General features: G+C 62.4%; 104 protein-coding genes and 3 tRNA genes (1 of these 107 running past the window's edge). 30 read left to right on the top strand and 77 right to left on the bottom strand.

Translation table 11 applies throughout. The annotated features are described in order from the left end of the window. Positions 1-2,228, bottom strand: the 5' portion of a protein-coding gene (locus F2P47_RS13080) for a sensor histidine kinase NtrY-like (protein ID WP_185681103.1). Its footprint begins 76 nt before the window's first position; the window shows 2,228 of its 2,304 coding nt (coding positions 1-2,228); it begins with the start codon at positions 2,226-2,228; its stop codon lies off the left edge, out of view. Positions 2,229-2,624: 396 nt separating this feature from the next. Here F2P47_RS13080 and F2P47_RS13075 point away from each other — a divergent pair, with 396 nt between their 5' ends. Together F2P47_RS13075 and F2P47_RS13070 are read left to right on the top strand one after the other, a co-directional pair. Further along, positions 2,625-3,047, top strand: a complete 423-nt coding sequence (locus F2P47_RS13075) for a YeeE/YedE family protein (RefSeq protein ID WP_152216813.1) — start codon at positions 2,625-2,627, stop codon at positions 3,045-3,047. Position 3,048: 1 nt separating this feature from the next. After that, positions 3,049-3,537 carry a DUF6691 family protein gene (locus F2P47_RS13070; protein ID WP_204886687.1) on the top strand — a complete coding sequence of 163 codons (489 nt, stop codon included), beginning with the start codon at positions 3,049-3,051 and terminating at the stop codon, positions 3,535-3,537. Position 3,538: 1 nt separating this feature from the next. Here the strand turns inward: F2P47_RS13070 and ntrC are convergent, their stop codons facing one another. Genes ntrC through dusB form a run of 3 tightly spaced genes read right to left on the bottom strand, consistent with a single transcriptional unit; the run spans position 3,539 to position 7,128 of the window. Next, a complete protein-coding gene (ntrC, locus tag F2P47_RS13065; RefSeq protein WP_152216812.1) occupies positions 3,539-4,981 on the bottom strand; it encodes a nitrogen regulation protein NR(I) in 1,443 nt (480 codons plus the stop codon). Positions 4,982-4,993: 12 nt separating this feature from the next. Further along, on the bottom strand, positions 4,994-6,118 hold the full coding sequence (locus tag F2P47_RS13060) for a two-component system sensor histidine kinase NtrB (RefSeq protein WP_152216811.1): 1,125 nt from the start codon (positions 6,116-6,118) through the stop codon (positions 4,994-4,996). Further along, a complete protein-coding gene (gene dusB / locus F2P47_RS13055) occupies positions 6,118-7,128 on the bottom strand; it encodes a tRNA dihydrouridine synthase DusB (RefSeq protein WP_422561294.1) in 1,011 nt (336 codons plus the stop codon). The genes F2P47_RS13060 and dusB overlap by 1 nt, the downstream gene beginning before the upstream one ends. Before the next feature lie 126 nt (positions 7,129-7,254). Here dusB and F2P47_RS13050 point away from each other — a divergent pair, with 126 nt between their 5' ends. From F2P47_RS13050 to F2P47_RS13040, 3 genes are read left to right on the top strand one after another with little or no spacing between them, the layout of a single operon-like run. After that, on the top strand, positions 7,255-8,406 hold the full coding sequence (locus F2P47_RS13050; RefSeq protein ID WP_152216809.1) for a bifunctional 2-C-methyl-D-erythritol 4-phosphate cytidylyltransferase/2-C-methyl-D-erythritol 2,4-cyclodiphosphate synthase: 1,152 nt from the start codon (positions 7,255-7,257) through the stop codon (positions 8,404-8,406). Continuing rightward, complete coding sequence (locus F2P47_RS13045) at positions 8,403-8,900, top strand: phosphatidylglycerophosphatase A family protein (RefSeq protein WP_152216808.1); 498 nt, start codon at positions 8,403-8,405, stop codon at positions 8,898-8,900. Before F2P47_RS13050 ends, F2P47_RS13045 begins: the two co-directional genes overlap by 4 nt. Then, on the top strand, positions 8,900-9,394 hold the full coding sequence (locus F2P47_RS13040; protein WP_152216807.1) for a CinA family protein: 495 nt from the start codon (positions 8,900-8,902) through the stop codon (positions 9,392-9,394). The genes F2P47_RS13045 and F2P47_RS13040 overlap by 1 nt, the downstream gene beginning before the upstream one ends. Here the strand turns inward: F2P47_RS13040 and F2P47_RS13035 are convergent, their stop codons facing one another. From F2P47_RS13035 to F2P47_RS12985, 11 genes are all read right to left on the bottom strand, one after another. Continuing rightward, positions 9,395-9,871 carry a type II toxin-antitoxin system RatA family toxin gene (locus F2P47_RS13035; protein WP_152216806.1) on the bottom strand — a complete coding sequence of 159 codons (477 nt, stop codon included), beginning with the start codon at positions 9,869-9,871 and terminating at the stop codon, positions 9,395-9,397. It lies immediately after the preceding gene. Between the two features lie 8 nt (positions 9,872-9,879). Then, positions 9,880-10,863, bottom strand: a complete 984-nt coding sequence (gene lipA, locus F2P47_RS13030) for a lipoyl synthase (protein ID WP_152216805.1) — start codon at positions 10,861-10,863, stop codon at positions 9,880-9,882. A gap of 111 nt (positions 10,864-10,974) precedes the next feature. Beyond that, entirely contained in the window at positions 10,975-11,463 is a 489-nt protein-coding gene (locus F2P47_RS13025) for a PAS domain-containing protein (protein ID WP_152216804.1), read from the bottom strand. Positions 11,464-11,525: 62 nt separating this feature from the next. Further along, positions 11,526-13,055 (bottom strand): sulfatase, encoded by a 1,530-nt coding sequence (locus F2P47_RS13020; protein ID WP_152216803.1) that lies wholly within the window; start codon positions 13,053-13,055, stop codon positions 11,526-11,528. A gap of 1 nt (position 13,056) precedes the next feature. Next, positions 13,057-13,806: a TerC family protein gene (locus F2P47_RS13015; RefSeq protein WP_152216802.1), complete on the bottom strand. Its 750-nt coding sequence runs from the start codon at positions 13,804-13,806 to the stop codon at positions 13,057-13,059. A gap of 8 nt (positions 13,807-13,814) precedes the next feature. Continuing rightward, the gene (gene lpdA / locus F2P47_RS13010) at positions 13,815-15,215 is read right to left on the bottom strand and encodes a dihydrolipoyl dehydrogenase (RefSeq protein ID WP_152216801.1); all 1,401 of its coding nucleotides are present in this window, start codon (positions 15,213-15,215) and stop codon (positions 13,815-13,817) included. Positions 15,216-15,227: 12 nt separating this feature from the next. Further along, positions 15,228-16,523: a pyruvate dehydrogenase complex dihydrolipoamide acetyltransferase gene (locus tag F2P47_RS13005; protein WP_152216800.1), complete on the bottom strand. Its 1,296-nt coding sequence runs from the start codon at positions 16,521-16,523 to the stop codon at positions 15,228-15,230. A gap of 13 nt (positions 16,524-16,536) precedes the next feature. After that, positions 16,537-17,910, bottom strand: coding sequence for a pyruvate dehydrogenase complex E1 component subunit beta (locus F2P47_RS13000; RefSeq protein WP_152216799.1), 1,374 nt, complete (start codon positions 17,908-17,910; stop codon positions 16,537-16,539). Positions 17,911-17,912: 2 nt separating this feature from the next. Then, positions 17,913-18,995 (bottom strand): pyruvate dehydrogenase (acetyl-transferring) E1 component subunit alpha, encoded by a 1,083-nt coding sequence (gene pdhA / locus F2P47_RS12995; RefSeq protein ID WP_152216798.1) that lies wholly within the window; start codon positions 18,993-18,995, stop codon positions 17,913-17,915. 170 nt (positions 18,996-19,165) lie between these two features. Continuing rightward, on the bottom strand, positions 19,166-19,507 hold the full coding sequence (locus F2P47_RS12990; RefSeq protein WP_185681102.1) for an FtsB family cell division protein: 342 nt from the start codon (positions 19,505-19,507) through the stop codon (positions 19,166-19,168). Between the two features lie 156 nt (positions 19,508-19,663). Beyond that, positions 19,664-21,016: a DUF1329 domain-containing protein gene (locus tag F2P47_RS12985; RefSeq protein ID WP_152216796.1), complete on the bottom strand. Its 1,353-nt coding sequence runs from the start codon at positions 21,014-21,016 to the stop codon at positions 19,664-19,666. Between the two features lie 208 nt (positions 21,017-21,224). Here F2P47_RS12985 and F2P47_RS12980 point away from each other — a divergent pair, with 208 nt between their 5' ends. Further along, a complete protein-coding gene (locus F2P47_RS12980) occupies positions 21,225-21,809 on the top strand; it encodes a TetR/AcrR family transcriptional regulator (RefSeq protein ID WP_152216795.1) in 585 nt (194 codons plus the stop codon). A 34-nt stretch (positions 21,810-21,843) separates the two neighbouring features. Here the strand turns inward: F2P47_RS12980 and eno are convergent, their stop codons facing one another. After that, positions 21,844-23,118 (bottom strand): phosphopyruvate hydratase, encoded by a 1,275-nt coding sequence (gene eno, locus F2P47_RS12975; protein ID WP_152216794.1) that lies wholly within the window; start codon positions 23,116-23,118, stop codon positions 21,844-21,846. 329 nt (positions 23,119-23,447) lie between these two features. Beyond that, positions 23,448-24,017 carry a PadR family transcriptional regulator gene (locus tag F2P47_RS12970; RefSeq protein WP_152216793.1) on the bottom strand — a complete coding sequence of 190 codons (570 nt, stop codon included), beginning with the start codon at positions 24,015-24,017 and terminating at the stop codon, positions 23,448-23,450. Positions 24,018-24,304: 287 nt separating this feature from the next. Between F2P47_RS12970 and F2P47_RS12965 the strand changes: the two genes are divergently transcribed. The 6 genes from F2P47_RS12965 to F2P47_RS12940 all read left to right on the top strand — a co-directional run bounded on the left by F2P47_RS12965 (position 24,305) and on the right by F2P47_RS12940 (position 29,417). Continuing rightward, positions 24,305-26,143, top strand: coding sequence for a DUF1302 domain-containing protein (locus F2P47_RS12965; RefSeq protein WP_185681101.1), 1,839 nt, complete (start codon positions 24,305-24,307; stop codon positions 26,141-26,143). A 135-nt stretch (positions 26,144-26,278) separates the two neighbouring features. Next, positions 26,279-26,989 carry a 7-cyano-7-deazaguanine synthase QueC gene (gene queC / locus F2P47_RS12960; protein WP_152216791.1) on the top strand — a complete coding sequence of 237 codons (711 nt, stop codon included), beginning with the start codon at positions 26,279-26,281 and terminating at the stop codon, positions 26,987-26,989. A gap of 4 nt (positions 26,990-26,993) precedes the next feature. Continuing rightward, positions 26,994-27,626 carry a 7-carboxy-7-deazaguanine synthase gene (gene queE, locus F2P47_RS12955; protein WP_152216790.1) on the top strand — a complete coding sequence of 211 codons (633 nt, stop codon included), beginning with the start codon at positions 26,994-26,996 and terminating at the stop codon, positions 27,624-27,626. After that, the gene (locus tag F2P47_RS12950; protein ID WP_152216789.1) at positions 27,626-27,994 is read left to right on the top strand and encodes a 6-pyruvoyl trahydropterin synthase family protein; all 369 of its coding nucleotides are present in this window, start codon (positions 27,626-27,628) and stop codon (positions 27,992-27,994) included. Before queE ends, F2P47_RS12950 begins: the two co-directional genes overlap by 1 nt. Continuing rightward, a complete protein-coding gene (gene queF / locus F2P47_RS12945) occupies positions 27,994-28,461 on the top strand; it encodes a preQ(1) synthase (protein ID WP_152216788.1) in 468 nt (155 codons plus the stop codon). Before F2P47_RS12950 ends, queF begins: the two co-directional genes overlap by 1 nt. 56 nt (positions 28,462-28,517) lie before the next feature. Further along, positions 28,518-29,417 carry a phytanoyl-CoA dioxygenase family protein gene (locus F2P47_RS12940; protein ID WP_152216787.1) on the top strand — a complete coding sequence of 300 codons (900 nt, stop codon included), beginning with the start codon at positions 28,518-28,520 and terminating at the stop codon, positions 29,415-29,417. Between the two features lie 24 nt (positions 29,418-29,441). Here the strand turns inward: F2P47_RS12940 and pyrG are convergent, their stop codons facing one another. From pyrG to tpiA, 3 genes are all read right to left on the bottom strand, one after another. Beyond that, positions 29,442-31,070: a CTP synthase gene (gene pyrG, locus F2P47_RS12935; RefSeq protein ID WP_152216786.1), complete on the bottom strand. Its 1,629-nt coding sequence runs from the start codon at positions 31,068-31,070 to the stop codon at positions 29,442-29,444. Positions 31,071-31,184: 114 nt separating this feature from the next. Then, positions 31,185-31,574: a preprotein translocase subunit SecG gene (gene secG / locus F2P47_RS12930; protein WP_152216785.1), complete on the bottom strand. Its 390-nt coding sequence runs from the start codon at positions 31,572-31,574 to the stop codon at positions 31,185-31,187. 108 nt (positions 31,575-31,682) lie between these two features. Then, positions 31,683-32,456 (bottom strand): triose-phosphate isomerase, encoded by a 774-nt coding sequence (gene tpiA / locus F2P47_RS12925; protein ID WP_152216784.1) that lies wholly within the window; start codon positions 32,454-32,456, stop codon positions 31,683-31,685. Positions 32,457-32,672: 216 nt separating this feature from the next. On the opposite strand from tpiA, the gene F2P47_RS12920 reads away from it, so the two are divergent. From F2P47_RS12920 to murI, 3 genes are read left to right on the top strand one after another with little or no spacing between them, the layout of a single operon-like run. After that, positions 32,673-34,571 carry a peptidylprolyl isomerase gene (locus F2P47_RS12920; RefSeq protein ID WP_152216783.1) on the top strand — a complete coding sequence of 633 codons (1,899 nt, stop codon included), beginning with the start codon at positions 32,673-32,675 and terminating at the stop codon, positions 34,569-34,571. Positions 34,572-34,604: 33 nt separating this feature from the next. Continuing rightward, positions 34,605-36,116, top strand: a complete 1,512-nt coding sequence (trpE, locus tag F2P47_RS12915; RefSeq protein ID WP_152216782.1) for an anthranilate synthase component I — start codon at positions 34,605-34,607, stop codon at positions 36,114-36,116. Continuing rightward, positions 36,113-36,910 (top strand): glutamate racemase, encoded by a 798-nt coding sequence (gene murI, locus F2P47_RS12910; RefSeq protein WP_246176880.1) that lies wholly within the window; start codon positions 36,113-36,115, stop codon positions 36,908-36,910. Before trpE ends, murI begins: the two co-directional genes overlap by 4 nt. 9 nt (positions 36,911-36,919) lie before the next feature. Here murI and F2P47_RS12905 read toward each other — a convergent pair whose 3' ends face one another. Next, complete coding sequence (locus F2P47_RS12905; protein WP_185681100.1) at positions 36,920-37,585, bottom strand: divergent polysaccharide deacetylase family protein; 666 nt, start codon at positions 37,583-37,585, stop codon at positions 36,920-36,922. Between the two features lie 495 nt (positions 37,586-38,080). Here F2P47_RS12905 and F2P47_RS12900 point away from each other — a divergent pair, with 495 nt between their 5' ends. From F2P47_RS12900 to lexA, 10 genes are all read left to right on the top strand, one after another. Then, a complete protein-coding gene (locus tag F2P47_RS12900; RefSeq protein ID WP_152216779.1) occupies positions 38,081-38,674 on the top strand; it encodes an anthranilate synthase component II in 594 nt (197 codons plus the stop codon). A 10-nt stretch (positions 38,675-38,684) separates the two neighbouring features. Continuing rightward, the gene (gene trpD, locus F2P47_RS12895) at positions 38,685-39,713 is read left to right on the top strand and encodes an anthranilate phosphoribosyltransferase (protein WP_152216778.1); all 1,029 of its coding nucleotides are present in this window, start codon (positions 38,685-38,687) and stop codon (positions 39,711-39,713) included. Continuing rightward, the gene (gene trpC / locus F2P47_RS12890; RefSeq protein WP_152216777.1) at positions 39,706-40,497 is read left to right on the top strand and encodes an indole-3-glycerol phosphate synthase TrpC; all 792 of its coding nucleotides are present in this window, start codon (positions 39,706-39,708) and stop codon (positions 40,495-40,497) included. Before trpD ends, trpC begins: the two co-directional genes overlap by 8 nt. 67 nt (positions 40,498-40,564) lie before the next feature. Then, positions 40,565-41,416: a 3-deoxy-8-phosphooctulonate synthase gene (gene kdsA, locus F2P47_RS12885; protein WP_152216776.1), complete on the top strand. Its 852-nt coding sequence runs from the start codon at positions 40,565-40,567 to the stop codon at positions 41,414-41,416. 40 nt (positions 41,417-41,456) lie between these two features. Continuing rightward, positions 41,457-41,939 carry a cyclic pyranopterin monophosphate synthase MoaC gene (gene moaC / locus F2P47_RS12880; RefSeq protein WP_152216775.1) on the top strand — a complete coding sequence of 161 codons (483 nt, stop codon included), beginning with the start codon at positions 41,457-41,459 and terminating at the stop codon, positions 41,937-41,939. Further along, complete coding sequence (locus F2P47_RS12875) at positions 41,940-43,148, top strand: molybdopterin molybdotransferase MoeA (RefSeq protein ID WP_152216774.1); 1,209 nt, start codon at positions 41,940-41,942, stop codon at positions 43,146-43,148. It begins immediately after the preceding gene. A 75-nt stretch (positions 43,149-43,223) separates the two neighbouring features. Next, positions 43,224-43,892, top strand: coding sequence for a TetR/AcrR family transcriptional regulator (locus tag F2P47_RS12870; RefSeq protein ID WP_246176879.1), 669 nt, complete (start codon positions 43,224-43,226; stop codon positions 43,890-43,892). Beyond that, a complete protein-coding gene (locus F2P47_RS12865; RefSeq protein WP_204886685.1) occupies positions 43,889-44,086 on the top strand; it encodes a hypothetical protein in 198 nt (65 codons plus the stop codon). The genes F2P47_RS12870 and F2P47_RS12865 overlap by 4 nt, the downstream gene beginning before the upstream one ends. Further along, complete coding sequence (locus tag F2P47_RS12860) at positions 44,083-44,973, top strand: fatty acid desaturase (RefSeq protein WP_152216772.1); 891 nt, start codon at positions 44,083-44,085, stop codon at positions 44,971-44,973. The genes F2P47_RS12865 and F2P47_RS12860 overlap by 4 nt, the downstream gene beginning before the upstream one ends. 124 nt (positions 44,974-45,097) lie before the next feature. Continuing rightward, a complete protein-coding gene (gene lexA, locus F2P47_RS12855) occupies positions 45,098-45,808 on the top strand; it encodes a transcriptional repressor LexA (protein ID WP_152216771.1) in 711 nt (236 codons plus the stop codon). Here the strand turns inward: lexA and F2P47_RS12850 are convergent. Next, on the bottom strand, positions 45,802-48,000 hold the full coding sequence (locus tag F2P47_RS12850; RefSeq protein ID WP_152216770.1) for a ComEC/Rec2 family competence protein: 2,199 nt from the start codon (positions 47,998-48,000) through the stop codon (positions 45,802-45,804). The two genes, lexA and F2P47_RS12850, sit on opposite strands and share 7 nt — an antisense overlap. Positions 48,001-48,247: 247 nt before the next feature. Here F2P47_RS12850 and gltX point away from each other — a divergent pair, with 247 nt between their 5' ends. Then, positions 48,248-49,672 carry a glutamate--tRNA ligase gene (gene gltX, locus F2P47_RS12845; protein WP_152216769.1) on the top strand — a complete coding sequence of 475 codons (1,425 nt, stop codon included), beginning with the start codon at positions 48,248-48,250 and terminating at the stop codon, positions 49,670-49,672. 100 nt (positions 49,673-49,772) lie between these two features. Further along, on the top strand, positions 49,773-51,089 hold the full coding sequence (gene gltA, locus F2P47_RS12840) for a citrate synthase (RefSeq protein ID WP_152216825.1): 1,317 nt from the start codon (positions 49,773-49,775) through the stop codon (positions 51,087-51,089). Positions 51,090-51,189: 100 nt separating this feature from the next. Here gltA and lpxB read toward each other — a convergent pair whose 3' ends face one another. The 44 genes from lpxB to F2P47_RS12625 all read right to left on the bottom strand — a co-directional run bounded on the left by lpxB (position 51,190) and on the right by F2P47_RS12625 (position 99,129). Then, entirely contained in the window at positions 51,190-52,371 is a 1,182-nt protein-coding gene (lpxB, locus tag F2P47_RS12835; protein WP_152216768.1) for a lipid-A-disaccharide synthase, read from the bottom strand. Beyond that, positions 52,368-53,243: an LpxI family protein gene (locus tag F2P47_RS12830; RefSeq protein ID WP_152216767.1), complete on the bottom strand. Its 876-nt coding sequence runs from the start codon at positions 53,241-53,243 to the stop codon at positions 52,368-52,370. Before F2P47_RS12830 ends, lpxB begins: the two co-directional genes overlap by 4 nt. Before the next feature lie 24 nt (positions 53,244-53,267). Then, positions 53,268-54,056, bottom strand: coding sequence for an acyl-ACP--UDP-N-acetylglucosamine O-acyltransferase (lpxA, locus tag F2P47_RS12825; RefSeq protein WP_152216766.1), 789 nt, complete (start codon positions 54,054-54,056; stop codon positions 53,268-53,270). Continuing rightward, on the bottom strand, positions 54,053-54,535 hold the full coding sequence (gene fabZ / locus F2P47_RS12820; RefSeq protein ID WP_152216765.1) for a 3-hydroxyacyl-ACP dehydratase FabZ: 483 nt from the start codon (positions 54,533-54,535) through the stop codon (positions 54,053-54,055). Before fabZ ends, lpxA begins: the two co-directional genes overlap by 4 nt. A gap of 45 nt (positions 54,536-54,580) precedes the next feature. Beyond that, positions 54,581-55,648, bottom strand: coding sequence for a UDP-3-O-(3-hydroxymyristoyl)glucosamine N-acyltransferase (lpxD, locus tag F2P47_RS12815; protein WP_152216764.1), 1,068 nt, complete (start codon positions 55,646-55,648; stop codon positions 54,581-54,583). A 48-nt stretch (positions 55,649-55,696) separates the two neighbouring features. Then, on the bottom strand, positions 55,697-56,287 hold the full coding sequence (locus tag F2P47_RS12810) for an OmpH/Skp family outer membrane protein (RefSeq protein ID WP_152216763.1): 591 nt from the start codon (positions 56,285-56,287) through the stop codon (positions 55,697-55,699). 119 nt (positions 56,288-56,406) lie between these two features. Continuing rightward, positions 56,407-58,749, bottom strand: a complete 2,343-nt coding sequence (gene bamA, locus F2P47_RS12805) for an outer membrane protein assembly factor BamA (protein WP_152216824.1) — start codon at positions 58,747-58,749, stop codon at positions 56,407-56,409. A 104-nt stretch (positions 58,750-58,853) separates the two neighbouring features. Further along, positions 58,854-59,999, bottom strand: a complete 1,146-nt coding sequence (gene rseP / locus F2P47_RS12800; protein ID WP_422561441.1) for an RIP metalloprotease RseP — start codon at positions 59,997-59,999, stop codon at positions 58,854-58,856. 123 nt (positions 60,000-60,122) lie between these two features. Beyond that, entirely contained in the window at positions 60,123-61,352 is a 1,230-nt protein-coding gene (locus tag F2P47_RS12795; protein ID WP_152216762.1) for a 1-deoxy-D-xylulose-5-phosphate reductoisomerase, read from the bottom strand. Next, positions 61,343-62,185 carry a phosphatidate cytidylyltransferase gene (locus F2P47_RS12790; protein WP_152216761.1) on the bottom strand — a complete coding sequence of 281 codons (843 nt, stop codon included), beginning with the start codon at positions 62,183-62,185 and terminating at the stop codon, positions 61,343-61,345. Before F2P47_RS12790 ends, F2P47_RS12795 begins: the two co-directional genes overlap by 10 nt. 1 nt (position 62,186) lies before the next feature. Further along, positions 62,187-62,939, bottom strand: a complete 753-nt coding sequence (locus F2P47_RS12785; protein WP_152216760.1) for an isoprenyl transferase — start codon at positions 62,937-62,939, stop codon at positions 62,187-62,189. 67 nt (positions 62,940-63,006) lie between these two features. Next, a complete protein-coding gene (gene frr, locus F2P47_RS12780; RefSeq protein WP_152216759.1) occupies positions 63,007-63,573 on the bottom strand; it encodes a ribosome recycling factor in 567 nt (188 codons plus the stop codon). A 127-nt stretch (positions 63,574-63,700) separates the two neighbouring features. Beyond that, positions 63,701-64,426, bottom strand: coding sequence for a UMP kinase (gene pyrH / locus F2P47_RS12775; RefSeq protein WP_152216758.1), 726 nt, complete (start codon positions 64,424-64,426; stop codon positions 63,701-63,703). Positions 64,427-64,575: 149 nt separating this feature from the next. After that, on the bottom strand, positions 64,576-65,502 hold the full coding sequence (gene tsf / locus F2P47_RS12770) for a translation elongation factor Ts (protein ID WP_152216757.1): 927 nt from the start codon (positions 65,500-65,502) through the stop codon (positions 64,576-64,578). A gap of 89 nt (positions 65,503-65,591) precedes the next feature. Beyond that, positions 65,592-66,359 carry a 30S ribosomal protein S2 gene (gene rpsB, locus F2P47_RS12765; RefSeq protein WP_152216756.1) on the bottom strand — a complete coding sequence of 256 codons (768 nt, stop codon included), beginning with the start codon at positions 66,357-66,359 and terminating at the stop codon, positions 65,592-65,594. A 238-nt stretch (positions 66,360-66,597) separates the two neighbouring features. Then, a complete protein-coding gene (dnaE, locus tag F2P47_RS12760) occupies positions 66,598-70,014 on the bottom strand; it encodes a DNA polymerase III subunit alpha (protein WP_152216822.1) in 3,417 nt (1,138 codons plus the stop codon). Positions 70,015-70,090: 76 nt separating this feature from the next. After that, complete coding sequence (locus F2P47_RS17715) at positions 70,091-70,231, bottom strand: hypothetical protein (protein ID WP_185681097.1); 141 nt, start codon at positions 70,229-70,231, stop codon at positions 70,091-70,093. Positions 70,232-70,302: 71 nt separating this feature from the next. Beyond that, a complete protein-coding gene (locus F2P47_RS12755) occupies positions 70,303-72,591 on the bottom strand; it encodes a M20/M25/M40 family metallo-hydrolase (protein ID WP_152216755.1) in 2,289 nt (762 codons plus the stop codon). A 59-nt stretch (positions 72,592-72,650) separates the two neighbouring features. After that, positions 72,651-73,547: a LysR family transcriptional regulator gene (locus F2P47_RS12750; RefSeq protein WP_152216754.1), complete on the bottom strand. Its 897-nt coding sequence runs from the start codon at positions 73,545-73,547 to the stop codon at positions 72,651-72,653. Between the two features lie 46 nt (positions 73,548-73,593). After that, positions 73,594-74,637 carry a YeiH family protein gene (locus tag F2P47_RS12745; protein WP_152216753.1) on the bottom strand — a complete coding sequence of 348 codons (1,044 nt, stop codon included), beginning with the start codon at positions 74,635-74,637 and terminating at the stop codon, positions 73,594-73,596. A gap of 108 nt (positions 74,638-74,745) precedes the next feature. Further along, on the bottom strand, positions 74,746-75,459 hold the full coding sequence (locus tag F2P47_RS12740) for an ABC transporter ATP-binding protein (RefSeq protein ID WP_204886683.1): 714 nt from the start codon (positions 75,457-75,459) through the stop codon (positions 74,746-74,748). Next, on the bottom strand, positions 75,456-76,757 hold the full coding sequence (locus tag F2P47_RS12735) for a lipoprotein-releasing ABC transporter permease subunit (protein WP_152216752.1): 1,302 nt from the start codon (positions 76,755-76,757) through the stop codon (positions 75,456-75,458). The genes F2P47_RS12740 and F2P47_RS12735 overlap by 4 nt, the downstream gene beginning before the upstream one ends. A 31-nt stretch (positions 76,758-76,788) precedes the next feature. Further along, a complete protein-coding gene (proS, locus tag F2P47_RS12730) occupies positions 76,789-78,108 on the bottom strand; it encodes a proline--tRNA ligase (RefSeq protein WP_152216751.1) in 1,320 nt (439 codons plus the stop codon). A gap of 121 nt (positions 78,109-78,229) precedes the next feature. Beyond that, positions 78,230-79,897, bottom strand: coding sequence for a hypothetical protein (locus tag F2P47_RS12725; protein ID WP_152216750.1), 1,668 nt, complete (start codon positions 79,895-79,897; stop codon positions 78,230-78,232). Positions 79,898-79,985: 88 nt separating this feature from the next. Next, positions 79,986-80,417 carry a hypothetical protein gene (locus F2P47_RS12720; protein WP_152216749.1) on the bottom strand — a complete coding sequence of 144 codons (432 nt, stop codon included), beginning with the start codon at positions 80,415-80,417 and terminating at the stop codon, positions 79,986-79,988. A gap of 889 nt (positions 80,418-81,306) precedes the next feature. Beyond that, positions 81,307-81,612: a DUF1467 family protein gene (locus tag F2P47_RS12715; protein WP_152216748.1), complete on the bottom strand. Its 306-nt coding sequence runs from the start codon at positions 81,610-81,612 to the stop codon at positions 81,307-81,309. A 25-nt stretch (positions 81,613-81,637) separates the two neighbouring features. Next, positions 81,638-82,042 carry a methylmalonyl-CoA epimerase gene (gene mce / locus F2P47_RS12710; protein ID WP_152216747.1) on the bottom strand — a complete coding sequence of 135 codons (405 nt, stop codon included), beginning with the start codon at positions 82,040-82,042 and terminating at the stop codon, positions 81,638-81,640. A gap of 69 nt (positions 82,043-82,111) precedes the next feature. Beyond that, entirely contained in the window at positions 82,112-83,722 is a 1,611-nt protein-coding gene (locus tag F2P47_RS12705; protein WP_425500039.1) for a ribonuclease J, read from the bottom strand. A gap of 84 nt (positions 83,723-83,806) precedes the next feature. Continuing rightward, positions 83,807-84,577 carry a biotin--[acetyl-CoA-carboxylase] ligase gene (locus F2P47_RS12700; RefSeq protein ID WP_152216745.1) on the bottom strand — a complete coding sequence of 257 codons (771 nt, stop codon included), beginning with the start codon at positions 84,575-84,577 and terminating at the stop codon, positions 83,807-83,809. A 3-nt stretch (positions 84,578-84,580) separates the two neighbouring features. Beyond that, entirely contained in the window at positions 84,581-86,032 is a 1,452-nt protein-coding gene (gene nuoN / locus F2P47_RS12695; protein ID WP_152216744.1) for an NADH-quinone oxidoreductase subunit NuoN, read from the bottom strand. Between the two features lie 15 nt (positions 86,033-86,047). Further along, positions 86,048-87,592 carry an NADH-quinone oxidoreductase subunit M gene (locus tag F2P47_RS12690; RefSeq protein ID WP_152216820.1) on the bottom strand — a complete coding sequence of 515 codons (1,545 nt, stop codon included), beginning with the start codon at positions 87,590-87,592 and terminating at the stop codon, positions 86,048-86,050. Between the two features lie 8 nt (positions 87,593-87,600). Further along, positions 87,601-89,532 carry an NADH-quinone oxidoreductase subunit L gene (gene nuoL, locus F2P47_RS12685; RefSeq protein ID WP_152216743.1) on the bottom strand — a complete coding sequence of 644 codons (1,932 nt, stop codon included), beginning with the start codon at positions 89,530-89,532 and terminating at the stop codon, positions 87,601-87,603. A 5-nt stretch (positions 89,533-89,537) separates the two neighbouring features. After that, complete coding sequence (nuoK, locus tag F2P47_RS12680) at positions 89,538-89,846, bottom strand: NADH-quinone oxidoreductase subunit NuoK (RefSeq protein WP_152216742.1); 309 nt, start codon at positions 89,844-89,846, stop codon at positions 89,538-89,540. 18 nt (positions 89,847-89,864) lie between these two features. Next, positions 89,865-90,479: an NADH-quinone oxidoreductase subunit J gene (locus tag F2P47_RS12675; RefSeq protein ID WP_152216741.1), complete on the bottom strand. Its 615-nt coding sequence runs from the start codon at positions 90,477-90,479 to the stop codon at positions 89,865-89,867. Positions 90,480-90,542: 63 nt separating this feature from the next. Beyond that, complete coding sequence (gene nuoI, locus F2P47_RS12670; RefSeq protein ID WP_152216740.1) at positions 90,543-91,034, bottom strand: NADH-quinone oxidoreductase subunit NuoI; 492 nt, start codon at positions 91,032-91,034, stop codon at positions 90,543-90,545. Between the two features lie 17 nt (positions 91,035-91,051). Beyond that, positions 91,052-92,083, bottom strand: coding sequence for an NADH-quinone oxidoreductase subunit NuoH (nuoH, locus tag F2P47_RS12665; protein WP_152216739.1), 1,032 nt, complete (start codon positions 92,081-92,083; stop codon positions 91,052-91,054). Between the two features lie 6 nt (positions 92,084-92,089). Further along, the gene (nuoG, locus tag F2P47_RS12660) at positions 92,090-94,123 is read right to left on the bottom strand and encodes an NADH-quinone oxidoreductase subunit NuoG (RefSeq protein WP_152216738.1); all 2,034 of its coding nucleotides are present in this window, start codon (positions 94,121-94,123) and stop codon (positions 92,090-92,092) included. A 4-nt stretch (positions 94,124-94,127) separates the two neighbouring features. After that, entirely contained in the window at positions 94,128-95,420 is a 1,293-nt protein-coding gene (gene nuoF / locus F2P47_RS12655) for an NADH-quinone oxidoreductase subunit NuoF (protein WP_152216737.1), read from the bottom strand. Further along, positions 95,420-96,028 carry an NADH-quinone oxidoreductase subunit NuoE gene (nuoE, locus tag F2P47_RS12650; RefSeq protein ID WP_152216736.1) on the bottom strand — a complete coding sequence of 203 codons (609 nt, stop codon included), beginning with the start codon at positions 96,026-96,028 and terminating at the stop codon, positions 95,420-95,422. Before nuoE ends, nuoF begins: the two co-directional genes overlap by 1 nt. Then, positions 96,025-97,203, bottom strand: a complete 1,179-nt coding sequence (locus F2P47_RS12645) for an NADH-quinone oxidoreductase subunit D (RefSeq protein ID WP_152216735.1) — start codon at positions 97,201-97,203, stop codon at positions 96,025-96,027. The genes nuoE and F2P47_RS12645 overlap by 4 nt, the downstream gene beginning before the upstream one ends. After that, complete coding sequence (locus F2P47_RS12640; RefSeq protein WP_152216734.1) at positions 97,200-97,808, bottom strand: NADH-quinone oxidoreductase subunit C; 609 nt, start codon at positions 97,806-97,808, stop codon at positions 97,200-97,202. The genes F2P47_RS12645 and F2P47_RS12640 overlap by 4 nt, the downstream gene beginning before the upstream one ends. 73 nt (positions 97,809-97,881) lie before the next feature. Continuing rightward, complete coding sequence (locus F2P47_RS12635; RefSeq protein ID WP_152216733.1) at positions 97,882-98,436, bottom strand: NuoB/complex I 20 kDa subunit family protein; 555 nt, start codon at positions 98,434-98,436, stop codon at positions 97,882-97,884. Beyond that, positions 98,427-98,792 (bottom strand): NADH-quinone oxidoreductase subunit A, encoded by a 366-nt coding sequence (locus F2P47_RS12630; RefSeq protein ID WP_152216732.1) that lies wholly within the window; start codon positions 98,790-98,792, stop codon positions 98,427-98,429. Before F2P47_RS12630 ends, F2P47_RS12635 begins: the two co-directional genes overlap by 10 nt. Before the next feature lie 260 nt (positions 98,793-99,052). Beyond that, positions 99,053-99,129: transfer RNA gene (locus tag F2P47_RS12625), tRNA-Asp, on the bottom strand. A gap of 353 nt (positions 99,130-99,482) precedes the next feature. Between F2P47_RS12625 and F2P47_RS12620 the strand changes: the two genes are divergently transcribed. Next, positions 99,483-100,406, top strand: a complete 924-nt coding sequence (locus F2P47_RS12620; RefSeq protein WP_152216731.1) for a hypothetical protein — start codon at positions 99,483-99,485, stop codon at positions 100,404-100,406. Positions 100,407-100,461: 55 nt separating this feature from the next. On the opposite strand, the gene F2P47_RS12615 is transcribed toward F2P47_RS12620, so the two are convergent. Beyond that, positions 100,462-101,295 (bottom strand): glycosyltransferase family 2 protein, encoded by an 834-nt coding sequence (locus tag F2P47_RS12615; RefSeq protein WP_152216730.1) that lies wholly within the window; start codon positions 101,293-101,295, stop codon positions 100,462-100,464. Between the two features lie 379 nt (positions 101,296-101,674). Further along, positions 101,675-101,747 (bottom strand) — tRNA-Val (locus tag F2P47_RS12610). A 159-nt stretch (positions 101,748-101,906) separates the two neighbouring features. On the opposite strand from F2P47_RS12610, the gene F2P47_RS12605 reads away from it, so the two are divergent. Then, entirely contained in the window at positions 101,907-103,139 is a 1,233-nt protein-coding gene (locus tag F2P47_RS12605) for an MFS transporter (protein ID WP_152216729.1), read from the top strand. An 84-nt stretch (positions 103,140-103,223) separates the two neighbouring features. Here F2P47_RS12605 and F2P47_RS12600 read toward each other — a convergent pair whose 3' ends face one another. The 9 genes from F2P47_RS12600 to F2P47_RS12560 all read right to left on the bottom strand — a co-directional run bounded on the left by F2P47_RS12600 (position 103,224) and on the right by F2P47_RS12560 (position 114,478). Further along, positions 103,224-103,625 (bottom strand): HU family DNA-binding protein, encoded by a 402-nt coding sequence (locus tag F2P47_RS12600; RefSeq protein WP_422561872.1) that lies wholly within the window; start codon positions 103,623-103,625, stop codon positions 103,224-103,226. Between the two features lie 58 nt (positions 103,626-103,683). Continuing rightward, positions 103,684-106,122 carry an endopeptidase La gene (gene lon / locus F2P47_RS12595; protein WP_152216727.1) on the bottom strand — a complete coding sequence of 813 codons (2,439 nt, stop codon included), beginning with the start codon at positions 106,120-106,122 and terminating at the stop codon, positions 103,684-103,686. 310 nt (positions 106,123-106,432) lie between these two features. Beyond that, on the bottom strand, positions 106,433-107,698 hold the full coding sequence (gene clpX, locus F2P47_RS12590; protein ID WP_152216726.1) for an ATP-dependent Clp protease ATP-binding subunit ClpX: 1,266 nt from the start codon (positions 107,696-107,698) through the stop codon (positions 106,433-106,435). 330 nt (positions 107,699-108,028) lie between these two features. Next, on the bottom strand, positions 108,029-108,652 hold the full coding sequence (locus F2P47_RS12585) for an ATP-dependent Clp protease proteolytic subunit (protein ID WP_152216725.1): 624 nt from the start codon (positions 108,650-108,652) through the stop codon (positions 108,029-108,031). Between the two features lie 282 nt (positions 108,653-108,934). Beyond that, positions 108,935-109,450 carry a GNAT family N-acetyltransferase gene (locus F2P47_RS12580; protein ID WP_246176878.1) on the bottom strand — a complete coding sequence of 172 codons (516 nt, stop codon included), beginning with the start codon at positions 109,448-109,450 and terminating at the stop codon, positions 108,935-108,937. Between the two features lie 81 nt (positions 109,451-109,531). Next, a complete protein-coding gene (locus F2P47_RS12575) occupies positions 109,532-110,662 on the bottom strand; it encodes a type III PLP-dependent enzyme (protein ID WP_152216819.1) in 1,131 nt (376 codons plus the stop codon). Between the two features lie 506 nt (positions 110,663-111,168). After that, positions 111,169-112,704, bottom strand: a complete 1,536-nt coding sequence (gene tig, locus F2P47_RS12570; protein ID WP_152216723.1) for a trigger factor — start codon at positions 112,702-112,704, stop codon at positions 111,169-111,171. 68 nt (positions 112,705-112,772) lie between these two features. Beyond that, positions 112,773-112,855: transfer RNA gene (locus F2P47_RS12565), tRNA-Leu, on the bottom strand. A 129-nt stretch (positions 112,856-112,984) separates the two neighbouring features. Next, a complete protein-coding gene (locus F2P47_RS12560) occupies positions 112,985-114,478 on the bottom strand; it encodes an NAD(P)H-hydrate dehydratase (RefSeq protein WP_204886681.1) in 1,494 nt (497 codons plus the stop codon). A gap of 264 nt (positions 114,479-114,742) precedes the next feature. Between F2P47_RS12560 and F2P47_RS12555 the strand changes: the two genes are divergently transcribed. Beyond that, complete coding sequence (locus tag F2P47_RS12555; RefSeq protein WP_152216722.1) at positions 114,743-115,291, top strand: retron St85 family effector protein; 549 nt, start codon at positions 114,743-114,745, stop codon at positions 115,289-115,291. Positions 115,292-115,343: the final 52 nt, after the last annotated feature.

Below are 115,343 nucleotides of genomic sequence, written 5' to 3'. Positions count from 1 at the left end.
GGGAAGACGAGCGTCACGCGCGCTCCGCTCTCCCAGCCCTCCGCCGCCGGCGCGTCACTGAGCAGCAACGAACCACCATGGTCTTCCATCACCTTGTTCACGATCGCGAGGCCAAGGCCGGTGCCTTTTGCGCGCGTGGTCATATAGGGCTCGGTAAGGCGCGCCCGGTCGGTCTGCGGCAGCCCGCAGCCCGAATCCGTCACCACGATCGACACCGTCTCCAGCGCCGGCACCAGCGCGACGTGAATGCGACCGAGATGGCCCTCCCGATGCGCGGCGCCTTCCTCCTCCGCCTCAGGCTCCTGTCCCCTGATCGCCTCGGCGGCATTCTTCAGGATGTTGGTCAACGCCTGGCTGACGAGGCGCCCATCGCAATCGAGCACCACCGGATCCGACGACATGTCGAGTTGGTAGTCGATATCCGGCTGTGCCACGCGCTGAAGGAATACCGCCTGCCGCACGATCTCGTTGATCTCGATCGGCTTGATATGCGCAGTCGGCATCCGCGCGAAGGAGGAGAACTCATCCACCATACGCCCGATATCCGTCACCTGCCGAATGATCGTGTCGGTGCATTGCTGGAAGACTTCCGGGTCGGTATGGATCTCCTTCGTGTATTTGCGGCGAAGCCGTTCCGCCGAGAGCTGGATCGGCGTCAGTGGATTCTTGATCTCATGCGCGATGCGCCGTGCCACGTCCGCCCAGGCGGAGGTGCGCTGCGCGCGTACCAGCTCTGTGATGTCGTCGAAGGTGAGCACAAAACCGCCCAGCGCCGATTCCGTCAACTCGCTGGTCACGCGGATATTGAGTGTCCGCTCCAGCCCTTCACGCATGAGCACGACCTGGGCTTGCGCGCGCCGATCCGGATGAGCTTGTGCCTCGCGCACCACCGCGGCCATTTCGGGGATTGCAGCTGCAATGTCGCGGCCGACCAACGCGTCGGCAACCTTGCCGAAGAAGCGCAGCGCGGCCCTGTTTGCGTGGTTGATATGACCTTCGTAATCGAGGCCGAAGACGCCGGCGCTGACGCCGGAAAGCACCGCTTCCGTGAACTGGCGCCGCTGATCGAGCTCATGGTTCGCGTCCACCAGTTCCTTGCGCTGGTTTTCGAGCTGGCTCGTCATGCGGTTGAAGGCGTTGGAGAGCACGTCGAGTTCGTCGCCCGTTTCGCCGGGCTCCACCCGAGCGCCCCAATCGCCGGCACTCACACGCTCCGACGCCTGCACCAGCTTGCCGATCGGATCGATGATGCGGTTCGAGGCCCAGAGGCCGAGCCAGATGGCGGCCAGCAGCGTCACCAGCGCCATCGCCACATAGATCAACGCGAATGTGACCTGAAAGGTGATACGACGCTTCTCGAGGCTTTGATACTCGTCCACCGCCTCGCGGGTCTGCGCCAGATGTTCGAGTACACGGGCGTCGACGAAGCGTCCGACATAGAGATAGGTGTCCTCCAGCGAACTCAGCTTCACCAGCGCCCGGATCTGGTTATGCTGCTGCACCGTCCAGAGCACGGCCTCGCCCTTATCCGCCTTCTCGAACTGCTCGGGCAGCGGCAGCCCCATGTCTGGCGCGACGCTCGCCGTCACCTTGGCGAGCAGCCGGCCCTTGGAATTGATGACGTAGGCCGCAGGCAGCGAGCGAAGTGCGGCTTGCGTCGCAACGAGCTGCTGAAAGCGTTCGGGGTTTGAGGCCAGATAAGGCGCGGCGCGGTCAAGGTCGGTCACCATCGCCAGCGCGTCGCCGCGCAGCACATGGTGATGCTCATCCAGATAGGCTTCGGCAACCGTCTGGGCGTTCGAAATGATGGTCTGCGTACGCTCGCTGAACCAGGCGTCGAGACCCCGGTTGAGGGTCACCGCCGCGAAGACCGCGACGATGATCGCAGGCATGATCGCCACCACGGCGAACATGGCCACCAGCCGCGCATGGAGCTTCGCACCTGCTGCCCCGCTGACCCGCGCGATGATGAGCCGGACCACCCGCCAGCAGATCAGCGCGAAGAGGATCAGAACGATGCTCATGTTGCTGAGAAGCAGCACGATGACCAGCACCCGACCCGGGCGAAGCGGTGTCAGGCCGGTGAGCGTCAGATAGGTGAAGGAGCCGAGAACGAGCGCCGCCACGACGAGGCCGACCGCGAGCGCGCCCGAAAAGCCGCGCCGGGACATAAGGCCCCAGAGCCGGCTGTCCCAGCTTCTCCTGGTCGATTGATCCGTTGCCGTCATGCCCGGTGGGGTCCTCGCCCGCGGCACTGACCGAGCCTTCCGCCGTCCGGCGAAATGCGGCGCCATGCGTCGCCTGTGCCCAATCTGCCACGAAAAATCGGTTCAGACGGCATTCTGGCCTGCGAATCGCGGCCCAGCAACCACAATGTGGCGTGTTTACAACTATTCGCACAAAGGCGCCCGACCGCCAGATTCAGGGCCAACGGCTCAGTCAGCGGGGTAACCTTGACCTGCGTGCGCACAGATCGGCGGCGGTGTATGTTTGCATGGTCAACGTCACCCGCAACTGCGGGCGCTCCCGCAAGCTTTGGCGGTGGCAAGTAAAAATCCATCCCAGCGAAGTCTCGGCCGGCACAGCGTCGGGCTTGAAGCTCGGAAAGCAGGACGCGTTCTCTTATGGAAATCTTCGCAACGGCTGCCGCCGGCGGCGCACTCATCGGACTGGCTGCCGCCGGGATGCTGCTGGTCAACGGCTCCATCGCAGGTATCAGCGGAATATTCGGCAATGCCCTGGCCGGCCAGCCCGGACTCTGGCGTTGGACATTCCTTGCCGGTCTGATCGCCGCGCCTCTGGTCGCGCCGCTCGCCAAGATCGAGGTACCGGCGCCACATCATCAGGCAGGCCTCGTCACACTCGCCATCGCAGGCCTTCTGGTCGGTATCGGCACCCGCCTTTCGGGCGGCTGCACGAGCGGCCATGGCGTTTGTGGACTCTCAAACCTCTCGCGGCGATCGCTCGTCGCGACGGGAACCTTCATGCTTGTTGCCGCGCTGACTGTCTATGCAGTCCGCCATCTCCACCTGCCGGTGGGGTTCTGACATGAGCGTTTCAAGCTTTGGCCGCTCGCTGGCTGTTATGGTCACCTCCGCCTTGTTCGGCCTCATCTTCGGGCTCGGCCTTATTGTGTCACATATGGTCGACCCGCAGCGCGTGACGGATTTTCTCGATATCGCAGGAACGTGGAATCCGGCCCTCGCCTTCGTCATGGGAGGCGCCATCCTCGTCGCGGCACCCGCCTTTGCCTATGCGAGGCGCCATCGCAGCTCTGCCCTGAGCGGCGCGATCGACCTTCCTGATCGCTTCCGCATCAACTCCCGGCTCGTTATCGGCGCGGCCTTGTTTGGCATCGGCTGGGGCCTCAGCGGCATCTGCCCCGGCCCCGGCCTCACGCTACTGACGAGTTTCGAACCGCGAGCGCTCGTCTTCATCGCCGCGCTGGCCGCGGGAATCCGCTTCACCGACATGGCGACGGCGGCAAAGCCCGCAGCTCAGGAAGATATGGCGACCGCCCCGCGCCCGGCGGACTGAATTACTTCAGTCCCCGGATCACCTGCACGTCGAGGTCCTTCAGCTTCTTGCGCAGCGTGTTGCGGTTGATGCCAAGAAGATGCGCGGCCTTGATCTGGTTGCCGCGCGTCGCTGCCAGCGTCATGCCGAAGAGCGGCTTCTCGACCTCACGCAGGATGCGATCATAAAGGCCGGGAGGCGGCAGCGCGTCGCCATGCTGGGCGAAGAGCCTGTTGAGCGCGCGCTCCACCGAAGCGGAAAGCGGCTCGTCGCTCGGCGCCTGCTCGGTCGGGCGGCTGAAATCTGGCTCCGCGAGTTCCGTTTCCAGAACCGAGGCGCCGATCATCTCCTCCGTGTAAAGCGCGGCGAGGCGTCGGACGAGATTTTCAAGCTCACGCACATTGCCGGGCCAGCGATAACGCTTGAGCAGTTCCATGCCCTCGCTGTCGATGGTCTTGGGCGGAAGCCCTTCGGCCTCGCCCTGATCGAGAAAATGGCGGACGAGATCCGGGATATCCTCCGCGCGTTCGCGCAATGGAGGCAGGCGGATCGGCACGACGTTCAGACGAAAGAACAGATCCTCGCGGAAAAGGCCAAGATTGATGAGCTGCCTGAGATCACGGTTTGTCGCCGCGACGATGCGCACATCGGTCTTGATCGGCGTGCGCCCGCCGACGGTCGTATACTCCCCCTGCTGAAGCACGCGCAGAAGGCGCGTTTGCGCCTCCATCGGCATGTCGCCAATTTCATCGAGAAACAGCGTGCCGCCTTCGGCCTGCTCAAAACGGCCCGTGGCCCTCTGGCTCGCGCCAGTGAAAGCGCCCTTCTCATGGCCGAAGAGTTCGCTTTCGATCAACTCGCGGGGAATGGCGGCCATGTTGATCGCGACGAAAGGCCCGTTGCGGCGCTTGCCATATTCATGCAACGCGCGGGCGACGAGCTCCTTGCCGGTGCCGCTCTCGCCCGAGATCATGACGGTGAGGTCCGTCTGCATCAGGCGCGCCAGTACGCGGTAGATGTCCTGCATCGCCGGCGAGCGGCCGATGAGTGGCATCTTTTCCTCGTCCTGCACGGAATGGCGAGGTACGGCGCTTTCACGTGGCGCGGTCATGGCGCGGTCGACGACGCGGATCAGCTCATTGAGGTCGAAGGGCTTGGGCAGATATTCATAGGCGCCGCGCTCCGCCGCCGTGATCGCGGTCTTGAGCGTGTTCTGCGCGCTCATCACGATGATCGGAATTTCCGGCCGCGCGCGCTTGATGCGCGGAATGAGGTCGAAGGCATTTTCGTCGGGCATCACCACGTCGGTGATGATGAGGTCGCCATCGCCCTGCGCCACCCAGCGCCACAGCGTCGCCGCGTTGCTCGTCGCCCGCACATCATAGCCCACACGTCCCAAGGCCTGGTTGAGCACGGTGCGGATCGCCGCATCGTCGTCCGCGAGAAGAATTGTGCCGCTCGGCATGGAAGGCTACTCCTACTTCGAATTGGCGGGCGTCAGGGCCTCGCCAGTGTGCATTGGCAAAAGAACGCGGAAGACGGTGCGGCGCGGCTGGCTCTCGCATTCCACGATGCCGCCATGATCGCCGATAATCTTCGCGACAAGTGCGAGACCGAGGCCCGTTCCCGATGATTTGGTAGTGACGAATGGGTCGAAGAGATGCGGCATCAAATCCTCCGGCACGCCGGGGCCGTCATCGATGACGCAGATCTCAAGCGGCAGGCTCACACGGTCGCGCCGGCCCGGCATGGAGAGGCGCACGCCCGGCCTGTAGGCCGTCGTCAGCACGATCTCGCCATCCGGCTTGCCGATCGCTTCGGCCGCATTCTTCACTAGGTTGAGAAAGACCTGGATCAATTGATCCTTGTCGCCCAGCACTGGCGGCAGCGAGGGGTCGTATTCCTCGGCGATCTTGATGCCCTTGGCAAAGCCCGTCTGGGCGAGCTGCTTCACATGGCCGAGCACGACATGGATGTTGACCGGCTCGCGCGGCACGGGCCGCTCGTCGGAAAAGACTTCCATTCGATCGACAAGCTTGCAGATGCGATCCGTCTCGTCGCAGATGAGCCGCGTCAGCGTCCGGTCTTCCGGCGGCGCGTTGAGTTCGAGAAGCTGCGCCGCACCGCGAATACCCGACAGCGGGTTCTTGATCTCATGCGCAAGGATCGCCGCCATGCCGGTGACGGAACGCGCAGCGCCGCGATGCGTGAGCTGCCGGTCCATCTTGTGTGCCATGGTGCGCACCTGAAGAATCAGCAAAACATGGCCGGGATATTCGCCGACCGGCGTTACCTGAATATCGACGGCGCGATCCCCCGCCCGCGGCGTTCCAATCTCGACGCCATATTCGTTGACCGAAACGCCGTGCTCATGCACCTGTTGGATCAGCGCAAGCACGGGGCTGCCGAAGGCCACGAAATCGTTCAGCGAGTGGCGCATCAACACCGAGGCGCTGGCTGCAAAGAATTGCTCCGCGCTGTCGTTGACATATTCGATGCGCATATCCCGATCGACCATCAGCACCGGATGCGGCATGGCATTGAGGATCGCTGCCGAGTCGGGCTTCAGGCCCGTCGCCGTCTGTATCGCGCTCTGCGCCATTATGCGGCCTCTCTTTCACTGTCGAATTGATCTGCGGCGCGCGCGTAGAACTCGGCCACGCGGGCAAGCACTGCTTGCGTGTCATGAAGGCGCACGACGTCTTTCTTCGTCGTCATAGCCTCTTCGGGAAATATCCGCGACGCTTCCTCGAGGTACCAGACGAGGTGCTTGCGGGCGACGCGCAGACCCAGCCCCTCGCCGTAATGCGCAAGCATGTCGCGGTAATGCGCGTCCACGATACGGCCCTGTTCGGCCCATGAGGGCGCGGGAAGCTTTTCGCCGGTCTTGAGATAATGCGCGACCTGCGCGAGAAACCAGGGCCTCCCCTGCGCTCCACGGCCGATCATCACTCCATCCGCGCACGAAGCATCGAGAATGGCTCGTGCATCCTCCACGCTCGTCACGTCGCCATTTGCGATGAGCGGAATGGAGATTGCCTCCCGAACCCGGGCGATGAAGCCCCAGTCGGCGCGGCCCTTGTAGAACTGGCAGCGCGTCCGTCCGTGAACCGTAATCATCTTCACGCCTGCCGCCTCGGCCCGCTTCGCGAGTTCTGGTGCATTGCGGGTCTCGTCGTCCCAGCCCGTCCGCATCTTGAGCGTCACCGGAACCGAGACCGCGCCTACCGTGGCTTCGATCAGCGTCAGCGCATGGTCGAGGTCGCGCATCAGCGCTGAGCCCGAAAGCCCGTTGGTGACCGCCTTGGCCGGGCAACCCATGTTGATGTCGATGATGTCGGCGCCCGCCTCCTCGGCGATGGCCGCGCCCTTGCCCATCCAATGCGCCTCGCGGCCTGCCAGCTGGATCGCCAGCGGTTCCACTTCACCCGCCCCCGCCGCCCTGCGCACCACATCGGGCCGCGCCCGGACCAGTTCGTCGCTTGCCACCATTTCAGACACGACAAGGCCGGCGCCAAGCCGATGCGCGACCCGCCTGAAGGGCAGATCCGTCACACCAGCCATGGGTGCTAGCAGAACAGGAGTGCGGAGATAATGAGAACCGACCGCGATGGACAAAATTTAGGCACCAAATAGACTTGCACAAACTTTAGTCAGATTAACTCCGGTTTTTGTGCGCTGCAAGAGGATTTCATTTCGATCTTGCACGTGGTGCCGCCGCCCGCGTAAACGAGCCATATGACTGTTGCCGCGCTCATCGTGGCGGCGGGCCGGGGAACGCGCGCCGGCCCCGGCGCGCCCAAGCAATACCGCCTTTTGGCGGGCGAACCGGTGCTTCGCCGGACGCTCGGCGCCTTCGCCCGGCATCCCGGCATAGACGTGGTTCTGGCGGTCATACACCCCGACGACCGGGACGCTTACGACAAGGCAGCGGCGGGCCTACCGAAGCTTCTGGAGCCCTGTTCGGGTGGCTCCACGCGGCAGGCTTCCGTCCTGCTCGGGCTCGAGGCTCTGGCCGCTTTGAGCCCCGCCCGCGTCCTCATCCATGATGGCGCGAGGCCTCTCGTGAGCCCAGCCATCATCTCCCGCAGCATCGAGGCGTTGGATGCCCATGCAGGCGCGTTGGTGGCCCTTCCCGTCACCGATACGATCAGGCGGACAATTGCGGACCTTGCAGGCGAAACGGTCCCGCGCGACGGTCTCTGGCGGGCACAGACGCCACAGGCTTTCCGCTACCCGGCCATCCTCGTCGCACACAGGCAAGCGGCAGGCGGCGAGATGACGGATGATGTCGCGGTGGCCGCCGCCGCAGGCATCGAGGTCGTGATGATCGAGGGGGACGAAACCAACATGAAGATCACCAGCGCCGACGATCTCTCCCGCGCCGAGCGCCTGCTCGAAGCCACGGCGGAATACCGCACCGGCACCGGCTATGACGTGCACCGCTTCGGCGAGGGTGACCATGTGATGCTCTGCGGCGTTCGCGTTCCGCATACTCATGGGCTGGTCGGCCATTCCGACGCCGATGCCGGGCTCCATGCGCTCACCGACGCGATCCTCGGCGCGATCGGAGAGGGCGATATCGGCCAGCACTTCCCGCCGAGCGATCCGCAATGGAAGGACGCATCGTCGGACCGCTTCCTCGCGCATGCCGCCGAACTCGCAGCCCGCGCAGGTGCGCGCATCGTCAACATCGACGTGACCTTCATCTGCGAGCGCCCGAAAATCGGGCCGTGGCGCAACGCGATGCGCGAGCGGCTTGCCCACATCCTTCACATCGACGTCTCGCGCATCAGCGTCAAGGCGACGACAACGGAAGGATTGGGCTTCACAGGCCGCAGCGAGGGCCTTGCCGCGCAGGCGCTCGCCAATCTACGTTTCGGCGCATGATGAAGCTTACGCCGCTTCCCGCCGGCCTCCGCTTCGCCGATCCGGTGGCGCTCATCGCGACATGGTTCGGGTCAGGTCTCATGCCCAAGGCGCCGGGCACCTGGGGCTCGCTCGCAGCACTCCCGCCCGCTTTGTTTCTCGCGTGGCTCGGCGGGCCTCTGGCACTCATCATTGGCGCCGCGCTCGCCTTCGTCATCGGCATTCCCGCGGCCTCGCGCTATGCGGCCGCGAAGGGCACGGAAGATCCTTCGGAAGTCGTGATCGACGAGGTTGCCGCGCAATGGCTGGTGTTGGCGGCTCTCCCGCTGGCACCCGTCGCGTGGGGTGCGGGTTTCCTGCTCTTCCGCTTCTTCGATGTCGTGAAGCCCTGGCCCGTCAGCCTTGCCGACGCCCGGCTCAAAGGCGGACCCGGCATTATGCTTGATGATATCGTGGCCGCTGTCTATGCGATCCTCGCCATCCTCCTCATTCGTTATTTCACCGGGGCGCTCTGATGTCGATATTTCCACGTCCACTCGTTCAGCGTGCGGAACTTCTGCTTGGTGACTGCCGTGAGGCAAAGCTCAAGATCGTGACGGCCGAGTCCTGCACAGGCGGGCTCATCGCCGCACTGCTGACGGAAATTCCGGGCTCGTCGGATGTTGTGGAGCGCGGCTTCGTGGTCTACTCAAATGAGGCGAAACGCGATGCGCTCGGTGTACCCGGCGATCTCATTTCCGATTTCGGCGCGGTGAGCGAACCCGTCGCCCGAGCGATGGCCGAAGGCGCGCTGAACAATTCGCGCGCCCATATATCGGTATCGGTCACAGGCGTCGCAGGGCCCGGCGGCGGCACGGCGCTGAAACCTGTCGGCCTCGTCCATTTCGGTGCGGCACGGCGCGGGCGCAGCATCATCCATGAAGTTCAGCGCTTCGGCGATATCGGCCGCGAGGAAATTCGCCTCAAGAGCGTCGAGATCGCGCTCGAACTTCTCCAGCGGATGATCTGATCAGTCGGATGCCTGCTGCGGCAGCGCGGGCTTCCCGTGCAGCACGTCCGCCCGGTCGATGAAGGCCTGCATCATGCGCGTGAAGGCCTTGGTGAAAAAGCCGCTGATCAGCGCTTGCAGCGTCGCGCTGCGGAACTCGAAGTCGATGAAGAAGTGAATGCACGAGCCGCCGTCGGGAAGCGGCTCAAATTCCCACTTGTTCACCAGATTCTTGAACGGCCCCTGCACATATTCCACATCGACCTTCCGCGCCTTGGGATCGAGCGTCACGCGGCTTGTGAACTGCTCGCGGAAAACCTTGTAGGCGACGATGAGATCGGCGGTGACGATTTCCTTGTCGCCCGCTCGCTCGCGCTTGCGAATGCGCGCGCCCGCGCACCAGGGCAGGAATTCGGGATAGCGTTCGATCTCCGCGACAAGCGCGAACATCTCATCCGCCCCATAGGGCACATCCTGCGTCTGATTTGTCGTCGGCATCGGAACCCTTAAGCCCGCGCGAGCTGCGCGTTGCGAGCCTCGCGCAGCCGCGCAAAATCCGAATCCGCATGATAGGACGAGCGCGTCAGCGGGCTGGCGGACACAAGCAGGAAGCCCTTCGTCCGCGCAATCGTCTCATAGGATTTGAACTCTTCCGGCGTGACGAAACGATCGACCGCCGCATGCTTGCGCGTCGGCTGAAGATACTGGCCGATGGTGAGAAAGTCGATATTGGCAGAGCGCATGTCGTCCATGACCTGCTGCACTTCCTCGCGCGCTTCGCCAAGCCCCACCATGATGCCGGACTTGGTGAAAATCGAGGGATCGATTTCCTTCACGCGCTGAAGGAGACGCAGGGAATGGAAATAGCGCGCACCCGGACGAATGGTCGGGTAGAGGCGCGGCACGGTTTCGAGATTGTGGTTGAAGACATCGGGCCGCGCCGCGGCGACCTTTTCGAGCGCGCCTTCCTTGCGCAGGAAATCCGGCGTCAGAATTTCAATCGTCGTCGCGGGCGAGCGGCGGCGGATTGCCTGGATCACTTCAACGAAATGCTGCGCGCCGCCATCGGCGAGATCGTCGCGATCGACCGATGTAATGACGACATGCAGAAGACCGAGCTTCTCGACGGCATTGGCCACATGCTCCGGCTCATCCGCATCGAGCGCGCCCGGCAAGCCGGTCTTCACATTGCAAAAGGAACAGGCGCGCGTGCATGTGTCGCCCATGATCATCATGGTCGCGTGCTTTTTCGACCAGCACTCACCGATATTGGGGCAGCCCGCTTCCTCGCAGACGGTGACGAGGCTGTTATCGCGGACGATGCGCTTCGTCTCCGTATAGACGGGCGAACCCGGCGCCTTGACCCTGATCCATTCGGGCTTCCGCAACATTGGCGTATCGGGCCTGTTGGCCTTTTCCGGATGGCGTGGGCGCGGCTTCCCGCTGGAGCCGGAACCCTCTTCCTTGAGCGTATCGATGATGATGGCCATGCTGCCGAAATCCTGTCGCGGGGCCTGCCCCGCATTTCGTCTTCAACATGGATAGACAGGAAAGCCGATTCAAGCAAATCCGGCATGAATCCGGATTCAGATCATGCCGCCCTATTCAGCCATGTCGAACAGGCCGCCCATGATCTGGTTCCGTCCGTCATCCGTCTTCATCGGAAGGTAGCACGCCTCGAAATCGGCATGCTCGACATCGAGACCCATCAGCCGCCCGCGCAGAAAGGCCGGCTTGCCCGCAGCAAAGACCCGATTATGGAAGACAATCTGGTCGGCAGCCATGCGGGTGCCATAGCACTCGGTAAAGCGGCGTCCAGTGCATTTGAGACCAAGCCGAAGCTCATTCGCGCTACCGACCAGGCGGTAGAGAAGATCGCGGCCCTCATCTACCGGCTCGACGATGAAGATGCCGCCTAGCGTCTGCCTGACGTCGAAGGGATCTATGGCGCCGCGGCGCACGATACCGTCCGGGCTCATCTTCGATTGCCAATATGCGAGCAGCACCCGGTTCATCGGATGCACCGGCGCATCGACTTCGACAACGTCGTAGTCAACGGCCTTCGCCTTTTGTGCCGATTCCCTGAGCATGTCGCCCCCTTTGCCAGCAATTGTGAAAGGGGAGAGTTAATCAATTCCTAGCGCGCGGCCACTCAAGTGAGACCAAGTCTCAAAAATTGACTATCCGGGACCTCAAGCTCCTCCAAAATGGCACGAAGCCGCTCGGCCATGTCGCGCTCTGCGGCAGCGCCCGCGAGGTTGCGCTCCTCGCCCGGATCTTCATCGAGATCGTAGAGGTGATTTCCGGTGAATTTTGCCGCCGCCCAGAAGGGAAGCATGTCGCCCTGCTGCCAGTCCTGCCGGATGACTGGCACCTGACTGCCGGGCATCTTCGCAAGGAATGCCCGATCGTCCGGTAACGGAAGTTCCTGCTCGCGGTTCAGAAAATGCGTCGGCATTGTCGACCAGCGGTTAGACAGCATGGTGAGCGGCGCATTGGCCTCCCTGGGCGCGCGCGCATATTTGTAGCGCTTGTCTACGAGATGCACTTCGCGGCCCCAGACGCCGGTAAGCAGCCAGTCACGGATTTCCGCTGTCTCTCCGCGCAGCAGAGGCAACAGCGACTGTCCATGCGTCTTCTGCCGCACTTTGACGCCGAAGAGATCGGCCAGCGTGGCGAACAGATCGACGCTCGTGGTCAGCGCATCGCAAGTGCCGGGCGCGACACCGGGATGCGCGATAAGCAGCGGAATATGACCAAGCGGGTTGTAGACCGGTACTCCGGGCTTTCCCCATATGTCCTTCTCGCCGAGATAGTGGCCGTGATCGGTGCAAAGAATGAACACCGTGTCGTCCCATAGCCCGTGGCGATCCATGGTGTCGAGTATCTTCCCGAACCAGTGGTCGATCATGGTGAGCTTGCCGCCATAGGACGCGCGAAGCTGGCGCGCCTGCGCTTCGCTCAACACGCCCTTGGCAATCGCGCCCTGCATGTAAGGCGGCCAGATGATGTTCGGTCCGTCCCAATCAGCGTCGTACATCGAGGCATAGGGCTCTGGCGTATCGAATGGCTCGTGCGGATCGAACTCGTCGACAAAGAGCATGAAGCGCTTGTGACAACCCGCATTCTCATCGAGCCAACGGGCCGCCGCCGCCATGGTGCGCGGGCCCGGAAAATCGGCCTCGCCGCGGAAATAGCCACGCGAATTGTCATAGGGCATGGGCGGCCGGAAAAGGCTCGGCGCGCCCGTCCAGCTCGGGTCGGGCCGCGTCTTCCAGGGATCGCCTTCATGGCCGCGCTGATAGTCCCAGGCAGTGAAATCGACATGGAAATTCTCGCCGCCCGTCTCGAAGAGATGGGGGTGATCGGAAATGAGCTGTGTGACGACGCCCGCCTTGCGAAGCTCATAGGTGATCGCATCTTCCCAAAGCTCGATGGAGCCCCAGGGCTTCCAGAGGAAATCGAGCGCGCCGCAGAGAATGTCATGCCGCGCGGGCATGCAGGGTAGCGAGCCAGTATAGTGCTTCGTGAAGCGCGTCGCGCGAGCAGCGAAGCGATCGACGTTCGGCGTGGCGAACTCCGTTCCACCATAGGCGCCGAGCATGTGCCGGTTGAGGCTATCGAGCAGAATGACGATAGCGTTCTTTGGACCGCCGCTCGCCATGCCTGCTGCAAGGCTCATTCTATTCCACCGTTCGCTTCGCTGCCGCCCGCTTCGCATTGAGCCGCTTGGTTGCCCAGAGGTTGAGCGACTCGACGCCGATGGAGAAGGCAACCGCGAAGTAGAGATAGGCCTTCGGGATGTGGAAGTGCAGCGCATCCGCGATCAGCGAAACGCCGATCAGGATAAGGAAGCTCAGGGCCAGCATCTTGACGGTCGGATGTGCATCGACGAACCGGCTCAGCGGTTCGGCGGCAAACAACATGACGCAAACAGCCGCGATAACCGCGAAAGCCATGATCGGGAAATGATCGGACATGCCGACCGCCGTCATCACGGTGTCCAGCGAGAAGATGATGTCGATGACGGCGATCTGGGCGACGACCGACCAGAGGCCGGGAACCTTGGCGCTTTCCTTCGGGCCGAACTCATCTCCCCCTTCGACCGAGTGATGCACCTCGAGCGTCGACTTGGCGATCAGGAACAAGCCACCGACCCCCAGGATGATGTCGCGCCATGAGATCGCCAGATCGAGCACGGTGAAGACCGGCTGGCTCAGCGTGACGATCCAGGCGACCGAGGCAAGCAGTCCAAGGCGGGTAATGAGTGCGGCGCCCAAGCCAAGACGGCGTCCAACCCGCCGCTTCTCAATCGGGAGACGGGAGGCAAGAATCGAAAGAAAAATGAGATTGTCGACGCCGAGCACGATCTCGAGAACCGTCAGCGTCAGCAGACTCGCCCAGTTTTCCGGGCTTGAAAAAATTTCCCACATAATGGCGGCTAGATGTGCAGCGCGCGACCGAAAGCGTCAAGCACAGACTCATGCATCGTCTCACTGAGGGTGGGATGCGGGAAAATCGTCTGCATGAGTTCAGCTTCGGTTGCTTCCAGGGTTTTCGCAACCGTATAGCCCTGAATGAGTTCTGTCACCTCCGCGCCGATCATATGGGCGCCCAGAAGCTCCCCGGTCTTCGCATCGAAGATCGTCTTGACGAGCCCATCCGGCTCGCCGAGTGCGATGGCCTTGCCATTGCCGCGGAAGGGAAAGCGCCCAACCCTGATTTCGCGCCCGCCTTCGCCCGCCTTGGCCTCTGTCAGGCCGACGCTGGCGATCTGCGGATATGAATAGGTGCAACCCGGCACTTTGGTGACATCAAGCGGGTGAAGCTCCTTGAGCCCCGCCAGCCGCTCCACCGCCATCACGCCCTCATGCATCGCCTTGTGCGCGAGCCAGGGTGCGCCGACCAGATCGCCAATGGCGTAGATGCCCTTTACGCCCGTCTCCAGCCATTCATTGACCACGACATGGCCGCGCTCGACCTTCACGCCTGCCGCTTCCAGCCCCAGATTCTCGACATTGCCGGTAATGCCGACCGCAGAAATCACCCGCTCGGCCGTTATCTGTTGCGACTTCCCGTCCTTTGTCACAATCGTCGCGGTAACGCTGCCCGCGCCCTTGTCGAGCTTTTCGACCTTGGCGGAGGTCAGGATCGTCATGCCCGATTTCTTGAAAGCCTTAGCGGCCAGCTCGGAGATTTCAGCGTCCTCGACCGGCAGGATGCGGTCCATCACCTCAACCACCGTCACCTCGGCACCGAATGCGCGGTAGAAGCTGGCGAACTCTATGCCGATGGCGCCGGAGCCAATGACCAGAAGCGACTTAGGCATGGCAGGCGGCACCATCGCCTCGCGATAGGTCCAGACAAGCTTGCCGTCGGGCTCCAGTCCCGGAAGCGTGCGTGCCCGGGCACCGGTTGCAAGAATGATGTTCTTTGCCGTGAGTTCGCTCTTGCCAGCCTTGCCCTCGACGGCAACCTTGCCCGCGCCGGCCAGCCTGCCTACGCCCTCGATCACATCGACCTTGTTCTTCTTCATCAGGAATTTGACGCCGTTGGACAGCGTCTCAGCCACCTTGCGGCTACGCTTCACCACGGCTGCGGCATCGAACGAGATATTGTCGGCTTTGATGCCGAACTCCTCGAGCCGGTGCAGCATGTGATAGATCTCCGCCGAGCGCAGCAGCGCCTTGGTCGGAATGCAGCCCCAGTTGAGGCATATGCCGCCAAGCGCGTCGCGTTCGACGATTGCCGTCTTGAGTCCAAGCTGGCCGGCGCGCACCGCAGCGACATAGCCGCCGGGGCCGGAGCCGATGATGACGAGATCGTAATTGGTATCGGCCATCGCTCGGATTCCTTAAAGCAACATGGAGGGCGGATATTCGACGAAAGCCTTGAAGGCTTCGAGGAACTGCGCGCCGAGCGCGCCGTCGATGGCGCGGTGATCGCAGGACATGGTCACCGTCATCACTGTTGCCGCCTCGATCTTGCCATTGCGCACCACGGCACGCTCCTCTCCCTTGCCGACAGCAAGGATCGCTGCCTGCGGAGGATTGATGACCGCCGTGAAGTTCTTGATGCCGAACATGCCGAGATTGGAAATCGAGAAGCTGCCGCCTTCGAATTCCTGCGGCTTCAGCTTCTTCGTCCGCGCCCGTTCTGCAAGCTCCTTCGCCTCCGCCGCGATTTCGGCCAGACCCTTTGTCTCCGCATGGCGGATGATCGGCGTGATGAGGCCGCCGTCGAGCGCGACGGCAATTCCGATATCGGCATGCTTGTGCTTCAGGAGCGCCGTGCCTGCAAAGCTCACATTGGCATTGGGCACCTTCATCAAGGCGAGCGCCGAGGCCCGGATCAGGAAGTCGTTGACCGAGAGCTTGACGCCGCCGGTCTCGTTCAGATGCTTGCGGACACGCAGCAATTCGTCGAGCTCGCAGTCGATGGTCAGGTAGAAATGCGGGATCTCCTGCATCGCCTGCGTCAGACGGCGCGCGATCGTGCGGCGCATGCTATCGAGCGGAACTTCTTCATAGGAGCCCGCCTCGTAAAAGGCGCGTGGGTCGATTGCTGGACCGGCCACTGCCGGTGCCGCCCCCTGCACCGCCGCACGCGGAGCGGCCGCACCGGGCTTGGCGCCTTCGACGTCGGCCTTCACGATGCGCCCGCGCGGGCCGGTGCCCGTCAAAACGGCGAGATCGACGCCCTTCTCCTTCGCGATCCGCTTTGCGAGCGGCGAGGCAAAGATACGCGCACCGGCTTCGTGCGGTGCAGGCGCCTTTGCCGCCGGAGCGGCGGGCTGGGGCACGACGGGCTGTGGCGCGACTGGAGCCGCGTCCTGCTTCGGCGCCTCGACCTTTGAATGCGGCGCGGTGGGCGCGGCGGGCGCATCTTTCAAAGCGGATACATCCTCACCCTCGCCAAGCAGAATGGCGATGGGCTTGTTCACCGGCACATTCTCCGTACCCTCCGCCACCAGCAATTTGCCGATGCGGCCTTCGTCCACCGCCTCGACCTCCATGGTCGCCTTGTCGGTCTCGATCTCCGCAATGACATCGCCGGAGGAGACCTTGTCACCCTCCTTCACATGCCACTTGGCGAGCTTACCCTCTTCCATCGTCGGAGACAGCGCGGGCATCAGAATGGGTATCGGCATATTCGCGCTCCCTTTAGCGGTAGCAGACGGCTTTCACCGCCTCTACCACCTCATCCGCGCTCGGCAGCGCAAGCTTTTCGAGATTGGCCGCATAGGGCATCGGCACATCCTTCTGCGTCACGCGCAGGATCGGAGCATCGAGCCAATCGAAGGCTTTGGCCTGCACCTGCGCGGCAATCTCCGCACCAATGCCGCAGACGGGCCAGGTCTCTTCGACGGTCACCAGACGGTTCGTCTTTTTCACCGAAGCGACGACCGTGTCGATGTCGAGAGGCCGGATCGTGCGCAGATCGACGATCTCGGCATTGATGCCTTGCGCCGCGAGCTTTTCCGCCGCCTCGATGCAATAAACGAGACCGTGGCTATGCGAAACGATGGTGACGTCCGTGCCTTCCTTCAGCACGCGCGCCTTGCCGATGGGCAGCACATAATCGTCGAGCTTCGGCACCTCGAAGCTCTTGCCGTAGAGAATTTCATTCTCGAGGAAAATCACCGGATTTGGATCGCGGATCGCTGCCTTGAGAAGTCCCTTGGCGTCCGCCGCCGAGTAAGGCGCGATGACGATGAGTCCGGGAATATGAGCATACCAGGACGTATAATCCTGGCTGTGCTGTGCGGCGACGCGAGCCGCCGGGCCATTGGGCCCGCGGAACACAATGGGCGCGCCCATCTGGCCACCCGACATGTAGCGCGTCTTGGCGGCGGAGTTGATGATCTGGTCCATCGCCTGCATGGCGAAATTGAAGGTCATGAATTCGACGATGGGACGAAGCCCCGCGAAGGACGCGCCGACACCGAGACCCGTAAAGCCATGCTCCGTAATCGGAGTATCGAACACGCGAACCGGTCCGAACTCTTCGAGCAGCCCCTGTGTCACCTTGTAAGCGCCATGATACTGCGCCACTTCCTCGCCCATGACGAAGACGCCCGGATCGCGGCGCATCTCCTCGGCCATGGCGTCGCGCAACGCCTCGCGCACCGTCATGGTCGTGAATTCGGTGCCTGCCGGGATTTCGGGATCGGCCTTTACATCAAACACAACTTTCGGCGCAGCCGACTCGGCCATAGCAGCAGCCGCAACCGGCTTCGGCGCCTCGTCCGCAGCGGCGGGCGCTTGCAGCGCTGGCGTCGCGGCAAGGCTCTCGCCTTCTTCCGCCAGCACAGCGATGACGCTGTTCACCTTCACGTTCTCGGTGCCAGCGGGAACGACGAGCTTCGCGATGCGGCCTTCATCGACCGCCTCGACCTCCATAGTCGCCTTGTCGGTTTCGATCTCGGCAATGACGTCGCCGGAGCGAACCTCGTCACCCTCCTTCACAAGCCATTTTGCCAGCGTGCCCTCTTCCATCGTCGGGGAGAGGGCGGGCATCAGAATATTCGTCGCCATGGTCAGGCCCTCACCGCCGTATGATCCTTGTCGGCCAACACATCCGTCCAGAGTTCCGACGGATCGGGTTCCGGGCTCGACTGCGCGAACTCGGCCGCTTCGTTGACGGTCGCCCTGATGTCCTTGTCGATCTCCTTCAGATCATCCTCTGTCATACCGCCCTCAAGCAGCCGGTGCCGGACCTGCTCGATCGGGTCATGCTCCTGCCGCATCTTGTTCACTTCTTCCTTGGCGCGATATTTCGCCGGATCGGACATCGAGTGGCCGCGATAGCGATAGGTCATCATCTCAAGAATGTAGGGCCCGTTGCCCGCCCGGCACCATTCCGCTGCTTTGATGGCGGCGGCGCGCACCGCGCGCACATCCATGCCGTCCACCTGCTCGCCGGGAATGTTGAAGCTGACGCCACGCTTGGAAAGATTGGTCTGCGCAGAGGCGCGCGCGATGGAAGTGCCCATCGCATATTGATTGTTCTCGATCACATAGATGACTGGCAGCCGCCAGAGCTCTGCCATGTTGAAGCTCTCATAGACCTGCCCCTGGTTCGCCGCGCCGTCGCCGAAGAAGGTCAGACTTACATGATCGTTGCCGCGATATTTGTTGGCAAAGGCAAGGCCAGTCCCAATCGGCACCTGCGCGCCGACGATGCCGTGGCCGCCATAGAAGCGCTTCTCGACGCTGAACATGTGCATCGAGCCGCCCTTGCCGTGCGAATAGCCGCCGGAGCGCCCCGTCAGCTCCGCCATGACGCCTTTGGCATCCATGCCACAGGCGAGCATGTGGCCGTGGTCGCGATAGCCGGTGACGATCTGGTCCCCTTCCTTCGCGGCGCCGAGAATGCCGACAACAACAGCTTCCTGGCCGATATAGAGATGGCAGAAGCCACCGATCAGCCCCATGCCGTACATCTGCCCCGCCTTCTCCTCGAAGCGACGGATCAGCAGCATCTCGCGATAGGCCTTGAGATCCTCCTCGCGCGAAAGCGGTGGCGGACCTTCGGTCTTCGCGGACTTCTTGCTTGCTGCTGGTCGGACGGCTGGTTTGGCGCTCGCCTGCTTCGCAGGTCGTTTCGGTTTGGTGGCCATCTTGTCTTCCGCTTCAGGTTCAGGAGAGGCAACCCGCGAGCGGAGAAATGGATCCGCGCTCGAGCTCACCGCCGAAGCAGAATACTAGACTCGCAACGTAAATGTTTGATTTCAAACCAGAAAACGAAGATTAACCTAGTTTCGGTTAATCGACCTTTGGCGCCAATGGGTTAGCGCTTCTGCTGCGCGGTGCCGGTGGCGGAACGATCGCGGAAAATCACGATGTCGTTCGGATTGGCAAAGCCGAGGGTCGCCCGGGCGCGTTCATCGAGAAGGTCGGGATCGAGGCTGCCGGTCCTCAGAAGCGCCACCTGCCGGTCAAGCTGCTCGCGGGCGCTGCGCACCTCGGCAAGCTGCTGATCGAGCGTGTCGACATGATTTTGAAGGCTCAGCCAGGCGATGAAGCCGTGGCGCCCATAAACCGCGTGGTAGGCGAAATAGCTAATGACGATGGCGCAGACGAGCGGCACCAGCGCATGGCGCAGGCGGAGCGGTTCTCTCGTTCGAATCAAGCCCATTTCCTTCATGAACAACAAGGAATCACAGAGGGATTCCCCTCGTCAATAGCGCTCGCGAGAGCACCCCAACGCCGTGATAGCAACGCATAAAAAAGGACTGCGTCGCCTCGGCGACGCAGTCCAGTTTAACGGCAAGATCGTGGAGGGAACTTACCGTACGCCCAACTGCCGGATGGCGTTCGGCGTATAGCGGCTCGCATCGAGCTCGTCGGCGAAGTAGTTCACCGCCGGCTCTTCGTTCTGCATGGCCAGCGCGAGATAGCGGCCCGCCTGCAGATCGTAGACGATCTCGGCACCCGTGCCGCAGAGCGGAACTTCGTAGTGCGGGATCTGCTGGACTTCCTGGACGCGCCAGAGCTGACCGCGACCGTCATAGAGCTCGGCGGCCGAGACCTGCCACGAGTCTTCGTCGTTGTGATAAACGCGACGGGCATAGACGTGGCGCGTGTTGGGGCGCAGCTTCGCTTCGAAGTTCCACGTGCGGTGGACTTCGTACCGGACCGCGTCCTGGTTGACGTGGCCGGGCTTCAGGAAGTCCTTGTACTTGATCGCATCGGTCTTGAAGGAGTTCGCCGCAACCAGCATCGGCTTCTTGTCGATGACCGACCAGTCGTAACGATCGAGCGCGCCGTTGTAGCCGTCGAAGGCATCAGAGGTCGACAGACCGTCCGAGTTCGTGCCGGGATTGTCGTAGGCGATGTTCGGAGCGCGCCGAACGCGGCGCGTGCCGGGGCTGTACTGCCAGGCCTGACGGCCGCCATTGAGCGTCGCGTTGAGGGCATCGTACACGAGGATGACGTTGCCAGCTTCACGTGCCGGAGCGATCGTGTTCGACAGGTAGTAGAGCGAAATGTTGTTGAGCTCTTCAGCCTTCGTCTTCGTCGGGTCGGACCAGGGGAAGAGTGCTTCGTCCTGAACGATCGTCAGCGTGTAGTCGCCGCCGCGCGTCACTGCCGCCGCCGCAAACTGCCGCGTCAGCTTGAACGAGCGATAACGCAGCGTGTGGTTCCACATGATTTCGAACGCATTGTTCGGAACCGGGAACGGGAAGCCCATGATCGCGCCGCCAACGCCCGAACCGCCGCCGATGAGTTCACCGACCTTGGCGTTGTTCTTCGTGGCCGCGTAGACCTTTTCCGGATAGGCGCAGCTGCGACGCGTCTCATAGACGTTCAGCTTGTAGTCCGGATAGGTCTTCAGCAGGGCCTTCTGACCATCGGTGAGGATGGCGGAATACTTGTCCGCATTGGCCGGCGTGACCGTGTATTTGATCGGGTCGCTGGCGAAGGGATCGGCAACATGCTGACCCGGCTTGTAGCTCACATTGCTCGGAACCGAGGACAACCCGCCCGTCCAGGCCGGGATATCGCCTTCGCCGGCCTTTTCTGCGCCGATGGGCGTCAGATCATTACCAAGACGATTCGCCTGCCCCTCGGGCACAGCGGCATTCGCTACCACCGGCGCGCAAACTGCGAGCGCGATGGCGAGTTTCGACACCTTCATCGAATGAAACCTCCCTCTGATACTCTACACTGAAATGTGTGTTCTAATTTTCTACGGCTATTGACTGATAATATTCGTTTTTTGTCAATACTCAACGTGACGCCTCAGGCGGTCACAATGGAACACAAAAGCTCCTTAAGCCCTTGCCTTTGTGGCGTTATGGCGTTCTGATCGATTTTATCAGCCGTTACTGGGGAGGAATGGCTCAATGAGTGTCATGGAGGACACGCGGGATCGCATCGTCGCCTCGGCGTCGGCGCAGATTCAGCGTCACGGCCATATCAAGACGACGGTGGCCGACGTAGCCAAGCATTGCCGCATGTCGCCCGCGAATATCTATCGGTTCTTTCCGACAAAGGCCGCCTTGATTGAGGCTGTGTCGGAAATCTGGCTCGCGCTTGCCGAAGACAATGCCCGTGCCATTGCCCGCCAGCCATCCTGTGCGTCAGCCCGGGTGCGGGAATTCATCGTCGGGGTGCATGAGTTCAATCGCGATCGATACACGCGAAACGGCGAGGTCCACGAAACGGTCGTCGCTGCCACTACCGAGCGCTGGCCCATCGTGGCCCGCCACGAGAAGGTGCTCATCAGCATTTTCGCCTCGATCCTTGAAGATGGCGTGAGGAAAGGCGAATTCGAGATCGACGATATCGAAGGGACGGCCGCGGTGATGATCGCGGCCATGGTCAAGTTTCACAACCCGATCATGGTCGCGCAATATCACGGCGAAAGCCTGATTGAGCAGGCAAACGCCCTCGCCGATTTCATGCTGAAGGCAATCAAAAAGCGTTGAGCGCCTTTGGCGCTCAACGCTCAACAGCGGTCGCTTAGCGCTTCAGGATGCTGCGGCCCGCATATTCGGCTGTCTCACCCAGCAGTTCCTCGATGCGGAGAAGCTGGTTGTACTTGGCCAACCGGTCCGAACGCGCCAGCGAGCCGGTCTTGATCTGGCCGCAGTTAGTCGCGACGGCAAGGTCGGCGATGGTCGAATCTTCCGTCTCGCCGGAACGATGCGACATGACGGCGGTATAGCTCGCCTTGTGTGCGAGTTCGACCGATTCAAGCGTCTCGCTGAGCGAACCGATCTGATTGACCTTCACCAGAATCGAATTCGCGACGCCCTTCGAAATGCCGTCGGCCAGGCGCGTCTTGTTGGTCACGAAGACGTCGTCGCCGACGAGCTGCACCTTGCCGCCCAACGCGTCGGTCAGCATCTTCCAGCCGTCCCAATCGTCTTCGGCCATGCCGTCCTCGATTGAGATGATGGGGTAGCGGTTCACGAGATTGGCCCAGTATTGCACCATCGCGCCTGCGTCGAGCTTCTTGCCCTCGCCTTCGAGGTCGTAGACGCCGCCCTTGTAAAATTCCGTCGAGGCCGCATCAAGCGCGAGATAGATGTCCTCGCCGGGGCGATAGCCCGCCTTCTCGATTGCCTTCATGACGAAGCCGATCGCATCCTCGGTCGAGGCGAGGTTCGGCGCGAAACCGCCTTCATCGCCGACATTGGTGTTGTGGCCAGCCGCCTTCAACTCGCTCTTCAGCGTGTGGAAGACCTCGGCCCCCATGCGCAGACCGTCGGAGAAGCTATCCGCCGCCACCGGCATGATCATGAATTCCTGGATGTCGATCGGATTGTCCGCGTGCTGCCCGCCATTGACGATATTCATCATCGGCACGGGCAGGATGTGCGCCGAGGGGCCGCCGACATAGCGGAAAAGCGGCTGTCCCTGCGAAATCGCCTGCGCCTTCGCGACGGCGAGCGAAACGCCGAGGATGGCGTTGGCGCCGAGGCGCGACTTGTTCGGCGTACCGTCGAGCGCGATCATCGCCCGGTCGATGGCGATCTGCTCGGCCGCATCCATGCCGCCGACGGCGTCGAAGATCTCGCCGTTGACCGCCGCAACCGCGTTGCGAACGCCCTTGCCGTTGTAGCGCCCGCCGCCATCGCGGAGCTCCACCGCCTCATGGGCGCCCGTAGAGGCGCCGGAGGGAACCGCGGCGCGGCCCAGCGCGCCGTCCTCGAGAAGCACGTCGACTTCGACAGTCGGGTTGCCGCGGCTGTCCAGAATTTCACGGCCGATGATGTCGATGATGGCTGCCATGGCGTCTCAAGCTCCACTCGGGTTTTGCAAGGGTCCCCTCGGCGGCCGATCCAGCCCCCGAGGCACGGCGTTTCTAACGGAGCGAAGTGCTTAACGGAAGAGGCTCCTTGCCCCGTCTCCTCGCAAATCTGCGCCAGATCCGGCGCGGGCGCTCGTCCGGGCGGCGTCAAACCGCCGCGGGCGGCGCAAAGGCTCACACGGCAAGCCCGCCGGCTCGGCGGTCCCCGGGTGGCAAACGCCGCGCCCCCATCCCGATAGCTCAATGCCAACAAGCCCCATGCAGACGACAAATCATCTGCATGGGGATCGTTATGCCTGCGCGGCTGCAATCAGTGCGCCGCAAGCTCCATAACCGGTTCGACATCCCGGTCCGGCGCAAGCAACCAATGGCTGTTCTCGCGGATATAGCTTCGCTCTGCTTCGAGCAGAGCGCGGCCGAGCCCAACGCAGAACTTTTGCCCAGGCAGCAAAGCTCCCTTGGCCAACGGCCCTTCGCCTTTACCCAGCGTCCGCAGCGTTTCTTCTGTTTCGTCTATCTCCGCCAGCCGCTGCTCAAGCAGCTCCGCGGCCCGCGATTTCGGCAGATAGGGCGCAAAGCTCAGGATGAACATAAACTCCGACCGCAGCCTGTGGCGCGCTGGCGACGTCATCAGCGCATGCAGGCAGACCTCCCGGCCCGCATCCGTGATCGCGTAAACCTTCTTGTTCGGGCGATTTTCCTGCTCCACCCGCTCGCAACTCACCAGCCCCTCCGCGGCCAGCTCGTTCAACGCCGGATAGATATTGCTGATCGTCACGTCGACGACCTCGGAAACCTCGTTTTCGAGGACTTTCTTGATGTCGTACCCGGTTGCCGGCCCCGACATGAGGACACTGAGCAACAGTTCCTTTGTATTCAACCCGCTTCCCTCCCCGTCAGCAGATCAGGCCCTTGCGGAACCTTAAGTGAATTATTTATAAGCGTTTCACCGTTAGGTTTTTTGCACCTAATTAAGAATCACAACGACTGACGCACACACCTCCTCGTGAACGCGTCGGCACCCTAACCAGAGTAGCCGGTTCTTCCGGCTACCAGTCTTTCGGGCCCACGGGGGGCCCCGAATCCGAGTAAGCGGGAGAAACCATTACAATGAGAGTATCGGCGGGAACGTCGCCTGTCACGAATGAACAGGCACAAGGGCTTAAGTTGAAATCAACATTTTTTGCGGCCATCGCGAGCACGCTTCTATTCGCAGGCGCAGCACATGCCGAATCCTACAAGTTCGGCGACATCGATCTTTCGATCGACACCACGGTGTCGCTCGGCGCGACGATGCGCACCAGCAACCGAAGCTGTGAACACGTTTCGAAGGAAAACGGGGGTTGCCCCGGCAGCGACGGCCGCGTGACGGGCGTCAATTCCGACAATGGCGATCTCAATTTCAACCGTTGGGATCTTACGGACGCCATCGGCCGCGTAACGGCCGACGTTGAGATGAAGTGGGAGAACTACGGCGTCTTCGTTCGTCCGACGGCCTACTACAATGGCGTCTACGCCAAGAACGACCTTCGCTTCCGCGATCTGTCGCATGACGGCAAGGGCCAGCTCGATTACAACGTGAACGTCCTCGACGCGTTCGTTTACGGCAAATGGGACATTGATGGCCACGCGGCGACGCTCCGCGTCGGCAAGCAGGCTTTGAACTGGGGCGAAAGCCTCTTCATCACCGGCGGCATCAACAACTTTCAGGCTTTCGACGTGACGGCGCTTCGTACGCCCGGCGCCGAATTGAAAGACGCAATGACTCCGATGCCGATGGTCTACGGCTCGTTCTCGATGACGGATAACCTGACGGTTGAAGCGTTCTGGCAGTTCTCCTACAAGCGCACGGAACTCGATCCTGCGGGCTCCTTCTTCTCGACCGACGACATCGTAGGCAAGGGATCGTTCCCCGCCTATTCCGGCGTCGTGGACGACAGCCTCGGCCTTGCGGGCATCCACATCCCGAGATCTGAAGACCGTGGCTGGAGCAACGCCGATCAGTTTGGCGTCGCAGCTCACTACTACGCTGAAGACGTAGGAACGGGCACAGACTTCGGCCTCTACTACACCCACTATTCGAGCCGCCTGCCCTATCTGGGCTTCCAGAATGGCGGCGTTGATACAACGACTGCCTGCTCAATCGTTTCGGGTTTGGGTTACGATTGCGCGGATGCGGACGGGGCGTTGGCCGCTTTTGCATATGGTGCGAACCAAGGTTCGTATTTCCATGATTTCCCGCAGATACAGATGATTGGCGCCAGTTTCTCGACAACCATTGAAGGCACCGCAGTGTCAGGCGAAGCGACCTTTTCGCCGAAAATGCCGTTCGGCATCTCCGATTACGAACTCAACGCCTCCCAAATCGACGGCCTTGGCGCCTCCTCGGTACTCTCCAGCGCACTCACAGGCCATACGGTAGATAGCTTCAGCTCTCTGCCATACCTGCCTGGCGTGAACCAGTCGACGCTCACTCATATCGACCTTGATGCGTGGCAGGGACAGATCGGCACGATCACGTCTTTTTCCGCTTCAGATTTCATTCCCCGCAATCTTGGCGCCGACAGCGGCATCTTCGTGTTCAATGCCGGCTTCGTCTATGTTCCGGATGCCAGCCACTACCCGCTCAATCAGGCAGGTCGCGAAGGTGGTATCAGGAACTACTTTGCGGCATTGATCCTCGCGAACGGTGCAACCCATCCGCAATATGCCACGGACTTCTCGTCGGGTTATCGCGCGATTCTTTCAGTAGACTATCCAAACGCCTTTGGAACTTCCGTCACTCTGACTCCCAACGTCGCTTGGCGTCATGATGTGGTCGGCTATTCGCCCGGCCCGAATACCGCCAACTATCTCAGCGGCCTCAAGGAAGTGTCGCTCGGCGTGGACGGCACCTACCAGAGCTACAAGGCGAGCCTGAGCTGGACCTCTACCTTCGGTGGCGGCTGGTACAACGACTTCACGGATCGTGATTTCGCGACGCTGAGTCTCTCCTACGCCTTCTAAGCGAAACACCGCGCCCTTCGGGGTGCGGATGAGAAAACCAGCCCCGGGAAGTCCGCTTCCCGGGGCTTCTTTTTGTCTCGCTTGACGCGGACGCCCCGCTCCTGTTCAACACCCCCGAACGGAGCGATTTCTCACATGACCACAACAAAAAGCGGCAAGGCGCTGGTGCTTTTCTCTGGCGGGCAGGACTCGACTGTCTGTCTCGCCTGGGCGCTCGACCGCTTCGAGAACGTGGAAACCGTTGGATTCGATTATGGACAGACACATGTAATCGAACTCGAATGCCGCGCGAAACTGCGCGAGGAGCTGGCGCGCTTTCCCGGCTGGGGCGCTTCGCTCGGCCCCGATCACACGATCTCATTGCCCGAACTCGGCCGCATCAGCGAAACGGCGCTTACCCGCGACGTCGAAATCGAAATGATGGAAAACGGCCTGCCGAGCACATTCGTTCCGGGCCGCAACCTTCTCTTCCTCACCTATGCCGCTGCGCTTGGCTACAGGCGCGGTGCAACCCACATCGTCGGCGGCATGTGCGAGACCGATTATTCCGGCTACCCCGACTGTCGCAATGACACGCTGCAGACACTTGGGCGCGCCATCAGCCTCGGCATGGACCGTGAATTCACCATCGAGACGCCCTTGATGTGGATCGACAAGGCCGCCACATGGACGCTTGCCGAACAGCTTGGCGGCAAGGCGCTGGTCGAGCTCGTCCTCGAACACACGCATAGCTGCTATCGCGGCGACCGCACGCATCGCCACGACTGGGGCTATGGTTGCGGCAAATGTCCGGCTTGCGGGCTTCGCGCCAAAGGCTACGCGGCCTGGGCCGCGGGCAAGGCCTGATCCCATGTATGCGGTGAAGGAAGTTTTCTACACGTTGCAGGGCGAAGGCGCGAACGCCGGACGGCCCGCCGTGTTCTGCCGCTTTGCGGGCTGCAACCTCTGGTCGGGCCGCGAGCAGGATCGTGAGCAGGCCGTCTGCACCTTCTGCGACACTGATTTTGTCGGCACAAATGGCGAAAGCGGCGGCAAGTTCGCTACCGCCGAGGCGCTGGCCGATGCGGTGGAGCGCACATGGAAGGCAGCTACGCGCGAGAACCGCTTCGTCGTCTGCACCGGCGGCGAGCCCTTGCTGCAACTCGATGCCGCCCTCATCGGCGCGCTTCACGCGCGCGGCTTCGAGATCGCCGTCGAAACCAACGGCACCATCGCGGCGCCTGAGGGCATCGACTGGATATGTGTCAGCCCCAAGGCCGACGCCGAACTGAAACAGCTTGTCGGAGACGAGTTGAAACTCGTCTACCCTCAAGAAAAGGCGAATCCCGAACGCTTCGAAAACCTCGCCTTCCGCCACTTCCTGCTTCAGCCCATGGACGGGCCCGACGCTGCGAAGAACACTGAAACCGCGACAGCCTATTGCTTGACGCATCCCAAATGGCGCCTGTCGCTTCAAACACACAAGATGATCGGTATTCCCTGATGCGTATCTATAAAGAGTTCTTTTTCGACGCGGCGCATTTCCTTCCGTATGCAGAGGATGGGCACCCGAACCGCCGCATGCACGGACATTCCTTCCGCGTCGTCGTCTGGCTGGAAGGCAAGCCTGCGCCTGAAACCGGCCTGCTGCGGCATTTCGAGGATGTAGAGCGCGAACTTCTGCGGGTGCGCGAAAAGCTCGACCATCGCTTGCTGAACGAGATCGAAGGACTCGAACAGCCGACGCTTGAACGCATCGCCGCCTGGATCTGGCGCGACCTCGAACCGGCGTTGCCCGAAATCGCCTGCGTTGAAATTCACCGCGCCTCCTGCCGCGAAGGCTGCGTTTACGACGGACCGGAGAAAGTCTGATGGCCAAAGCTCCCAAGACTGCCACGCTCTCGCAACTCGGACAGCAGGTCGCAACACCTGTCTCGCCGGAAGAGGCCGTGCTTGAGCGCGTCCCCAACCCACAGGCCGATACGAATTATGTCGCCCGCTTCACCGTGCCCGAATTCACCTCGCTCTGCCCGGTCACAGGCCAGCCGGATTTTGCGCATCTCGTCATCGACTATGTGCCGGGCAAATGGCTCGTCGAGTCGAAGTCGCTGAAGCTCTATATGCAGTCCTTCCGCAATCACGGCGCCTTCCATGAGGATTGCACCGTCGCCATCGGCAAGCGGCTGGCGAAGCTTCTCGCGCCCCGCTGGCTCCGCATCGGCGGATACTGGTATCCGCGCGGCGGCATCCCCATCGATGTCTTCTGGCAGACGGGCAAGCTCCCCACCGGCGTCTGGGTACCGGATCAGGGCGTCGCCCCCTATCGCGGACGCGGCTGAGCGTCGTAATCTCCTACCCAGAAAGCCAAAAGCATCAGGTTTCTGGGGAGGAAACAATGCCGAAACTTGAGACACTGCCCGCCAACAGTTCGACCGAAGATATACTCACTGTGCTGAGGCGCGACGGCGCGCTCATCCTGAAGGACGCGCTGACACCCGCCGAAGTCGCGCAGGTGATGAACGAAATCAAACCCTATGTCGAAGCGACGGAATATGGGCGCGACGACTTTACCGGCAAGAAGACGACACGCACGGGCGCCCTCGTCGCCCGCTCGCCCGCCTGCCGCAATCTCATCATGAACAAGACGGTGGTGGCCGCCGCCGAAACATTCCTGAAGCCCTTTTGCGAGCGCATTCAGCTTCACCTCACACAGCTCATCCGCATTCGTCCCGGACAACCGAAGCAGCCGATTCACCGCGACCGCTGGGCCTGGGGTACCTATCTCAAAGACGTGGAGCCGCAGTTCAACACGATCTGGGCGATCACGGATTTCACGAAGGAAAACGGCGCGACGCAGGTCTGCCCCGGAAGCCTCGGCTGGCCGGACAATTATCAGCCCAAGGATGAAGAGATCGGCTATGCCGAAATGTCCGCAGGCTCTGTCCTGATCTACACGGGTGGCGTCTTTCACGGCGGCGGCGAGAACGTCTCGAACGGCGACCGCTACGGGCTCAACATCACCTATACGCTCGGCTGGCTGCGGCAGGAGGAAAACCAGTATCTCTCCTGCCCACCCGAGATCGCGCGCGCACTGCCCGAAGACCTGCAGGCCATGATCGGCTATTCGATGGGAAGCTACGCACTCGGCTATTACACGCCGCCGCTCCCCGCGGGCGAAGGCCCGGAAGTCGTGCCGCCGGAATATGCGCTCGGGCGCATGCAAGCCGATGGCAGTCAGTTCGGCTCGGCGGAATTGCTGGAAGAAGTCCGCGCCGCCGTGCAGAGCAGCAACTGAGGATGTTGCGGGAGCCGGCTCTTGTTAAACGAGCCGGCTCTGTGCGACCGCCGCCTCGATGAAAGAGCGGAACAGCGGATGCGGAGCGAAGGGTTTCGACTTCAGCTCGGGGTGATACTGGACGCCGATAAACCAGGGGTGGGTAGGAATCTCGACCGTTTCCGGCAATAACCCGTCCGGCGACATGCCCGAAATGATCATGCCCGTCGCTTCGATCTGCTGGCGATAAGCGGTGTTCACCTCATAGCGATGACGATGGCGCTCGCTGATCCGCGTCGAACCGTAGATATCGGCGATGCGGCTGCCTTCCTTCAAGGTGGCGTCATAGGCGCCGAGGCGCATGGTGCCGCCGAGGTCACCATTGGCGGCCCGCGTCACCAGCTCGTTCTGCTGCATCCACTCGGTCATGATGCCTACAACCGGCTCGTTGGTCGGACCGAACTCGGTCGAGCTCGCGCCAGCGAGCCCGCCGACATTGCGCAGCGACTCGATGACCGCCATCTGCATGCCGAAGCAGATGCCGAAATAGGGCACGGCGCGCGTACGCGCGAACTCGGCCGCCGCAATCTTGCCTTCGCTGCCGCGCTCGCCGAAGCCGCCCGGCACCAGAATGCCGTTCACGTCTTCAAGGTAATAGGCCGTGTCCTCGGTCTCGAAGATCTCGGACTCGAGCCACTTGATATTGACCCGCACCTTGTTGGCGATGCCGCCATGAACAAGCGACTCGTTCAGCGACTTATAGGCATCCTTGAGACCGGTATACTTGCCGACAATGGCGATGGTCACGTCGCCTTCGGGCTCGCGAATATTGTGGGTGATCGTGTTCCACTTCGCGAGGTTCGGCTCGACCGAGCCCTTGATGCCGAAGACGGAAAGCACTTCGCGGTCGAGGCCTTCGGTATGATAGGCATGCGGCACGTCATAGATCGTGTCGACGTCCATCGCCTGAATGACGGCGCTTTCGCGCACGTTGCAGAACAACGCGATCTTGCGGCGCTCGTCCTTTGGAATCGGGCGATCGGCGCGGCACATCAGAATGTCCGGCTGAATGCCGATGGAGCGCAGCTCCTTCACCGAATGCTGCGTCGGCTTGGTCTTCATCTCGCCGGCGCTCGGGATATAGGGAAGCAGCGTCAGATGGATGAAGCAGGTCTGGCCGCGTTCCAACTCGTTGCCGAGCTGGCGGATCGCCTCGAAGAATGGAAGTCCCTCGATGTCGCCGACCGTGCCGCCGATCTCGCAAAGAACGAAGTCGACGCCATCATTGCCGGAGAGGACGAAATCCTTGATCGCGTCGGTGACGTGCGGAATGACCTGCACAGTGCCGCCAAGATAATCGCCGCGCCGCTCGCGCGCGATGATGTCCTGATAGATCCGGCCTGTGGTGATGTTGTCGCCGCGCGTCGCGGGCACGCCCGTGAAACGCTCGTAGTGACCGAGGTCGAGGTCAGTCTCCGCCCCGTCATCCGTCACATAGACCTCACCATGCTGGTAAGGCGACATCGTGCCGGGATCGACGTTGAGGTAAGGATCGAGCTTGCGAAGCCGCACGGAAAAACCACGCGCCTGAAGAAGCGCGCCGAGAGCTGCGGATGCGAGACCCTTGCCAAGAGAGGAGACCACGCCGCCGGTGATGAATATATACCGCGTCATGGGCCCTAAACGTACACCAACAAAAAACGATTCGGATCGCCAAACGTCAACCGCAAGGCCTGTCTGGCGAAAATAACTGTGGGTCGATGTCCGGCGAGGTTCCGGACGGTTCTCTTACTGTGCGCGAGGAACGCTCGGCTGAGCGGGTGCCGCCGGAACTGTCCCGGTTTGGGCCGGTTTCGCGGCCTTGTCGACGTCAGACCCCAGCGGGGCCGGAACGATCGGTCCCTGATTGGTCACCGGCACGCCCGAAATCTTGTCGAGAACAGCATTGCCCGAGCCGCCACGCGAGGCGAGGACCACCAGGGACAAGCTCGTCGCGAAGAACACGGCCGCCGCGATCCCGGTCGCCCGGGTGAGCACATTGCCGGCGCCACGGCCCGTCATCAGGCCGCCGCCACCGCCACCAATGCCCAGCGCTCCGCCTTCCGAGCGCTGAAGCAGCACAAGGGCGACGAGCGCCACCGCAACCATCAGATGGATAATGAGGAGCACGGTGGTCATGGCGGGTCGGAATCCAATCTGTTCATAACGTGCCGGACCCTGAGAGGCCGGCCGACGGGGCGGTTTGTAGCGCATGCGGGCCCGGGTTTCCAGTCCCGTGGCGCCGGATCAGATATACGCCGAAATAATGCCGAAAAAGTCCTCGGCCTTGAGGCTCGCGCCTCCCACGAGGGCGCCATTGACGTTTTCGACGCCCATCAGCTCCACCGCGTTGGAGGGCTTCACCGAGCCGCCATAAAGGATTCGCATGGCCGCGCCCTCGTCGCCGAAGCGCTTGACCAGGGCCCCGCGGATGGCCGCATGAACCTTGGCCACGTCCTGCGCCGTGGGCGTCCGGCCCGTGCCGATGGCCCAGACGGGCTCATAGGCCACAATCGTGGTTTTCGCTGTCGCATCGGCCGGGAGCGAGCCCTTGAGCTGGCCGCGAATGACCTTCAAGGTCTCTCTGGCATCACGCTGGGCTTCCGTTTCGCCAACACAGACAATGGCGACGAGGCCCGCCCGGTGCGCGGCTTCGGCCTTGGCCCGGACCACGGCATCGGTCTCGCCATGATCGGCGCGGCGCTCGGAATGCCCCACGATGACATATGAGGCGCCCGCGTCCTTGAGCATCTCGGCGCTGATGTCGCCCGTATGGGCGCCGGAGACCTTGGCATGGCAATCCTGCGCGCCGACGGCAACCTTCGAGCCCCTGGCTTCTTCTTTCAGCAACGGAATCAATGTCGCCGGCGGGCAGACGAGGACGTCGCAGCGCACGCGCTTCGACTTGGCGAGCAATCGCGCAAGGCCCGAAACCTCTTTCTTCGAGGCTTTCAGGCCGTTCATCTTCCAGTTGCCCGCGACCAGCGCCTTGACGCGCGGTGCTTTCTTCGTTGCCGCCATGACTTAATCCCCGCCTTTGGGTGCCCGGTTAATCCCGCAAATGGGCCGCCCGCGGATTTAGCAGAGTGGCGGGGCGCCGCCAACGCGTTTTCGCAAGGAAAATCAAACGGAAAGCCGCCCCTGCCCGCTTGCGGGATAAAGGACCCGCACCTATCATGCCGCGCTTCCAGGCAAGGCCCAACCCGGCCCATCCTTCAAAAAACGGAAAAACGACCAATGCTTGATACCCTGAGGAGAGGCGCCAGCGGCTGGGTCGCAAAGCTATTGATGGGCCTGCTGGTCTTCAGCTTCGGCATCTGGGGCATCGCGGACATTTTCCGCGGCTATTCGTCGGATGTGGTCGCACAGGTCGGCAGCACCGATATCAATCTCAAGCAGTTTGAACGCGAATTCGAGAACCAGACCAAGGCCATGTCGCAGCGAGCCGGCCAGCCGCTGACGCGCGAACAGGCGCGGGCCTATGGCGTGCCGCAGGCTTCGCTGACGCGCCTCATCGCGCTCGCGGCGCTGGACAGCGGAGCCAAGAATCTGGGCCTCGCCGCTAGCGACGAAACGGTAGCCAAGGACATCGCCGCCGATCCGAATCTGCAGGGCAGCTTCGGCAAGTTCGACCGCGCCGCCTTTGAGATGGCCCTGCAGCGTGTCGGCCTGACCGAAAAGGCATTCATCGCCGACCGCCGCGCCTATATCGAGCGCGCCCAGCTCAGCGACGTGCTGATGAATGGCGTCGATGCGCCTTCGACCCTTCTCGATGCGATTTCCACCTTCCAGCAGGAAACGCGCGTCGTCTCCTACATCATCCTGCCGCCAAGCACCGTGGGCGACATCAAGGATCCGGACGAGAAGACGCTGGAGGCCTATCACAAGAAGGCCGCGATCCATTTCACGCAGCCCGAGACGCGCGACTTCACGATCATGACGCTGGAACCTTCCGACCTGGCGCCTTCGATCACGATCAGCGACGAAGACCTCGCCAAGGCCTATGAGCAGCGCCGCAGCGAATTCGACATTCCCGAGAAGCGCACCATCGACCAGATTCCCTTCGCGACGAAGGAAGCAGCTACCGCTGCCGATGCGCGCCTCAGAAAGGGCGAAACGCTCGACAAGATCGTCTCCGAAATCGGTCTGACGCCGGCCGACGTGGCATTGGGCATCGTCACCCGCGACCAGATGGTTTCGCCCGCCGTGGCCGACGCTGCTTTTGCCCTCAAGGTCGGCGAGTACAGCGAGCCCGTTCAGGGGCCGCTCGGCACCGTCATTCTGCATGTGACCGCCATCGAGCCCGGCAAGGCGAGCAAGTTTGACGAAGTGAAGGACAAGCTTCGCAAGGAAATCGCCAACGAAAAGGCGAGCAGCCAGGTCTATGACGTCCAGAACGGCATCGAGGATGCGCGCGCCGGCGGCGCGAGCTTCGAGGACATCGCCGCGAAGAACGGCCTCAAGACCGTCAAATTCACCGGTGTGACCGAAAGGGGCCTGACGGCGGACGGCGCGAAGGTCGCCGGCCTGCCCGAGTTCAAGGACCTGCTCACCACCGTCTTCAAGAGCGAGCAAGGCGATCAGGTTCCGCCCGGAGACACCGGCAATGGCGGCTATTACTGGGTGCGCGTCGACGGCGTGAAAGCGTCGGAAGTGAAGCCGCTCGACAAGGTGCGCGCCGACGTCATCAAGCTCTGGAAGACCGAAAAGCGCAAAGCCGATCTCGACGTGCTGGCGCAGACACTGGTCGAGCGCGGCAACAAGGGCGAGAGCTTCGACAAGCTCGCCGCCACAGTCGGCCGCACGCCCCTCAACTCGCCCGACATCAAGCGCTTCTCGGAGAGCGATACCTTCTCCCGCATCGCTGTGACGCGCATTTTCGCCGCACCGCAGGGTGGTTTCGCCTATGGCCCTGTCGGCCTTGGCGACAGCCTTATCGTCATGCAGGTGAAGTCGATCAGCGATCCGAAGCCGGACCGTCAGTCGGCGGATTACAAGAAACTCCACGACGACGTTCGCGACGCCCTCCAGACCGATATGATCACGACCTATGTAGCGGCCCTGGAGAAGGATCTTGGCGTCGAAGTCAACTCAAAGCTCCTGGAACGAACTCTCGCGTCGGACAGCGCACAATAACGCGCGTCTTTTACTGAACCTGCCGGTGTCGTCATGATTCTACCTGCCTTCGCGGACTTCGAGCGCATCTACAATTCCGGCGCGGCGCAGGTCGTCTGGACGCGGCTCGTCGCCGATCTCGAAACGCCGGTCTCCGCGATGCTGAAGATCGCGGACAGCCGTCCGAACAGCTTCCTGCTCGAATCCGTCGAGGGCGGCGACACGCGCGGCCGCTATTCGATCATCGGATTGAAGCCCGATGTGATCTGGCGGACGCAGGGCGACAAGCCTGAGATCAACCGTCGCGCCTTGGTGGACACGCAGAGCTTCGAGCCCTGCGGCACGGGTGCGCTCGCCTCGCTGCGTGCGCTGATCGCGGAATCGCGCATCGAGCTTCCGGAAGATCTGCCTCCGATGGCGGCGGGCGTCTTCGGCTATATGGGCTACGACACGATCCGCCTGATCGAAAACCTGCCCAACCAGCGGCCCGACCGGCTCGGCCTGCCCGACGGCCTTTTCCTGCGTCCGACGATCATCGCCGTCTTCGACTCCGTGAAGGACGAAGTGACCATCGTAACGCCGGTCCGCCCAGAGCCAGGCGTCAGTGCGCGCGCCGCCTATGCCCGCGCTGGCGAACGGCTCACCGATGTCGTCGCCGACTTCGACCGGTCCCTGCCGCATGTCGATCAGGTCGATAGCGTCGGCGAGGTGCCCGAGCCGAAATCGAACACGCCGCAAGAGACCTATTTCGAGATGGTACGGAAGGCGAAGGAATATATCGCCGCGGGTGACATATTCCAGGTCGTGCTCTCGCAGCGCTTCGAAGCGCCCTTCACCCTGCCCGCCTTCTCGCTCTACCGGGCGCTCCGGCGCATCAATCCGTCGCCCTATCTCTATTTCCTCAATTTCGAGAACTTTTCGATCGTCGGTTCGAGCCCTGAAATTCTGGTGCGTGTGCGCGACAACAAGGTCACGATCCGTCCGATCGCCGGAACGCGCCATCGCGGCAAGAGCGCCAGCGAAGATGCGGCCATCGGCGAGGAATTGCTGGCCGATCCCAAGGAACGCGCCGAGCATCTGATGCTTCTCGATCTCGGTCGCAACGATGCGGGCCGCGTCTCCAAGATCGGCACGGTGCAGGCGACCGAACAGTTCGCGCTGCAATATACCTCGCACCTCATCCACATCGTCTCCAATGTCGAAGGCGAACTCGACCCGCATTACGACGCCATCGAGGCGCTGATCGCGGGCTTCCCGGCGGGCACCGTTTCCGGTGCGCCCAAGGTTCGCGCGATGGAAATCATCGACGAGCTCGAACTGGACAAGCGCGGCGCCTATGCCGGTTGCGTCGGCTATTTCTCGGCCGCGGGCGAGATGGACACCTGCATCGTGCTGCGCACCGCCATCGTCAAGGACGGCAAGATGTACGTTCAGGCGGGCGGCGGTGTGGTCGCGGATTCGACGCCCGAAGGCGAGTGTCAGGAGAGCGTCAACAAGGCCAAGGCGCTTTTCCGCGCGGCTGAAGAAGCGGTGCGATACGCCTCGAGAGGCGGGAGACGCCAGTGAGCGGCGGTGGCGAGGGCAAGCCCGTCCTCGTTTTTGATTCCGGTATTGGCGGGCTTTCGGTGCTCAGTGCCATCCGAAAGCTCATGCCGACGCAGCGCCTCGTCTATGTCGCCGACGACGCCGCCTTCCCCTATGGCAACTGGAAGGAAGACGAACTCAGTGCGCATATCGTGCGCCTGATGGGCGAACTGATCGCGGCGCATGATCCAGCCGCCGTCGTCATTGCCTGCAACACCGCTTCGACGCTGGTCCTGCCGCCACTTCGCGCGAAGTTCAGCATTCCCTTCGTCGGCACGGTACCCGCCGTGAAGCCCGCCGCAGAACAGACTAAAACAGGCGTCATCGCCGTTCTCGCAACGTCGGCCACCATCGCCCGCGACTATACGCGCAAGCTCATCGAGAGCTTTGCACAGTCGGCAAAGGTGCAGCTCGTCGCCGCGCCGCGGCTTGCCACCGTTGCAGAAGACCTGCTGCGTGGGCAGCCGATCGACCGGGAAGTTATCCGCGATGAAATCGCGCCCTGTTTTGTCGAAATCGACGGCAAGCGCACGGATATCGTTGTGCTTGGCTGCACACATTACCCGTTCCTTATCGACGAGATGAATATTGTCGCGCCCTGGCCCGTGATATGGCTCGACCCGGCACCCGCTATCGCGCGGCGTCTCGTCTCCGTGCTCGACGGAAAGATTCCCGGCCCCGACGGCAAGAGCGTCGCGCTCTTCACCAGCGGCAGGCCCGTACCACCGCGGCTCCAAGCGCTGCTCAAGAACGACGGGCTCAACGCAGCCCCCTGAGCCTCGACCTCAACTCGCTTCGCGATGTTTGAGCGCCGCCGTGAGCGGCACCAGCGTAAAGCCACGTGCCCGCGCGTCCGGTATCCATTTCTCCAGCATGTCGAGCGTCACCGGATGCGGATGACCGATGGCGATAGCAACGCCATGTTTCAGCGCGATCTGTTCGAGGCGGCCAAGCTCCGCCTTCACCTCGCCGCCCTCCTCGTCATTGTCGAGGAATACGTCGCGCGACAGCGTCGGCAGGCCGGCGGCACGCGCCGCATTGGCGGCCTGCGTCTGGGCAGAGGTGCGCGAGTCGAGGAACAAGAGGCCGCGATCCTTCAACGTCGCCATGACGAGCGCCATGCCCTTCGCATCGGCGGTGAAGCGGCTGCCCATATGGTTGTTGATGCCGACATAGCCGCCGAACTGATCGAGGCACCATGCGAGATCGGTCCTGAGCTGCTCGTCGGTCTCGCCCACGCGTAGCGCATGCGGCCCCGGGTCGTCCTTGCCCACCGGCTCCATCGGCACATGAACGAGGATTTCATGGCCCCGCTCCCGGGCGAGTTTCACCGAGGAGGTCACATTCCGCGTGTAAGGCAGGAAGGCGAAGGTGATCGGCGCAGGCAGGCTCATCGCGCGCTCCGTGCCGTTTCGGTTCGCGCCCATATCGTCGATCACGATGGCGATCATGGGCGCTTCCGGCGTTGCGGCGGGCACAACCGCATTGCGCTTCCAGGCTGGAGGCTCGGTGACGACATGCTTCGGCGGCGCAGGCTGGGAAATCGGAGGTTGGGAAATCGGGACCCGCGGCGCAAGTGCGGCTCGAGGCGGAGCCACCACCGATCGTGGGGGCAGAGCCTCGTGCTGCACCACAGGAACCTTCGGACCGGGTGGCGAAGGAGCAATCCTCTCACCTGAACGCCAATGAATGGCGAGAGCTATCGCCAGAACGAGGGAAAACGCCCCCACAGCCGCATCACGCCGGATTTCAGCATCCGCCCATAGCTTCTTGATACGCTTGAAAACTTTCCGGTATGGCATGCAACCCTGCGACTCAGACCCTATATATGTGGGATACGAGCATGGCTCGGCGCGGGCCGTAAAGCGGCATGCCTTGCCCGGCTCCGCTCCCACGGCCTATAAGATGTCCAAAGCGCGGTATTCTTGCCGCTCAGTGGGTTAATCATGCTGCTCCTCATCGATAACTACGACAGCTTCACCTACAACCTCGTGCAGTTCCTCGGCGACCTCGGCGCCGAGACCGAGGTTCACCGCAACGACAAGCTGTCGGTTGAACAGGCCGTCTCCATGCGGCCGGAAGCCATCGTCATCTCGCCGGGCCCTTGCGACCCGGACCGGGCCGGCATCTGCCTCGATCTCATCAAGGCGGCGGCGGACGAGCGCATTCCCCTTTTTGGCGTCTGCCTCGGTCATCAGGCAATCGGCCAGGCCTTCGGCGGCAGGATCATTCGCGCGCCCAAGCTCATGCACGGCAAGGTCGACGCGATCTCGCATACAGGCAAGGGCGTCTTCCGCAACCTGCCGAGCCCGCTGCAGGCGACGCGCTATCACTCGCTGACCATCGACCCGACGACTTTCCCATCGGTGCTCGAAGTGACGGCCACGTCCTCCGACGACGTCATCATGGGGCTTCGCCACAAGGAGCTGCCCATCCACGGCGTGCAGTTCCACCCGGAAAGCATCGCCACCGAGCATGGCCACGACATTCTGCGCAACTTCCTCGAGATCACGGGCGTGAAAACGCGCGCGCTCGCCTGAGGGGACGCGCATGAGCGATTTCAAGGCACTCATAGGCAAGGTCGCCGGCGGATTGGCGCTCGCCCCCGATGAAGCGGAAGAGGCCTTCTCGATCATCATGTCGGGCGAAGCGACGCCGGCCCAGATGGCAGGCTTCCTGATGGCGCTGCGCGTGCGCGGCGAAACGGTGGACGAGCTGACCGCTGGCGCCCGCGTCATGCGTCAACGGGCGCTTGCCGTCAAAGCCCCCGCCGACGCCATCGATATTGTCGGCACGGGCGGCGACGGCGCGCAGACTTACAATATTTCCACAGCCACCTCTCTCGTCGTCGCCGCAGTGGGCGTGCCGGTGGCAAAGCATGGCAACCGCGCCGCCTCATCGAAGTCCGGCACGGCTGATGCTCTGACCGCCCTCGGCGTCAATCTCGACATCGAACCGGACGCCATCGCCCGTTGCATCTCGGAAGCGGGCATCGGCTTCATGTTCGCGCCGGTGCATCATTCCGCCATGCGGCATGTCGCGCCCGTGCGCGCGGAACTTGGCACGCGCACGATCTTCAACCTGCTCGGGCCGCTCGCCAATCCGGCAAGCGTGACCCATCACAGCATCGGCGTCTTCGCGCAACGCTGGGTGGTGCCCTTCGCCGAGACGCTTCGCAACCTCGGCTCGACGCGCGCCTGGGTCGTCCATGGCGCGGATGGTCTCGACGAATTGTCGACGACCGGCGTGTCCTACGTCGCCGAACTCAACGACGGCAAGATCCGCACATTCGAAGTAACGCCGGAGGAAGCGGGCCTTCCCCGCGCGACGCTCGAAGACTTGCGCGGTGGCGACCCGGCCTATAACGCGGCGGCCATCGTCGCACTGCTCGACGGCGCACCCGGCGCCTATCGCGACATCGTGCTGCTCAACGCCGCCGCCGCTCTCATTGTAGCTGACAAGGCGGCAACGCTTGCCGAAGGAGTGAAGCTCGCCGCCGGTGCCATTGACAGCGGCGCGGCAAAGAAAGTGTTGGCGCGTCTCGTCGCCGTCTCCAATGGGAAGCCGGCGAATGTCTGACATCCTCGCAAAGATCGGCGCCTACAAGCTCGAAGAGATCGCAGCAGCGAAAAAAGTGCGCCCGCTCACCGATGTCGAAGCCGCCGCACATGCGGCGAGCCCCGTGCGCGGCTTCGCGGCGGCGCTGACCCGCAAGGTTGCGGCCAGAGAATATGCGCTGATCGCCGAGATCAAGAAGGCAAGCCCCTCCAAGGGCCTCATCCGTGCGCATTTCGATCCGCCGTCGCTCGCCCGTGCCTACGAGCGCGGCGGCGCGACCTGCCTTTCCGTACTGACGGACGGCCCTTCCTTTCAGGGAAGCCCCGAATTTCTGACTGCCGCCCGCGCCGCCGTATCCCTGCCGGTCATCCGCAAGGACTTCCTCTACGACACCTATCAGGTGGCGGAAGCCCGCGCGATGAGTGCCGACTGCATTCTCATCATCATGGCGTCAGTCTCCGACGCGCAGGCGCGCGACCTCGAAGATGCTGCCTTCGCCTGGGGCATGGACGCGATCGTCGAAGTGCATGACGAAGCGGAGCTGGATCGGGCGCTCATGCTGAAGAGTCCGCTCATCGGCATCAACAACCGCAATCTCCGCACCTTCGAAGTCACGCTCGCCACGACCGAAAAGCTCGCGCCCCGCGTCCCGAATGATCGCCTCGTCATCGGCGAAAGCGGCATCTTCACACCTGACGATCTCGTCCGCCTCGCCCGGTCGGACGTCTTTGCCTATCTCGTCGGCGAGAGCCTGATGCGGCAGGCAGATGTCGAAGCCGCGACGCGCGCCTTGCTGCAGAAATAATGTTCGCCCGGTAGCGTTCGCATTACGCCCTCTCTCTTCGCTGCAACGGCCCCAAAAGGTATCCGCCATGACCGTTCTCAAGCTCAACAAATGGAATATCGCGATTGGCGACGGACAGCCGCTGGTCGTCATCGCCGGACTGAACGTGCTTGAGGATCAGAAGCTCGCATTCGACGTGGCACGGCATCTGAAAGCAGTGACCTCCGAACTCGGCCTGCCCTACATATTCAAGGCAAGCTTCGACAAGGCGAACCGCTCCTCGATCAAGAGCTATCGTGGGCCCGGCCTCGAAAAGGGCCTCGAAATGCTCGCTGCTGTGAAGGCCGAGTTCAACGTGCCGATCGCAACCGATCTTCATGAAGTCTATCAGGCCGAACCCGTCGCCGCCGTGGCGGACATCGTGCAGATCCCGGCGTTCCTCTGCCGTCAGACGGACCTCGTCGTCGCGGCGGCCCGCGCGACGCATAAGGCAGGTGGCCTTCTCCATGTGAAGAAGGCGCAGTTCCTTGCCCCCTGGGACTGCAAGAACATCGTCTCCAAAATCAAGGAGGCGACGGACGGCGCGGACTTCACCATTCTTTGCGAGCGCGGCTCGTCGTTCGGCTACAACAATCTCATCGTCGACATGCTGGCCCTGGGCGAAATGAAGAAACTCGGCGTTCCGGTCACCATCGACGCGACACATGCCGTGCAGCTTCCGGGAGCCGATCCGCGCACGGGCGGCGCCTCGACGGGCGGCCGTCGCGACGGCGTTTCAGTCATCGCGAAGGCCGCAGTGGCCGCCGGCGCCGACGGTGTCTTCCTCGAATTCCATCCCGATCCCGACAAAGCACTCTGCGACCCGCTGAGCTGCCTGCCGCTCGACGGCGCGGCGAAACTTCTCGCGACACTCAAGGCAATCAAGGCAGCAGCAGCCTGATAGCTGGACGCGCAAACTGGCGCAAAGACCGGAGCTTGGAATGACGGGCAAAAAACTCACCCATCTCGACGCCAAGGGCCGCGCTAGCATGGTCGACGTGTCGGCCAAGAAGGTGACGGCGCGCACAGCGACAGCCCGAGGCCGCATCGTGATGGAGCCGGAGACGCTGGCCCTCATCACGGGCGGCGGCCTCGCCAAGGGCAATGCGCTCGAAGTCGCGCGGCTCGCCGGCATCATGGCGGCGAAGAAGACATCGGACCTCATTCCACTCTGCCATCCGCTCGCGATCTCGAAAGTCTCGGTCGACTTCAAACCCGATGCGAAGAAGAACTGCATCGAAGTCGAGGCGACGGTGAAACTTTCCGGCCAGACAGGCGTCGAAATGGAAGCGCTGACGGCGGTGAGCGTTGCCTGCCTCACGATCTACGACATGGCGAAGGCCGTGGATCGCTCGATGCAGATCGACAATATCCGCCTCACGCATAAGGCAGGCGGCAAGTCCGGCACCTATAAGGCGAAGTAAATGGCGCAAGCCCTCATCCCCGTCGCGGAAGCCCGCGCGCGCATTCTATCCATGCTGACGCCGACGGAGCAGGAACCCGTTCTGCTTGCGAATGCGGTCGGGCGCATACTGGCCGAAGATGTCGTCGCGCGGCGCACGCAGCCGCCTTCCGATCTTTCCGCCATGGACGGCTATGCGGTCCGCGCCGCCGATGTGTCGAGCGTGCCTGCCCGGCTCCGCGTCGTCGGCGAGTCCCCAGCAGGCGGCGCCTATGACGGCATCCTCGGCGAAGGCGAAGCGGTGCGCATCTTCACTGGCGCGCCCGTGCCGCATGGCGCCGACGCCATCGTCATACAGGAAGATACCGAGCGCTATGGCGACATCGTCATCGCGCGGGAAAAAACCGTACACGGACGGAATATCCGCCCCGCCGGGCTCGACTTCACGAAGGGCACGACCGGCCTTGCCGCCGGACGGAAACTCTCCGCGGCTGATATCGCCTTCGCCGCCGCGATGAACGTCTCCTCTCTTTCTCTTCACCGCCGCCCGCGCATCGCTTTTTTCTCGACGGGCGACGAGCTGGTGCGGCCCGGCGCCCCCCTCGGCCCGAACCAGATTGTTTCATCCAACAATGACGGCCTCGCCGCGCTCATCGCGGAGGCAGGTGGTGTGCCCCTCGATCTCGGCATCGCACCCGACCGGCGCGAAGCGATCCGCGCCACCGCCCGCAAGGCCATCGGCGCAGACATGCTGGTGACGCTCGGCGGTGCATCGGTTGGCGATCATGACCTTGTGCAGGCGGCACTCGCCGAAGATGGCCTCGACATAGACTTCTGGCGCATCGCCATGCGCCCGGGAAAGCCGCTGATGTTCGGCCGTTACCGCGATATTCCGATGCTGGGCCTGCCGGGCAATCCCGTCTCCGCGCAGGTTTGCGCCCTGCTCTTTCTCGTCCCTGCGCTGACGAAGCTTGCAGGCGGCGAGGCGAACGCGCCCCGAACGGTCCCGGCCCGCCTCGGTACGCCGCTCGCGGAGAACGACCAGCGAGAGGACTATCTCCGGGCCGGTATCGACCATGTGCCGGGCGAACTGCCCGTCGCGACGCCCTTCCCAAAGCAGGACAGCTCCATGCTCTCGCTGCTCTCGGCGGCCGACTGCCTGATCGTGCGTCCGCCCCACGCGCCAGCTGCCGAAGCTGGCGAGATGGTGAGCGTTATTCCGCTCCGCTAGACCTTAAGTTGTCATTGACAACATTGGGGTCAAAAAATAGCCTGCATGTTGTCAATGACAACATATGGCCCCAGCTTGACCTATCACCATGGAAACCTGCGCAAGGCGCTGCTTGATCGCGCCGCCGCGGTGATCGCCGAGCAAGGCATCGAATGCCTGAGCCTGCGTGCCCTGGCCCGTGATCTTGGCGTCTCCCACGCCGCGCCGTCACGCCATTTCACCGACAAGGCAGATCTGCTGCGGGCGCTCGCCACCGAGGGCAGCGACAAGTTCATCGCTTATGTCTTCGCTGCGGCGGAGGCAGCGGGCGACAATCCGCTGGAACGCTATGCGGCCATGGGCAAGGCCTATATCCGCTTCAGCCTGGAATACCCCGCCTATTATCGGACGATCGCCCATCCCGAAGTCGTTGCGCATGCAGACGACGAACTCAAGGCCAGCGAGAAGCGCCGTTCCCTCATAATCAACGATGCAGCGCGTGCAGCGCAGGCCGCCGGCTGGCTTCCAGACGAATCTATCGACGACATTGTGATGTTCAGCATCGCCACCGTGCGAGGTGTATCCGCCATGCTGGGCGATCCCCTCCACTCGCGACAATCGGAAATCCGCGATTATGAGGCACTGATCGACCGCATGGTGCGCCTCATCATAGATCCGGCAGCTCCGCAGAAGAGCCTGAACCCCGCCACCCGCAACGACGAGAAGCAACCCGGGGGAAAAAACAACGAGGGAGACCGCATGTGATCCGGCACATACTTCAAGCACTGGGGCCATGGGGACCCGTGCTCTTCGGTTTCGGCTTTCTCGCGCCGCTGATTGCGACTCTGCTAAAGGATGGTGGCATCACGCCACCGCTCGGTCTCACGCCCATTCAGTTCGGCCTCATCCTTGGCCCGGCCCTTGGCCTTTCCGCCAAACTGCGGGGGCGTTGGATATGAGCATCGCAGAAGCAACCACCGCTCCCTATTCGGAGATGAGCGACCGCGAGCTGGCTCGCGCGGAACTCACCATCGCGCGGAAATATATCGGCCGCTTCTCCTGGTTCATGGCCGTCTGGGGCCTTGGCAACCTCGTCTGCTGGCTCGCGCTTTGGCCGCTGACGCTGAGTGGCATCCTTCCACTCTGGATGGCCTTTCCGATCGCCACCATCAATGTGATCCTCTGCTACCTGCCTTCACACGAAGCTCAGCATACGAACTTTTCTACGGGCGGCCCCGCTCTTCGCTGGTTCAACGAATTCATCGGCTATGTGTCGACCATTCCGATGGTGCTCCCGTTCAAGATCGCGCGCCTCACGCATATGGAACACCACAGCCACACGAACGATCCGGAGCTTGATCCCGACTATGGCGTGAAGGCGGATAGCTGGCAGCAGGCCCTCCTGACGGCCTACAAGCGCCGTCAGCCGGGTCAGCCCAACGCCTATGGCGAAACGCTGAATCGTCTTGGCGACGGTCCTGTGGTCAAGCGCGCCGGTCTCGAAGGCGCGGTGCAGGTACTCACCTTCTGGGCCATTATCAGCGCGCTCGCGTGGAGCGGCCATGCGCTGGAGGCCGCAGCCATCTGGTGGCTGCCGCGCTATATCGGCACCTTCTACATTTCGCTCTATCTGAGCTGGGCGCCACATTTTCCGGCACCGGAGCAGGGCCGCTATCGCAACACGCGCCACTTCACACACCCGCTCGGCAACATCCTCGCGCTGGGCATGGAGGATCACATCATTCATCACCTCCACCCCGCCATTCCTCTCGACCTGAACGCGGCGGCCTATCGGGAAATGAAGCCCATTCTCGATGCCCGGGGCTGCCGGGACGAGAGGTTCTGAAAATGGAAGGCTCCTCCGCCGGGAGGGGCCTTTTATTTATCCACAGACTCTTGACGCCAGATAAGAACCAAACTAGAACGTGTAGAAAGGTTTATGGTTTGTTCCATATTTGGGGCCCGAAAGAATGCTCACACGCAAACAGCACGAACTCCTGATGTTCATTCATGAGCGCATCAAGGAGGGGGGCGTGTCTCCGAGCTTCGATGAGATGAAGGACGCGCTCGACCTGCGCTCCAAGTCAGGCATTCACCGCCTCATCACGGCGCTTGAGGAACGAGGCTTCATCCGCCGCCTCGCCCATCGCGCCCGCGCGCTGGAGATCGTGAAGCTTCCCGAATCCGCCTCGCCGAGCCTTTCCGTTTCTCGCAACAAGGGCTTCTCGCCGAGCGTCATCGAGGGCAGCCGCGGCAAGCCGCTCAGCCGCGATCTGCAGCCCGCGCAGCAATCCGAAAATACCATTACACTTTCCGTCATGGGCCGCATCGCCGCTGGTACGCCCATCGAAGCGCTGCAGGAAGAGAGCCATCAGGTCGCTGTACCTCTGACGCTGCTTGGCTCCGGCGAACATTATGCGCTCGAGGTCAAGGGCGACTCCATGATCGATGCCGGCATTCTCGATGGCGACACGGTGCTCATTCAGCGCTGTGACACGGCCAATAGCGGCGATATCGTCGTGGCGCTTGTCGACGGGCTGGAGGCGACGCTGAAGCGCCTGCGCCGCAAGGGCGATTCCATCGCGCTTGAGGCGGCAAACCCTGCCTATGAGACGCGCATTTTCGGGCCGGATCGCGTGAAGGTTCAGGGCAAGCTCGTCGGGCTGCTGCGCCGCTATTGATCGGCGGAGCTTTCGCGCCGTGACTTTGCGGTGAGCTGGCGCTGCACCCAGGGACGACGGCCGCGCGCCTCGCGCGAGGTCTCCATTCTCACCTTTCCATCTGAACTGTAATAGATCGCTATCGCGCCGCTCCGCCAAAGATCGAAGCGATCGACGACAAGTCGCGCATGACAAGTCGCGCGCATCTGCCGCAGCACGGGCACCTTCGCGATCACGATGTCCGCCTTGGCGCAATCGTCGGCGAGCGCCTCTGGTCCTTCCGGAAAGGCGACCAGCGGACGCCCCGGTTCGCGCCAGACGCATCCCGCTGAATCGCAGCCGAGAAAAGGCGATCCCACCACATCGTTTGACGATCGCACATCGCCGTCATGCCGCAACCATTGCGATGCCGCATAGGATGAACGTTTCGCCGTCAGGTGTAGAACGCCATCTCCACCGCGCACAGCCGCAAGCCCTCCATCGGGAGCGACCAGCAGATCGGGACGCGCGGGCGAGCCCCACAGGGCTATGGCAAGCGCCATCGGCGCGATGCCGGCAAAACGCCAGCCGCCGCGCCAGAGCGACAACCACAATCCACCCAGAGTGAGTAACGCCAGCGAGGCCATCGGCGCGGATGCGACGAGCCGATCGGCGCCCTGCCAGCCGGCCACCTCATGCGCGACCCAGAGCATGCCGTCAACGCCCTTACCCATGACCCAAAGCGCTGGCGCTTCTGCGCCGAACGGCATCAGAACCATCGTCGCCAGCGCAGCAGGCATGACCAGAACGCTGACAATCGGTAACGCACCGAGATTTCCCGCCATGCCGTAAAGCGCGACACGATCGAAATGAAACGCGGCATAGGCGCCCGTCGCGAAACCCGCAATTGTCGTCGTAAGCAAAACACCCGCGACATAATTGAAGGCAAAGCGCAGGCTTCCGAAGATTGGCCCGTCGGTTCCTCCATTCATCGCAGCCGTGAAGCGCTGCGCCAGCGGACTTTCATAACAGGCGATAAGCCCAACGACCGCTGCAAACGACATCTGAAAACTGGCGCCAAGAAGACTCTCCGGCTGCCAGACAAGAACGAGCAGGGCCGCCAGTGCTACATTCCGCATACTGAGCGCTGGCCGATCGAAGATGATCGCGACAAACATCAGCGCAATCATGATCCATGAGCGCTGCGTGGCAACCTCCGCCCCCGAGATGAGAAGGTAGCCCGTGGAGCCGACCAGCGCCGCGGCGGCCCCCCATTTCTTGATCGGATAACGAAGCGCGATGGCAGGTACGAGGGCCAGACCTGCGCGCAAAAGCCAGAACAGAGAACCGCCGAAAAGCACCATGTGGAGGCCTGAGATCGACAGCACGTGAGCAAGGCCGGCCTTGCGCAAATCCTCCGCCGCCCATTCCGGGATGGCGCGCTGCTCGCCGGTGATGAGCGCCGCCGCGATCGCGCCCGAAGCGCCGCCAATGCCATTTTGCACGCGAGCCGTGATGGAGTGCCGAAGCCGGGCGAGCGCTGTCGTCCAATCCTCCGGCGGTGGCGCGACGCGCTCCGGCGCGGCGAATGCGAAGCCGACGCCACCCAGGCCCTCGAACCAGACCTGCCGCGCATAGTCGAACCCGCCGGGTTCTACGGGTTCCGGCGGCGGCATGAGCCGTCCTCGCACCCGGATCGTCTCGCCCGGCTCAATCACCGCCTCGGGAAATCGGACCTGCAACCGCACCCGCGCCGGCAGATCCATTGTCGCGACGCGGTCCATCGAAAGCGGCTCAAGTGTCACGGCCAGAGCACCCCTTTCTGTCCGCTCGACCTCAACGACGCGCCCCTCTATCTCGCCATTCCACGGTTTCTGGATGACAGGCGCGGCAACGGCCGCAGTGCGGATGCAGGCCAATGCGAAGCCGAGCACCATGCAGAAAAGCGCCGCCGCGAAAACCCTGGCCGCCCCTCGCCTCAGCGCGAAGACAAGCCCGCCACCCGATACCGAAAGCGCTACCAATGCCACCCAGAGCGGCGGCTCGAAGGAAAGGCTGAAATAGAACGCAATTCCGAGGCCGAGCAACACCGGGGACCACAGGAACCAGCGATCCGTCTCACCGAAAAAGGACGTGGCGGCATAGCTGGCCAGCTGCCGGAGGCGCGAAAAAGCCGCGCCTTCTTCTCCGCCATTCACGGCCTCGTCCGATTCCACATCCGTCGCGGCCGTCACTCCAGCCCCCTACTCGAAAAACGCCGCGAACAGCCCGTGAACAAAACCCAAAAACCCTCGGGCCAACGGCCCCGCCGGGCTTACGCTGCGTCGCCGCAATGTGCTAGAAAACCCCTGCCCCGCAGCAGATCCGCCAGCCCGAAATTCGCGCTTCCGGATCGCAGCATGCCAACAATAAATCGCCTTGCCTACCTGCCTGGGTTCACCCCTCACGGGTGCGGCCCAAACGGTGGGACTACGGGAAACCATGACGGACAAGAAGCAGGTCGTAACGCGCTTTGCCCCTTCGCCGACCGGCTATCTGCATATCGGCGGCGGGCGTACGGCTCTTTTCAGTTGGCTCTATGCGCGCCGGAACAATGGCAAGTTCCTTCTGCGTATCGAAGACACGGACCGCGAGCGCTCGACCGATGCCGCGATCGAGGCAATCTTCGAGGGCCTGCGCTGGCTCGGCCTCGAATGGGATGGGGAAGTCACCTATCAGTTCGCGCGTCAGGCCCGGCACCGCGAGGTCGCCGAGGAACTGCTCCGTCAGGGCAAGGCCTATTACTGTTATACGAGCCCGCAGGAGCTCGAAGAGATGCGGGAGAAGGCGAAGGCCGAAGGCCGCCCCATCCGCTATGACGGCCGCTGGCGCGATCGCGATCCCTCCGAAGCGCCCGAGGGCGTGAAGCCCGTCATCCGCTTCAAGTCGCCGAACGAAGGCGAGACGATCGTGCGCGACCACGTCATGGGCGATGTGCGCTTCGCGAATGAGCAGCTCGACGACCTCATCATCGTCCGCAGCGACGGCACGCCGACCTACAATCTTTCGGTGGTCGTCGACGACCACGACATGGGCGTCACCCACATCATCCGTGGCGACGACCACCTGACCAATGCCGGTCGCCAGAGCCAGATCTACGCCGCCATGGGCTGGGACGTTCCCGAATTCGCCCATGTGCCGCTGATCCACGGCCCTGATGGCGCGAAGCTCTCCAAGCGCCATGGCGCGCTCGGCGTCGACGCCTATCGCGACATGGGCTATCTGCCCGAAGCGATGCGGAACTATCTCGCCCGCCTCGGCTGGAGCCATGGCGACGACGAGATTTTCTCGACCGAGCAGGCCATCGGGTGGTTCGACCTCGATCACATCGGCCGCTCGCCCTCGCGCTTCGACTTCGCCAAGCTCGAGAACCTGAACGGCCACTATATCCGCGAAAAGGACGACACAGCTTTAGCCGACGAGACGATCGAGCTGATGCAACGTCTCGGCCACTGGGCCGACGGTGGCAATTTCGGCACCGAGTTCCGTGCCAAGCTCATCGCCGCCATGTCCGGCATCAAGGAGCGCGCGAAAACGCTTCTCGACATCGGCAAGGGTGCCGAGTTCCTGCGCGCCAAGCGTCCGCTGGCGCTGGACGCCAATGCGGCAAAGCTTCTCGATGCCGATGCGCGCGCGCTGCTCGCGCGGCTCACGCCAACGCTCGAAGCCGTCGCGGGCTGGGCTGCCGGCGACATAGAGGCGGCGGTGAGAAACTTCGCGGAAGCTGAAAACCTCAAGCTCGGCAAGGTCGCGCAACCGCTTCGCGCGGCCGCGACCGGCAGCTCGGTTTCACCGCCCATTTTCGATGTATTGGCCACACTCGGCCGCGAGGAATCGCTCGGAAGGATCAGGGATCAGGCTGCCTGACGCTCGCGCAAGCGCAGGCTGCCGACTAGAATGTTCAACAATGGCTGCATCGTGGCTCTTCGCCCGGTTCGGCAAACCAGCAAAGGACAGGCAGGACAGCATGACGAAAAACGGAAAAGAAGGTGGCGCGAAGCAGATCGCGACTCTCGCCGTCGACAACAAAAATTACGAATATCCTGTCGTCCCGGGTTCGATCGGACCGAGCGTCATCGATATCTCGAAGCTCTACGGTCAGACCGGCCACTTCACCTACGACCCCGGCTTCACCTCCACGGCGAGCTGCGAGTCCAAGATCACCTATATCGACGGTGAAGAAGGCGTTTTGCTCTATCGCGGCTATCCGATCGAGCAGCTGGCAGAGAAGGGCAACTTCCTCGAGAGCTGCTACCTGCTGCTGAACGGCGAACTGCCGACCGCGGCTGAATTCAAGGAATTCGACAAGGCGATCACGAACCACACCATGGTTCATGAGCAGATGCAGTTTTTCCTGCGCGGCTTCCGCCGTGACGCCCATCCGATGGCGATCATGTGCGGCATGGTCGGTGCGCTCTCGGCCTTCTACCACGACTCCACGGACATCAACGATCCGGTCCAGCGCATGATCGCAAGCCGCCGCCTGATCGCGAAGATCCCGACGCTCGCCGCCATGGCCTACAAGTATTCGGTCGGCCAGCCGGTCGTCTATCCGAAGAACAGCCTCGGCTACGCCGAGAACTTCCTGCACATGTGCTTCTCGGTGCCGGCGGAGGAATACAAGGTCGATCCGATCCTCGCCCGCGCGATGGATCGCATCTTCATCCTCCACGCCGACCATGAGCAGAATGCCTCAACCTCGACCGTGCGCCTCGCCGGTTCGTCGGGCGCCAATCCCTTCGCCTGCATCGCGGCAGGCATCGCCTGCCTCTGGGGCCCGGCGCATGGCGGCGCGAACGAGGCCGCGCTCGAAATGCTGCGCGAGATCGGCACCGTTGACCGCATCCCGGAATACATCGCCAAGGCGAAGGACAAGAACGATCCGTTCCGCCTGATGGGCTTCGGGCACCGCGTCTACAAGAACTACGACCCGCGCGCCCGCGTGATGCAGAAGACCTGCCACGAAGTGCTGCAGGTCCTGGGCATCAAGGACGACCCGCTGCTCGACGTTGCCATCGAACTCGAGAGGATTGCGCTCAGCGACAGCTACTTCATCGAGAAGAAGCTCTATCCGAATATCGATTTCTATTCGGGCATCACGCTGAAGGCGATGGGCTTCCCGACCACCATGTTCACCGTGCTCTTCGCGCTCGCCCGCACCGTCGGCTGGGTCGCGCAGTGGAACGAGATGATCGAGGATCCGGACCAGCGCATCGGCCGCCCGCGCCAGCTCTACACGGGCGCCCCGCGCCGCGATTACGTGTCGTTCGACAAGCGCAAGTAAGCGATCGAACCGATCGACAAAAGAAAGAGGCGCCCCAAGGGGCGCCTCTTTTTGATTCCGCTGCGCCCCGCATCTGAAAAGGATAAGGGCTCGAACGTCTCTAGCGTAACCTCGATGGCAGCATCTCCAGTACCGCCCGCGCGGCGCGAAGGCTTGGGCGGTCGCCACCAACACCCATGATCTCGCGAAGTTCGTCGAGATCGGTTAGCGCACGTTTGCGATCGGGCGTATCGCGCAGCAGCGGTTTCAGCGCCTCGGCAAGTGCCGCCGGCTTTGCCGCATATTGCAGGAACTCGCGCACCGAAGGCCGGTCGAGAATGAGATTGACGACGACAACAGACGGCACCTTGAGCAGGCCGGAGACCACCCAGGCGGCGACCGGATCGATCTTGTAGGCGATCACCATCGGCACACGCGCAAGACCAAGCTCAAGGGAGACGGTTCCGGAGGCCGCGAGCGCCGCCGTCGCCGCATCGAACGCCGCGCGCTTCTCGTCCTCGCCCTCGATCAGCTCGACGGGAACGCTCCAGCTCTTCACGCCCTCTTCGACCAGATGGCGGACATGCGGCACGGTCGGCAACACGAATTTGATGCCCGGAATATCCCGCGCCAGCAACGCCGCCGTCGCGCCAAAGTCGCCAATGAGGCGCTTCACTTCATTGGTGCGGCTACCGGGAAGGACGAGCAGAATCGGCTGGTCCGACGCTATTCCGCGCGCCTTGCGGAACGCCTCGCCGCTGCCCGAGGCGGGAAGACGTTCGATGGCTGGATGACCGACATAGACGCAATCGAGATTGGCTTCAGCGCGGAAGAAGTCCGGTTCGAATGGAAGCAGCGCCAGCACGCGCTTCACATATTTGGCCATGGCCCGCGCGCGGCCACGCCGCCAGGCCCAGACGCTCGGCGAGACATAATTCGCAATCGGAATATCCGGCGCGCGCTTGGCGACACGCTTCGCCACCATATGTGTGAAGTCCGGACTGTCGATGATAACAAGCACATCGGGCCGCTCGCGCACGGCGAAATCCGCAGTCTCTCGCATGCGCCGCAGGATCAGCGGCAGACGCGGAATGACCTCGCGCGGGCCCATGACGGAAGTATCCGACATGGGAAAGATCGACGTCAGGCCTTGCGCAATCATCTTTGGGCCACCTGCGCCGGTGATCCTCACCGCGCCATGCGTCAGTTCCTTCAACGCTTCCATCAATTCGCCGCCAAGCGCATCGCCGGAAGGCTCGCCGGCGACGAGCATGATGTGGGGAATGCTGACGTCGTCCTTCATGGCCTTTGGCCCGGAGTGCGGGCGTGCGGAAAGCACAGCACGAAGAGGCCGAGTTCATCAGCCTTGCGCGCCACCCCCTCCGCATCGGCGACGATCGCCCCGCCCGCTTCGACTGCAATGCCAGCAAGGCCCGCGGCGGCGGCCCGCTCTACCGTCCGCACACCAATTGTCGGCAGATCGACGCGGCGCTCCTGCGCCGGCTTCGGCAGCTTTACCAGCACGCCGTCGCGCGCGGTCTCCGAGCCCCGGCCTTCCGGTGGCATGGCGGCAACCCGGCCTAGCATCGCATCCGTTCCTTTTATGTCTTCAAGCGCGAGCACCGCACCACGGCAGACCACAGCGCCCTGCCCGATATCCAGCGCACCGATTTCGCGGGCGGCGGCAATGGCAATGTCAATATCCGCCTCTTGTGCCTCCGTGGGCGCAGCCTTGCTCAACAGGCCCTCCGAGGCAAGCAGGCTCGGCAAAATGGTTTCCGCGCCGACCACGCGGATACCGCTTTCTTCCAGATATTCCACAACGCCACGCAAAAGTGCGTCATCGCCCGTCTTCATGCGCCTGATGAAGCGCGGCAGCAGCATAAGCCCGCGAAAATCCGGCACGATGTCGCGAAGTGCTGGCCGCGTCATCGGGCCAATAATGACGACATCCTTGCAGCCATTCCGCTTGAAGAGCTTGAGGAAGCGCCCCATTGCGCCGACGCGCACCCAACCATGCGGATAGCGCTCGATGTCGGGGCCCGCCGCGCCTTTGACGCCAATGATGAAGACTTCGCGTCCGGCCGCGCGCGCCGCATCGGCGACCGCAAGCGGCAATGGCCCGCCGCCAGCGGCGATGCCGAGTTTGCGCGGTCTGTTGGCGGACGAGTTCATGCCGCTTGCCTCAGCGAAGCCTCGTTAATGGCGCGGCAGGCAGAGCGGACGATCTGCATCGGCCTGGATGAAGTTGACGATCTCCATCACTTCCGCGTTTTCGGCAAATCGCTCTGCAACGGCCGCGACCCTATCGCGCAGCGCGCCCTCCTGGCCGAAAATCTGGCCGAAGGCATCGCGCATTCCATTGATCTGCTCGCGCGAAAATCCGCGGCGCTTGAGACCAACGAGATTGAGCCCCATGAGGTGAGCCCGATTGCCGACCACCAGACCGAAGGGAATGATGTCGCTCTCGACCGCGCTCGCACCGCCGATAAAGGCATGCTTGCCGATACGGACAAACTGATGCACGGCGGAACCACCGCCGAAGATCACGTAATCCGCGACGCGGCAATGGCCCGCGAGCAGCGTCGTGTTCGACAGGATGACGTGATCGCCGATGATGCAGTCATGGCCGACATGTGCGCTCGCGAGGAACGTGTTGTGGCTACCGACGCGCGTGACCATGCCGCCACCTTCTGTACCGGTATTCATCGTCACATATTCGCGGATGAGATTGTCCGTACCCACATCAAGCGTGCTCGGCTCGCCGCGATATTTGAGATCCTGCGGCGGCTGGCCGATCGACGCGAAGGGGAATATCTGCGTCCGCGCACCGATGCTCGTGCGCCCGGCGATGACAACATGCGAATGCAGTACGACGTCCGCGCCGAGTTTCACATCCGGCCCGATGATGCTGTAGGGCCCGACCTTCACGCTCGGGTCGAGTTCCGCCTTGGGATCGACGATGGCAGTCGGATGAATATTCGTCATACGTTCGACGCCTGATCGACGATCATGGCGCTGTAGTCGGCTTCCGCGACGAGCACGCCGTCCACCTTCGCTTCGCCGCTGAACTTCCAGACGGGACCGCGGCTGTGAATCTTGGTGACGTGAATCTTCAGCACATCGCCCGGCTGTACAGGCTTGCGGAAGCGGGCGCGTTCAATCGTCATGAAATAGACGATCTTGCCTTCGGCATCGGCGCCAAGCCCGCTCAGCACCAGCGCGCCCGCCGTCTGCGCCATGGCCTCAACGATCAGAACACCGGGCATCACCGGATGGCCGGGAAAGTGCCCCTGAAAGAAAGGCTCATTGGCCGAAACGTTTTTGATCCCGGTCGCAGACTCGCTGCCCTTCATCTCGACGATCTTGTCGATCATCAGCATGGGGTAGCGGTGAGGAAGAAGCTCCATCACCCGCTTTATATCCGCGCTGCCGAGAACTTCCGTTACCGTTTCCGCATCGCTCATTATCTCATTCCCTCTCGCACGGCAGACGCCGCTTATCCTTCGCCACTAACTTGCGTCGTCGGCCGGTTCATCCGGCTTTCGGCGCTTGCTGAGATTCTTGATGGCCACCAGCTCGCGCTGCCACTCGCGAATAGGCCTTGCCGGTACGCCGCCATATTTCTGGCCCGCGGGCACATCGTGAATGACCGCGCTGCGCGCTGCCACCTGCACGCCCGAATTGATCGTCAGATGGCCGGTCACGCCGACTTGCGCCGCGAGCACCACGAAATCGCCGAGCTTTGCGCTGCCCGACACACCCGTCTGCGAAACAATCACGCAGCCGCGCCCTGTCTGAACGTTGTGTCCGATCTGCACGAGATTATCAATCTTGGTGCCCTCGCCGATCACCGTGTCCGGACCAGCGCCGCGGTCCACTGTAGTATTGGCACCGATCTCGACATCATCCTGGATGATGACACGGCCAAGCTGCGGCACCTTTTCGTGGCGCGGGAAACCCATCGCAAAGCCGAAACCGTCCTGCCCGATGGCGACACCTGGATGCAGCATCACGCGGTCACCGATATGGGCATGGCTGATCGTGACGTTAGGGCCGACGAAGCAATTGCGCCCGATGGTGCAGCCCTTCGATACGACGGCGTTGGCGCCGACGACCGTACCGCTGCCGATTTCGACACCTGCGCCGATCACCGCCCCTGGCTCGATCGTCGCACCTGCGCCAATGCTTGCGCTTGGATGAACGACGGCGCGTGGATGAACAATGGTGGGCTCACCATAAGTATCTGCACCATGTGCCTCTTCGGGGTAGAAGAGCTGGCACGCCAGCGCATAGGCGCGGTAGGGCTCCTTGCTTACCAGCAATGCAAGCCCCGCCGGCGCGCGAGCCACGAAACGCGGATGAACGAGGCAGGCGCCTGCCGCCGTGGCAGCAAAGGCGTCTGCATATTTAGGATTGTCGAGGAAGCTCAGATCGGCAGGACCCGCGGCGTCGAGCGAAGCTATGTCCTCGATCCGGCGCGCCGCGTCGGCATTCGATCCAAGCTCCGCCCCCACCCGCGTGGCGATCTCGCCAAGTGCGAACGGTCCATTATTCGCAAAGAAACGAGAATCCGCCATTGTCACCACATGCCCCGCCCTTAGGAGGCGAGGCCTTTCTCCACTGAATTACTGAGCAGCCTTCTTCGCATCCGCCGCCGAGATCGGCTTGACGTCGATCTTTGTCACTTTCGCATCGAGCGCCTTGAGCACTTCGGCGGTGACGTCGAGATCGACGCCGCCGGCGAGCACGACCGACTGGTCGAGAAGCAGCGTGGCGCCGTTCTTCTTCATCACGTCGGCGAAGATCGGACGAATGACCGCTTCGACGTCAGCGCGAGCCTTGTTGACGCCAAGCTGAAGCGCATCGCCCTTCACCCGCATCTTTTCCTGGCGATCGGCTTCTTTCTTTTCGAGCGCTGCGACCTTCTTCTTGAAATCATCGGCGCCGAGAAGCGAACGCTGCTCGGAAAGCTTCTTGGCTTCGTCCTGAAGCGCTTCCGAACCCTTCTTGTCTTCGGCCTGAAGTTTCTTCGCCTGCTCCTGGAGCTGAGCGCGAATGCTCTGGCCGACCTTGGACTCGTTGAAAATCTGCTGCGTGTTGACGATCAGGATGATCGCCGGATTGGCGGCCGACGCCGCCGGCGCCGTCGCTGCGGCAGCGATGGAAACAAACGCCAAGGCGGCAAGCATACGCTTGGCAAAACGATGGAACTTCATGGTCCGGAATACCCTTTTGAAATCCTGGGACGAAACTGTTGAGGACGCCGGTTTTGCCCGGCCTTTGTTAGAAAAAGCGCGATCTCGACGGGGTGTCGGGATCGCGCTCCTGACTCGCACTAGAACTGTGTACCCGCGCTGAAGCGGAAGATTTCGGTCTTGTCGTAGTCTTCCTTCACGAAAGGCTGACCGAAATCGAGACGGACTGGGCCGAAAGGCGACTTCCAGTTGAGGCTGAGGCCAGCCGAAACGCGCGGCGCATAACCGGTCTTATAAACGTCCGTACCCGCCGTAGCGCTGTTGATATCGGCACCGCCGACGATACCAAAGTCGCTGAACAGGCTCGTCGTAATACCGAGCGCTTCGGGCAGACCGTTCGGAAAGCTGATTTCCGCCGTACCGAACGCATAGCCATTGGCGCCGATGGCATCGTCCGTGGTGATGTCGCGCGGACCGAGGCCCGCAGACTTGAAGCCGCGGAAATCCTGACCGCCCTTGAAGAAGCGGTCATTCAGCTTGATGTTCTGCCCGATACCCTGAATGTAGCCAAGGTCGGCGCGCAAGGTCAGAGTATAGCCTTCCGCCAGCTGATAGTAGTTATGGACGAGTATCTGGCTCGACAGGTAGCGCACCGAACCGCCAACACCGGCAAAGTCCTGACTGAACAGGAAGTCCCAGCCGCCGGTCGGAATGACGGGATCGTTACGCTCGTCAAGATAGTAGTCGTAACCGACGGTCGACCGAACCTGTGAACCGGCAGCGTCAAGAATGACGGGCGATGTGCTGGTGACGTTGAAGATGCTCTCGAAGCGCAGCTGATAACGCGTCAGCAACCGGCTGTTGTCGGAAAGCGGAAAGCCGAAGCGGAAACCACCGCCCTGAGTACGCGAGTCGAACGAGGCTTCGCTCTGATAGTTGGTTTCGCTGCCGAAGATGTCGATACCGCCGACCAGATCCCGGTCCAGGAAGTACGGATCCGTATAGTGGAACTCGATGAGCTGCTGCCGCTTGGCCAGCGACACGTTCGTGCCAACCTGCAATCCGCGGCCGAGGAAGTTGCGCTCGCTGAGGCCAGCGCCTGCAACCAGATTGTCGAGCGACGAGAAACCGAAGCTCAGCGACAGCGAACCCGTTGACTGCTCCTGCACGGCCACATTGATGATCGTCTTGTCAGGAGCCGAACCCGGTTGCTGCTTCACATCGACCTTGGCGAAATATTGCAAGCCGCGAATGTTCTTTTCGGACTTGTCGAGCAGCACCTTGTTGAAAGCGTCGCCTTCGGCAAGCTTCATCTGCCGGCGAATAACGCGGTCCAGCGTGCGCTGGTTGCCGACGATGTCGATCCGCTCGACATAGACGCGTGGGCCCTCGGCGATGTTGTAGGTGATATCGACGACGTGGTTCTTGCGGTCGCGGTGCACACGGGGGCGCACTTCGGCGAAGGCATAGCCCTTGGAACCAGCCGCGAAGGTCAGCGCATCGACCGTCTTGTCGATGAGATTGGCGTTGTACGTCTCGCCGGTCTTTGTCTGAACGAGCTCCATAAGCTCGCCCTTGTTGAGCTTTTCGAGGTTCGTTTTGATGTCGACCTTGCCGAAATTGTAGACCTCACCTTCCTCGACTGTGAAGGTGATGTGGAAGGAGGCATCGTCGCGGCTGAGGTCAGCCACGGCGGAAACGACGCGGAAGTCCGCATAACCCTTCGACAGATAGAAGCGGCGGAGAAGCTCGCGATCATAGGTCAGTCGGTCAGGATCGTAGCTGTCGGACGAGGAAAAGAACTTCCACCAGGCGGACTCGCTGGTCGAGATGACTTCGCGCAGATCGCCGTCGCTGAAATTCTTGTTACCAAGGAAATTGATGGCGGCGATCTTCGTCTTCTGGCCCTCGTTGATTTCAAAGACGAGGTCGACGCGATTCTGCGGCAGACGGATGACCTTCGGCTCGACGGTCGCGGCGAAGCGGCCGCCACGGCGATAGAGCTCGATAATGCGCGTGACGTCGGCCTGAACCTTGGCGCGCGTATAGATCGTGCGCGGCTTCAGCTGGACTTCGTTGTTGAGGTCATCTTCCTTGACCGCGCTGATGCCTTCATATGCGACGCGGTTGACGATCGGATTCTCGACGACGGAAACGACGAGCGTATCGCCATCGCGGCGAATATTGACGTCGGCAAAGAGGCCTGTGTCGAAGAGATGCTTCAGCGAGGTGTCGACCTTCGACGCGCTGTAGGTGTCACCTTCCTGAATGGCCATGTAGGAGACGACGGTATCGCGCTCGATGCGCTGATTGCCCTCGACGTCAATCTTCCGGATCACCGGACCTTCCGCCTCTGCGGCTTCCGCCCGCGCGATACCCCAAACCGATCCACCGACCGACACACTGCCCGGCAGGGATGCGGCAAGGCACCACACAGCGAGAAGCAGCGCGCAGACGCTGCCGAACCGCGCCACTCGGGCCATCGAACTCACCAGTCGCCCCATCCCCTACCTACCTCAATCGCTCGAGTCCCACGGGACCCTGTTGTTTATCGCCAGGTTGCCTCTGCCCGCAGGCATCGAGACGATCAGCTGAACAGATGGACCAAATCGTTCCACGTCGCAAAAACCATGAGCATCATGACGAGCGCGAGCCCGATTCTGAAGCCGAATTCCTGGGCCTGCTCGCCCAGCGGGCGGCCCCGGAGAACCTCGACCGCATAATACAGAAGATGCCCGCCATCAAGCATCGGCACCGGGAAAAGATTAAGCAGGCCGATACTTACGGAAAGGATCGCCGTCAGATTCAGCAGCGCCGAGAATCCGACCGACGCAACCTGCCCCGAAACCCGTGCAATGGTCAACGGACCGCCGATCTGGCTGGCGTCTTCAGCACCCGAAACCACGCGCCCGATATAGGTGAAGGTCTGGGAAACAAGGAACCACGTCTCCTTGACTCCGAGCCCGAGGCTGGTCACCGGATCCGTGCGGGTGACATGCCAGTTCGCTTCGCTCGCATCGGGCACCAGGCCCAGAATGCCCATGCGCTGCACATTGCCGAAAGGGTCCTTGACCTCCTGCCGGCGCGGCGTCGCAATGAGGGTCACATCCGCCTCGCCACGTTCGACCACGAAGGTCAGCTTGACGTCGCTGCTGATGCTGACGATGCGCTTCATGTCCTCGAAGCTGTCGATCGTCTTGCCGTCAATGGAGAGCACGCGATCGCCCGGCTGAAAACCGGCCTCTGCCGCAGCGCTGTTTTCCACCACGGTCTTGATCACCGGCTTGACGATGACTTGCCCAACTACGGTGTAAAGCCCGGCGAAAATGACGATGGCCAGCACAAAGTTGGCAAGAGGCCCCGCAACCACCACCGCCGCCCGCTGATACACAGGCTTGAAATAGAAAAGCCCGCCGCGCTGCTCGGGTGGAATTTGAGCGAGACGGTGGCGATCCGGCGTGCTCGCCGCGGACTCGTCGCCCAGAAACTTCACATAGCCGCCAAGCGGTATCCAGCTGACCTTCCAGCGCGTACCGCGCCGGTCGTTCCACCCAAAAATCTCCTTACCGAAACCGATCGAAAAGGTCTCGACCTTCACGCCGCAAAGCCGCGCGACCAGAAAGTGCCCGAGCTCATGGAAGAAGACGACGACGGTCAGAACGAACAGGAAAGGCAACAAATAGCCCCAGAGCGATTCTCCGAAGCCACCAATGCCTGCGAGTAGGTCCACCACGCTCAAATTCCGTTCTCGTGTCATGCGCCCGCCGGGACGTTCGACACGCCCTGAAGGTCCCGGTTCGCAAAATAAGCCCCCGCCCGGCGTCGCCTGCCGGCGACGAGCCGCAGAGAGACTACGTCAGCGGCTGGCCAATTGCACCAACTCCTCGGCACGAATCCGGGCCAATCCGTCAATTTCGTAAATATGTTCGAGATTGTCCGGCTCGCCGCTCTCGTGGCCCATGGCCGACAATACCGATTCCACCGTGCCCGCGATGTCGAGGAAGCCGATCCGGCGCTCGAGAAAGGAGGCGACCGCCACCTCATTGGCAGCGTTGAGGATGGTCGGAACCAGGCCGCCCGCCTTCACTGCCGCCCGCGCCAGCCTTATGGCGGGAAAGCGAACCGGATCGGGCGCCTCGAAGGTCAGTTTGCCGATTTCGGCAAGATTCAGCCTCGCGCAGGGCGTTGCCATCCTGTCCGGCCAGGCCAGTGCGTAGGAGATCGGTGTCCGCATATCCGGCGAGCCGAGCTGCGCGAGGACCGAGCCATCCACATAACCGACCATGCTGTGAATGATCGATTCCGGGTGGATGACGATATCGAGCCGTTCCTCGCCGACGGGAAACAGGTAATGCGCCTCGATGAGCTCAAGCCCCTTGTTCATCAATGTGGCCGAGTCGACCGAGATCTTGGCGCCCATGCTCCAGCGCGGATGAGCAACAGCCTGCTCCGGCGTCGCCTGCGCCATCTCGGCAAGCGACCATGTGCGGAAGGGCCCTCCGGAGGCCGTCAGGATGATCTTGTCGACCGAGCCGAGGCGCGTCTGGTCGAGAACCTGAAAGATCGCGTTATGTTCCGAATCGACCGGCAGCAGCACGGTGCCCGAGCGCGCGACCTCGGCCAGGAAGAGCGGCCCCGCGGAGACGAGGCATTCCTTGTTGGCCAGCGCGACGCAGGCCCCGCGCCTCACGGCCGCAAGCGTCGGGGCAAGCCCGGCCGCACCGACGATGCCCGCCATCACCCAGTCCGCAGGCCTGAGTGCCGCCTCGACCACAGCGTCGCGCCCGGCGCCCACCTCGATGCCGGTGGCTTCGAGCCCGGCCTTGAGATCCTCATAAAGCAGAGCGTCGGCGATAACGGCGAATTGCGGCTTCAGGCGGCGGGCCTGCTCGATCAGCGCATCGACATTCTTGTGCGCCGTCAGCGCCACGAGTTCAAAGCGGTCCCGCTCCCGCTCGATCAGGTCGAGCGTCGAGCAGCCGATGGAGCCCGTCGAGCCGAGCACAGTGACGCTGCGCGGACGACCCGTCCGGGTCGCTTCCGCGCGGTCGCGTTCGAGATCGCTTATTTCTGCCGTCAGGGCCAAATCAGAACTCCCGCGCCGGTGCTTGCCGCCCCGTGAAACAGCGCCAGCAGGCCAGCGCCAACCGCTGCTGCGACCAGACCATCGACGCGGTCCAGTATGCCCCCGTGACCGGGAATAAGCTTACCCGAATCCTTGACGCCGGCATGCCGCTTGAGCCCGGATTCGAGGAAATCGCCAGCTTGGGCCACAACGGCCAGCAATGCGCTGAGGCCGCCGAGAATGGCGGGTGATCCCATGCCGAGCCAAAGCGACGTAACGAAGCCGACGGCACCCGCCCCCAGCATGCCCCCGATAAGCCCGGCCCATGTCTTCTTGGGCGAGAGGCTCGGGGCAATCTTCGGCCCGCCGATCCCCCGGCCCGCAAAATAGGCGCAGCTATCCGTCGCCCAGACGACACCCAGCAGCCAGAAGACTGCCGCCCGTCCGAGCAAGGGATCGAGCCGAAGCCAAAGTATCGCGACCAATGGCAGGACCAGATAGGGAAAGGCAAGGAACGGCACCCAGAGCGGCTCGCCGCGCCACATGCGAAAAGCCAGCGAGAAGCAGAGCCCGGCCACGCCAGCGATCAGCGCGACAACCGGCAGGCCAACCGCCGTCATGGCAACCGCGGCCAGCGCAACGCCCGCCAGCAGAACCCGCTCGGCGAGGCTGTTGCCCGGCAGGAGCGCCGCGAGTTCGACTGCCATGGCAATGGAGGCGGCAGCGATGAGCCCGGCGAAAGGCCAGCCACCCAGCCAGGCCAGAGCCAGCGCGGCAGGCGCCAGGACAAGGGCGGAGAGAATCCGTGTCCTGAGATTGCTGTTCGGTGCAGGCGGTTCCGGGGACAGGCTCATGTCAGGACTTCACCGGTTCGACGGCGCCGAAGCGGCGATCGCGAAGATTATATTCGACGATGGCTTCCTTCAGGCGGTCCGGTGTGAAGTCCGGCCAATAAACGTCTGTAAAGACAAGCTCCGCATAAGCGCTCTGCCAAATCAGGAAGTTCGAAAGCCGCTTCTCGCCGCTGGTGCGAATGATGAGGTCGGGATCGGGAACGCCCGCCGTGTCGAGATGCGCGGCCACAATCTCAGGTGTGATCGCCTCGGGATCCAGGCTGCCCGCCTTCACCTCGCGCGCTATGCGCTGAACCGCTGCCGTTATCTCGTTTTGTCCACCATAGTTAAAGGCAATCATGAGCTTCAGCCGGTCGTTGGCGTGGGTCAGCGTCTCCGCTTCCTCGATCAGCGCCACGATATCGGCCGCCAGATGCTCGCGGTCGCCGATAATCCGGACCTGAACCCGGTTGCGATGAAGCTCGGCAAGGTCGCGGCGGATGAAGAGCCGGAGCAGCCCCATAAGGTCGCTGACCTCTTCCGCCGGGCGCTTCCAGTTCTCGGAACTGAAGCCATAAAGCGTCAGATAGCGGATGCCCATGTCGCCGGCGGCCCGCACGATCGTCCGCACGGCCTCAACGCCTTGTTGGTGGCCGATCTTGCGCGGCAGATATCGCTTGGCCGCCCATCGCCCATTGCCATCCATGATGATGGCAATGTGCCTCGGAACATCAAGTGCCTGCTCGCTGCTCGCCGATGTTCCGGGCGTCAACATGGGTTGAATATTCCGTTAAAAACAAAATGTTAGACATATATCCTGATGCAGGATGCGAGGTATAACCTCACACCTGCATGATCTCGCCTTCCTTGTGCGCCAGCGCGGCGTCGACTTCGCCGATCACCTTATCCGTAACCTTCTGCACCTTGTCTGCGGCAACCTTGTGGTCGTCCTGGCTCATATGGCCATCTTTTTCGAGGCGCTTCAGCTCATCCATGGCGTCGCGACGGACATTGCGGATGGCGACGCGGGCCTGCTCAGTATATTTGGCGGCGATCTTGGTCAGCTCGGTGCGGCGCTCCTGGTTAAGCTCCGGGATCGGCAGACGGATCAGCGTGCCGTCTACATTCGGATTAAGGCCGAGGCCCGAGCTGCGGATTGCCTTGTCGACGGCGGACACCATGCCCTTGTCCCACACCTGCACCGTAATCATGCGCGGCTCGGGAACGCCGACCGTGCCGACCTGATTGAGCGGCATGGTCTGGCCGTAGGCTTCCACCATGATCGGATCCAGAAGACCGGCCGAGGCACGCCCCGTGCGGAGTCCGGAGAATTCCTGCTTCAGGGCCTGGAGCGCACCGCGCATGCGGCGCTCGACATCCTCGATATCCAGAGTCTTTTGGTCAGCCATTTTCTTCCTTCCGTCTTAAGAGCGCGATGGCAAACAATCAGCTTTCAGATGAGCCAGTCGCGCTTAGTAATTGAATTCGCTGCAATATTCGCATGAAGGATTTTCAACCTTCTGCGATGCATCAGATTCAGGCGGCGTCGCTGATGATAGTGCAGCGACCGTCGCCTGTCAGAACATTGACGAAGCCGCCATCATTATGGATTGAGAAGACGATGATCGGGATGCCGTTCTCCCGCGCCAGCGCAATGGCGGAGGTATCCATCACCTGCAGATCCTTGGCGAGCACATCCATGTAAGTGAGGTGGTCGTAGCGCTCCGCATCCTTCACCTTGTGGGGATCGGCGGAATATACGCCATCGACCTGCGTCCCCTTCAGGAGCGCGTCGCAACCCATTTCCGTCGCGCGCAGCGCCGCCGCCGTGTCGGTGGTGAAGAAAGGGTTGCCGGTGCCGGCGGCGAAGATCACCACCCGGCCCTTTTCCATGTGCCTGACCGCGCGGCGCCGCACATAGGGCTCGCAGACGGTCATCATGGGGATGGCGGAAAGCACCCGCGTCGGCACGCCGAAGCGTTCCAGTGCGTTCTGCATGGCAAGCGCGTTCATTACAGTGGCAAGCATGCCCATATAGTCGGCGCTCGCCCGTTCCATGCCCTTGGCCGCGCCCGAGAGGCCGCGGAAGATGTTGCCGCCGCCGATGACGAGGCAGACCTCGACGCCGATATCAGTCGCCTGCTTGATCTCCCGCGCGATGCGGTCGACCGTCTCGACATTGATGCCATATTGCTGGTCGCCCATCAGGGCTTCGCCAGAAACCTTGAGCAGGACGCGTTTGTAGAGGGGCTTTTTTGTCATGCTGGCTCTTTTCTGGGTCGGTTCAGGCGGCGGCGGGCGCAGGCGGGATCGCTGGCGGCAGGACGGACGAATCCCCGTCCCGTGGCGGTCACAATAACGCCCCCAACGCCGGTTGGCGAAGGGGGCGTTTGATTGCAGGCCAGAAAGGCTTAGCCGCGGGCGGCGGCAGCCACTTCGGCAGCGAAGTCCGTCTCGGTCTTCTCGATGCCTTCGCCAAGGCCGAAGCGGACGAAGCCGACGACGTTGATCGGGGCGCCGATACCGGCTTCCGCATTCTTGACCGCTTTTTCGACCGTGTTGTCCGGATCGATCACGAAGGCCTGCGACAGGAGGACGACCTCCTCGTAGAACTTGCGGATACGGCCTTCGACCATCTTCTCGATGATGTTCTCCGGACGGCCCGATTCCTTCGCTTCAGCGATGAGCACGGCGCGCTCACGCTCGACGACGGCGGGGTCCAGATCTTCGCGGCGCGTGGCAAGCGGGCCGGTCGCCGCGATGTGCATGGCGATCTGCTTGCCAAGTTCGGCAAGCTTCGCCTTGTCGCCCGTCGACTCGAGGCCGACGAGAACGCCGATCTTGCCGAGGCCGGGAACGACCTGGTTATGCGTGTAGGCCGCAACGACGCCATCCGAAACGACGATCGAGGCGGTGCGGCGGACATTCATGTTCTCGCCGATCGTGCCGACCTGCTCGGTGACGAAGTCCTGCACCGACTTGTCGGAGCCCGGATAGGTCGAGGCCAGCAGCTTGTCGAGGTCGCCTTCGGCGGCGAGCGCCGCCTTGGCGATGTCCGTCACCATCTTCTGGAACTGTTCGTTGCGGGCAACGAAGTCGGTCTCGGAGTTGACCTCGACCAGCGCACCACGCGTGCCCTCGGCGACGACGCCGACAAGGCCTTCAGCCGCCACGCGGCCGGACTTCTTCGCGGCCTTGGCAAGGCCCTTCGTGCGCAGCCAGTCGATGGCCGCTTCCATGTCGCCCTGGGTCTCGTTCAGGGCCGACTTGCAATCCATCATGCCCGCGCCGGTCTTCTCGCGGAGTTCTTTCACCATGCCGGCGGTGACTTCAGCCATTGCCATATCCTCTCAAGCTTAAAAATGAGCAGGCCCCGGCAAGCCTTTGGGCTGCCGGGGCAGTTTTTCGTTCAGGCAGTAGCGGGGAATTAGCCCGCAACGGCCTCGCCGGCCGGGATATCGGCCGTGGGCTCGACTTCCGCACCCACATCGACGCCGGACGCGATGTGGCTCTGCGAGATGCCGTCGATGACGGCGCGCGAGACGAGATCGCAATACATCTGGATCGCGCGGGCCGCGTCGTCATTGCCCGGAACCGGATAGGCGATGCCGTCCGGGTTCGAGTTCGAGTCGAGGATGGCGACGACCGGAATGCCGAGCTTGCGGGCTTCCTCGATCGCGATCGTTTCCTTGTTGGTGTCGATCACGAAGATGATGTCCGGCAGGCCGCCCATGTCCTTGATGCCGCCGATGGCGCGCTCAAGCTTGTCGCGCTCACGGCTCAGGTTCAGGACTTCCTTCTTCGTCAGACCGCGCGCCTCACCCGCGAGCATCTCGTCGAGCTGACGGAGACGGCGGATCGAGTTCGAAATGGTCTTCCAGTTGGTCAGCGTGCCGCCGAGCCAACGATGGTTGATGTAGTACTGGGCGCACTGCTTCGCGGCAGCGGCGACCGGCTCGGAAGCCTGACGCTTCGTGCCGACGAAGAGAACGCGGCCACCGCCGGCGATGACGTCACGAACCGCGACGAGCGCCTGGTGGAGCAGCGGAACGGTCTGCGCCAGATCGATGATGTGGATATTGTTGCGGTCGCCGAAGAGGAACGGGGCCATCTTCGGGTTCCAGCGGTGGGTCTGGTGGCCGAAATGAACGCCGGCTTCCAGCAGAGAACGCATAGAGAAATCGGGGAGTGCCATGACACCCATACTCCTTTTCCGGTTGGACCTCCGCGGGGGAAAGAACGGCTTTTAAAGGCCGCACCGGACCGACAAACCCTATGTTGCCTTTATGACGCCCCTTTGAAGGACGCGCCAACAGGCGTGGGAGTGCCGAACCCCGCGTGTGGAATGGCGCGGGTATAGGAGGAAAAAGTCAAAAAGGCAAGTCTCATGGGGCTTTAGGCGGAAAGGAGGCCAAAAAAGAGCTATCTCCGGCCTAAATCTCCTGCACCTCGATGACGCCCGGCATGGATTTGATCGCGCCGCGAATCTGCGGGGTCACGCGGTAGCCGCCGGGGAGCTTCAATTCGACCTCTCGGCCGCCTTCGCCCATCAGCACCAGCGAGACGAGGCCCCGACCCTTTTCGCCGAGCCGCGACTTGAGGACGGCGAGCGGCTCGGGCGTTTCGAGGAATATCTTCATGCCCGCTGCCGCATTCGCCACCACCTCGTCCACCGAGCGCACCGACTGGGCGCGGAGCTTCACCTCGTCGCTCGTGCGGTCGATCTCGACCGAGATGACGATCGACTTGCCCGGCTCCATCAACTCGCGCGAGCGGTTGAGGACTTCGGAGAAGACGACGATCTCGAACTGGCCACTCGGGTCCGAAAGGCTGAGAAAGGCGAAGGGATTGCCCTTCTTCGATTTCCGCTCCTGCTTGGCCGTCACGGTGCCTGCGACGAGCTCCGCCTGATTGCCGCGCGGCCCCACTTCCGCCCAGGTGACGACATTCGCGCGGCGCAGCGCCGTCTGATAGTCATCGAGCGGGTGGCCGGAGAGATAGAAGCCGATGGCATTGAACTCCTCGTTAAGGCGTTCGATCGCCGTCCAGGGTTCGACATTCGGCAGCGCTGGGTTGGCGACCTTGGCGCCCGTCGCCTCGCCGAAGAGGCTCACCTGGTTCGACTCGCGCTCCTGCGCCGACGCATTCGCCGTGCCGAGCACGAGGTCGACGGCGGCGAGCACCTGCGCGCGGTGCGGGTTCAGGCAGTCGAAGGCGCCCGCCCGGGCGAGGTTTTCAAAGGCACGCTTGTTGACGAAGCGCGGATTTATGCGGCGCGCGAAATCGAAAAGATCGCGGAAGGGCCCGCCCTCCTCGCGCACTTCGACCAGATGCTCCATCGCCTGCCGGCCGACATTCTTGATCGCCGACAGCGCGTAAAGCACCTCGCCGTCCTTCACCGCGAAGACGGCTTCGGACTCGTTGACGCTTGGCGGCCTGATCCTGATGCCAAGGCGCTGCGCGTCCTGCTTGAAGATGTTGAGCTTGTCGGTATTGCCGAGATCGAGGCTCATGGACGCCGCGAGGAACTCGACCGGATGGTTCGCCTTCAGCCATGCCGTCTGATAGGCGACGAGCGCATAGGCGGCGGCATGCGACTTGTTGAAGCCGTAGCCCGCGAACTTGTCGACGAGTTCGAAGATCGTCGAGGCTTGCCCCTTGTCGATATTCTTCGCGACGGCGCCGGTGACGAAGCGCTCCTTCTGCGCCTCCATTTCCGCCTTGATCTTCTTGCCCATGGCGCGGCGCAGAAGATCGGCTTCGCCGAGCGAATAGCCGGAGAGGATCTGCGCGATCTGCATCACCTGCTCCTGGTAGATGATGACGCCGTTCGTCTCCTTCAGCACCGGTTCGAGCAGCGGATGCAGATAGTCCGGCTCCTCGCGGCCATGCTTGCAGCTGATGTATTTCGGGATGTTGTCCATCGGGCCGGGGCGATAGAGCGCCACGAGAGCGATGATGTCCTCGAAACGGTCCGCATTGAGCTTGCGGAGCACGTCGCGCATGCCCGAACTTTCAAGCTGGAACACGCCGACCGTTTCGCCGCGCCCGAGCATGGCGTAAGTCATTTCGTCGGCAAGCGGCAGATTGAGAAGATCGACCTCGATGCCACGCCGCGCGATGAGTTTCACGGCCTGATCGAGCACGGTGAGCGTCTTGAGGCCGAGAAAGTCGAACTTCACGAGACCGGCGGGCTCGACCCATTTCATGTTGAACTGCGTCACCGGCATGTCGGAACGCGGATCGCGATAGAGCGGCACCAGCTCATCAAGCGGGCGGTCGCCGATCACGACGCCGGCCGCATGGGTCGAGGCGTGGCGATAGAGCCCTTCGAGGCGCTGGCCGATTTCGAGCAGCTTCGCCACCGCCTCTTCGGAATCGCGCGCCTCCTGCAGACGCGGCTCGCCCTGAATGGCTTCGGCGAGCGTCACCGGATTGGCGGGATTGTTCGGCACCAGCTTGCAGAGCCGGTCCACCTGCCCATAGGGCAATTGCAGCACGCGGCCCACGTCGCGCAATACGGCGCGCGCCTGCAGCTTTCCGAAGGTGATGATCTGCGCGACCTGATCGTAGCCGTAGCGATCCTGCACATAGCGGATCACCTCGTCGCGCCGGTCCTGACAGAAGTCGATATCGAAGTCAGGCATCGAGACGCGTTCGGGATTGAGAAAGCGCTCGAAGAGCAACCCGAAGCGAAGCGGATCGAGGTCGGTGATGGTGAGCGCCCATGCGACGACCGAGCCCGCGCCCGAACCACGGCCCGGTCCCACCGGAATGCCATGCGCCTTCGCCCATTTGATGAAGTCGGACACGATGAGGAAGTAGCCCGGGAAGTCCATCTTGATGATGACATCGAGCTCGAAACGCAACCGCGCGCGATAATCCTCCTCCGAGGTCACAGCCTCGACCTGCGCGAGACGCGCGGTGAGGCCTTCTTCCGCCTGACGGCGAAGCTCGTCTGCTTCCGCGATGTCGAGGCTGAATTTCGGAAGGATCGGCTTGCGTGTACGCGGGCGATAGGAGCAGCGCCGCGCGATCTCGATCGTGTTCTCCGTTGCCTCGGGCAGATCGTCGAACAGTGCGACCATCTCGTCTTGCGACTTGAAACGATGCTCGGGCGTGAGCCGCCGCCTGTCGCCCTGCACGACATAGGCGCCTTCCGCGATGCAGATCATCGCGTCATGCGCTTCATATTCCTCTTCCTTGGCGAAATAGGGCTCGTTGGTCGCGACCAGCGGCAACGCATGCTCATAAGCGAGGTCGATCAGCGCCAGCTCCGTCTGGCGCTCAACGGGAAGGTCGTGGCGCTGAAGCTCAACATAGAGCCGATCGCCGAAGATCGACTTCAGCCGCAGCAGGAGTTCCTCGGCGGCAGGACGCTGACCGGCCGCCAGCAGCCGGTTGACGATGCCGCCCGGCCCGCCGGTGAGGCAGATGAGCCCTTCGCCATGCGCCGCCACGAGATCGAGCGTGACATGAGGCGCTTCGCCCGCTTCCGGGCCCAGATAGGCCCGACTCGAAAGCTTCATCAGATTGAGATAGCCCGTCTCGTTCTTGACGAGCAGCACCAGTGTGCCAGCCACTTCGCGCCGGGGCCCGCGCCCCGGTTCATCGCTCTCGTCCAGCATGATGGGGAGCGTACAGCCGACGATGGGCTGAATGCCCGCCCCGGCCATGGTCTCCGAGAACTCCAGCGCCCCGAAGAGATTGGTCGTGTCCGTCAGCGCGACGGCGGGCATGTCATTCGCCTTGCAGAGCTTGACGAGGTCCTTGACCCGGATCGCGCCTTCAAGAAGCGAGAAAGCGGAATGGAGGCGCAGATGAATGAAGCGGGGGAGCGAGTCGGCCATGCGAGACATTGTCCGTCTCCGCCTCCCTCATGTCACCTGCCGGGGGTCCTGCGGGCCCCCAAAACTGTGGACAGAATCAACCGGCCATAAATCCGTGTGCGATCTGCGCCCAGGTACCTGCCACCCAGACGAAACCTCCAATGGAGGCAAGCGCCGCCACATCCTTGAGCCAGTAGCGAGCGGTCGATTTGGAAGCCGTAGCGATGAACTTGCTCATATCGAAACTCCGTTCATGGATTGTTCTGTTTCGAAGTGTTCCCTTTTCGTTCTTTCCTGTCAAGCGATCGATTACCAGGCTGTGGAAAAATCCGTGAGGCCGACCGTCACGTCGGAATAGCGCCAGGGCATGAACCCCGCGGGCTTCGGCGGCACCTTGGCACCCTCGGGCCAACCATCGGCAACCTCGGCAAGCTTCGCCTCGATCCGCCCGGGTGCGGCGGCGGAGAAGGATAGCGTAACGCCCTCGCCCGGCGGAGCGGCATAGCCGAAGCCCGTCCAGACGCCAGCCGCCACGGAAGCGGACAGCGGCTGGCCATTCAGAACCGCATCGCCGAGATCGACGTTCGGCTTGAGGAAGAGCCGCAACTCCCGCCCACCACGCGTCGGCGTAAGCCGCAGCGTGATGAACCGGCGGCCGCCTCTCGTCTCCGCCCTCACCACGGCAATTTCCGGCTGCGCGACGGATGCGGGCTTCGCCGCCACCGCCCAGACCTTCATGGGCAGGAAAGGCTGGAATTCATCTCGCTGAACCTCGCCGCCATCGGCCTCAAGGGCCGCCATGGACCACTCATCGAGGCGGGGAAAATCGGCAATGCGGTTGAAATCCTGTGGGCCGGGCCCGGCGGTGTAGAAGGCCTCCGTCAGGCGCGGATGCGCGGCATCGGCAGGCGCGAAGCGGGCATAGAGAACGGCAATGCCGCCAAGCGTGATCAGCGCCGCAGGCGCAGCCCATGCCCGCGACGCCCGCGCGAGCGCAAAGACCGAGGGCCAGAGAAGAATCGAGATTATGGCGGCCTGCACTGTCAGCAGCGCCGGCACATTGACGCCAAGCGCGCCGAATATCTGTCCGCCCCACTCCGCCGCCTGGCCCGCACCGAGCGCTCCGATGACCGTCGCGACGATGAATGCTCTCGCCCCCTGCCCCACGAAAGGCGCGAGCGGCGCCGCAGCGGCCAACGATCCGACGAGCAACGGCCAGGCCACCATGAACGCGGTCGTCGGCGCCACCACCTGAAGCCCCGCCGCCGCCACGACGAGCAATAAAAGCCCGCCGCACCAGAGCGCCTCGGGCGTCGCTGTGCGGCCCAGAAACGACACGCCGAGAAATGCGGCGACGACGCTGAGCGCGAGGCCCGTCGCCAGCGCGACATAGCCGCCGAGCACAAATCCATATCGCGCCAGCAGCGTGTATTTCATCTGCACGTCGCTGAAGCCGAGCATCAACCAGCCGATGAGCCCGAGCCCCGCGCCGACGCCCACCGTCACGCAGAGAAAGAGACCGACACCACGCAGCACATCGCCCGCGCGAAGTGCGCCCTCCCGCCGCCAGCGGATGGCGGCAAGGGCAATAAGAACGATCGACGCGCCAATGATGAGCCAGCCGCCCCACACCGGATAGGCGACGAAGCCATGCCCCAGAATATCGGCATAGACGCGCTCGCTCGCGCCGTTCGGATATTCCCGCGCATGGGAGAGCTGCGCCACGAGGCCCAGAACGCTGTCGCCCATGTGCTGCACGCTACCGGGATCGATGTTCTCCGGCGTCGCATGGGCTGTGTGATAATCGAGCTCGTCGCCGATATAGGCAAAATTGAGCCCCGCCAATCCTCGCCGCGCGGCATTGGTGAAGTCGGTGCCGTTCGGCATGTGACGATAGACAAAAGCCGCCAGCGAATTCGCGCTCGGCAGCGGCGCGGCGCGGCCATAGGCCGAAACGATGCCGCCGACCTTACCATTCGTCTCGAACATCATCGCGCGGCCGCCTCCGCCGCGCGCTTCGAGATTGATGACGAGACCGACGCGGCGCGCCAGCGGATCCCTTGCAAAGAATGCGTCGGACCCGAGAAGCCCCGCCTCCTCGCCATCGGTGAAGAGAACGATCACATCGCGCAGGCGCGGCCCTGCGGCGTTGAGATTGGCGACAATCTCGAGCGCCGAAGCGACGCCCGCCGTGTCGTCGGCAGCGCCCGGCGAGTTCGGCACCGTGTCGTAATGCGCCATGATGAGGATCGCGGGCAGATCTCCCTGCGTGCCGGACAACAGGCCGACGAAATTGACGACGCGGCCCGCGACGAAAATCCGCCGCGCAGGTAGCGAGAATGTGCCCTGCCCCAAACCTAGACGCGGCGAGAGGCCAAGCGCCGTCATGCGCGAAAAGAGATAGGCACGGACGCGGGCAGCGTCCACCGCGCCTATGGGATGAGGCCGAGCGGCGATGACGCGGATATCTTCCATCGCGCGGCTCGCCGAAAACTGATGCGCTGGGATGTCCGCAGGCTGCGGTCCCGGTGCGCGAAGCGCCAGAGCCGCAAGAAAGAGCGCCGCCGCCATGGCGACGAAAAACAGCCCCGATCTCATATCGCCCTCCCCGATGGCAGATGCTTCGAAACGGTCTTACCGCAGAAGAAGGCTTGAGCCTATTTCCGCCGACCGGGCTTCTCTATGCACAATGCCAACAAAGCCTCCCCGGCCTTGCTGAGACGGCGCTCGCGGTGACGAAGCGCAAGGAAGGGCCTGCGTGGCAGGTCGATATCGAGACGCTTCAGCCTGCCCGCCTGTATTCCCGGCGCCGCGACAAGCTCCGACATGCCACCGACACCGGCGCCCGCCTCCAGCGCCGCCCGCACAGCCTCGTTCGACGGTAATTCAAGTGCGATGTCCCGAGCATGGATCGGCATCTTCATCGCAATGAGCGCCGCCTCCATTTCGGAACGTGTGCCGGAACCTGCTTCGCGCACGACCCAGGGAACATCGGCAAGGTCCGCAAGGCCGACATTGCGCCGCTTTGCCAGCGGATGATCGCTACCGACCGCCAGCACGAGCTGATCGCCGCCGACTTCGCTCGACGCCAACGCCGGGACGCGCACAGCGCCTTCGACAAAACCAAGATCGGCATCGCCTTCGAGAACCGCGCGCGCGACAGTCTCCGTGTTACCGGCGGAGAGGCGCACCTCAATTTTCGGATAGGCCTGACGAAAGCGGACAAGTCGCGAGGGAAGCCAGTAGCTGGCAATGGTCTGGCTGGCCTGCACGTTGAGAGTACCACGGCCAAGCGTGCCAAGCTCGCTCAGGACAAGCTCGGCCGCATGCGCGCGCGCGAGCACGGCGCGCGCTTCGACGAGAAAGTCGCGACCGGCATTCGTCAACTCAATATGCCGGCCGACGCGATCGAAAAGCCGCGTGTCGTGCTGCGTCTCAAGCACCGCGATGGCGGAGCTGACGGCTGATTGCGTAAGCCCCAACGCCGCGGCGGCGCGGGTCACATGCTCCCGCTCCGCCACGGCGACGAATATGCGCAACTGTTCGAGGGTCAAGAGGCGGGCCCGCGCTTTCCATTGAACGAAACGATCGTTCGCAGCATTACATGGCAAGCACCGCCATCGCCAGACCGAAGGACGTAATGAACACCCAGGCCGAGGCGCCGAGGGCCAGCGGGCGCAGGCCCTTCGCCCTCAGCTTGGCGATATCCGTCTCCAGACCCATGGCGGCCAGCGCCATCGCCAGCATGAAGGTGGTGACCTCCGCCGCACCGTCATGCAGGCTGGCCGAAATCGGCACAAAGCTGTTCACGCCGACCATCAGCAGAAAGCCGAAGGCAAACCACGGCGTCGTGCCCTTGCGCCGACCGCCGCTCTTCCCGCGGCCGCGGTCCCAGAACCAGGCGAGCAGCAGCACGACGGGCGCTAGCATCAGCACGCGGGTCAGCTTGACGATGGTGCCGAAATGCCCGGCATCCTGGCCTTCCTGAAAGGCGGCAGCCACCACCTGCGCGATCTCGTGTATGGAGGCGCCGCTCCACAATCCATAGACATGCGGCGCAAGATGCAGCACCGAGTCGAGCGCGGGAAAAAGCACCATGGACAGCGATCCGAAGACCGTCACCGTGGCAATGGCATAGGCCACATCCTCGTCGCCGCCATCGACCACGGCGTTAGCGGCAACCACCGCCGACGCGCCGCAGATCGAGGTGCCCGTCGCGATCAGCGTCGAAAGCGCACGATCTACACCAAGCCGCCTACCTGCCCAGAGCGTAAAGAGGAAGGTGGCACCGAGCGTGAGAACAGTACCCGCCACACCGGCGACGCCAACCGTTGCGATCTGGGTCACGGTCAATTGAAGTCCCAGCAGGATGATTGCCGCCCGGAGGACACGGCGCAGGGAAAACGTGACGCCCGCCTTCGCCCGCCTCGGCGTGCCGACAAAATTGTGAAACGCCATGCCGATGAGAATTGACAGGATGAGCGAACTGAAGCTGCCGAGTCCGGGAACATGGTGGAGCGCCGTCGCAACAACCGCAATGATCGCCGTCAGCAGTATGCCCGGCAGCGTTCGCGCCAGCCAGTTGCGCGATGCCTCATGCTCATGGGGAAGGATGGCGGCCGCCGGAGTCTCGCTCGCAGACATTTGGATCTCCCTGGATCACTGACTGCGGCAAGGATCGCCGGTGGGCCCGCCGGGGTCCAACGCATAGCTCCGGACGTTTCGTTCGATAAAATCGATTGATTGCGGAGATCAGAGGCTCTGATAGGTCGAAACGACTTCCGAACCTTCCAGAAGCTTGCCATCATGCAGCAGCACGACCCGATCCATATGGCTGGCGAGATCGAGATTATGCGTCGCGACGAGAGCGGCGACGCCCTGTGTCCGGCAAACCTCCAGCAACTCGCTGAAGACCATGTGGGAAGTCTTGGGATCGAGGTTTCCCGTCGGCTCGTCCGCGAGAAGGACATGGGGATTGTTGGCAAGCGCGCGGGCAATCGCCACGCGCTGCTGCTCACCGCCGGAAAGCTCGGCGGGACGATGCTTCGCCCGCGCTGCAAGCCCCATTCGGCCCAGCAGATAAAGCGCGAATTCCTCCGCCTTGCGGCGTGGTACGCCCGCGATCATCTGCGGCAGAACGACGTTTTCCACCGCCGAGAATTCAGGCAGAAGATTGTGAAACTGATAGACGAAGCCAACCTCGTTGCGCCGGACCTCCGTGCGCTGACCGTCATCAAGACTGACGCAATCGCGGCCCGAAATGACAACCTGGCCTGCCTGCGGCGCTTCGAGCAAGCCTGCGATATGGAGAAGCGACGACTTGCCGGAACCGGAAGGACCGACCAGCGCCACCATCTCTCCTGCCCTGATGTCGAGCGAGGCATCCTCGAAGATGCGCAGCTCTTCTTCGCCTTGGGTGTAGACGCGGCGAATGCCCCGCAGGCTGAGAACGGGATTCTCCATCATTCGTACCTCAGCGCTTCGACCGGATCGAGCGACGCCGCCCGCCACGCAGGGTAAAGCGTCGCGGCGAAGGACAGGAACAACGCCATACCAACGACGGAGACGACCTCGCCCGTGTCGATCTCGGCGGGCATGTGGCTCAGGAAATAGATTTCGGGCGAAAAGAGTTCCGTGCCCGAAAGCTCCGAAAGCCAGACGCGCAGCGTCTCGATGTTGAGGCAGAAAATCGTGCCGAGCGCGAAGCCGGCGAGCGTGCCGACGACACCAATCGAAGCGCCGGAAATGAAGAAAATCCGCATTACGGAGCCGCGCGTCGCGCCCATGGTCCTGAGCACGGCGATGTCGCGCCCCTTGTCCTTCACCAGCATGATGAGGCCCGACACGATGTTGAGCGCGGCGACGATGAGGATCAGCGTCAGGATCAGGAACATGACGTTGCGCTCCACCTGAAGCGCGCTGAAAAAGCTCTGGTTCGTCTGCTGCCATGTCAGCACGTCGCAGCAGGAGCCGGCCTTTTGTCCCACCGGCCCAACGAACTCGTTGACGCGGTCCGGATCCTTGATCTTCACCTCGAGCGCGGTGACGCCATCGCCTGTCCGGAAATACTGCTTCGCTTCGTCGAGAGGCATGAAGACGAAGCTCGAGTCATATTCCGACATGCCGATCTCGAAGATCGCGGCGACGCGATAGGACTTCACGCGCGGCGCAGTTCCGAAAGGCGTGATCGCACCCCGTGGCGAGAGAAGCGTAATGTTGTCGCCCAGCGTCAATCCGAGGCTGCGGGCAAGCCGGGAGCCGATGGCAACACCTTCGCCGCCATCGAAACCGTCGAGCGTCCCCATCAGCAAATGATCGGAAACGACTTTCAGCCGCCGCAGATCCTTTTCGTGTATGCCGCGAACGAGCGCGCCCAGCGCATTGGAGCGGCTCGATGCCATCGCCTGCCCCTCGACAATGGGCGTGGCGCTGACGACGCCGGGAATTTTCTCGATGGTCTCGGAAAGGTAATCGTAATCGGGAACGAAGGAGGTCACGCCGCGCACGAACATATGCCCGTTGAGCCCCAGAATCCGCCCGAGAAGCTCAGTGCGAAACCCGTTCATCACCGACATGACGATGATGAGCGTGGCCACGCCGAGCAGGATGCCGACAAAGGAGAACCCGGCTATGACCGAGATGAAGCCCTCTCGCCGCCGCGCGCGGAGATAGCGCATGGCAAGCAACCACTCGAAGGCGCCGAAAGGCAGGCTCTTACCTTTCCCCTGCACTTTCACATCTTCGGCGCTTGCGGCATCTGTCATGTTTGGTTCCTGTCGCGCCCCGGTCCCGATTTCAGTTTGTCAGCTTGTTGAGCGCGGCTTCCGGCGAAAGCTCGATGCGCTCGCCCGTCGCGCGGTTCTTCAATTCGACGACACCGGACTTCAGCCCGCGCGGACCGACTACGAGCTGCCAAGGCAGGCCGATGAGGTCCATGTTCGAGAACTTCGCGCCCGCGCGTTCATCCGTATCGTCATAGAGAACGCTGACGCCGGCCTTGGTGAGCTTCTCATAAAGCTCGTTGCAAGCCGCGTCCGCTTCCGCGTCGCCGACCTTCAGATTGACGAGACCGACCTTGAAGGGCGCGACGCCCTCCGGCCAGATGATGCCATTGTCGTCATGGCTCGCCTCGATGATGCCGCCGACGAGGCGCGACACGCCGACGCCATAGGAACCGCCATGCACCGGCCGCTCGACGCCATCGGGGCCCGAAACCACGGCCTTCATCGCCTGCGAATATTTGGTGCCGAAATAGAAGATCTGGCCGACCTCGATGCCGCGCGTGGCGACGCGGCGCTCTTCCGGCACTTCGCGCGCGAAGCGCTCGGCATCATGAACGTCTTCGGTCGCCGCGTAGAGATCGGTCCACTGCTTGATGATCGGCGTAAGGTCGCCATCATAATCGACATCTTCGCCGGGCACCGGGAGATCAAGCACGTTCTTGTCGATGAAGACGCCGGACTCGCCCGTCTCGGCGAGGATGATGAATTCATGGCTAAGGTCGCCGCCGATGGGGCCCGTCTCGGCGCGCATCGGGATCGCCTTCAGACCAAGCCGCGCGAAGATGCGCAGATAGGCGACGAACATGCGGTTATAGGAAAGTCGCGCGCCTGCCTCGTCGAGGTCGAAGGAATAGGCATCCTTCATCAGGAATTCGCGACCGCGCATGACACCGAAGCGGGGGCGCTGCTCGTCGCGGAACTTCCACTGCGTGTGATAGAGGTTCACCGGCAGGTTGCGGTAGGACTTCACGTAGGAACGGAAGATTTCCGTGATCATTTCCTCGTTGGTCGGTCCGTAAAGCAACTCGCGCTCGTGGCGGTCCTTGATGCGCAGCATCTCGGGGCCATAGGCGTCGTAGCGACCGCTTTCGCGCCACAGATCGGCGAGCTGAAGCGTCGGCATCAGAAGCTCGATGGCGCCTGCCCGGTCCATTTCCTCGCGCACGATCTGCTCGATGTTCTGCAACACCCGGAAGCCGAGCGGCAGCCAGGCATAGATGCCGGCGGCCTCCTGCCGGATCATGCCGGAGCGCAGCATGAGGCGATGCGAGACGATTTGCGCCTCGGCGGGGTTTTCCTTGAGCGTGGGCAGAAAATATCGGGAAAGGCGCATGGGGGACCGTGGCCGCGAGGGGCCGTCTGGGGGGCTGATACGGGCTCAAGTATTAGGGGCTAGGCGCGGGATTGGCAACGCGCCAGCGCCTTAAAAGCAGGCCATTTGACGCCGATTTTGGCTATCTCTGGGCCGAACGGCTTTCCATATGCGAGATGAGGAAGGCCCGGACATCAACCTCGGGCGCCTGCGCGACGCCCCGACCCGATTCGAGCCCATATGGTCCCTGCTCCAGTTCCTCGACTGTCGAGTCCATCTCGATGTCATAGGTCCGGTCGATCTGGTTGCGAAGCCCCTGTTCGGCCTCGTACCAGCGGGTCTTTTTCGCTCCGTCCGGACAGGAGGCGAGTTCGCCGGGTTCTGTCGCCCCCCATCGCCGCTCCACACAGTGATAGGGATCGAAGGAGAGTTTGAAGAGGCGATGAATCACATCGTCGATCGTGAGCCGCACCTTCGTCCCGTCCGTCTTGCGGTAGGCGATGGGACAGGCTGCGTTTTCCTCGTCGAAAGCACGCAGCAGATCCCGCGGCAGATCGGCCCCCGTATATCGAAGGCGCGGCGCGTCGATCTCCTTCATCTGGATGAATTCGCGGGTCTGGTCGTACATCTCCTTGAAGGCGGTCTTGAGCCGCGCGTCGCGCGAAGGCGTCGAATAGAGTTCCCAGACGCCATCGGTGCCATAGATGTTGCGCGGCAGCCTGTCGGGTTGCGGCATGTCCTGCGTGTGCCCCTCAATGCGGGAGATATCGATGGCGCGATCCCGCGCCCGCAGGTCCTGGCAAAGCGTCTGCATCATCACATGCATTTCCTCGACTGGCTTGTATTCGAGGTCGCCGATGGAAAGGCGGGCGCGGAGATAGGTGTAGAAATCCATGCCTTCATTGTCCTTCACGAATTTCGCGACGGCCCAGAGGCTCGGATCGACCGGCGGATTGCCGACATATTGCTCAAGTGAAAATTCCGGGATCTCTTCGTTCGGTGTACCGACGATGCGCCCGCCGACATAGGTTCCGCTGGCCAGCTGCCTTGCGCCAACAAGACGGATCGGCCGCCAGTTCTGGAAGATCGAGCCGAGCTCCGGCCCGGTGCGCAGGAATTCGCGCCCCACGAATGTGCGGTCGAGCGTGTTGTCGGGGTGAGACGAGAAGATCATGATCCGCCCGCTCGGCTCCACCTTCCACACCAGCGCGACATGGCCGTTGACGTCATAGGCGACGGTGCCGGGGCGGATCGCCTCGCGGTCGAGACGCGGCGAATACATATCGGTGAAGAGCGTCGGACTGTCCGACGTCGCATCGTGGCGAAACATCGCCGTCGAAACCGTATTGGCGACCTCGAAAAGAAGCGGAATCGCGGGCACGCCCGAAGTCGTTGCGGGCACAGACTCTCGCCCCACCACCCTGTTGCCCCCTGATGAATAGCGGATATCGCCGCGCGGCCCATCGGAAGACTGCATCGCGCTCTGCCACGCGAAGGGCAGCCCGTTCTTCCAGGCGTAATAGCCGCGCAGGAGATAAGGCACGTCGGCGCAGTCGACGAAGAATGTGACCCTGGGGTCCGTATGCCGATAGGGGTTTGCCGGGCTCTTCAGGCAGGCGTCGAGGGTCCAGCAATCTTCCGCACCGAGCGCGGCGACGAAGTCCTCATAGCCCTTCTCGTCGGACGGGTCCCAATGATCCTTGGTGATCCGCCACATGGTCGAGACGCCTGCCGTCGCAGGCAAACTCCCGACACAGAATGCCAACAGGCAGACGGCAGCGAAGGCCGCCCTGACCACTTTCGAACGCATGAGACCCCCGCGATGCCCAGCACAAAGGTTATGGCGAGTGGCCTGCCTGTCAAGAAAGCGGCGCGCGAAAACATGGTTAACGAAGTATTCAGTCGCCGGATTTTTCCGAGCGATGCGCGCATGCATCAGCAAGCGCGCGCTCTGCGCCCGTCACCTGCTGTCCGTCCACAAGCACGATGCCCGTCTTCGGATCGAATGTGACGGTTGCAACCTCGAGCGTGGAGTCGGCGGCGTATTTCCCGCTGCCGTTCAAGGGCGCGATCTTGACCGGGAAGCTGTAAAGTTCGCGCGTCTCAAGCGGCGGGTCGATGTCGGCGGGGACGACCGCACTTCCGTCGGCGGCAATGCCCGGCTTGTAGTCCGCCTCGCCGCCCGGGACATAGGTCGCGATATGTGCGCAAAGCTCGGCGCTGACCTCGACCGGCTCAAAGCCGACCGCCCCGTCCCCGGCATACGCCGTAGCAGGCGCCGCCAACCATGCGACGGTCAACCACCAGGCGATATGTCTCCCTGCGCTCATGCGCCCATCCTCGACAATTCACCTTAAAGATGTGTTTCGCCAAGGCCCCTTCTCGACAGGAATGTGCGGGCGCCCCCAGAGACGGAATCCGAAACGGTCTTCACATCATCCGCTCCACCAATAAATCAGCCTACAGATTACTTCCTCAGGCCCGGCCGCTCCATGATGCTTGCGCCGGGTTCGGACACCATCGTTGGCGGCGCGCCCGCCTGCCCATCAGCAATGCCGCTTTATGCGCCAGCGCCTGCCCTTCTTTTTGTCGCTCGCCTGATGATCCAGAGATTTGCCGAAATTGAGCGGAGCGATCCGATAAATCCGCTCCCGCCGCCGTCACCGCCAATGGCACTCACCCTCTGCATCGCAGGCGGAGTCGGCCTCATCTCCCGCGCGGCGATTGGCCCATCCCGGAGCGCTGACGCGAGACCAAGGGCGCACTGCCGGACTCCTCGGTATCGAACTTGCGCCCCGCTGAATCGGCACTACGCATTCCTTGCCCATACGGACATTTTCTGTTCGGGAAATTGCGCGTTTTGGCTTCAGGACAGGATAAAATTGCGTGACAGCCCTACGCAGGCTCGCTATATTTTTAGACATAAAGAGGGACAGCGCGGAAAGCGCGGCCCAAGTTTAGGGAGGGAACGCCGACGTCGGGGACTGCAAGTCCCTCGATGGCGCGATAAAAAGAGGGAACACTATTGAGCAAGGCCACGAAAGTGGACCTTGCTTTTTTTTGCCCTCACGGCCCCTTGCCTCACCCCAAATCAAGCCGCCGATAAAAGCCGGCGTCGCAGTCGCAAGCGTTGAGTTCGCGGCTGATGTATCCCGGCTTTCGCCGGGATGACAACGAGAGAATTGCTTATTTTTTAGGCGCGCCGCTTTTCTGATCAGATCAACTGGCGGTCTGGGGCTGCCCGTCCCCATACCAATCATGCAACTTCGGCATGAAGGGAATGCTGTCGAAGCTGATCGGCTGATAGATGTAGATATAAGCGACGAGGAGCCAGACCAGAGCGGCGATCACCGTGGTCACCAGCGCCTTGCGCACCAGCATGGGCGCCACCGGCGCCCCCGGATCGGTGCCTTCCACCGACGGCGTAGTTTCCTCATGCTGCGAGCGCACGCCAAAAGGCAGCACCAGGAAAAGGATGGTCCACCAGACCACAAGGTAGATGGCAATGCCTGCGGTCCAGGTCATCAGTCTATCCCTTTCGGAAAGAGGCTCAGGCCTGCTCGAGTTCGACCAGCGTTCCGTAAAGATCTTTCGGATGCAGGAAAACGACCGGCTTCCCATGCGCGCCGACGCGGGGCTTGCCTGTGCCGGTGATCGTGATGCCCTCGGAGGTCACCTGCTCGCAAGCGGCGTCGATGTCATCCACCTCGATACAAACATGGTGGATGCCGCCCCTGGGGTTCTTCGCAAGAAAACCGGCAATCGGCGAGTTCTCGCCCAAAGGCTCAAGCAGTTCGAGCTTGGTGTTACCGAGATCGACGAAAACCGTGGTCACGCCGTGGTCCGGCTGCGGCACGGCATCGGAAACCTTGGCGCCGAATTTTGTGCGATACATCTCGCCCGCTTCCCGCACATTGGGAACGGCGATCGCTACGTGATTGAGCTGTCCAAGCATCTGAGCCTCGCTGCCTTTGAATATCAATTGCCCATGTTTAATGGGCTTCCCGTGGGCGGGCAAGCCGCCTCAAATCCGCGTCACAACCACCGCGACCTGGGCCTTCTTGCCCCACTCCCGCCGAAGCGCGCCGCGTACCGCGCGGCGCAAGAGCTCCGCTACGGCATCGTCGTCGCCGCGGCGTTTCGGCGGCAGGCGCTCCAGCGCCTCGTCGATGGCGTCGAGCGCGCGGTCATCGAAGCTGACGCCCCGCGAATCCTCCTCCGGCAGGCCCATGAGCACCACCTGGGGATCGCCGCGCACCTTGCCGTCCTTGTCGAGCACGAGGCTGACAAAGACAGAACCTGAATAGGAGAGCTTGCGGCGTTCCTGCACCGCCCCCTCATCCGCATCGATCAGGACATCGCCATCGAGATAGATGCGGCCGGCAGGCGCCTCGTCGATGATCTGCGCCGGTCCCGGCGCGAGCCGCACCATGAGCCCGTTGCGGATGACAATCGTCTCCGGCACCTGAAGCTCCCGGGCGAGCACCGCATGCTCGGCCAGATGCCGCGCCTCGCCATGCACCGGCACGGCAACCTCCGGCCTGATCCACTGATACATGCGAGCAAGTTCGTCCCTACACGGATGACCGGAGACATGGACAAAATGGTCCTTCTCGGTGATGACGCGAATGCCGCGCTCCGCCAGTCTGTTCTGCAGATCGAAGATCGAGGACTCGTTACCCGGAATGATGCGGGAAGAGAAAATTACCGTATCGCCTTCCGACAGCGCGATGTTTGGATGCGTGTCTTCGACGATGCGGGCCAGCGCCGCGCGCGGCTCGCCCTGGCTGCCGGTGCAGAGCAGCAGCACCTTGTCGCGCGGCAGATAGCCGATGTCGTGCTCTGTCAGGAACGGCGGCAGGCCGGTCAGATAGCCAGCATCCCGCGCCGCGCTGACGATGCGGAACATGGCGCGGCCGACCAGCACCACATGCCGGTCGCAAGCCTCTGCCGCCTTGGCGATGCTTTCAAGCCGCGCAACATTCGACGCAAAGGTCGTCACGGCCACGCGCTGCTCGCATTGGCGGATGACCTCGATAAGGCTCTTCGCGACATCGGCTTCCGAGCCGGACGTTCCAGGCGAGAAGACATTGGTGGAGTCGCAAACGATGGCACGCACACCTTCGTCGCCGATCTCCTTCAGCCGTTTCACATCCATGTCGTCGCCGACCAGCGGCTCGGGGTCGATCTTCCAGTCGCCCGTGTGCAGCACAAGACCGAGCGGTGTGCGGATGGCCAGCGCGTTCGGCTCCGGGATCGAATGCGTGAGCGTGACCAGCTCGATGTCGAAAGGTCCGAGCGAGAAACGGCTGCCGAGCGGCACGATATTAAGCGGCACCTGATGCTCGATACCCGCCTCGATCAGCTTTGCCTTGACCAGATTGGCAGTGAAGGGCGTCGCATAGACCGGGCAACGGAGCCGCGGCCAGAGATGCGCCACAGCGCCGATATGGTCCTCATGCGCATGTGTGAGCACGATGGCGATGATCTCGTCGCGGCGATCTTCGAGAAAGGTGGGGTCCGGCATGATGAGGTCGACGCCCGGTGTGCGCTCATCGCCGAACGTCACGCCGAGATCGACGACGATCCACTGGCGGTCATCCGCCGGCCCATAGCCATAGACGTTGAGATTCATGCCGATCTCGCCCGATCCGCCAAGCGGCAGGAAGACGAGTTCGTCTGTTGCTTTCGCGCTCACTTTTGAAGTCATGACCACAAGCTAGCGCGGGCCGGTCCGAAAGAACACATCTCCCGCAGAAATCTGGCGCGTCTCGCCCGAAGCCGTCCGCACTTCCAGCGCCCCGTCCGGCGCGAGCCCGGCAAACACCCCGTCGAACGTCTCATCCGCCAGCCTTACTGTAATGGAACCGCCGAGCCCCGCCGCCCGGGCGAGCCAGGCCTCGCGGATCGCGGCAAAGCCCTGCACATCGCGCCACTGCCGGATGCGCCGGTCGAAAGCGGCGGCAAGACGCTCGAGCGCGTCGTCGGGCGTAACATCGGTGACGCCGAGGGCTGCAAGCGAGGTCGCGGGATATTCCACGCCTTCAGGATATTGAGCGAGATTGATGCCGATGCCGATGGCCAGCCAGGCGAGTTCCCCGCCTGCGATGCCGGAGGATTCGAGCAGGATGCCCGCGAGCTTCTTCCCACCATGCAGAAGGTCGTTCGGCCATTTGAGCTTGAGGTCCGGCCTCAGCGCAGGCGACAGCAACCCGTCGACAGCGTCATGCACCGCGAGCGCCGCGACAAAGGAAAGCTCCGCCGCCTTGCGCGGATTTGCCTGCGGACGCAGCAGGAGCGTTCCCATGAAATTGCCGCTGGGTGACACCCATTCGCGGCCGCGCCGTCCGCGGCCCGCCGTCTGACGCTCTGCCGTGATCCAGATAGGACCGGGCTCACCCGCCTCGCCGAGGCGCTTCGCTTCCTCATTGGTGCTGTCGATTTCCGCGAAGGCGCGGAGCGAAATGCCCGTTGGAAGCAAGGGGGCCATGGATCAGGGCAGCAGCGCGGCGGCGGCGGCTTCCGCGCTTGCGATCAGCGGCGCGGGGTAGACGAAGAAGAAAAGCGTGAAGAGGCCGGACAGGCCGAGCACGATGCTCAGCTCGCGCGACATGGGCGCATCGAGAGCCTGCACCGGTTCGTCGAAATACATCACCTTGACGATGCGCAGATAGTAATACGCGCCGACCACACTCGACAGAACGCCGATGACGGAGAGCAGATAGAGGTCCGCCTTGATCGCCGCCATGAAGACGTAGAACTTCGCGAAGAAGCCGGCCAGCGGCGGAATGCCCGCGAGCGAGAACATCAGCATGGCGAGCAGGAACGACACCATCGGACGGCTACGCGAAAGCCCGGCGAGGTCCTCGATACTCTCGACCTGCTCGCCGCTGCGGCGCATGGCGAGGATAACGCAGAAGACGCCCGCATTCATCACGACATAGATGGCGAGATAGATCAGAACGCCGCGCAGGCCTTCCACCGTTCCGGCGGCGACACCGACCAGCACATAGCCCATATGGCCGATGGAGCTGTAGGCCATCAGGCGTTTGATGTTGCGCTGGCCGATGGCAGCGAAGGCGCCGAGTACCATCGAGGCGATCGAAACGAAGACGATAATCTGCTTCCACTCCGGCGTGATTCCGGGAAAGGCCGTGAACAGCACACGGATGAGCAACGCCATGGCGGCCACCTTCGGCGCGCTCGCCATGAGAGCGGTCACAGGCGTCGGCGCGCCTTCATAAACGTCCGGCGTCCACATGTGAAACGGCACCGCCGAAATCTTGAAGGCAAGCGCGGCCAGGATAAAGACGAGGCCGAAGATGAGGCCAACCGAGGCATGGCCCGTGCTGATCGCTGCGGCGATCGTCGGATAGTCCACGCTGCCGGTGAAACCATAAACCAGCGAGCTGCCATAGAGCAGCATGCCCGACGAGAGCGCGCCCAGAACGAAATATTTGAGGCCCGCTTCGCTCGACCGCGCGCTGTCGCGGTTAAAGGCGGCGATCACATAGATGCTGAGGCTCTGAAGCTCGAGGCCGAGATAAAGCGCGATCAGGCTGTTCGACGAGACCATCATGATCATGCCGAGCGCGGCCAGCGCGATCAGGATCGGGAACTCGAACCGGTCCATGTTCTCGCGGCGGATATAGGTCACCGACATGATGACCGAGAGCGCGGCGGCCAGCAGCACCAGCAACTTGATAAAGCGCGTGAACGGATCGATGAGGAACATGCCGCCAAAGGTAGCCGCATGAATGTCGCCCTGCCCGGTCACCAGCACCGCGACGAGCGCAAAGAGCGCAACCACCGCCCAGGAGATGCCGCGCGTCGGGCTTACCTTGCGGAAGGCGCCGACGAGAAGCAGGAACAGCGTGCCGACCGCCAGCACGATCTCTGGCAGAGCGGGTCCGAAGGCCGGAAGTGTCGAAGCGGCGGTTTCCATCGAAGTGATCCCGTTCTAGCGCGTAGCGATAAGGTGCAGGGCGTCGAGCGCCGTTCGGCCCGCTTCAGCCACCCGATGCGCCTCGACAGCGGCGGTGTAGTTGGCAATGAGGTGCTCGACGGAAACCGACGTCACGTTGAAGACGGGCGACGGATAGACGCCGAAGAAGATGGTCGCTGCGATGAGCGGCGCCAGCGTCACGACCTCGCGCATGTTGAGGTCGAGAATATTCTTGAGCGTGTCTTTCTCCAGCGCGCCGAAGATGACGCGGCGATAGAGGAAGAGCGCATAAGCTGCCGACAGGATCACGCCCGTGGACGCGATGAACGCCACCCAGGTGTTGACCTTGAATGTCCCCACAAGCGTCAGGAACTCACCGACAAAACCGCTGGTGCCCGGCAGGCCGACATTGGCCATGGTGAAGATCATGAAGGCGACGGCATAGAGCGGCATGCGATTGACGAGGCCGCCATAGGCCGCGATCTCGCGCGTATGCAGGCGGTCATAGATCACACCGACGCAGAGAAAGAGCGCGCCCGAAACCCAGCCATGCGACAGCATCTGGAAGATGCCGCCTTGCACGCCCTGCTGCGTCGCCGCGAAGATGCCCATGGTCACGAAGCCCATATGCGCAATCGACGAATAGGCGATGAGCTTCTTGATATCCTCCTGCACCAGCGCGACAAGCGAGGTGTAGACGACGGCGATGACGCTCAGGGCGAAGATCAGCGGCGCGAAATCGGCCGAGGCCACCGGGAACATCGGCAGCGAGAAGCGCAGGAAGCCGTAGCCGCCCATCTTCAGCATGATGCCCGCGAGGATGACCGAGCCGGCGGTCGGCGCTTCGACGTGCGCATCCGGCAGCCAGGTGTGCACGGGCCACATCGGCATCTTCACTGCGAAGGACGCGAAGAAGGCCAGCCACAGCCATGTCTGCATGCTCGAGGAAAAGTCATGCGCGAGCAGTGCCGGGATGTCGGTCGTGCCCGCGTCCCAATACATCGCCATGATGGCGAGCAGCATCAGCACCGAGCCAAGCAGCGTATAGAGGAAGAACTTGAAGCTCGCATAGATGCGGCGCTTGCCGCCCCAGACGCCGATGATGAGGAACATCGGGATCAGGCCGCCCTCGAAGAAGAGATAGAAGAGGACCAGATCGAGCGCGCAGAAGACGCCGATCATCAGCGTTTCGAGAATAAGGAACGCGATCATGTATTCGCGCACGCGCGTGGTGATCGAATTCCAGCTCGCAAGAATGCAGGCCGGCATCAGGAAGGTCGTCAGGATGACGAAGAGCACCGAAATGCCGTCGACGCCCATGTGATAGCTGATCGCGCCGCCGAGCCAGTCGACCTTCTGCACGAATTGGAACGACGCGGTCGAGGCGTCGAAGTTCCACCAGATGTAGAGCGACAGCACGAACGTCGCGAGCGTGGTCCAGAGGGCCGCATAACGCGCGTTGCGCGCGACAGTCGCCTCGTCGCCCCTGAACAGGAGGATGAGCAGCGCGCCCACCACCGGCAGGAACGTAACGAGCGACAGGATGTTTCCGTCGTTGATCATCGACATCAGTGGACGCCCCCGAGCATGAAGTAGGTCGCCAACGCCGCGACGCCGAGCAGCATTGCGAAGGCGTAATGATAGACGTAACCGGTCTGGAGCCGGACGACACCGCGCGTCACGTCGATAACGCGGGCCGCCACGCCGTCAGGTCCGATCCCGTCGATGATCCGCCCGTCGCCGAACTTCCAGAAGGTGCGGCCGATCCAGAAGGCCGGCTTCACCAAAATCCAGTCGTAGAGCTCGTCGAAATACCACTTGTTCAGCAGGAACTTGTAGAGCGGCGCCTGTGTGCGGGCGAGTTCGACCGGCAGGTCCGGACGCGCGATATAGAAGTACCAGGAGAGACCGAAGCCGAGCGCCATCATCACCGTGGGCAGATTGGCCGCCCATTCCGGCACTTCGTGCATCGCATGCATGATGTGGTTCGACGTGCCGCGATAGATGGCTTCCAGCCAGAAAGCCTCGTGCCCCTCGCCGATGAAGTAATGCTTGAAGACAATGCCGGCACCGAGCGCGCCGATGGCGAGCACGATGAGCGGCACGAGCATGACGAGCGGCGATTCATGCGCATGCTCGAGCGTGTGATGGTCCGCGCGCGACGTGCCGTGGAACGTCATGAACACCAGACGCCAGGAATAGAAAGACGTCAGGAAGGCGGCGAAAACGGTCATGCCGAAGGCGTACATATGCACCGGGTTGTGGCCCGCAAAGGTCGCCTCGATGATCGCATCCTTCGAGAAATAGCCCGCCGTGAGCGGGAAGCCCGTCAGCGCCAGTGTGCCGATGAGCATCATTGCATAGGTCGCCGGCACGAGCTTGTAGAGCCCGCCCATCTTGCGCATGTCCTGCTCGCCATCCATCGCATGGATGACGGAGCCCGAACCAAGGAACAGCAGCGCCTTGAAGAAGGCATGCGTGAAGAGGTGGAACATCGCCACTTCATAAGCGCCGACGCCGAGCGCTGCGAACATGTAGCCGAGCTGCGAACAGGTCGAATAGGCGATTACACGCTTGATGTCGTTCTGGACGAGGCCGATCGTCGCCGCGAAGAAGGCGGTGGTCGCGCCGATGAAGGTCACAACGGTGAGTGCCGTTTCCGAATACTCGAAGATCGGCGAACAGCGCGCGACGAGGAAGACGCCTGCCGTCACCATGGTGGCGGCATGGATCAGCGCGGAGACCGGCGTCGGGCCTTCCATCGCGTCCGGCAGCCAGGTGTGCAGCATGAACTGCGCCGACTTGCCCATGGCGCCCATGAAGAGCAACAGGCAGATCGTCGTCACCACTGGCACTTCATGGCCGAGGAAGAGGAAGCTCTTGTTGGCCAGGCCGGGAATCGCCTTGAACACCGTGTCGAACTCGACCGAGCCGACCATCAGGAAGATCGTCGCGATGCCGAGGATGAGGCCGAAGTCGCCGACGCGGTTGACGACAAAGGCCTTGATCGCTGCCGCGTTCGCGCTCGGCTTCTGGTACCAGAAGCCGATCAGCAGGTAGGACGCGAGGCCCACGCCTTCCCAGCCAAAGAAGAGCTGGACGAAATTGTCCGCCGTCACCAGCGCGAGCATGGCGAAGGTGAAGAGCGAGAGATAGGCGAAAAACCGCGGCTGCTGCGGATCGTGGCTCATATAGCCGATCGAATAGATGTGCACGAGCGCCGAAACCGAGGTCACCACGACGAGCATGACGGAGGTCAGCGTGTCGATCCTGAGGCGCCAGTCGGTCTCGAAGGAGCCGCTGTCGATCCAGGTCAGGATCTGCACGTGTTCCGTCACGCCGCCAAGCGCGACATTCACAAAGGCCGCGACCGAGAGTGCTGCCGAGGCGACAAGCAGACCGGAGGTCACGAGCTGGGACCCGCGAACGCCGATCCAGCGGCCGAACAGACCTGCGGTCAGGAAGCCGACGAGCGGCAGGAAGACAATGGCGGAGTACATGTCCCCTACCCCTTCATCAGATTGACATCCTCAACCGCGATGGAGCCGCGGTTGCGGAAGTAGGTCACAAGAATGGCAAGGCCGATGGCTGCCTCGGCCGCGGCAACCGTCAGCACGAAGATCGCGAAGACCTGACCGGTCAGGTCGTGCAGGAAGACGGAGAAGGCAACGAGATTGACGTTCACCGCAAGCAGCATCAGTTCGATCGACATGAGAATGACGATCACGTTCTTCCGGTTGAGGAAGATACCGAAGACGCCGATCGTGAAGAGGATCGCCGCGACGGTGAGATAATGTCCGAGCCCGATTTCCATGGTTAGGTTCCGCTTCCCTTAAATTCCCTGGCCCGGCTTCACGTCCTTGAGCTCGACGCCTTCATGCCGCTTGCGGCCGACCTGACGCGAGATCACCTGCCGCTTGATATCGACGCGGTGACGCAGCGTGAGAACGATGGCGCCGATCATGGCGACGAGCAGGATGAGCCCCGCCGCCTGGAAGAGATAGGCATATTGCGTATAGAGGATCTGGCCGAGCGCGCGGGTGTTCGCCGCCTGCTCGAGCGCAGGCGCCGGCGACGCCGCAACCTGCATCGCTTCCGGCGTGATGACCCAGGCACCCGCGACGAGCAGAAGCTCGATCAGCAGGATCAGGCCGACAAGGCCGCCGATCGGCAGATATTGCAGGAAACCCTGGCGCAGCTGCGCGAAGTCGATGTCGAGCATCATGACGACGAAAAGGAAGAGCACCGCCACCGCGCCGACATAGACGATGACGAGGATCAGCGCGATGAACTCCGCTCCCATCAGCACGAAGAGCGCAGCCGCGTTGAAGAAGGTCAGGATCAGGAACAGCACCGAATGCACGGGGTTCCGCGCCGCGATCACCATGAACCCCGCCGCCACGGCCATGGCCGCGAAGACGTAAAATGCGATGGCGGAAACAATCATCTGGACCCCTCGTCCTTCATTCCTTGCCGAACCTCAAGTCCGGCCTTCTGTCTGTTTCTCGGTTCAGCGGTAGGGCGCATCGAGCGCGATGTTCTTTGCGATCTCGCGTTCCCAGCGATCGCCATTCGCGAGCAACCGTTCCTTGTCGTACATGAGCTCTTCGCGCGTCTCCACGGAGAACTCGAAATTCGGGCCTTCGACAATGGCATCCACCGGGCAGGCTTCCTGACAGAAGCCGCAATAGATGCACTTCGTCATATCGATGTCGTAGCGCGTCGTGCGGCGCGTACCATCATTGCGGCGCGGGCCCGCCTCGATGGTGATCGCCTGAGCCGGACAAATCGCTTCGCAGAGCTTGCAGGCGATGCAGCGCTCTTCGCCGTTCGGATAGCGGCGCAGCGCATGTTCGCCGCGAAAGCGCGGAGAAAGCGGCCCCTTTTCGAAGGGATAGTTCACCGTCGCCTTGGGCTTGAAGAAGTAGCGCATGGCGAGGAAGAAGCTCGTCACGAACTCCGTCAGAAAGAGCGACCGGGCTACTTGATTGACCGAAGCCATTTGTCAGTCCTTTCCGATCAACCGTGATGCGGCACGAGGCCGAAGCCGACGAGCACGCCCGCCGTGAGCACGACCCAGAAGAGCGAGATCGGAAGGAAGACCTTCCATCCCAGGCGCATCAGCTGGTCGTAGCGGTAGCGCGGCACGAATGCCTTCACCATGGCGAACATGAAGAAGACAAGGCAAAGCTTGATGAGAAACCAGATGACGCCCGGCACCAGCGTGAAGGGAAGAACGTTCACCGGCGGCAGCCAGCCGCCAAGGAAGAGGATCGTCGTCATCGCGCACATGAGGATGATCGACACATATTCGCCGAGCATGAACATCATGTAGGGGGTCGAGGAATACTCGACCATGAAGCCGGCGACGAGTTCCGATTCCGCTTCGACGAGGTCGAAAGGCGGGCGGTTGGTTTCCGCCAGCGCCGAGATGAAGAAGATCACGAACATCGGCAGATGCGGCAGCCAGAACCAGTTGAGCAGGCCGTAGTGCCCTTCCTGCGCGCGCACGATGTCCGAAAGATTGAGCGAGCCCGCCGTCATCAGCACGGTGATGAGCACGAAGCCGATGGAGACTTCGTAGGACACCATCTGCGCGGCCGAACGGAGCGCGGAGAGGAACGGATACTTCGAGTTCGACGCCCAGCCAGCCATGATGACGCCGTAAACGCCAAGCGACGAGATGGCGAGGATGTAGAGAATGCCGATATTGATGTTCGACACGACCCAGCCGTCGGCAAGCGGCACGACTGCCCAGGCCGAAAGCGCGAGCACCACGGTGACGAGCGGCGCGAGCAGGAACACGCCCTTGTTCGCGCCCGACGGGATCACGACTTCCTTGAAGACGAACTTCAGAAGGTCGGCAAAAGACTGGAAGAGGCCGAAGGCGCCAACGACGTTGGGGCCACGGCGAAGCTGCACCGCCGCCCAGATCTTGCGGTCGGCAAGCAGGATATAGGCGGTGAAAAGCAGAAGCGCGATCAGCAGGCCGAGGCTCTGCGCAACGATGATTGCGAGGGGGATGCCGTAAGTGGTCAGAATATCGCCCATGTGCCCTTACTCCGCCGCCTGAACGCGTTTCGTCGCGGCGACCCGTGCCGAGCATTCGGCCATGACCTTGCTCGCCCTTGCGATCGGGTTCGTCAGATAGAAATCCTTCACCGGCGTCTCGAAAGGCGCCGCGTCGAGTTCGCCTGCAGGCAGATCCGGCAAGTCGCCCGCCGCAACCACCATGTCGATCTCCGCAAACTGCGGCGCATCCGCAACGATCGCCGCGCGAATCTGCTCGAGATTGTCGTAAGCGAGCGTCGCGCCGAGAGCACCCGACAGCGCGCGCAGGATCGTCCAGTCCTCCCGGGCATCGCCGGGCGGGAACGCCGCGCGCTGACCGCGCTGCACACGGCCTTCGGTATTGGCATAAAGGCCGGCCTTTTCGGTGTAGGCAGCGCCCGGCAGGATCACGTCGGCGCGATGCGCGCCCGCATCGCCATGCGTACCCTGATAGATGACGAAGGCGGAACCGAGCTTCTCCATGTCAATCTCGTCGGCGCCAAGAAGATAGACCACGTCAATCTCGCCCTTCGAGGCGCCATCGAGAATGCCGGCGACGTCGCGGCCGCCTGCGCCCGGCACGAGGCCGAGATCGAGGCCACCGACACGCGCCGCCGCGGTGTGGAGCACGTTGAAGGCAGCGCCCGTCGACTTCGCCAGCGCGATGGAAGCGGCGAGAACGGCGGCGCCGTCCTTCCGCGTCAGCGCGCCCTGCCCGACGATGATCATGGCATTCTTGGCGCTCTTCAGCGCCTCGGCAAAACCCTTGCCCGCGACAAGCTCGCCGAGCGTCTGCGTGCCGGCGCCCAGATGCTCGTAAGGATAGGTCAGGTCGTGGCGCGGACCTATGACACCAACCTTCAGCCCGCCCGCACGGAAGCGCTTGCGGATACGCGCATTGAGAACCGGCGCTTCGCGGCGCGGATCGGAGCCGATGATGAGGATGACGTCCGCCTGCTCGATGCCGGCGATCGTCGAATTGAAGATGTAGCTCGAACGGGCGCCACCGAGCTTCGCGCCATCCTGACGGCAATCGATATTGGCGGAGCCAAGCTTCGCCCAGAGATCCTTCAGCGCCTTCATTTCTTCGGCGGCAGCAAGATCGCCGACGATGGCGCCGATGCGCTCAGCCCTGGCGTCCTTGAGCTTCGCGGCCACGGCGGCGAAGGCCTCGTCCCAGCTCGCTTCACGGAGCTTGCCATCCTCGCGGATGTAGGGCCGGTCGAGACGCTGTGTCTTGAGGCCGTCCCAGATGAAGCGGGTCTTGTCCGAGATCCACTCCTCGTTCACGTCCTCGTTGAGGCGCGGAAGAATGCGCATCACTTCGCGGCCGCGCGTATCGACGCGGATGTTCGAACCGACCGCATCCATCACGTCGACGGATTCAGTTTTGCGCAGCTCCCAAGGCCGCGCCGTGAAGGCGAAGGGCCGGAAGGTCAACGCGCCGACCGGGCAGAGATCGACCACATTGGCCGAAAGCTCCGACGTCAGCGTGTGCTCGAGATAGGTCGTGATCTCCATGTCCTCGCCGCGGCCGATGGCGCCGATTTCCGGTGTGCCAGCGACCTCAGTGGCAAAGCGGACGCAGCGCGTGCACTGGATGCAGCGCGTCATCACGGTCTTGACCAGCGGGCCCATATACTTCTCTTCGACGGCGCGCTTGTTTTCGTGATAGCGCGAACCGTCGGTGCCATAGGCAACGGCCTGATCCTGCAGATCGCATTCTCCGCCCTGATCGCAGATCGGGCAGTCGAGCGGATGATTGATGAGCAGGAATTCCATCACGCCTTCGCGGGCACGCTTCACGACTTCCGTCGTGGTGCGGACAACCGCGCCATCGGCGGCCGGCATGGCGCAGCTCGCCACGGGCTTCGGCGATTTCTCGACCTCGACCAGGCACATGCGGCAGTTGCCGGCGATGGAAAGGCGCTCATGATAGCAGAAGCGCGGAATTTCGACGCCCGCCGCCTCGCAGGCCTGCAACAGCGTTGCGCCCGCTTCGACCTCGACCTCGATGCCGTCGACTGTAACCTTGGGCATGCCCCTACTCCGCCGCCACTTGAGTGCTGGCACCCTTGTGGGTCGTCAGCCGCTCTTCAACCACATGCCGGAAATGGCGCATCAGCCCCTGGATCGGCCAGGCCGCCGCGTCGCCAAGCGCGCAGATCGTGTGTCCTTCGACGCGCTTCGTCACATCGAGAAGCATGTCGATTTCCGAAACCTGTGCCTCGCCCGACGCCATGCGCTCCATCATGCGCCACATCCAGCCCGTGCCTTCGCGGCAGGGCGTGCACTGACCGCAACTCTCATGCTTGTAGAAAGCCGAGATGCGCGCGATCGCCTTGATGAGATCGGTCGATTTGTCCATGACGATGACCGCCGCCGTGCCAAGACCCGTTTGCGCGGCCTTCAGCGAGTCGAAATCCATCAGAATCTCGTCGCAGACCGCTTTCGGGATCATAGGGACGGAGGAGCCGCCGGGGATAATTGCGAGCAGATTGTCCCATCCGCCGCGCACGCCACCGGCATGCTTCTCGATGAGCTCGCGAAGCGGAATGCCCATCTCTTCCTCGACGTTGCACGGATTATTCACATGCCCCGAGATCGAGAAAATCTTCGTACCCGTATTGTTGGGACGGCCGAGTCCTGCGAACCAGTCGGAGCCGCGACGCAGAATGGTCGGCGCAACGGCGATCGATTCGACATTGTTCACCGTCGTCGGCGCGCCGTAGAGGCCCATATTGGCCGGGAACGGCGGCTTCAGACGCGGCATGCCCTTTTTGCCTTCGAGGCTTTCGAGCAAGGCCGTTTCTTCGCCGCAGATATAGGCGCCGGCGCCGTGATGGACATAGAGATCGAAATCCCAGCCCGAGCCAGCCGCGTTCTTGCCGAGCAGACCAGCCGCATAGGCTTCGTCAACTGCGGCCTGAAGCGCCTCGCGCTCGCGGATGAATTCGCCGCGCACATAGATGTAGCAAACATGCGCACCCATCGCGAAGCTCGCGATCAGGCAGCCCTCGATCAGCTTCTGCGGATCGTGGCGCATGATCTCGCGGTCTTTGCAGGTGCCGGGCTCGGACTCGTCGGCATTGACGACGAGGTAATGCGGACGCCCGCCCGAATCCTTCGGCATGAAGGACCATTTGAGACCGGTCGGGAAGCCCGCGCCGCCGCGGCCGCGCAGACCCGACTTCTTCATCTCATCGATGATCCAGTCGCGGCCCTTGGCGATGATCCCGGCGGTGCCATCCCAGTCGCCACGCTTGCGTGCGCCCGCGAGCCCTTTTTCGCCGAGGCCGTAGAGATTGGTGAAAATGCGATCCTTGTCCTGAAGCATCACTTGGTCTCCGTGAATGACGTCAGGGTCGTCGGGCCGCCAAGCGGCTCCGACGAGTGCCGGCCGTTCTGCGGGCCCGGCTTCACCGCGCGTCCAGCGCGCAGGGATTCCAGAATTTCGCCGAGCTTCGCCGCGTCGAGATCCTCGAAGAAGTCATCGTTGATCTGAACCATCGGCGCATTGGCGCAGGCGCCGAGGCATTCCACCTCGAGCCAGGAAAGCTTGCCATCCGCGCTCACCTGCCCTTCGGGGCCGATATGCTTGCGGCAGGCGTCCTTCAGTTCGTCCGCGCCGCGCAACCAGCAGGGCGTCGTGCCGCAAAGCTGCACGAAATGCTCGCCGACCGGAGAGAGGTTGAACATGGTGTAGAAGGTCGCGACTTCGAGGGCGCGGATATAGTCCATGCCCAGCAGATCCGCGACGTGCCGGATCGCCGGCTCGGGCAGCCAGCCGCCCGCCTGCTTCTGTGCGCGCCAGAACAGCGGAATGATCGCGGAAGCCTGTCGGCCCGACGGATATTTCGCGATCTGCCCATTCGCCCATTCGAGATTTTCAGGCGTGAAAGCAAAGCTCTCGGGCTGGTTTGCAGCCAAACGGCGCACACTCATCGATCCACCTCGCCGAACACGATGTCGAGCGAGCCCAGCACAGCGGAAACGTCCGCGAGCATATGGCCGCGACAGAGATAATCCATGGCCTGCAGATGCGCGAAACCCGGCGCGCGGATCTTGCACTTGTAAGGCCGGTTGGTGCCGTCGGAGACGAGGTAGACGCCGAATTCGCCCTTGGGCGCTTCGACGGCGGCATAAACCTCTCCGGCGGGAACGTGATAGCCCTCGGTATAGAGCTTGAAGTGATGGATGAGTGCTTCCATCGTACGCTTCATCTCTGCGCGCGAAGGCGGGAACATCTTGCCGTCGGTCGTATGCACCGGCCCCTCAGGCATCTTCTCGATCGCCTGCTTGATGATGCGGAGCGACTGGCGCATTTCGTCCATGCGGACAAGGTAGCGGTCGTAGCAGTCGCCGTTCTTGCCGACCGGAATGTCGAAGTCGAGTTCGGAATAGACTTCATAGGGCTGCGAGCGGCGAAGATCCCAGGCCATGCCCGAGCCGCGCACCATCACGCCGGAGAAGCCCCAGGCCAGCGCGTCTTCCTTCGACACGATGCCGATATCGGCATTGCGCTGCATGAAGATGCGGTTGCCGGTGAGCAGCGTCTCGAGATCGTCGAGCACTTTCTCGCAAGGGTCGCAGAAGTCGTAGATGTCCTGAACGAGCTTCGGCGGCAGGTCCTGATGCACGCCGCCCGGACGGAAATAGGCCGCATGCATGCGGGCGCCCGATGCGCGCTCATAGAAGATCATCATCTTCTCGCGCTCTTCAAAGCCCCAGAGCGGCGGCGTCAGCGCGCCGACGTCCATGGCCTGCGTGGTGACGTTGAGGAGATGGGAAAGAAGACGGCCGATCTCGGAGTAGATGACGCGAATGAACTGGCCGCGACGCGGAACCTCGATGCCGAGGAGCTTCTCCACGGCGAGCGAGTACGCATGTTCCTGGTTCATCGGCGCGACGTAATCGAGCCGGTCGAAATAGGGCAGCGCCTGCAGATAGGTCTTCGCTTCGATCAGCTTCTCGGTGCCGCGATGCAGAAGGCCGATATGCGGATCGACGCGCTCGACGATCTCGCCCTCGAGTTCGAGGACGAGACGAAGCACGCCATGGGCCGCAGGATGCTGCGGGCCAAAATTCAGGTTGAAATTGCGAAGCTGCTGTTCGGTCATGACTTCGTCTCCGCCTTCTCGTCGCCCGGCAGCACGTAATCGGTGCCTTCCCACGGGCTCAGGAAGTCGAAGCTACGGAATTCCTGAACGAGTTTCACCGGCTCGTAGACGACTCGTTTCTGGTCGTCGTCATAGCGCACCTCGACATAGCCCGTCAGCGGGAAATCCTTGCGCAGCGGATAACCGGAAAAGCCATAGTCGGTCAGGATGCGGCGCAGGTCCGGGTGATCCGAGAAGAGCACGCCATACATGTCGAAGGCTTCGCGCTCGAACCAGTTCGACGCCGGATAGACGCCCACCGTGCTCGGCACCGGCGTCTCCTCATCGGTTTCGATCTTGATGCGGATGCGCGCATTCTTCTGCATCGACAGCAAATGGTAGACCACATCGAAGCGCCGCTCGCGCTGCGGGTAGTCGACCGCCGTGATGTCGATCAACGTCGAGAAGGCGCATGCCGGATCGTCGCGCAGAAAAGTGAGCACGTCGACGATCTGCGCGGCTTGCGCAGTCAGCGTCAGCTCACCATATGCGGTGCTGGCATCAAGGACCGCACCCGCGAGTTTCGCGCGGATGTGATCGCCGAGGTCTGTCAGACTTCCATCCATCGAAGCAGTCTCGAAACTCGTGAACGGCTCCTGCTTCACACATGAAGCAGGAAGGCCGCCCGGTTCACGAAAATCACCGGTCTATAGTTCCAGTCCGGCGGATTTTCTTCTGGAGCGCGAGGATGCCGTAAAGCAGCGCCTCGGCGGTGGGGGGGCATCCGGGAACGTAGATGTCGATCGGAACGATCCGGTCGCAGCCGCGCACCACGGAGTAGGAATAGTGATAATAGCCGCCGCCATTCGCGCATGATCCCATCGAGATCACGTAACGCGGCTCCGGCATCTGGTCGTAAACCTTCCGGAGCGCGGGCGCCATCTTGTTGGTCAGCGTGCCCGCGACGATCATCACGTCGGACTGGCGCGGACTGGCGCGGGGCGCGAAGCCAAATCGCTCGCTGTCATAGCGCGGCATCGAGGTATGCATCATCTCGACGGCGCAGCATGCCAACCCGAAGGTCATCCACATCAGTGAGCCGGTACGCGACCAGTTGATGAGATCGTCGACGGTGGTCAGCACAAAACCCTTGTCGGCCAGCTGGTCCGACATCTGGGTGAAAACCGGATCGTTGATCGTGGGTACGGCGCCGGCGCTCGCGGGCGCGGCCTCCGCCTCGGTTCCTACTCCCATTCGAGAGCTCCCCTCTTCCACTCATAGGTGAAGCCGATGGTGAGAACGCCGAGAAAGACGATCATCGACCAGAAGCCGAACATGCCGACATCTCCGAGAGCCACCGCCCACGGGAAGAGGAAGGCAACTTCGAGATCGAAGATGATGAAAAGGATGGCGACGAGATAATACTTCACGTCAAACTTCATGCGCGCATCGTCGAAGGCGTCGAAGCCGCATTCATAAGCGGAAAGCTTTTCCGAGTCGGGCTTGCTCGGCGCGATCAGGAAAGGCGCGATGAGCAGAGCGAGACCGAGCACGAGAGACAAGCCCATGAAGATCAGGATGGGCAGGTACTCGCGAAGCAGGTCTTCCATGGGTCGTCCTCACAAATCGCCCTGCCCAGCACAAAGGGCCGCAAACGAGCTGAAACCCAGCCGACTCGTTTGATGCCGAACAGCGGTCGAAATCCGCGCGCAGTATATCCCTCGCAACCGCAGAATCAAACCCCACGTTGAACATGTTCAACGTGAAAAACCGTTATGCTATCAGATGTTGCGGTAGCCGATCGCATTGCAGCGACAATTGTGCAATGCGGAAACGCCATACGGTTGGCGATCCGATTTCTCGGAGAAAATGGCGGGAGTGACGGGGCTCGAACCCGCGACCTCCGGCGTGACAGGCCGGCGCTCTAACCAACTGAGCTACACCCCCGACGCGAACGGCTGAACCGTTCGGAGAGTGCGCGGTTGGTACGTCAAGGTCCCGCCCCTGTCAAGAAAGGTTTGGGAAGTTTTCCGCTTTATCCACCGCCCCGAAGCCGAGCGGCTGGGGGCGCCCCCGCCTCGCCATCCGGAAAGGCCCTCCATCCCATATCGGGCCTGCCGGCGGCCCCCTCGCCTAGGTTCAAAACGAACAGATTTCTGAACCCAAAACGAGTTGGGAGGAAGCAGGGTCGGGGATACCCTGCCTCTATATCGCCGAACCATGTAATTACGCGGCCCACATTACCAACCGCCTCTTCGGACCGCCCATTTTCAATTCAGATTTGCAGATGAACGCTCTTCATGGCTGAGCCGAGAATACTTCTGACCTTCGCCGGTTCCATGGATTTTCAATACAGGCACACCACGGTCGGCGACGTGATGGCGCTCTACAACGTCGCGACGCGCCTTGTTCAGCAAGGGCTCAGGCCGCGCATTGCCTGGGGAGGGAACCTCTTCGAACTGGACCCTCTGCGCGTGGACATAAGGGCGGTTCCGCCCGACGCGGTCGATTGCCTGGTCTTCGTCTGCGGCCCGCTGGCCAAATTTATCGGCACGCTCTGCAACAGGTTCGAAAAGGCCAAGAAGATAGCCGTCGGCGTCAGCGTGATCGAGCGACTGGGGACGGAGAGGCTCTTCGACGCGGTGGTTCCCCGCGACAGCGCGGCTTATTCGACTTTCGACCTGGCGGTTGCCGATGTCGGCTGGCCCCATTTGTATGTCGACCAACGCCACCAGGCGCCCGGCCTCGGCGTGTGCCTGGTCGGCCCGCAGGCTGAGTATTTCGCCTCCGACAAGAGCGACGCTGTCGCGGCAACGATTGAAAAGCTAAAGTCAGAGCTTCGGCTGCCGTCGATCGGGCTCAATACGCTGATCTACCCAGCGCGCCCGAACATCTATTGCGCCGAGATGGAGCTGCAGAGCCGCCAAATTCTGGTGACAACCAGAATGCACGCGACCCTACTCTCGGTATTTCATCGCCTTCCCGTCATTTCCGTCGACCAGATCGAAGGCGGCGCCAAGGTCACGCGGCTAAACACGAAAGTCGGGATCGATACAATTCAGGTCTCGAACGATGTCGGCCCGCGTTTATTGAATGTCTTACGCGACGCAATTTCCTCTCGTGGAGAGAGCATTCGTCCCTCCGTCGCACAGCGACAGAAGCTGATTGAACTCTCACGAGATGCCCTGGAAATGAGCGTGACAAAAATTCTGAACTATATTTGAAGCCGGAACGCCCCAGGACGCTCGCTCAATGAAATGCGTTTCATTTGTATACGGCTTATCTTGGTATCTCAATTTTGTAGGATATGGCCCTCTGAATGATCGGCGTTTTGCTGCCCAGAGTCGGCCGTTTCCAGGTGACGCTCGGCAGTTCGAGTATGACATTTTCGCTGGCGCTCTTGTTCTTCTCCAGAAGATTCAATGCCTGCGTAATGCGGGCACGAAGCACATTACGCTCTTGCTTGTTGAGCAGGCGACCCAGGAACTTCGTCAGATCCACCCTCACCACTTCATAGACATGCGACAATTGCTTGGCGCGTGAGAGATCCTTCTCCGATCCAAATTTCACCCGCTCGTCATCGCCATGTTCAATGGCCCTCATGTCAGGGGCGTCATAGGTCCTGAGGGCATAACCAAGAAAAGACAGGTCGCTATAGAGAGCGATGTCCTCCCCGCCCCAATGAGTGATCGCCTCGTCATATCCGCCGGCTTTCAGGAATACCTCGCGTTCGACGATGACCGATCCCCACAAATTCGGCATCTCCGACCTGGCAAGGAAGAATGCGCCGGGTGACAGAGTTCTGGAAATTCGGGAGAAGAAGCCATCCCCCAGAACCACGTCGGCATCGAAAAAAGCCAGCCACCGTGTTGTCGCCGCGCGCGCGCCAACATTGCGCGCATGCGACAATTGAAAAAACGGCGCGTTCGATACCTTAACGACTTCGACAGACGGAAAGTTGGCCGTTACCCAATCCCCCGCGCGATCCGGACAATCGTAATCGACCACGATTACTTTCAGGTTCGGCTGACTGGCGACAACGGGCAATGATTGTTTGAGATGATGCAGCCGTCCCTTGCACGTCGTGATGTAAGTTATTTGATTATCGTTCACGGAAAACCCCGGCCACTTAACAATCGCCGCAATATCACATCAATGAATCGAGCCGATCGGGCAGAGCTGGTAGGATGCTTGTCCGCTTTACACTGCCGCATTTCCCAGAGCGTTAAAATAATCGCCCCATATTCCGCCATCTGAATATCGAAACAAGATGCCGGGAATTGCCGGTTGGTCCATTCTGAAAGGACCGGAAGCAGGTAGCCCCGAGCAGCGCCGAGTGGGCGACGGGTCGCGCATGTGTAAGCCTGTCCCGACCGAGGCTAGATAGCTGAGCACGAGCCAAGCGGCCCGTTGCGCCCGCGACTCGCCCGCAAGCCATCTCCGCATAGGCGGGGCTTGGCGCCAAGTCATTGAAAACGGGGAGAGAAGCCGGTGGGCGGTGAGAGACTCGAACTCCCGACATCCTCGGTGTAAACGAGGCGCTCTACCAACTGAGCTAACCGCCCTGTCCGGCTCGTGCGCAGTCCTATCGGATGGCTAGAAGCATTTCAATCCCTGCCGCGCGATAGCCATTCCGGCACATTGCTTTCCGGCCAGCGAGGCACGATTGTTGAGGGACACTCCCGCCCGCAAATCAGGGCGCCATAACGCCCCCTGGTGCAAAATTGAACCGGACCATCGCCCCCGTCTTCTCATTGCTTCTTGCAACCTCGATTCTGCTGATCGGAAACGGGCTGCTGGGTACCCTGATTCCCATCCGGGCCAATATCGAGCACTTCGCCACCACGACGGTCGGCTTCATCGGCAGCGTCTATTTCGCGGGCTTCATGGCGGGCTGTGTGCTCGGGCCCTTCCTCGTGCGCCGGGCGGGCCATATTCGCAGTTTCGCGGCCCTGGGCGCACTTGCAGCCGTTGCGCCACTGGTTCACGCGCTGACGGTCAATCCCGTCGCCTGGGCCCTTATGCGCGGCCTGACGGGCTTCTGTTTCGCGGGCCTCTACATGGTCATCGAAAGCTGGATCAACGAGCGCGCCACCAACGCAACGAGAGGCCGCTTGTTCGCGGTCTATCTCGTCGTCAATTTCGCCTCGCTGACCCTCGGCCAGTTGATGCTCAACATGGCCAGTCCCGCGGAATTCACGCTTTTCGCCCTCTGCTCGATTCTCACTTCGCTGGCGCTCGTGCCGATCTCCATGACGACGTCGGACCAGCCCGCGCCCATTGCCTCGACGCGCATCGACATTGGCGCCGTTTTCCGGCTGTCGCCAGTAGGCCTCCTCGGCTGCCTGGTCGTCGGGCTCACCAATGCGCCCTTCTGGACCCTCGGGCCAGTCTTCGCGCATGACAGCGGCCTCGATGTCGAGGGTGTGTCGTTCTTCATGACGGCAGCGATTCTCGGCGGAGCGGTGGCGCAGCTCCCCATCGGCCGATACTCCGACAAGATGGACCGGCGGCGAATCATCCTGACGCTCAGCCTGGGCTCCGCCGTTGCGGAGGCAGGGCTCATCGCGGCGCGGGGAATCGGCGTCGAATGGATGCTGCTGCTTGCCGGATTCATGTTCGGCTGCTTTGCGCTGACGCTCTATTCGGTCTGCGTCGCGCATACCAACGACCACGCAGGCAAGGAAAGTTTTGTCGGCATTTCGAGTGCGCTGTTGCTCGCCTACGCGATCGGCGCGGTCGTGGGGCCCTACGCAGCTTCCATGGGCACGGAGCGCTGGGGCATGTCCTTCATCTTCATGTTCGCCGCTGCGATCCACATCATCTTCGCGGCGTTCACGATGATTCGCATGGCCACCGCCTCGCGCGGCGCATCCCGGCGCGGCGGGTTCACCGCAATGACCTTCCCGTCGACGAAGCCCGTGCCACCGGAGCTCGACTCGCGCAAGGCCGATTGAGCAGCACGAAATGAAAGAGGCCGGCCACCCCTTTTGGGGATGACCGGCCTCGAAACTCGCTAGAGCTTCGTCGGCGGATGCCGATCAGCTGTTCACGGCGTCCTTGAGACCCTTGCCCGCCTTGAACTTCGGCTGCTTGGAGGCCGGGATCTTGATCGTTTCGCCGGTGCGCGGGTTGCGGCCCTCGGTGGCGGCGCGAGCCGACACGGTGAAGGTACCGAATCCGACCAGGCGCACTTCGTCGCCCTTTTTCAGCGCGTCCGTAATCGTGTCGAAAACGTAATCGACGGCCTTGGTCGCATCGGCCCTGGAGAGACCGGTCCGGTCCGCCACTTCTGCAATGAGATCGTTCTTATTCACGTCAGGCCCCTTTGGATGCGATCGCGCGGAAATGCTCCGGCGCGATATTCGCGACTTTACCCGCCGTCCAAAGACGGGGTCAAAGTAAAAACTGCGGAAATCTGCGATATTTTCGACCTGCGCCATACGAAAACGGGGGCCCGAAGGCCCCCGCTCGATTTGCATTGCTCCTTTACGGAGCAGGTCAGTGCGCCACGACCGGCTCGCTGGCCTCGCCACGCCGCTCTGCCGCCTGCTGGGCGGCATAGGCCGCCTCGTCCCACTCGATGGGCTCCGGTATACGCGTGAGCGCGTTCTTCAGCACCTCGTCGGCGGTTGAAACCGGCACGATTTCAAGCGCGTTCTTCACGTTATCCGGGATGTCGGCCAGATCCTTGGCATTGTCCTGCGGGATCAGCACCTTCTTGATGCCGCCGCGGAGCGCCGCCAGGAGTTTCTCCTTCAGCCCGCCGATCGGAAGAACCCGACCGCGCAGCGTGATCTCACCCGTCATCGCCACGTCCTTACGAACAGGAATGCCGGTCATGACCGAGACGATCGCCGTCGTCATGGCGACGCCGGCCGACGGACCGTCCTTGGGCGTCGCGCCTTCCGGCACATGCACATGGATGTCCTTGCGTTCGAACATGGGCGGCTCGATGCCGAAATGCGTCGCCCGCGAGCGAACATAGGAGTTCGCGGCGGAGATCGATTCCTTCATCACGTCGCGCAGGTTGCCCGTGACCGTCATGCGGCCCTTTCCGGGCATCATGACGCCTTCGATCGTCAGCAATTCGCCGCCGACTTCAGTCCAGGCAAGCCCCGTAACCACGCCGACCTGATCTTCGCCTTCCGCCTCGCCATAGCGATACTTCGGCACACCGGCATACTGCTCAATGTTGTCGAGCGTGACGGCGATCGACTTCTTGTCCGAAGTCAGGATCTCCTTCACCGCCTTGCGGGCAAGATTGTTGATCTCCCGCTCAAGGCTGCGCACGCCTGCCTCCCGCGTGTAGACGCGGATGAGCTGACGCAGCGCCGCATCGTCGATCGACCATTCGCCGCTCCTGAGTCCATGGCCTTCGAGAGCCTTGGAGATCAGGTGACGCCGCGCGATTTCCACCTTCTCATCCTCGGTGTAGCCGGCGATGCGGATGATCTCCATACGATCCATCAGCGGCCCGGGGATGTTCAGCGTATTCGCCGTCGTCACGAACATCACATCCGAAAGGTCGTAATCGACTTCAAGATAGTGGTCCGCAAAGGCGTTGTTCTGCTCGGGATCGAGCACCTCGAGTAGCGCCGCCGAAGGATCGCCACGGAAGTCCGCGCCCATCTTGTCGATCTCGTCGAGCAGGAAGAGCGGGTTCGTGTGCTTCACCTTTTTCATCGACTGGATGACCTTGCCGGGCATCGAACCGATATAGGTGCGGCGGTGACCGCGGATCTCGGCCTCGTCGCGAACGCCGCCCAGCGACATACGCACGAAGTCGCGGCCCGTCGCCTTGGCGATCGACTTGCCGAGCGAGGTCTTGCCGACGCCGGGCGGGCCGACGAGGCAGAGGATCGGCCCCTTCAGCTTGTTCGCACGGCTTTGCACGGCAAGGTACTCGACGATGCGCTCCTTGACCTTGTCGAGACCGAAGTGATCGGCATCGAGGATCTCCTGCGCGTTGACGAGGTCCTTCTTGACGCGGCTCTTCTTGTTCCACGGAACCGAGAGCAGCCAGTCGAGATAGTTGCGCACGACGGTGGCTTCCGCCGACATCGGGCTCATCTGCTTCAGCTTCTTCAGCTCGGCCAGCGCCTTCTCGCGCGCATCCTTGGACAGCTTCGTCTTCTGGATGCGTTCGTCGAGTTCGCGCAGGTCGTCCTTGCCGTCCTCGCCGTCGCCGAGTTCCTTCTGAATGGCCTTGAGCTGCTCGTTCAGATAGTACTCGCGCTGCGTCTTCTCCATCTGGCGCTTCACGCGCGAGCGGATGCGCTTCTCCGCCTGCAGCACGCTGATCTCGCCTTCCATCAGCGAGTAGACGCGCTCCAGCCGATCGGCGACCGACGGCAGCTCGAGAAGCTCCTGCTTCTCGGCGATCTTGATGTTGATGTGGCTCGCAATAGTGTCGGCAAGCTTTGCAGGCTCGTCGATCTGGGTGACCGAACCGAGCACCTCGGGCGGCACCTTCTTGTTGAGCTTCACATAGCCTTCGAACTGCGACACGACGGAGCGCGACAGCGCTTCAAGCTGCTCGCCATCGGTCTCGGCCTCTTCGATGGGTTCGACATTGGCTTCGAAGAACTGGTCGTTGTCGGTGTAGTCCGAAACGCGGGCGCGCCGGACGCCTTCGACGAGAACCTTCACCGTCCCGTCCGGCAGCTTCAGAAGCTGCAACACGGAGCCGATGGTGCCCACGTCGTAGATGTCGGCGATCTCCGGATTGTCGTCGGCGGCGTTCTTCTGCGCGACGAGCAGAATCTGCTTGTCATCCTGCATGACATTCTCGAGCGCGCGCACGGACTTCTCGCGTCCGACGAAGAGCGGCACGATCATATGCGGGAAGACAACGATATCGCGCAGCGGCAACACCGGCAGCACAAGCTTTCCGCCCTGCTCTCCGGTCTCGGTTGTCTGCTCGTTCTTATCGGTCATTCGCGGTACCTGCTTTCAGAAAACGCCCGTGGCGACGCTCGACCCTAGCATTCGAAACTGAACGAATGCTGAGCGACGGGACCATGTCCAAGATAACCAGATTCGGGTTTGAAGCGCCTGCAATCGCTGCAGCGGAGCCTTGACCGGTTTCACTGGAAGGCCTGGTCCCGGCGCCACCTGGCGCGGCCGGAATTGGCCTTGTTGAAAGGAAAATGGCCCTGAAAGCATCAGCTTTCAAGGCCACCCCAATTCGCTTTTTGAACGGCTCCAAATCGGCTGTTCACATGGGTCACGCAACGGAACGAAGCGGTCAGGCGCTTGTCCCAACGTCCCCCTTGCGCTCGGCATAGATGTAGAGCGGACGCGCCTTGCCCTCGACCACTTCGGCACTGATGACGACCTCGCCCACGCCTTCCAGCGTCGGCAGTTCGAACATCGTGTCAAGCAGGATCGATTCCATGATGGAGCGAAGACCGCGGGCGCCCGTCTTGCGCTCGATAGCCTTGCGGGAGATCGAGCGCAGCGCTTCGTCGGAGAAGGTGAGCTTCACATTCTCCATCTCGAAGAGCCGCTCATACTGCTTCACGAGCGCGTTCTTCGGCTCGATCAGGATCTGCATGAGCGCCGCTTCGTCGAGATCCTCAAGCGTTGCGAGCACGGGCATGCGGCCCACGAATTCCGGGATCAGGCCGAACTTCAGCAGATCCTCGGGTTCGAGTTCCTTCAGCACGTCGCCCGTCCGGCGGTCTTCGACCGAACGCACCGTCGCACCGAAACCGATTCCCTGCCCCTTGCCGCGCCCGGCGATGATCTTCTCCAGCCCGGCGAAAGCGCCGCCACAGATGAAGAGGATGTTCGTCGTGTCGACCTGGAGGAATTCCTGCTGCGGATGCTTGCGCCCGCCCTGCGGCGGAACGGAGGCAACCGTGCCTTCCATAATCTTCAGAAGCGCCTGCTGCACACCTTCGCCCGACACGTCGCGGGTGATCGACGGATTGTCGGACTTGCGGCTGATCTTGTCGACCTCGTCGATATAGACAATGCCGCGCTGCGCCCGTTCGACGTTGTAGTCGGCGGACTGGAGCAGCTTCAGAATGATGTTTTCGACGTCCTCGCCGACATAGCCGGCTTCGGTGAGCGTGGTCGCGTCGGCCATCGTGAAGGGCACGTCGAGAATGCGGGCAAGCGTCTGCGCGAGCAGCGTCTTGCCGCAACCGGTCGGGCCGATGAGCAGGATGTTGGACTTGGCCAGTTCGACGTCGTTGTTCTTCGCCGCGTGGTTCAGGCGCTTGTAGTGGTTATGCACCGCCACAGCCAGCACACGCTTGGCGTGGGACTGCCCGATCACATAGTCGTCGAGAACCTTGCAGATCTCCTGCGGCGTGGGAACGCCGTCACGCGACTTCACGAGCGAGGATTTGTTTTCCTCGCGAATGATGTCCATGCACAGCTCGACACACTCATCGCAGATAAAAACGGTCGGCCCCGCAATAAGCTTCCGGACCTCATGCTGGCTCTTGCCGCAGAAGGAACAGTAAAGCGTATTCTTGGAGTCGCCGCCGCTCACCTTGCTCATAGGAACTCCTTAGGCTTCTGCCGGCAGTCGAACCGGATCGCCGCGATCCCTGCATCGTTCATGCCTGCCGGCGGTGCCGGATCATTAAACCCTTGTCTCTCATTACGTTTGAGAGACTCAAACGGATACTGGACCCGTCACCTCGTCGACATACGAACATGTTATTCGCCGAGGGATCAAGATTTCATTACAATTTGCAGGACGCAAAAGCCCCAAACTGCCCACGAAACAGGCAGTTAGTGGCTATTTTCAGCTATCTATATAAGACGCCGAATGAGCCAGGCGTTGCGGCAAAAAGACCCGTAACGCCCGGCCCGCTCCGCTTCGGTGTTATTTTGGAGCTTCGTCGCTGCGCGGTACGCCGACATGGTCGACGATGCCGAACTCCTGGGCCCGTTCGGGGCTCATGAAATTGTCGCGTTCCAGCGCGTCCTGAACTTCCTTCAGGCTCCGGCCCGTGTGCTTCACATAGATGTTGTTCAGCTTCTCGCGGATCGCAAGAGTTTCGCGGGCGTGGATTTCGATATCCGTCGCCTGACCCTGGAAACCGCCAGAAGGCTGGTGAACCATGATGCGCGAATGAGGCAGCGCATAGCGCATGTCCTTCGCGCCGGCGGCAAGGATGAGCGAGCCCATCGACGCTGCCTGACCGAGGCAGACCGTCGCAACCGGCGGACGGATATGCTGGATGGTGTCGTAAATCGCGAGGCCGGACGTCACGATGCCGCCGGGCGAGTTGATGTACATCCAGATTTCTTTTTTCGGGTTCTCGGCTTCGAGGAAGAGAAGCTGCGCCGTCACCAGTGTCGCCATGCCGTCTTCGAATGGACCGGCGATGAAGACGATGCGCTCTTTCAGCAGGCGCGAAAAGATATCGTAAGCGCGCTCACCCCTGTTGGTCTGCTCGACCACCATCGGCACGAGATTCATGTAGGTATCGAGGGGATCTCTCATTCTCTCTCCTGAAGGTCAGCGGACCGGTCGAAGCCACGTCATCGCCTTCGCCGGCGGGGGTATGTCACCGCCATATTGCTCATAAGGGCATAACGGGATTCGGTAAATGGCTGGTGCATTCATAATAGCGTAGAGCCCATATAAGGCGAGCCTCTCCGCATTTCACCCCCCGCAAAGGTGGGACAAGAGGTGCGCGGGGAAGGATTTCGGCCCATTCCCCGCGCACACTCGGCAGCTCCGCCACACCGGGGCCGTTGGGCCACCGGGGCGGAGGCTGCGATATCAGGCAGCTATAAGCCCTGCGGCCGTCTCGTCGGGGCGGCCGATCATGCCGCCGACGCCCCTCATGGCGCCCGCGACCAGTTCCCGCGCGAGGAAGCGCTTGCGGTCCACCCAGCCAGGCAGTTTCAGCCGCCGGGCGAGCGCCCCGGTGAAGCCGAAGCGGGCGTAATAAGGCTCATCGCCCACCAGCACGACAATCTGGTGTCCGTCGGCCTCGGCGCGGGCGAGCCCTTCTTCCATCAAACGGCTGCCGATGCCCTGCCCCTGCCGGTCGATGGCCGCGACGAGCGGCCCGAGCAGAAGCGCGGGCGTCGTGCCGCCGATCGAGATTGGCCAGAAGCGCAGCGTGCCGACCACTTCCTCACCGTCGAGCATGACGAGCGAAAGCGACGGGATCGGCGCCACGCCGTCGCGCAGCCGGTAAACCGTCTTCGCGAAGCGATCGGGGCCGAAAGCCTCGGCGACCATCTTTTCCACTGCCGCCTCATGGGCGGAAGTTTCGACGACGATATTCATGGACGACTCCATCCGGGCGGGCGGCGCGGCTTTCCGCGCGCCCTGCCCCTCAAGTCCGATTGCTGTGATGAGGCCCGTCGCTCAGATGCAGATGCTGGCGAGCGGCGGGAAACCGTTGAACGCGACGGCCGAATAGGTCGTCGTATAGGCGCCCGTGGCGAGGATGCAGACCTTGTCGCCGGCCTTCAGCGCCGTCGGAAGACGGTAATCCGCCTTCTCGTAAAGGATATCGGCGCTGTCGCAGGTGGGGCCGGCGAGAACCACCGGCGCCGTCTCGCCACCGTCATGCGGCGTGAGGAGCCGGTACTTGATCGCCTCGTCCATCGTCTCGGCGAGACCGTGGAACTTGCCCACGTCGAGATACACCCATCGTCGCTGGTCATTGCCGCCCTTCTCCGAGACGAGCACGACTTCCGACTGGATGACGCCAGCATCGCCCACGATGCCGCGGCCCGGCTCGACGATCACGTCGGGCTGCCGGTCGCCGAAGCGGCGGGCCAGAGCCTCACGGATCGCAGCGCCATAGGCCTCGATCGACGGCACGTCGGTGCGGTAGCGCGACGGGAAACCGCCACCCATGTTGACGAGTTTGAGTTCGATGCCGCGTTCGGCCAGCGCATCGAAGAGCGCGGAGGCCTGCACCAGCGCCTTGTCGTACTGGGTCAGGTCCGTCTGCTGCGAGCCAACATGGAAGGATACACCATAGGCGTCGAGGCCCAGTTCGCGGGCACGCACCAGCAGGTCGGCGGCCATCTCGGGCTCGCAACCGAACTTGCGCGACAGCGGCCATTCGGCGCCTTCGCATTCCATCAGTACACGGCAATAAACCTTCGAGCCGGGCGCCGAACGGGCGATCTTCTCGAGTTCCGCTTCCGAGTCGAAGGCGTATAGGCGCACGCCCTTCGCGAAGGCGGACGCGATGTCGCGTTCCTTCTTGATGGTGTTGCCGAAAGAGATGCGGTCCGGCGAGACGCGGTGGCGCAAGCAGAGATCGATCTCACCCATGCTGGCCGTGTCGAAGCAGGAGCCGAGGCGCGCCAGCCGCGAGACGATCTCGTTCGCCGGGTTCGCCTTCACGGCATAGAAGATGCGCGCCTGCGGAAGCGAGCGGGCAAGCTCCGTCCAGTTATGCGCGACAATGTCGACATCGACCACGAGGCACGGCGAGGGAAGCTCGGCCGTCTCGAGGAAGCGCGCGATCTTGGGCGGCATGCCGCCGCGCTCTGCCGGCATTTCGGCATCGCGGGGAACGAGCGCGAGCTTCGCCTTGCGGCGGGGCGCCGGCTTCGTCGCGGCATGCGAAGCCTCGCCGATCGGCTTGGTCACAATTTCGGATTTCGTGGAGAGGCGCGAACGGGCACGGCGGCCCGGCTCGGAAGCGAACATCGTCAACACCCTTTAAGACCCGGCAATGCCGGTGTGATCAAAAAGGACGCTTCCGTCGTTGCATAAACCAACTAAGGGCCAGCGGCACGTGCGTGTGCGTCATGTGGGCGCACACATAGGGACATCACCGAGTCCGTGCAATAGTTTTTTGCAGCGTGCCTAAAGTTTTTTCGCTCTGTGGCGCCAGGGTCTCCGCCACCGTTTCGTCACAATCCGGGAGTGCCCTCTCCCGCCCCCTCCAGCGGCTCGCCAAAACGCTGAACAAGGACGATCTGGCCAAGAAAAAGGCCCGGAGATGATCCGGGCCTTTCATCCGATAACCGAGCCTCGGCTCAGTCTTCCTTTTTCTTCTTGGGCGCTGCCTTCTTGGCGGCGGGCTTCTTCTCCTCGCCCTCTGCCTTGGGCTTGGCTGCGGCCTTCTTCTTGGCCGGCGTCGCCTCGCCGTGATCGTGATTGTGGTCGTGGCCGTGGTCATGATCATGGTCATGATCGTGGTGGTGGTGACCATGATCGTGGTCGTGATCATGCTCATCCGCATCGGGATCGGCGAAGAGCTCGTCGCGCGACACGGTCTTGTCGGTGATCTTGGCCAGCTCGGTGATGAAGTCTATGACCTTCTCTTCGAAGATCGGCGCGCGCAGCTCGGCAATCGCCTGCGGGTTGCGCTGGTAGAACTCATAGACCTGACGTTCCTGGCCGGGGAACTGGCGGGCGCGCTCGGCGAGCGACTGGCTCAGTTCCTGCTCGGTGACGGAGATCTTGTTCTTCTCGCCGACTTCCGCGAGCACGAGGCCGAGGCGCACGCGGCGCTCGGCGATCTTGCGGTACTCGTCGCGGATCTTCTCTTCCGGCTCTTCCAGATCGGCGGCCGTCTTGCCCTGGTGCTGCAGCTCATGCTCGAACTGCGACCAGATCTGGGTGAACTCCTGCTCGACCATGGACGGCGGCAGCTCGAAGCTGTGGGCCGCGTCCAGCGCATCGAGAAGGGCGCGCTTCAGGTGCATGCGCGACATGCGCGTGAAGTCCGACTTGATCTGCTCGCGCATCGCATCGCGGAGCTTGTCCAGCGCATCGAAACCGAAGCGCTTGGCGAACTCGTCATCGACCTTGGCTTCCGCCGGGCACTGGACTTCCTTCACGGTGACTTCGAACACGGCATCCTTGCCGGCGAGGTTCTCCGCGCCGTAATCGGCCGGGAAGGTCACCTTCACCTCGAGCTTGTCGCCGGCCTTGGCACCCTTGAGCTGGTCTTCGAAGCCGGGGATGAAGCGGCCCGAGCCGATTTCAAGCTTGGCGTCCGCCGCCGTGCCGCCCTCGAAGGCGACGCCGTCGATACGGCCGATGAAGTCGATGGTGAGGAGGTCGCCCTCTTCCGCCGCTGCGCCTTCAGCCTTCGGCTCATAGTTCTTCTGGTTCTCGGCGAGGCGCTGCAGCGCTTCCTCGACATCGCCCTCAGCCACCTCGGCAACCGGACGCTCGACCTCGAGCTTGGCGAAGTCGGTCATCTCGAAGGGCGGGATGATCTCGAACGTCATCTTGTAGGTGAGGTCAGCCTTGCCTTCGACCACCGGGGCGATCTCGCCCTCAAGGTTGATCTCGGGCTGCTGGGCCGGGCGCAGCGCCTGCTCATCAAGCGCCTGCTGGCTGGTCGTGCCGACGGCCTCCTGAATGACTTCGCTCATGACCTGCTTGCCGAAGGTCTTGCGAAGATGGGCAACCGGAACCTTGCCGGGGCGGAAGCCCTTGAGGCGGACCGAATTCTTCATCTCATCGAGCTTCGCGTTCACACGCGCCTCGAGATCGCTCGCCGGAACCTGAACCGAGAGTTCGCGCTTCAGACCGTCCGCGCTCGTTACCGTAACCTGCATCTTGCAATCCGTTCTTTCAGCTTGGCCTATTTATCGTCCCGGCCATTGTAATTGCTGGCTTTTCGGCCTGGTGCGGGCGGAGGGACTCGAACCCCCACGGTTGCCCGCCAGAACCTAAATCTGGTGCGTCTACCAATTCCGCCACGCCCGCAAGGCCGCGCAGGCACGCCGCGGAAGGCAGGCCCACGTCCAAATCGGGGCCTTCTATAGCAAGGGTACCCCCGGAACGCCAGCGAAAGAGCGGCTTCTTCAGGGAGAAGTCAAGGCCCGGCGATGTCCCTCAACCAAGCTTCTGGACGAGGTCGCGATAGACCGATGGCAGCATTTCGGGCAAGTCCTCGGAAATAAGGCCCATGCCGTAGCATCGCCCTGCCTCGCCGTGGAGCCAGACGCCCATGGAGGCCGCCTCGAAGGCGGGCACGCCCTGCGCGAGGAGGCCAAGAATGATCCCCCCAAGCACGTCCCCACTGCCCGCCGTGGCCAGTTCCGGCCCGGCATTGGCATTGACCACCGCCCGCCCGTCCGGCGCAGCCACGATCGTATCCGGCCCCTTGAGCACCACCACCGCGCCCGATTCCACCGCCGCGGCCCGGGCACGCGCGAGCCTGCCGCCTGCCACATTGTTCGGGAAGAGGCGCCGGAACTCACCCTCATGGGGGGTCAGCACGGTAGGCCCCGCGAAATAGCCCTGGATGGCGACGAAGAGGTCGCGGGGAATTTCCATGAAGGAGGTCAGAGCGTCGGCGTCAAGCACCATGGATGCGCCCGACAGAAGCGCCGCCAGCACATTCTCGCGAGTCGAGGGGCCGATGCCGCAGCCCGGCCCGATGAGGCAGGCATTCATGCGCTTGTCTTCGAGCAGCCGTGTGAGCGAATCCGCCCCCGCGAAAGGCTTCAGCATGATGGAAGTGAGCTGCGCCGCATTGATGGCCACTGCATTGGGCGGCGAAGCGACGGTGACGAGCCCCGCCCCCGCTCTCAGCGCCCCGCGCGCACCGAGCCGCGCCGCGCCCGTGCTGGACGGCCCACCCGACACCACGACGGCGTGACCGCGCGAATATTTGTGTCCTTCGACGCTCGGCCGGGGAAAGGCCTCTGCCCAGACCTCCGGCGCATTCTCGAAGGTCGTCGGCTTGATCTCATCGAGAACACCTTCCGCCGTACCGATCTCGCCCACGACCAGCTCACCACAAAGCCGGCGGCCCGGAAAAACCATGTGGCCCGGCTTCTTGCGGAAAAAGGTCACGGTGAGCTTCGCCTCGAAAGCGGCTCCGCGCACCTCGCCCGTATCGCCGTCGAGGCCGGTCGGCACGTCGATCGCCGCCACGGGCAGCTTCGCCTCGTTGACGCGGCCGATCAGTTCGGCCACGGCGCCGGCGACCTCGCGCGAGAGCCCTGCGCCGAAAATCCCGTCCACGACAAAACTCGCGCCCTGCGCCGCGTCGGCGGTCAGCGGATGAACCGGCCCCGCCCAGCGATGCGCAGCCTCGGCCGCGTCGCCCGTCAGCCGCTCGCGCTCGCCGAGCAGAAAGAGCGTGACGCCCCATCCCCAGTCGCGCAGCAACCGGGCCGCAATGAAGCCGTCGCCACCATTATTGCCCGGCCCGCAGAGAACCGAGACGGGCCCGCGCGGAAACCGCGCTGCCACCGCCTCGGCAACCAGCCGCCCGGCATTTTCCATAAGTTCAATGCCGGGCTTGCCACCCTCGATCGTCAACCGATCGGAGCGCGCCATTTCCTCGACGGAGAGAAGTGCAAAACGAGTATCGAACATGCGGCCACTATAGCCGCCATGCGCGAGTCGCCAATGCAGAATGCACCACGTTGCTAAACGCGTGAATCACCGCTAACTTTGCATTGTCTCTTAGCTGGGTTTGCTTGACTAATCCGCCATCAAGCTCACTCAATGCCGGGTGTATAGCCAGGCTGAATTTAATTGCGCGACATTCGCCGCCGAACTTCCAAGGGAGTCCGGATCGGCTTAGTCGCTCGATCCGGACTCCCTTGGAAGTTCGGCTTGCTCGAAGTAAGAGGCTAGATGAGCCACCCCTTTACGCAAACCAGTAGTAAGGAATTGCTAAAGCGGGTGGCTCAGCAATTCACAAACGGAAATACGTTTGTTCAGCGGAACAGCCATATCGTGTTTGTATGCGGCGGTTCCGCTGCCAAAGACATGCGCCCACGATTTCTCAGCTACGCCACCGAAGAGCTGCCTCATCTACGTACATTTCTGGCAGAAGTAGCTCAAAAAGATTACATCACCCACCCTGAACCCGCGTTCCACAATATTGCAGAATTCGAAGATATCATCGGCGAGGTTTCTGACTGCGTAGTTCTATTTCCTGAAAGCCCCGGCTCATATGCCGAACTCGGATATTTCGCAAAAAACGAAGAACTCCGAAAAAAGCTTCTGGTTGTCAACAGGACCGATCTACAGGGACAAGATAGTTTTATCGCCCTTGGACCAATAGAATTAATAGACAGGCACTCAAATTTTCGGCCCGCAATTCAACTTCAATATAAAAAGAAACCACAATTTCACCTCATCAAAGAGAGAATAGAAAAGCGGATTGAACGAACCCGCTGACGCGGGACTGGCGTGTGTGTTGGCTTGGATGGCCTCCTGATGGGAAGGTTTG

It is taken from the genome of Parvibaculum sedimenti (assembly GCF_009184905.1).
Lineage (GTDB): Bacteria > Pseudomonadota > Alphaproteobacteria > Parvibaculales > Parvibaculaceae > Parvibaculum > Parvibaculum sedimenti.
This window is presented reverse-complemented; position numbering and strand designations above follow the sequence as displayed.

Bases quoted from the DNA above. Each gene is read 5' to 3' on its own strand.
- F2P47_RS13075 (WP_152216813.1), top strand. From the start codon at position 2,625: ATGGAAATCTTCGCAACGGCTGCCGCCGGCGGCGCACTCATCGGACTG.
- F2P47_RS13070 (WP_204886687.1), top strand. From the start codon at position 3,049: ATGAGCGTTTCAAGCTTTGGCCGCTCGCTGGCTGTTATGGTCACCTCC.
- ntrC (WP_152216812.1), bottom strand. From the start codon at position 4,981: ATGCCGAGCGGCACAATTCTTCTCGCGGACGACGATGCGGCGATCCGC.
- F2P47_RS13060 (WP_152216811.1), bottom strand. From the start codon at position 6,118: ATGGCGCAGAGCGCGATACAGACGGCGACGGGCCTGAAGCCCGACTCG.
- F2P47_RS13050 (WP_152216809.1), top strand. From the start codon at position 7,255: ATGACTGTTGCCGCGCTCATCGTGGCGGCGGGCCGGGGAACGCGCGCC.
- F2P47_RS13045 (WP_152216808.1), top strand. From the start codon at position 8,403: ATGATGAAGCTTACGCCGCTTCCCGCCGGCCTCCGCTTCGCCGATCCG.
- F2P47_RS13040 (WP_152216807.1), top strand. From the start codon at position 8,900: ATGTCGATATTTCCACGTCCACTCGTTCAGCGTGCGGAACTTCTGCTT.
- F2P47_RS13035 (WP_152216806.1), bottom strand. From the start codon at position 9,871: ATGCCGACGACAAATCAGACGCAGGATGTGCCCTATGGGGCGGATGAG.
- lipA (WP_152216805.1), bottom strand. From the start codon at position 10,863: ATGGCCATCATCATCGATACGCTCAAGGAAGAGGGTTCCGGCTCCAGC.
- F2P47_RS13025 (WP_152216804.1), bottom strand. From the start codon at position 11,463: ATGCTCAGGGAATCGGCACAAAAGGCGAAGGCCGTTGACTACGACGTT.
- F2P47_RS13020 (WP_152216803.1), bottom strand. From the start codon at position 13,055: ATGAGCCTTGCAGCAGGCATGGCGAGCGGCGGTCCAAAGAACGCTATC.
- F2P47_RS13015 (WP_152216802.1), bottom strand. From the start codon at position 13,806: ATGTGGGAAATTTTTTCAAGCCCGGAAAACTGGGCGAGTCTGCTGACG.
- lpdA (WP_152216801.1), bottom strand. From the start codon at position 15,215: ATGGCCGATACCAATTACGATCTCGTCATCATCGGCTCCGGCCCCGGC.
- F2P47_RS13005 (WP_152216800.1), bottom strand. From the start codon at position 16,523: ATGCCGATACCCATTCTGATGCCCGCGCTGTCTCCGACGATGGAAGAG.
- F2P47_RS13000 (WP_152216799.1), bottom strand. From the start codon at position 17,910: ATGGCGACGAATATTCTGATGCCCGCCCTCTCCCCGACGATGGAAGAG.
- pdhA (WP_152216798.1), bottom strand. From the start codon at position 18,995: ATGGCCACCAAACCGAAACGACCTGCGAAGCAGGCGAGCGCCAAACCA.
- F2P47_RS12985 (WP_152216796.1), bottom strand. From the start codon at position 21,016: ATGAAGGTGTCGAAACTCGCCATCGCGCTCGCAGTTTGCGCGCCGGTG.
- F2P47_RS12980 (WP_152216795.1), top strand. From the start codon at position 21,225: ATGAGTGTCATGGAGGACACGCGGGATCGCATCGTCGCCTCGGCGTCG.
- eno (WP_152216794.1), bottom strand. From the start codon at position 23,118: ATGGCAGCCATCATCGACATCATCGGCCGTGAAATTCTGGACAGCCGC.
- queC (WP_152216791.1), top strand. From the start codon at position 26,279: ATGACCACAACAAAAAGCGGCAAGGCGCTGGTGCTTTTCTCTGGCGGG.
- queE (WP_152216790.1), top strand. From the start codon at position 26,994: ATGTATGCGGTGAAGGAAGTTTTCTACACGTTGCAGGGCGAAGGCGCG.
- F2P47_RS12950 (WP_152216789.1), top strand. From the start codon at position 27,626: ATGCGTATCTATAAAGAGTTCTTTTTCGACGCGGCGCATTTCCTTCCG.
- queF (WP_152216788.1), top strand. From the start codon at position 27,994: ATGGCCAAAGCTCCCAAGACTGCCACGCTCTCGCAACTCGGACAGCAG.
- F2P47_RS12940 (WP_152216787.1), top strand. From the start codon at position 28,518: ATGCCGAAACTTGAGACACTGCCCGCCAACAGTTCGACCGAAGATATA.
- pyrG (WP_152216786.1), bottom strand. From the start codon at position 31,070: ATGACGCGGTATATATTCATCACCGGCGGCGTGGTCTCCTCTCTTGGC.
- secG (WP_152216785.1), bottom strand. From the start codon at position 31,574: ATGACCACCGTGCTCCTCATTATCCATCTGATGGTTGCGGTGGCGCTC.
- tpiA (WP_152216784.1), bottom strand. From the start codon at position 32,456: ATGGCGGCAACGAAGAAAGCACCGCGCGTCAAGGCGCTGGTCGCGGGC.
- F2P47_RS12920 (WP_152216783.1), top strand. From the start codon at position 32,673: ATGCTTGATACCCTGAGGAGAGGCGCCAGCGGCTGGGTCGCAAAGCTA.
- trpE (WP_152216782.1), top strand. From the start codon at position 34,605: ATGATTCTACCTGCCTTCGCGGACTTCGAGCGCATCTACAATTCCGGC.
- F2P47_RS12905 (WP_185681100.1), bottom strand. From the start codon at position 37,585: ATGATCGCCATCGTGATCGACGATATGGGCGCGAACCGAAACGGCACG.
- F2P47_RS12900 (WP_152216779.1), top strand. From the start codon at position 38,081: ATGCTGCTCCTCATCGATAACTACGACAGCTTCACCTACAACCTCGTG.
- trpD (WP_152216778.1), top strand. From the start codon at position 38,685: ATGAGCGATTTCAAGGCACTCATAGGCAAGGTCGCCGGCGGATTGGCG.
- trpC (WP_152216777.1), top strand. From the start codon at position 39,706: ATGTCTGACATCCTCGCAAAGATCGGCGCCTACAAGCTCGAAGAGATC.
- kdsA (WP_152216776.1), top strand. From the start codon at position 40,565: ATGACCGTTCTCAAGCTCAACAAATGGAATATCGCGATTGGCGACGGA.
- moaC (WP_152216775.1), top strand. From the start codon at position 41,457: ATGACGGGCAAAAAACTCACCCATCTCGACGCCAAGGGCCGCGCTAGC.
- F2P47_RS12875 (WP_152216774.1), top strand. From the start codon at position 41,940: ATGGCGCAAGCCCTCATCCCCGTCGCGGAAGCCCGCGCGCGCATTCTA.
- F2P47_RS12860 (WP_152216772.1), top strand. From the start codon at position 44,083: ATGAGCATCGCAGAAGCAACCACCGCTCCCTATTCGGAGATGAGCGAC.
- lexA (WP_152216771.1), top strand. From the start codon at position 45,098: ATGCTCACACGCAAACAGCACGAACTCCTGATGTTCATTCATGAGCGC.
- gltX (WP_152216769.1), top strand. From the start codon at position 48,248: ATGACGGACAAGAAGCAGGTCGTAACGCGCTTTGCCCCTTCGCCGACC.
- gltA (WP_152216825.1), top strand. From the start codon at position 49,773: ATGACGAAAAACGGAAAAGAAGGTGGCGCGAAGCAGATCGCGACTCTC.
- lpxB (WP_152216768.1), bottom strand. From the start codon at position 52,371: ATGAAGGACGACGTCAGCATTCCCCACATCATGCTCGTCGCCGGCGAG.
- F2P47_RS12830 (WP_152216767.1), bottom strand. From the start codon at position 53,243: ATGAACTCGTCCGCCAACAGACCGCGCAAACTCGGCATCGCCGCTGGC.
- lpxA (WP_152216766.1), bottom strand. From the start codon at position 54,056: ATGACGAATATTCATCCGACTGCCATCGTCGATCCCAAGGCGGAACTC.
- fabZ (WP_152216765.1), bottom strand. From the start codon at position 54,535: ATGAGCGATGCGGAAACGGTAACGGAAGTTCTCGGCAGCGCGGATATA.
- lpxD (WP_152216764.1), bottom strand. From the start codon at position 55,648: ATGGCGGATTCTCGTTTCTTTGCGAATAATGGACCGTTCGCACTTGGC.
- F2P47_RS12810 (WP_152216763.1), bottom strand. From the start codon at position 56,287: ATGAAGTTCCATCGTTTTGCCAAGCGTATGCTTGCCGCCTTGGCGTTT.
- bamA (WP_152216824.1), bottom strand. From the start codon at position 58,749: ATGGCCCGAGTGGCGCGGTTCGGCAGCGTCTGCGCGCTGCTTCTCGCT.
- F2P47_RS12790 (WP_152216761.1), bottom strand. From the start codon at position 62,185: ATGAGCCTGTCCCCGGAACCGCCTGCACCGAACAGCAATCTCAGGACA.
- F2P47_RS12785 (WP_152216760.1), bottom strand. From the start codon at position 62,939: ATGTTGACGCCCGGAACATCGGCGAGCAGCGAGCAGGCACTTGATGTT.
- frr (WP_152216759.1), bottom strand. From the start codon at position 63,573: ATGGCTGACCAAAAGACTCTGGATATCGAGGATGTCGAGCGCCGCATG.
- pyrH (WP_152216758.1), bottom strand. From the start codon at position 64,426: ATGACAAAAAAGCCCCTCTACAAACGCGTCCTGCTCAAGGTTTCTGGC.
- tsf (WP_152216757.1), bottom strand. From the start codon at position 65,502: ATGGCTGAAGTCACCGCCGGCATGGTGAAAGAACTCCGCGAGAAGACC.
- rpsB (WP_152216756.1), bottom strand. From the start codon at position 66,359: ATGGCACTCCCCGATTTCTCTATGCGTTCTCTGCTGGAAGCCGGCGTT.
- dnaE (WP_152216822.1), bottom strand. From the start codon at position 70,014: ATGGCCGACTCGCTCCCCCGCTTCATTCATCTGCGCCTCCATTCCGCT.
- F2P47_RS17715 (WP_185681097.1), bottom strand. From the start codon at position 70,231: ATGAGCAAGTTCATCGCTACGGCTTCCAAATCGACCGCTCGCTACTGG.
- F2P47_RS12755 (WP_152216755.1), bottom strand. From the start codon at position 72,591: ATGAGATCGGGGCTGTTTTTCGTCGCCATGGCGGCGGCGCTCTTTCTT.
- F2P47_RS12745 (WP_152216753.1), bottom strand. From the start codon at position 74,637: ATGTCTGCGAGCGAGACTCCGGCGGCCGCCATCCTTCCCCATGAGCAT.
- F2P47_RS12740 (WP_204886683.1), bottom strand. From the start codon at position 75,459: ATGATGGAGAATCCCGTTCTCAGCCTGCGGGGCATTCGCCGCGTCTAC.
- F2P47_RS12735 (WP_152216752.1), bottom strand. From the start codon at position 76,757: ATGACAGATGCCGCAAGCGCCGAAGATGTGAAAGTGCAGGGGAAAGGT.
- proS (WP_152216751.1), bottom strand. From the start codon at position 78,108: ATGCGCCTTTCCCGATATTTTCTGCCCACGCTCAAGGAAAACCCCGCC.
- F2P47_RS12725 (WP_152216750.1), bottom strand. From the start codon at position 79,897: ATGCGTTCGAAAGTGGTCAGGGCGGCCTTCGCTGCCGTCTGCCTGTTG.
- F2P47_RS12720 (WP_152216749.1), bottom strand. From the start codon at position 80,417: ATGAGCGCAGGGAGACATATCGCCTGGTGGTTGACCGTCGCATGGTTG.
- F2P47_RS12715 (WP_152216748.1), bottom strand. From the start codon at position 81,612: ATGACCTGGACCGCAGGCATTGCCATCTACCTTGTGGTCTGGTGGACC.
- mce (WP_152216747.1), bottom strand. From the start codon at position 82,042: ATGCTTGGACAGCTCAATCACGTAGCGATCGCCGTTCCCAATGTGCGG.
- F2P47_RS12705 (WP_425500039.1), bottom strand. From the start codon at position 83,722: ATGAATCTCAACGTCTATGGCTATGGGCCGGCGGATGACCGCCAGTGG.
- F2P47_RS12700 (WP_152216745.1), bottom strand. From the start codon at position 84,577: ATGGCCCCCTTGCTTCCAACGGGCATTTCGCTCCGCGCCTTCGCGGAA.
- nuoN (WP_152216744.1), bottom strand. From the start codon at position 86,032: ATGGAAACCGCCGCTTCGACACTTCCGGCCTTCGGACCCGCTCTGCCA.
- nuoL (WP_152216743.1), bottom strand. From the start codon at position 89,532: ATGTACTCCGCCATTGTCTTCCTGCCGCTCGTCGGCTTCCTGACCGCA.
- nuoK (WP_152216742.1), bottom strand. From the start codon at position 89,846: ATGGAAATCGGGCTCGGACATTATCTCACCGTCGCGGCGATCCTCTTC.
- F2P47_RS12675 (WP_152216741.1), bottom strand. From the start codon at position 90,479: ATGATTGTTTCCGCCATCGCATTTTACGTCTTCGCGGCCATGGCCGTG.
- nuoI (WP_152216740.1), bottom strand. From the start codon at position 91,034: ATGGCTTCGGTCAATCAAGTAGCCCGGTCGCTCTTTCTGACGGAGTTC.
- nuoH (WP_152216739.1), bottom strand. From the start codon at position 92,083: ATGGGCGATATTCTGACCACTTACGGCATCCCCCTCGCAATCATCGTT.
- nuoG (WP_152216738.1), bottom strand. From the start codon at position 94,123: ATGCCCAAGGTTACAGTCGACGGCATCGAGGTCGAGGTCGAAGCGGGC.
- nuoF (WP_152216737.1), bottom strand. From the start codon at position 95,420: ATGCTTCAGGACAAGGATCGCATTTTCACCAATCTCTACGGCCTCGGC.
- nuoE (WP_152216736.1), bottom strand. From the start codon at position 96,028: ATGAGTGTGCGCCGTTTGGCTGCAAACCAGCCCGAGAGCTTTGCTTTC.
- F2P47_RS12645 (WP_152216735.1), bottom strand. From the start codon at position 97,203: ATGACCGAACAGCAGCTTCGCAATTTCAACCTGAATTTTGGCCCGCAG.
- F2P47_RS12640 (WP_152216734.1), bottom strand. From the start codon at position 97,808: ATGGATGGAAGTCTGACAGACCTCGGCGATCACATCCGCGCGAAACTC.
- F2P47_RS12635 (WP_152216733.1), bottom strand. From the start codon at position 98,436: ATGGGAGTAGGAACCGAGGCGGAGGCCGCGCCCGCGAGCGCCGGCGCC.
- F2P47_RS12630 (WP_152216732.1), bottom strand. From the start codon at position 98,792: ATGGAAGACCTGCTTCGCGAGTACCTGCCCATCCTGATCTTCATGGGC.
- F2P47_RS12620 (WP_152216731.1), top strand. From the start codon at position 99,483: ATGGCTGAGCCGAGAATACTTCTGACCTTCGCCGGTTCCATGGATTTT.
- F2P47_RS12600 (WP_422561872.1), bottom strand. From the start codon at position 103,625: ATGGCGCAGGTCGAAAATATCGCAGATTTCCGCAGTTTTTACTTTGAC.
- lon (WP_152216727.1), bottom strand. From the start codon at position 106,122: ATGACCGATAAGAACGAGCAGACAACCGAGACCGGAGAGCAGGGCGGA.
- clpX (WP_152216726.1), bottom strand. From the start codon at position 107,698: ATGAGCAAGGTGAGCGGCGGCGACTCCAAGAATACGCTTTACTGTTCC.
- F2P47_RS12585 (WP_152216725.1), bottom strand. From the start codon at position 108,652: ATGAGAGATCCCCTCGATACCTACATGAATCTCGTGCCGATGGTGGTC.
- F2P47_RS12580 (WP_246176878.1), bottom strand. From the start codon at position 109,450: ATGAATATCGTCGTCGAAACTTCCGCCCATGAGGCGGCAGTGGAAAAG.
- F2P47_RS12575 (WP_152216819.1), bottom strand. From the start codon at position 110,662: ATGCCGCCCAAGATCGCGCGCTTCCTCGAGACGGCCGAGCTTCCCTCG.
- tig (WP_152216723.1), bottom strand. From the start codon at position 112,704: ATGCAGGTTACGGTAACGAGCGCGGACGGTCTGAAGCGCGAACTCTCG.
- F2P47_RS12560 (WP_204886681.1), bottom strand. From the start codon at position 114,478: ATGTTCGATACTCGTTTTGCACTTCTCTCCGTCGAGGAAATGGCGCGC.
- F2P47_RS12555 (WP_152216722.1), top strand. From the start codon at position 114,743: ATGAGCCACCCCTTTACGCAAACCAGTAGTAAGGAATTGCTAAAGCGG.